The 88675-nt window shown below is 57.1% G+C and carries 77 protein-coding genes and 1 pseudogene; 15 read left to right on the top strand and 63 right to left on the bottom strand.

The window, feature by feature from the left end:
• Positions 1 to 421 precede the first annotated feature (421 nt).
• From glmL to EDC14_RS18190, 8 genes and pseudogenes are all read right to left on the bottom strand, one after another.
• On the bottom strand, positions 422 to 1876 hold the full coding sequence (gene glmL, locus EDC14_RS18225) for a methylaspartate mutase accessory protein GlmL (RefSeq protein ID WP_132015746.1): 1455 nt from the start codon (positions 1874 to 1876) through the stop codon (positions 422 to 424).
• A 36-nt stretch (positions 1877 to 1912) separates the two neighbouring features.
• On the bottom strand, positions 1913 to 2842 hold the full coding sequence (locus tag EDC14_RS18220; protein ID WP_132015745.1) for an alanine-tRNA synthetase second additional domain-containing protein: 930 nt from the start codon (positions 2840 to 2842) through the stop codon (positions 1913 to 1915).
• A 116-nt stretch (positions 2843 to 2958) separates the two neighbouring features.
• Complete coding sequence (locus tag EDC14_RS18215; RefSeq protein WP_132015744.1) at positions 2959 to 3279, bottom strand: DUF4387 domain-containing protein; 321 nt, start codon at positions 3277 to 3279, stop codon at positions 2959 to 2961.
• Positions 3280 to 3437: 158 nt separating this feature from the next.
• A complete protein-coding gene (locus EDC14_RS18210; protein WP_132015743.1) occupies positions 3438 to 4793 on the bottom strand; it encodes an acyclic terpene utilization AtuA family protein in 1356 nt (451 codons plus the stop codon).
• Positions 4794 to 4836: 43 nt separating this feature from the next.
• A complete protein-coding gene (locus tag EDC14_RS18205; RefSeq protein ID WP_132015742.1) occupies positions 4837 to 6084 on the bottom strand; it encodes a methylaspartate ammonia-lyase in 1248 nt (415 codons plus the stop codon).
• 14 nt (positions 6085 to 6098) lie between these two features.
• Positions 6099 to 7550, bottom strand: coding sequence for a methylaspartate mutase subunit E (locus EDC14_RS18200; RefSeq protein ID WP_132015741.1), 1452 nt, complete (start codon positions 7548 to 7550; stop codon positions 6099 to 6101).
• Between the two features lie 49 nt (positions 7551 to 7599).
• Positions 7600 to 8007 (bottom strand): annotated as a pseudogene (gene glmS / locus EDC14_RS18195) (methylaspartate mutase subunit S); the annotation flags it as partial.
• Entirely contained in the window at positions 8007 to 9014 is a 1008-nt protein-coding gene (locus tag EDC14_RS18190; protein ID WP_132015739.1) for a GntR family transcriptional regulator, read from the bottom strand. The gene EDC14_RS18190 and the pseudogene glmS, both read right to left, overlap by 1 nt.
• Before the next feature lie 343 nt (positions 9015 to 9357).
• Between EDC14_RS18190 and EDC14_RS18185 the strand changes: the two genes are divergently transcribed.
• Positions 9358 to 9564, top strand: a complete 207-nt coding sequence (locus EDC14_RS18185; RefSeq protein WP_132015738.1) for a hypothetical protein — start codon at positions 9358 to 9360, stop codon at positions 9562 to 9564.
• A 226-nt stretch (positions 9565 to 9790) separates the two neighbouring features.
• On the opposite strand, the gene EDC14_RS18180 is transcribed toward EDC14_RS18185, so the two are convergent.
• The 3 genes from EDC14_RS18180 to EDC14_RS18170 form a co-directional block, all read right to left on the bottom strand.
• Positions 9791 to 10927, bottom strand: a complete 1137-nt coding sequence (locus tag EDC14_RS18180; RefSeq protein ID WP_132015737.1) for a glycoside hydrolase family 88 protein — start codon at positions 10925 to 10927, stop codon at positions 9791 to 9793.
• A 206-nt stretch (positions 10928 to 11133) separates the two neighbouring features.
• Complete coding sequence (locus EDC14_RS18175) at positions 11134 to 11598, bottom strand: NanQ anomerase/TabA/YiaL family protein (RefSeq protein WP_132015736.1); 465 nt, start codon at positions 11596 to 11598, stop codon at positions 11134 to 11136.
• Between the two features lie 45 nt (positions 11599 to 11643).
• Entirely contained in the window at positions 11644 to 14004 is a 2361-nt protein-coding gene (locus EDC14_RS18170) for a hydratase (RefSeq protein ID WP_132015735.1), read from the bottom strand.
• A gap of 294 nt (positions 14005 to 14298) precedes the next feature.
• Here EDC14_RS18170 and EDC14_RS18165 point away from each other — a divergent pair, with 294 nt between their 5' ends.
• Positions 14299 to 15078 carry a protease complex subunit PrcB family protein gene (locus tag EDC14_RS18165; protein WP_132015734.1) on the top strand — a complete coding sequence of 260 codons (780 nt, stop codon included), beginning with the start codon at positions 14299 to 14301 and terminating at the stop codon, positions 15076 to 15078.
• Here the strand turns inward: EDC14_RS18165 and EDC14_RS18160 are convergent.
• The 4 genes from EDC14_RS18160 to EDC14_RS18145 form a co-directional block, all read right to left on the bottom strand.
• Positions 15068 to 15751 (bottom strand): rhomboid family intramembrane serine protease, encoded by a 684-nt coding sequence (locus tag EDC14_RS18160; RefSeq protein ID WP_165908120.1) that lies wholly within the window; start codon positions 15749 to 15751, stop codon positions 15068 to 15070. The genes EDC14_RS18165 and EDC14_RS18160 overlap by 11 nt on opposite strands.
• A 1-nt stretch (position 15752) precedes the next feature.
• Positions 15753 to 16559 (bottom strand): inositol monophosphatase family protein, encoded by an 807-nt coding sequence (locus EDC14_RS18155; protein ID WP_132015732.1) that lies wholly within the window; start codon positions 16557 to 16559, stop codon positions 15753 to 15755.
• Between the two features lie 305 nt (positions 16560 to 16864).
• Positions 16865 to 17932, bottom strand: coding sequence for a leucine-rich repeat domain-containing protein (locus EDC14_RS18150; RefSeq protein ID WP_132015731.1), 1068 nt, complete (start codon positions 17930 to 17932; stop codon positions 16865 to 16867).
• On the bottom strand, positions 17925 to 18752 hold the full coding sequence (locus tag EDC14_RS18145) for a J domain-containing protein (protein WP_132015730.1): 828 nt from the start codon (positions 18750 to 18752) through the stop codon (positions 17925 to 17927). Before EDC14_RS18145 ends, EDC14_RS18150 begins: the two co-directional genes overlap by 8 nt.
• 145 nt (positions 18753 to 18897) lie before the next feature.
• Between EDC14_RS18145 and EDC14_RS18140 the strand changes: the two genes are divergently transcribed.
• Positions 18898 to 19452, top strand: coding sequence for a hypothetical protein (locus EDC14_RS18140; protein ID WP_132015729.1), 555 nt, complete (start codon positions 18898 to 18900; stop codon positions 19450 to 19452).
• Positions 19445 to 19570, top strand: a complete 126-nt coding sequence (locus tag EDC14_RS27595; protein ID WP_279388780.1) for a hypothetical protein — start codon at positions 19445 to 19447, stop codon at positions 19568 to 19570. Before EDC14_RS18140 ends, EDC14_RS27595 begins: the two co-directional genes overlap by 8 nt.
• A 446-nt stretch (positions 19571 to 20016) precedes the next feature.
• Here EDC14_RS27595 and EDC14_RS18135 read toward each other — a convergent pair whose 3' ends face one another.
• The 10 genes from EDC14_RS18135 to EDC14_RS18090 all read right to left on the bottom strand — a co-directional run bounded on the left by EDC14_RS18135 (position 20017) and on the right by EDC14_RS18090 (position 29641).
• Positions 20017 to 20712: a FadR/GntR family transcriptional regulator gene (locus EDC14_RS18135; protein WP_165908119.1), complete on the bottom strand. Its 696-nt coding sequence runs from the start codon at positions 20710 to 20712 to the stop codon at positions 20017 to 20019.
• 144 nt (positions 20713 to 20856) lie between these two features.
• A complete protein-coding gene (gene ilvD, locus EDC14_RS18130; protein ID WP_132015727.1) occupies positions 20857 to 22536 on the bottom strand; it encodes a dihydroxy-acid dehydratase in 1680 nt (559 codons plus the stop codon).
• Positions 22537 to 22734: 198 nt separating this feature from the next.
• Positions 22735 to 23853 (bottom strand): glycosyl hydrolase family 18 protein, encoded by a 1119-nt coding sequence (locus tag EDC14_RS18125; protein ID WP_132015726.1) that lies wholly within the window; start codon positions 23851 to 23853, stop codon positions 22735 to 22737.
• 107 nt (positions 23854 to 23960) lie between these two features.
• Positions 23961 to 24752 (bottom strand): glucose 1-dehydrogenase, encoded by a 792-nt coding sequence (locus tag EDC14_RS18120; RefSeq protein ID WP_132015725.1) that lies wholly within the window; start codon positions 24750 to 24752, stop codon positions 23961 to 23963.
• A 34-nt stretch (positions 24753 to 24786) separates the two neighbouring features.
• Positions 24787 to 25818 carry a galactitol-1-phosphate 5-dehydrogenase gene (locus EDC14_RS18115; protein ID WP_132015724.1) on the bottom strand — a complete coding sequence of 344 codons (1032 nt, stop codon included), beginning with the start codon at positions 25816 to 25818 and terminating at the stop codon, positions 24787 to 24789.
• A gap of 22 nt (positions 25819 to 25840) precedes the next feature.
• A complete protein-coding gene (locus tag EDC14_RS18110; RefSeq protein ID WP_165908118.1) occupies positions 25841 to 26548 on the bottom strand; it encodes a FadR/GntR family transcriptional regulator in 708 nt (235 codons plus the stop codon).
• A 279-nt stretch (positions 26549 to 26827) separates the two neighbouring features.
• Positions 26828 to 27214, bottom strand: a complete 387-nt coding sequence (locus tag EDC14_RS18105; RefSeq protein WP_243663008.1) for a VOC family protein — start codon at positions 27212 to 27214, stop codon at positions 26828 to 26830.
• Between the two features lie 287 nt (positions 27215 to 27501).
• Positions 27502 to 28848 (bottom strand): pyruvate carboxylase subunit B, encoded by a 1347-nt coding sequence (locus tag EDC14_RS18100; protein ID WP_132015721.1) that lies wholly within the window; start codon positions 28846 to 28848, stop codon positions 27502 to 27504.
• Between the two features lie 37 nt (positions 28849 to 28885).
• Positions 28886 to 29293, bottom strand: a complete 408-nt coding sequence (locus EDC14_RS18095; protein WP_132015720.1) for a biotin/lipoyl-containing protein — start codon at positions 29291 to 29293, stop codon at positions 28886 to 28888.
• Positions 29294 to 29374: 81 nt separating this feature from the next.
• Positions 29375 to 29641, bottom strand: a complete 267-nt coding sequence (locus tag EDC14_RS18090) for a hypothetical protein (RefSeq protein WP_132015719.1) — start codon at positions 29639 to 29641, stop codon at positions 29375 to 29377.
• Positions 29642 to 29858: 217 nt separating this feature from the next.
• Between EDC14_RS18090 and EDC14_RS18085 the strand changes: the two genes are divergently transcribed.
• Both EDC14_RS18085 and EDC14_RS18080 read left to right on the top strand, forming a co-directional pair.
• Positions 29859 to 30977, top strand: a complete 1119-nt coding sequence (locus tag EDC14_RS18085; protein ID WP_132015718.1) for a sodium ion-translocating decarboxylase subunit beta — start codon at positions 29859 to 29861, stop codon at positions 30975 to 30977.
• 87 nt (positions 30978 to 31064) lie between these two features.
• Positions 31065 to 31205, top strand: a complete 141-nt coding sequence (locus EDC14_RS18080; protein ID WP_132015717.1) for an OadG family protein — start codon at positions 31065 to 31067, stop codon at positions 31203 to 31205.
• Between the two features lie 323 nt (positions 31206 to 31528).
• Here EDC14_RS18080 and EDC14_RS18075 read toward each other — a convergent pair whose 3' ends face one another.
• The 8 genes from EDC14_RS18075 to EDC14_RS18040 form a co-directional block, all read right to left on the bottom strand.
• Positions 31529 to 32431: a PhzF family phenazine biosynthesis protein gene (locus EDC14_RS18075; RefSeq protein ID WP_132015716.1), complete on the bottom strand. Its 903-nt coding sequence runs from the start codon at positions 32429 to 32431 to the stop codon at positions 31529 to 31531.
• 27 nt (positions 32432 to 32458) lie between these two features.
• Positions 32459 to 32908: a GNAT family N-acetyltransferase gene (locus EDC14_RS18070; RefSeq protein WP_132015715.1), complete on the bottom strand. Its 450-nt coding sequence runs from the start codon at positions 32906 to 32908 to the stop codon at positions 32459 to 32461.
• Positions 32909 to 33037: 129 nt separating this feature from the next.
• Positions 33038 to 35212 carry a DNA topoisomerase III gene (locus tag EDC14_RS18065; RefSeq protein ID WP_132015714.1) on the bottom strand — a complete coding sequence of 725 codons (2175 nt, stop codon included), beginning with the start codon at positions 35210 to 35212 and terminating at the stop codon, positions 33038 to 33040.
• Positions 35213 to 35301: 89 nt separating this feature from the next.
• Positions 35302 to 36531 (bottom strand): LL-diaminopimelate aminotransferase, encoded by a 1230-nt coding sequence (locus EDC14_RS18060; RefSeq protein ID WP_132015713.1) that lies wholly within the window; start codon positions 36529 to 36531, stop codon positions 35302 to 35304.
• Positions 36532 to 36570: 39 nt separating this feature from the next.
• Positions 36571 to 37188, bottom strand: coding sequence for a class I SAM-dependent DNA methyltransferase (locus EDC14_RS18055; RefSeq protein ID WP_132015712.1), 618 nt, complete (start codon positions 37186 to 37188; stop codon positions 36571 to 36573).
• Positions 37189 to 37350: 162 nt separating this feature from the next.
• Complete coding sequence (locus EDC14_RS18050; RefSeq protein WP_132015711.1) at positions 37351 to 38853, bottom strand: carboxypeptidase M32; 1503 nt, start codon at positions 38851 to 38853, stop codon at positions 37351 to 37353.
• Positions 38854 to 39013: 160 nt separating this feature from the next.
• Positions 39014 to 39895 (bottom strand): hypothetical protein, encoded by an 882-nt coding sequence (locus tag EDC14_RS18045; protein WP_132015710.1) that lies wholly within the window; start codon positions 39893 to 39895, stop codon positions 39014 to 39016.
• Positions 39896 to 40055: 160 nt separating this feature from the next.
• Complete coding sequence (locus EDC14_RS18040; RefSeq protein ID WP_132015709.1) at positions 40056 to 40844, bottom strand: MBL fold metallo-hydrolase; 789 nt, start codon at positions 40842 to 40844, stop codon at positions 40056 to 40058.
• 842 nt (positions 40845 to 41686) lie between these two features.
• Here EDC14_RS18040 and EDC14_RS18030 point away from each other — a divergent pair.
• Positions 41687 to 42082 (top strand): metal-dependent transcriptional regulator, encoded by a 396-nt coding sequence (locus EDC14_RS18030; protein ID WP_132015707.1) that lies wholly within the window; start codon positions 41687 to 41689, stop codon positions 42080 to 42082.
• A 153-nt stretch (positions 42083 to 42235) separates the two neighbouring features.
• Here EDC14_RS18030 and EDC14_RS18025 read toward each other — a convergent pair whose 3' ends face one another.
• Positions 42236 to 43309 (bottom strand): polysaccharide deacetylase family protein, encoded by a 1074-nt coding sequence (locus tag EDC14_RS18025; protein WP_132015706.1) that lies wholly within the window; start codon positions 43307 to 43309, stop codon positions 42236 to 42238.
• Between the two features lie 202 nt (positions 43310 to 43511).
• Between EDC14_RS18025 and folE2 the strand changes: the two genes are divergently transcribed.
• Positions 43512 to 44306 (top strand): GTP cyclohydrolase FolE2, encoded by a 795-nt coding sequence (gene folE2 / locus EDC14_RS18020; protein WP_132015705.1) that lies wholly within the window; start codon positions 43512 to 43514, stop codon positions 44304 to 44306.
• On the opposite strand, the gene EDC14_RS18015 is transcribed toward folE2, so the two are convergent.
• From EDC14_RS18015 to msrB, 4 genes are all read right to left on the bottom strand, one after another.
• A complete protein-coding gene (locus tag EDC14_RS18015) occupies positions 44303 to 47740 on the bottom strand; it encodes a UvrD-helicase domain-containing protein (protein WP_132015704.1) in 3438 nt (1145 codons plus the stop codon). The two genes, folE2 and EDC14_RS18015, sit on opposite strands and share 4 nt — an antisense overlap.
• On the bottom strand, positions 47721 to 51134 hold the full coding sequence (locus EDC14_RS18010; protein ID WP_165908116.1) for a PD-(D/E)XK nuclease family protein: 3414 nt from the start codon (positions 51132 to 51134) through the stop codon (positions 47721 to 47723). The genes EDC14_RS18015 and EDC14_RS18010 overlap by 20 nt, the downstream gene beginning before the upstream one ends.
• A 133-nt stretch (positions 51135 to 51267) precedes the next feature.
• Positions 51268 to 51936: an HAD family hydrolase gene (locus EDC14_RS18005; RefSeq protein ID WP_132015702.1), complete on the bottom strand. Its 669-nt coding sequence runs from the start codon at positions 51934 to 51936 to the stop codon at positions 51268 to 51270.
• Between the two features lie 14 nt (positions 51937 to 51950).
• Positions 51951 to 52328, bottom strand: coding sequence for a peptide-methionine (R)-S-oxide reductase MsrB (gene msrB, locus EDC14_RS18000; RefSeq protein ID WP_207930759.1), 378 nt, complete (start codon positions 52326 to 52328; stop codon positions 51951 to 51953).
• Between the two features lie 261 nt (positions 52329 to 52589).
• Here msrB and EDC14_RS17995 point away from each other — a divergent pair, with 261 nt between their 5' ends.
• Together EDC14_RS17995 and EDC14_RS17990 are read left to right on the top strand one after the other, a co-directional pair.
• Positions 52590 to 53753, top strand: coding sequence for an aminotransferase class I/II-fold pyridoxal phosphate-dependent enzyme (locus EDC14_RS17995; RefSeq protein ID WP_132015700.1), 1164 nt, complete (start codon positions 52590 to 52592; stop codon positions 53751 to 53753).
• Between the two features lie 239 nt (positions 53754 to 53992).
• Complete coding sequence (locus tag EDC14_RS17990; RefSeq protein ID WP_165908115.1) at positions 53993 to 55264, top strand: MFS transporter; 1272 nt, start codon at positions 53993 to 53995, stop codon at positions 55262 to 55264.
• Between the two features lie 148 nt (positions 55265 to 55412).
• Here the strand turns inward: EDC14_RS17990 and EDC14_RS17985 are convergent, their stop codons facing one another.
• Together EDC14_RS17985 and EDC14_RS17980 are read right to left on the bottom strand one after the other, a co-directional pair.
• Complete coding sequence (locus EDC14_RS17985; protein WP_132015698.1) at positions 55413 to 57389, bottom strand: bifunctional metallophosphatase/5'-nucleotidase; 1977 nt, start codon at positions 57387 to 57389, stop codon at positions 55413 to 55415.
• Between the two features lie 207 nt (positions 57390 to 57596).
• Positions 57597 to 58118, bottom strand: a complete 522-nt coding sequence (locus EDC14_RS17980) for a nitroreductase family protein (RefSeq protein ID WP_132015697.1) — start codon at positions 58116 to 58118, stop codon at positions 57597 to 57599.
• A 491-nt stretch (positions 58119 to 58609) separates the two neighbouring features.
• Here EDC14_RS17980 and EDC14_RS17975 point away from each other — a divergent pair, with 491 nt between their 5' ends.
• The gene (locus tag EDC14_RS17975) at positions 58610 to 59269 is read left to right on the top strand and encodes a cysteine hydrolase family protein (protein WP_243663007.1); all 660 of its coding nucleotides are present in this window, start codon (positions 58610 to 58612) and stop codon (positions 59267 to 59269) included.
• Positions 59270 to 59299: 30 nt separating this feature from the next.
• Positions 59300 to 59671, top strand: coding sequence for a GIY-YIG nuclease family protein (locus tag EDC14_RS17970; RefSeq protein WP_132015695.1), 372 nt, complete (start codon positions 59300 to 59302; stop codon positions 59669 to 59671).
• A gap of 48 nt (positions 59672 to 59719) precedes the next feature.
• On the opposite strand, the gene EDC14_RS17965 is transcribed toward EDC14_RS17970, so the two are convergent.
• The 8 genes from EDC14_RS17965 to EDC14_RS17930 form a co-directional block, all read right to left on the bottom strand.
• Positions 59720 to 59986 carry a cupin domain-containing protein gene (locus EDC14_RS17965; protein WP_132015694.1) on the bottom strand — a complete coding sequence of 89 codons (267 nt, stop codon included), beginning with the start codon at positions 59984 to 59986 and terminating at the stop codon, positions 59720 to 59722.
• A 44-nt stretch (positions 59987 to 60030) separates the two neighbouring features.
• Positions 60031 to 60726 (bottom strand): Bax inhibitor-1/YccA family protein, encoded by a 696-nt coding sequence (locus EDC14_RS17960; RefSeq protein ID WP_132015693.1) that lies wholly within the window; start codon positions 60724 to 60726, stop codon positions 60031 to 60033.
• Positions 60727 to 60886: 160 nt separating this feature from the next.
• Positions 60887 to 61423 carry a 2-oxoacid:acceptor oxidoreductase family protein gene (locus EDC14_RS17955; protein WP_132015692.1) on the bottom strand — a complete coding sequence of 179 codons (537 nt, stop codon included), beginning with the start codon at positions 61421 to 61423 and terminating at the stop codon, positions 60887 to 60889.
• Positions 61420 to 62169: a thiamine pyrophosphate-dependent enzyme gene (locus EDC14_RS17950; RefSeq protein ID WP_132015749.1), complete on the bottom strand. Its 750-nt coding sequence runs from the start codon at positions 62167 to 62169 to the stop codon at positions 61420 to 61422. The genes EDC14_RS17955 and EDC14_RS17950 overlap by 4 nt, the downstream gene beginning before the upstream one ends.
• Positions 62170 to 62175: 6 nt before the next feature.
• Positions 62176 to 63243 carry a 3-methyl-2-oxobutanoate dehydrogenase subunit VorB gene (locus EDC14_RS17945; protein ID WP_243663005.1) on the bottom strand — a complete coding sequence of 356 codons (1068 nt, stop codon included), beginning with the start codon at positions 63241 to 63243 and terminating at the stop codon, positions 62176 to 62178.
• 14 nt (positions 63244 to 63257) lie between these two features.
• Complete coding sequence (locus tag EDC14_RS17940; protein WP_132015691.1) at positions 63258 to 63461, bottom strand: 4Fe-4S binding protein; 204 nt, start codon at positions 63459 to 63461, stop codon at positions 63258 to 63260.
• A 197-nt stretch (positions 63462 to 63658) separates the two neighbouring features.
• Complete coding sequence (locus tag EDC14_RS17935) at positions 63659 to 64333, bottom strand: CpaE/TadZ family protein (protein WP_132015690.1); 675 nt, start codon at positions 64331 to 64333, stop codon at positions 63659 to 63661.
• Positions 64284 to 65633, bottom strand: coding sequence for a bifunctional folylpolyglutamate synthase/dihydrofolate synthase (locus EDC14_RS17930; protein WP_132015689.1), 1350 nt, complete (start codon positions 65631 to 65633; stop codon positions 64284 to 64286). Before EDC14_RS17930 ends, EDC14_RS17935 begins: the two co-directional genes overlap by 50 nt.
• Before the next feature lie 310 nt (positions 65634 to 65943).
• Between EDC14_RS17930 and trmL the strand changes: the two genes are divergently transcribed.
• Positions 65944 to 66402 carry a tRNA (uridine(34)/cytosine(34)/5-carboxymethylaminomethyluridine(34)-2'-O)-methyltransferase TrmL gene (gene trmL, locus EDC14_RS17925; RefSeq protein WP_132015688.1) on the top strand — a complete coding sequence of 153 codons (459 nt, stop codon included), beginning with the start codon at positions 65944 to 65946 and terminating at the stop codon, positions 66400 to 66402.
• Positions 66403 to 66533: 131 nt separating this feature from the next.
• Here the strand turns inward: trmL and EDC14_RS17920 are convergent, their stop codons facing one another.
• The 14 genes from EDC14_RS17920 to EDC14_RS17855 form a co-directional block, all read right to left on the bottom strand.
• Positions 66534 to 67046: a hypothetical protein gene (locus EDC14_RS17920; protein ID WP_132015687.1), complete on the bottom strand. Its 513-nt coding sequence runs from the start codon at positions 67044 to 67046 to the stop codon at positions 66534 to 66536.
• A gap of 232 nt (positions 67047 to 67278) precedes the next feature.
• The gene (locus tag EDC14_RS17915; RefSeq protein ID WP_132015686.1) at positions 67279 to 67500 is read right to left on the bottom strand and encodes a NifU family protein; all 222 of its coding nucleotides are present in this window, start codon (positions 67498 to 67500) and stop codon (positions 67279 to 67281) included.
• 255 nt (positions 67501 to 67755) lie between these two features.
• Positions 67756 to 68514, bottom strand: a complete 759-nt coding sequence (locus EDC14_RS17910; protein WP_132015685.1) for an OmpA/MotB family protein — start codon at positions 68512 to 68514, stop codon at positions 67756 to 67758.
• Positions 68511 to 69329: a motility protein A gene (locus EDC14_RS17905; RefSeq protein ID WP_132015684.1), complete on the bottom strand. Its 819-nt coding sequence runs from the start codon at positions 69327 to 69329 to the stop codon at positions 68511 to 68513. Before EDC14_RS17905 ends, EDC14_RS17910 begins: the two co-directional genes overlap by 4 nt.
• 124 nt (positions 69330 to 69453) lie before the next feature.
• On the bottom strand, positions 69454 to 70041 hold the full coding sequence (locus EDC14_RS17900; protein ID WP_132015683.1) for a DUF502 domain-containing protein: 588 nt from the start codon (positions 70039 to 70041) through the stop codon (positions 69454 to 69456).
• Positions 70042 to 70217: 176 nt separating this feature from the next.
• Positions 70218 to 72041, bottom strand: coding sequence for an oligoendopeptidase F (gene pepF / locus EDC14_RS17895; protein ID WP_341540172.1), 1824 nt, complete (start codon positions 72039 to 72041; stop codon positions 70218 to 70220).
• A gap of 648 nt (positions 72042 to 72689) precedes the next feature.
• Complete coding sequence (locus EDC14_RS17890; protein ID WP_279388781.1) at positions 72690 to 75425, bottom strand: PAS domain S-box protein; 2736 nt, start codon at positions 75423 to 75425, stop codon at positions 72690 to 72692.
• A gap of 336 nt (positions 75426 to 75761) precedes the next feature.
• A complete protein-coding gene (locus EDC14_RS17885; RefSeq protein WP_132015681.1) occupies positions 75762 to 77399 on the bottom strand; it encodes a thiamine pyrophosphate-binding protein in 1638 nt (545 codons plus the stop codon).
• A 90-nt stretch (positions 77400 to 77489) separates the two neighbouring features.
• Positions 77490 to 78224 (bottom strand): PAS domain-containing protein, encoded by a 735-nt coding sequence (locus EDC14_RS17880; RefSeq protein WP_165908113.1) that lies wholly within the window; start codon positions 78222 to 78224, stop codon positions 77490 to 77492.
• Between the two features lie 556 nt (positions 78225 to 78780).
• The gene (locus EDC14_RS17875) at positions 78781 to 79539 is read right to left on the bottom strand and encodes a hypothetical protein (protein ID WP_132015679.1); all 759 of its coding nucleotides are present in this window, start codon (positions 79537 to 79539) and stop codon (positions 78781 to 78783) included.
• Between the two features lie 40 nt (positions 79540 to 79579).
• Complete coding sequence (locus tag EDC14_RS17870) at positions 79580 to 80317, bottom strand: calcium-binding protein (RefSeq protein WP_132015678.1); 738 nt, start codon at positions 80315 to 80317, stop codon at positions 79580 to 79582.
• Between the two features lie 345 nt (positions 80318 to 80662).
• On the bottom strand, positions 80663 to 81997 hold the full coding sequence (locus tag EDC14_RS17865) for an FAD-dependent oxidoreductase (protein WP_132015677.1): 1335 nt from the start codon (positions 81995 to 81997) through the stop codon (positions 80663 to 80665).
• A 50-nt stretch (positions 81998 to 82047) separates the two neighbouring features.
• Positions 82048 to 83316, bottom strand: a complete 1269-nt coding sequence (locus EDC14_RS17860) for a hypothetical protein (RefSeq protein ID WP_132015676.1) — start codon at positions 83314 to 83316, stop codon at positions 82048 to 82050.
• Between the two features lie 233 nt (positions 83317 to 83549).
• Positions 83550 to 84383 carry an AraC family transcriptional regulator gene (locus EDC14_RS17855; RefSeq protein ID WP_132015675.1) on the bottom strand — a complete coding sequence of 278 codons (834 nt, stop codon included), beginning with the start codon at positions 84381 to 84383 and terminating at the stop codon, positions 83550 to 83552.
• Between the two features lie 279 nt (positions 84384 to 84662).
• Between EDC14_RS17855 and EDC14_RS17850 the strand changes: the two genes are divergently transcribed.
• Entirely contained in the window at positions 84663 to 86705 is a 2043-nt protein-coding gene (locus EDC14_RS17850) for a glycoside hydrolase family 3 C-terminal domain-containing protein (protein ID WP_132015674.1), read from the top strand.
• 26 nt (positions 86706 to 86731) lie between these two features.
• On the top strand, positions 86732 to 87202 hold the full coding sequence (locus EDC14_RS17845; protein ID WP_132015673.1) for a DUF3795 domain-containing protein: 471 nt from the start codon (positions 86732 to 86734) through the stop codon (positions 87200 to 87202).
• 818 nt (positions 87203 to 88020) lie between these two features.
• On the opposite strand, the gene EDC14_RS17840 is transcribed toward EDC14_RS17845, so the two are convergent.
• Entirely contained in the window at positions 88021 to 88425 is a 405-nt protein-coding gene (locus EDC14_RS17840; RefSeq protein WP_132015672.1) for a hypothetical protein, read from the bottom strand.
• Positions 88426 to 88675: the final 250 nt, after the last annotated feature.

Below are 88675 nucleotides of genomic sequence, written 5' to 3'. Positions count from 1 at the left end.
GACTCCTGGCAATGTACCAGTAATCGTAATTCGGTCGAAACATGATAAAATTCCGCTAATTTGTTTGGTATACCTTTCAAGTAATGAGGACATTTTCTTATACCTCCAAAAAGGAAGTCTCATTTTGGTGAATATTTCGTGATTGGCTTGTTTTTTACCTTTTTGGTTCCGGCTTCGCCGGGATAGGATGAAATAAATTTCTTTAATAAGATTTGCATTCCTAAGGCCGAATGCAAATGGAATAAAAACGGAATTTATTTCATCCTATTACAGCGGTAATAAGTTGAATTAAATTCCTTATTTTTTCCATCATGGCCGGCTTTAGGGACATGATGCATCATAGAAATTTAATTCAACTTATATTTTTCGACCCGTCGAGCGGCGGCTCCTGCACCATCGGGGAAATTTTACATGAAGATCATCATCCTTTTCCCGCCCGGAGCGGCTTCTCCCCGGCACCCGTCCTCCGTTCCGCCTCGGAACGGGCCGGACCCGCCTCCGCCAGCGCCCCCTTGAGCAACTGAAACGCTTCCCGCGGATGCTCCCCGGCCAACAGGCCCAGGGTCGGCAGCAGATAGTTCCGGTCGAGGTACAACCGGGGCTCCTGCGGCTTCAGAACCGCCGCGGCGGCCGGATCATACAGCGCGCCACGCAGGATCCGCTGCGGTTCGGCCGAGTGGACCAGCACCCCGCCGGTGCCGATCACCGTCCGCAGCCGGCTCAGATCCTTGCCGGTCTGGACCAGCGCCATCCCTTGCGGCGCAAAAACCTGTTCCAAACGGCCGGCGTGACGCTCCACCGCCCCCTGCACCGCCAGGAAACCGAGCGCCGCATCCAGGGTCGACTCCGCCGGATTTCCGGGCAGGTAGTTCGGGTCCGCCCCGCGCTCAGCGATGCCCTCCTCCACCTCGGCCGGGGTCAAGCCCGACAGCCGCGCCAACCGTTCCGGCCCGAACGCCTCCAATACCGCCGGGGCGCTGTAGCGCATCCCCAGATCGCCCTCGACGGTCCGTTTGACCCGCGGTTCCGGCAAACCGCGCAGCGTCACGTCGGCCCGGGTCGGCAAGCCTTCGGCCACCGAATGGACATCGGTGGTGGCGCCGCCGACGTCAACCAGCAGCAGATCGCCCAGGCCCGGGGCTTCCGGCCCGGCGCCGTCCGCCAGGCAGACCGCGGCCTGCAGGGCCGCGGCCGGAGTCGGCATGACGATGCCGTCAATCATCGTCGCCACTTGATCGAGGCCCTTGGCCCGGATGATCCGCTCCAGAAAAATCTCCCGGATCCGCTGTTGGGCCGGACCGGTATTGAGGACGCCGAGGCGAGGCAGGACATTGGGAGTCTCATAGACGAGCTTGCCGGCGGCGGCGAGCAGGCCGGCCGCCTCCGGCGCCGCCGCCCGGTTGCCGGCGACGATCACCGGAGCGGCCAGCCCGCTCTCTGCCAACAGCCGCGCGTTATGCAACAGGATCTCCCGGTTGCCGCCGTCGGTCCCGCCCGCCAGCAAGACCAGATCGGGCTGCAATTCCAGCAGTTCCTCCCGGTCCGCCGGGGTCAGCTCAAAGCCGAAGGTGCGGATGACCCGGCCGCCGGCCCCCAGAGCCGCTTGCCTGGCGGCCTCCCCGGTCAATTCGGGAACCAGGCCGCTGGCCACGATCCGCAGTCCGCCTGCGGCGCTGCTGGCCGCGAGGCGTTTGGCGTAATCGAGGGGGCCCACCCGCTCCTCCAATTGCCGCAGCGCCTGACGATACCCCGCCACCAGGCCGTCCGCGACCGTGGTCCGGGCGCTGCCGGTTCCCAAAACCGCCGGGCCGTCCAGGTCGACCGCTGTCAATTTCGTATAGGTGCTGCCGAAATCGATCAACAAATAAGGCCGCATCGGCTTCCCTCTTCTCCGTCTCTCCAATCTGCAACGCTAAGCTTGGAAAAAGTCATTCAGATCGTTCAAGTTGACCTGCTCATCCTCGCCGACCAAACCCACCAATAGATAATGGCCGGTGGCCGGATCCACCTTAAACTCCTTCAAAAGCTGAAAATGTTCCACTTCCGAGGATTTCCGGAGGTGGATGCGCGGCCCGGTGCAGCCGATCGTCTCTCCGCCGATGGCGATGTGCGCCTCGTCCAACGGATGAATGGGGATGCCCTGCTCGATATAGCTGCAGACCCGCGCTTCCACCCAGGCCGGGTCGAAGTCGGGTTGGGTGGCGAAATCCAGCACAAAGCCGTGCTTCACATCGGCGTGCTCCACCGGCCCCTGGTAATTCAGCTCTTTGTAGAGCACCAGGCCGGTAAGATCCTCGGCGGTATGGGCCATCTTCCGGTAGCGCAGCGAGCGGAAGACGATGGCCGCGATATCCTCGGGCAGCGGGCCGAAGAGATTGGGCCGGGTCACAATCACTTCCTCGCCGATGCCGATCAGGAGGCCGGCGTTGATCTTTAAAAACGGGTAGAGCAGCTCGAAATGTTCGATGACCACCCGCCGGTCTTCGGCCAGCGCCGCATGGACCGCATCAGCCAACCGTTGCACCGGCGTGAACGCCATCTCGAAGCGGAGATCCAAATGATAGGTATGAGACGTAAACCGGCCGTTCTCGGCGTGTTCCAGGATCGGCAGCGGCCGCACGTTGATGCCGGTGTCGTCATTGGTCAATTCGAGTCCGGGAAAGAAGCCTTTGATCAGCAACGATTTCCCGGCTCCCGCGTCGCCAATGACGCCGATCAAACGGTCCATCGGATTGAGATGGCGCTGGGCCAGCTGATGCCCGAGATGAATCAGGCGGTGCTGGCCCCGCGGCGCGAAATAGACGGCATACATCAATAAATCCTGTAGGTTGACGGTATTCATCGTGACCTCCCTGGATTCCGGGTGGGCGCGCCGCTGGAAGCCGGCCCGGTCCCGCCCGGCGACGTTTGGAATTTTTACAGCGCAATCCTGCGTGCCCCGCTTCCTCACAACCTCACTTAGGGCAATTCGAATTCCAGATCCAGCAACGGAGCATGCTGCTGGGCTCCGTAGACGTCGGTGTCGCCCGGCGAACCGGAAGGGATCGGCCGCCGCAGGTTGATCTTGATGGCCTTGGCCGGTTCAAACTCGATGATCGCCAGCACATCCGCAACCGGAACCCGGTATAGCCCGGCGATCCGTTCCGGAGTGATCAGCCGTGCCGCGCAAACCCGGCGGAAGATCTCCCAATCCCGGAAGATAATATCCAGCGTCAACTCATACGGCCCCGAATTCTTACTCCGGATCACCTCGGCAATCTTCAGCAACGGCGTGGGCATACCGGAAACACTCCTTTCAACGCGTCATTAGAAGCGTTGTGATAAACCCTGTCCGAAGGCCAGGGTGAACACAAAAGCTCAGAAAAGCAAGTGATAAAGTCGTTTTTTAGGCCATTGAAAGGATGATTTCCGAATTTAAGGACTTTATCACATGGCTTTTAGACCGCGACGACTTCCACGGGAAAGTATTGGCAAGGGTCGTCAACCTCCATCAAATGGTAAATGCTGAAGGCATAGACCTCCCCCGCCTTAAAATCCGAAGGGGAATAGGGAAAAGCCAGATTCCCGGCGGTGGCGATCCGGCCGGGGTAGCCGAAATGAAGCATGGTCGAGCGGGCGAAGCCGCAGATGGTATTGGCCCAGTCCTGGGTGTCGGCCACCGCCTCGATGACCATTCCCAACTCGTGGCCGTCCGGCGCCGGATGCGGCTCCAAACCGCCCATTACCCCGTTTTTGCCGTACACCTTGAAATCCAGCCGGTAGGTAAAAGGTTCGCTCTTAAAATTGTCGGCCACCCGTTCGCGCACCCCGGCAATGATCGCGTCGATCTCCCGGATCATCACCGGGTCGCGGACTCCGGCTATGGCCACGGTGCGGTATCCGATCCGCCGCACTCCCTCCAGCTTGAGCTTGTAGGGATCGGAGCGGACGAAACGGCTCCCGGACACCCGCACCCGGGATTCCCCCACCTGTTCAAACCGGGTTTCCCGCAAATCCAGGGTCCCGCCCGGGCCGGGCAAAAGGTAGGGATTGGACTTTTCATACAAGGTATGGGCGGCCACCGAGAGCGTGGTGCAACGCCGGGCCGGATTGAGCGGTTCCACCTCAAAGGCCTGCGGGTAGAGATAGCCGAGGAGACAATCGCTGCCGCTGCCCGGCGTCGCGGCAATGGCGGCACACTCCAGAATTTTGCCGAGATGAACGGCGGGACCGGGATCGAACCCTTGCTGCACCGCTTTGGCGGCGAAGACCGCCGGGTCGTAACACCGCCCCGCCAGCACGACGTCGGCTCCGGTCGCCAGGCCGGCCAGCACCGGCTCCAAGCCCATCTGGGCCACGATGCGCACCGAATCCCGGATATCGTCCTCCGTCAGTTCCGGCGCCGGGGGCAGCGGACTGACCTTCCCGGCCCGCCAGTGCCCTTCCACGGTTTCCTTGGCAATCTCGGCGCCGATCACGGCCACCCGGAAGCGCCACCCCCGTTCGGCGGCGATCTCCCGCAGCAACCCCAGGTCCCGCTGCAAATGAACGGTGCCGCCGCTCCCGCCGGCGCTGCCGATGATCACCGGAATACGCCGCTCCAGCGCCGCCTCCAGTATCAACGTCAGATCCCGCCTGACGGCCCGCGGGTCGGTGAAGCAGACTCCCGATCCCAAATAATACGGTCCCGGATCGGTCGACCCCGCGTCCACGGCGATCACATCGGGGCGGCGGCGCAGCCCCTCTTCAAAGGAGGATTGCGGGAACCCGTACCCCAAAATGGCGGTCGGCGATAGAATTCGCATCTCTTCCATTACGAAGCCACCTCGTTTTCATTTCTGGACCCCAAGGAGCGCTTTACCGCAAGGCTTCCCGCAGCGCCAGCACCCGTCGCATTTCGTTATAGACGATCATATACCCCTCATCCACGCCCATGCCCGGTTTGGCCAGAATCTGGTCCGGTCCGGTGGCCAAAGCCAGATGCACGCAGATCTGGGCGGAGCGGTCGGTTTCATTGCAAGTTCCGCCGAGATAGGCGCCGATCGCCTGCGACTTGCAATAAAGCACCGCCTCGATGCAATTATTGATCCCGCCCAGATCGGGGGTTTTGATCTGGATCATATGCCCGGCCCGGGCATCCGCGAACAACTGGATATCTTCCAACGTGTTGCACCATTCGTCGGCCACGATCGCCACCGGAATCCCCCGGGAATCCAATGCCTGCCGCAGGCCAGCCAGGGCTTCCGCTTGGGCTTGACGGCCGCCCATGTCCACCGGACCCTCGATCCGCAACGACAGCGGCGCGGCCGCCGCCGCCAGCCGGGCCAGATAGTCGAGGATCCGGCCCTGGTCGTTTTCGAAAGCCAGGCCGATGGTGCCGTAAACATCCAGATGGAGCACAGGCCGGTAATCCGGCCGCGGTTTCAAGCGCTCGATCCGTTCGCGCAACCATCCGACATACTCCAGCAGGAGTTCGCCCCGTCGTCCCAACTTGGCGGGGACGTTATTGATCAAGCCGTGCGGGAGCACATCGGCTCCTTTGAGGATCATTTTGTCGGCGTTGGCGTACCGATCATCCCCGCTCTGGCTGAAGATGGGGATGGGTTCGGATACCGGCTCGGTGCCATACTCGGCGGCGACCAGATCGACCATCAGCCGGTTGGCGGCCTGCGCGGCGGCGTCCAGCACCGCCTGGGTAACTCCGTAGCGAATGGCCGTATGGAGAGGCTTCCCGCTGGCGGGATCCACCAGACGATCCAGCTCCTCGGCGAGTCCCCGGAAACCGTTCAGTTCCCGCCCTACCAGGCGCGGCCCCACCACTTGTTCAACGATGGGGATGAACTCATTCGCCAGGAATACCGGATCGCGGCCGCCGGCGCCCGAGTATTGGACCGCGGCGCAATCGCCATGGGCGATCCGGCCGTCCTCCATCACCAAAAGAACGGAGATCGCCTCTCCGGCCTGCCGCACGCTGGTAAAACCGGGCAGCAACGGCTCGCCGCGATAAGCGGCGCCATCGGGCTCCGCGCCGCGCTTGATCGCCAATTGATCGTCAAAGAAGAAACCGGTCCGTCCGGGCGCGCATATCATTTTCGCAATCCGCATTATGCTCTCCTCCCTTACCGGGGTCGCCCGACCAGCATTCCCTTGCTGATGGCGTAGATATCGTCAATCACCATTTGAAAGCTGACCGGCCGTTCCTCGGCCCGGGCCCGTTCGCCAATCTTGCGTTGATGAAAAGCCATGATCTCTTTGCTCAGCGGGAGATTTCCCGGATCCAGCAACCGCACGGCGCCGTTCTGATCGCGTACCGGCATCACCTTCCCCCGGTTGCAGCGGCTGGGGGCAAAAGGCACATCCAGGACCCCGGCCGCAAAGGCGCGCACCGCGCCCACGGCCCAATCGCCGTCGCCGAGTTCGAGCACCCGCTCCAGGATGCAGCGGGTCTCCTCCTCCACCATTTCCGTTTCCTCCTGCAGCTCCGGCGAATCCGGCAGGCTTTGATCGCGCAGCATGTTCAATACCTGCCGGGTGGTTTTCAGCCCTTCGGCATTGGCTTCCTTGGTCGGGACGCCGAAAGCCTCATGCGGGCTCTTGACAATCACCTTGGTGGCCCCGGAGAAGGCCGCCGCCACCGCGCCCAGCCCAATCACTGCGAAGGCTTTGGCCTCATCGGGCGGGAAACCGCCCATCCACTGGTGAAAGACCGTATAAGTCCGTACCTGATCGTAGTGAAAACGCCCCAGATATTCGGCAACCAACCGCCGTAAGACCCGTAAAGCGGCCACGTCCTGGACCAGGTTTCCGCATTGGCCGTACCCGACCGTGATATTGCGCACGCCTTGCTCGGCGGCGAGCAGAGCTTCGATAATCGCCACCGCATGGGAGATGCACGGCGGCACCAACGTCCCGGTGAGCGGCCCGAAGGGTTCCCGATCGATGGCGATGCCGCGTTCTTCATACCAGCCCACCAGACGGTCTACATATTGCCAATGGGCGATCGTCAGTTCCAGGGGCATCTCCTTGGCATAGGGGATATTATAGGAGATTCCGCCGCCCTCAAACGCGGTAAACCCGGCGGCCAACGAGATTTCGGCGAGGAGCCGGGCATCGGGAGTGCCGTGCCGGACCTGAATCGGCCGGCCGACCTGCTCGACCACTTGCCGGGTGGCCAGTACGCCGTGATTGACCACGGGAAAACCATTCAGCATGGAACGGCCGGCATTGCGGCTGGCCTCGATTCCGGTCTGCGCCTCGTGATAACGGTTTTGCCGGGTATAACTGTCTACCGTGACCGGCAGCAGATCGGCTTCCCCTTCCGTCTCCAAGTATTTCAGCAGCGCGATCTGTTCCTCGACCAAGGCCACGCCGGCCCGGGGCTGGATCAGGATCTCCCCCTCCGCCTGGGCTCTGGCCAGCCGTTCCGAAAAACGTTTGGTCTTGGAAATCCTTTTCTGGTAGGCAACGGCCTCCTCCGGGTCTACTTCGGCTCCGGTCGGCCATTGGCCGAGAGCTTCCCGCCGGATCGCCTCAAAATCACCTTCGCTCAACCGCCGATTCGTCAACTCCATGACGCCAGCCCTCCTGTCCTTGAGGTCTCACTCCCGGGAGCCACTCGTTGACCCCGAGATCCTTCGCCAAATCGGCAATGGCCGTTTCCGGCATGGTGCCCGGTGGATAAACCCGGTTAAATCCCATTTTTTTAAAAATCTGTTCCACCTCGGCAAAATCCGCTTTTCCGACGACCAGGTTTCCTCCGACATACAACGGGATCTTCCCGATTCCCGCCTCCATGCATTTGGCGCGCAAACCCCGGCAATCCAATTCGGCGTGGCCATACAGTGACGAGACCAGGATCGCGTCCGCCGCCGTCTCGATGGCCGCCTGGATGAATTCCTCCTGGGATACCATGACGCCGAGGTTGACCACGTTAAAACCGGCCTCCGTAAACGCCTTCTCCAATATTTTATTCCCCACGGCATGGACGTCCATGCCGATCACTCCCATCACCAGTGTCGGAATTTTCATCATGAACCTCTCTTTTCTCTGCCGCTGACAGCGCGGTCGATTGCCCGGCGCACCAGATTCACCGAACCGATGTCCAATTCATGGATATAGGGAATGACCTCTTTCTCTCCGGCCAGCGCTTTCACTTCTTTATAACGTTCCACATAAGCCAATAAAATATCGTGCCCGTCGATGAAACTTTGCAGGGCGGCCCGTTCCGTGGCGATCGTGTAATCGAGCTGCAGATCATAGACTCCCAACCTGGCCAAGGCCCGGCGGACGATCTCCGGGAATTCCGGGCTCAAGCAAATCAGCCCGATCCCGCCCGTATGCGCCAGACGAATCAATTTAATTAAATTTTCCAGCTGAGGCTGGGCCGCAACCGAGACAATCTCCGTCTCCGCGCCCAATTTCACGACAGTCCGTTGGACCGCTTCCCAATGCGTCGTTGTGGTCACGATCAGATCGGCCTCTCTTACCAAGGCGGCGATCTCCGGACCGGCGACCAGGAACTTTTCCAGCAGCAACGGAATGATCTCCACCCGCACCAGTTCCCGGAATTGCCGGATGAAATTATGTAACTGTTCCTGATTGCAATCGACAAATAAGACCCGCGCCTTCCGCAGGGATTCTTCTTTTTCCCGCGCCCGCACCATGACCAGGGCCAGGAATTGGTCGAGTGAGAATCCCAGATCCAGGCTTTCTTCGATGGCCAGATCGATCAAACGCAGCACTTTTTCTTTCCGGCTCCGTTCCAAGGGACCGGTCGTTCCGCCCGCATTCGTGGGTTGGTCCACGGTTACAAAGGTCCCCCTGCCTTGGCCAACCGACAAAACTCCCTCCTCCTGAAGTTCTTGGTAAGCCATGCTCACGGTGTTGCGACTGACCTTCAGTTCATCAGCCAATTCCCGTTCGGTGGGCAGCCGTTCGCCGGGAATGAGCGCCCCCTCGGCAATCATCGTTTTGATCTGATCCTTGATCTGAATATACATGGGAATTCCGGCAGCTTTATCAATCGCAATCCTCATCTTCTGCTCCTTCAATGCCAAAAGGATTAATTGACTGATCCAAAATCATTATATTCCAAATTGGACCAATTTGTCAAAGAGTAATTCCATCCGATAGCTTGCGCCAAATTGGCTGATGTTAATAGGGTTATTTCGACGTTCCCGGCGAATCAAAAGCATAAAATGCCCCTGCCGCAATAAAAAGAGGCCGTCCCCCATGGATTTTCGGGGCAGCCTGTTTCGAGGTCCGGCCGGCTCCCCTGATGTTTGGGCAGCTTCCCCAAGGATTGGTCCTCTTTCCCCAAGCCTTGGTCCCGCTTCCTCAAACCTCGGGGAAAGAAGGATGGTCCTTCGGGAAGCAAGGATGATCGTTAAGGAAGGAAGGATGATCGTTGAAGATGCAGGTATGCGTCTTGAGGATGCTTCCCCGAGTTCTCAGGAAGCTAGGATGATCCTTCGGGAAGAAAGGATCAAAGGATCCTCTGAAAGGATCATAGCATCCCTTACAAGGATGAAAACCATCCCTTACACGGATGGAATCATACCTTACAAGGATCGAAGGATCCTTTGAAAGGATTGCGGCATCCCTTACACGGATCAAAGCATCCCTTACAAGGATGAAGAATATCCTAGTTGGACGAAAGACCATACCTTACACGAGAGGGAATCTACTGATATATTAGGGGGCCGGGATGGGGGACGAAGGGTCGGGGAAAGCGGAAAAAGAAGAAAGCAGGCCGATGATATCCTCATTCTTTTGAAGCGACACCGCAAACCAATCGATTCCGTTCTTTGGATTACCAATATAATCCCCAGTCGGTCGTTACCCGCAGCAATGCTTCCAGATAGAAATAATCGCCCCAGGCAGTATGTTCACGAGCCGTCTCTCCCTCGGCGAGGGAGTAATTCAATAATCCGTCGGCGTTTTTTGCCGACGCCGCATATTGTTCGATCAAGACGTGTAAAACAGCCAGCGCGGAACCTTCATAAGATCGTTTGGCCTCATCAATGACCGGCATATGCTTGGATAACTCCAAAAGCCCGCAAACCGCCAGCGCCGTTGCAGAGATAGCGCATGACCCGTCTCCAGCTTCGGGAGCGATGAAGTCCGGCCAAATCCCCTGCTCCGGAAGCAGGCTTAACCAAGAATCCGCCAGCTTCGCGGCGAGGGCGAGGAAATTCCAATCCCGCGTATATATATAACTCAACGTAAAACCATAGATGGCGCACGCCGGATCCCACGGCCGAACTGTTTTGCTGGAAATCGCGGCGCCGATTTCCGCGACCGGCAGGCCAGTCCGAATATCCATCCAGCATGAATGGGCCACCGTAAGATCCTCTCGTACCAGATGCAATGCGGTTTGCCGGGCATGTCGGTAGGCAATCTTATGATAACGGCGTTCTCCCGAGACTTCGCTGGCCCAATAAAGCAGCGGCAAGCTCATCAGATACTCGATATTCAATTGGATCCGGTCCTGCGCCGTACCCGGACCGTTCCCAGCCGCGATACAGCCAACCTTTTGCTGAAAACGGGCGCATAAATCATCCGCCGCAGCCAGTCCCCATTGGCGCGCGCGGGTGTCTCCGGATAAACGGTAAGCGGCCACGCAGGAAAGCGTCGTCACAGCGCCCAGGTTCACAATTTCTTCCTTTTTTCGCAACCGCTCACCCAAAGCTTCCAGCAGTGGGACAGCCGCCTTCGAATATTTCGGGTTATTCGTCGCTTCATAACTCAGCCAGAGCAGGCCCGGCCAAACGGCGTCCGGCTCCGGTGCTTCACCGGAATAGTGCTGCGCCAAAGCCGGGGCTTGCAGCGCCGCCAGACGGCAATCGATTCGATTCAGGGCGTTGCGAATCGCCCGGTTTAAACAGCGTCTTGAGCACGAAAGGACGGGATGAACTTCTCCAACAGCCTCACTCATCACTGACTTCATGGGTCATTCCTCCTCACTCGCTCAAGGTTTCAGATTACTCTGCATCGGATCCGAACCCAGTTGATCTATCGGCAATTTCGGGGGATTTTTTTAGCAGTTTTTATGATTGCCGGAATTTTCTTCCTCCAAGACGGCCGCGGGCAGGCAAAATGAAAGACGGTTGAGATTTCCACCCAACCGTCTCGTCCAACGATAAAATCGGTTTATCAATCCACGGCTACTTTCAGGACAATCTTGCGGACTTTGGTTCCGGCACCGTAATTACAGCCGGGACGGTGAATGTCGTAGGGGAATAGTACCGCGTACATCCCGGCGGAGAGGATCAGTTCCATCTCTCCGGCGACACTCTTATAAAAAATGTTATCCTTTTCAGCCAAGCGATCTTCCAGCACTTCATTGGCGGGATTCTCCAGACCGTAGCCGATGATTTCGGTCCCCGACACGATATATTGGATGTCGATGAATTTCCGGTGAGCTTCCGCCTTTTTTTCAGTTTTGGGCGAGGTCTGGTACTCCTGAACCAGGGCAAAAAGGTTGCCGCCGTCAATCTCGTGCCTGCCGAGCTCCAGCTTGGCCAGGTCATTGTTCTTTAAGAACTCCAAGCCTTTCAGAAGCGGTGCCGCGAGGCGCTTCCGATCTTCCTCCAAATGTTCGATGCTTCCAAAAATCATTTCTGTCCCTCCTCAAAATGTTTCTGCCCTGATGAGCGAATTAAGTTATTTTGACTCTTGCCCGTAGTAGTTTATCAAGCATCCGGCCAGGATAATCGCACGATCATCGGCGCTGAGATTCGGCAGCCAAAGGCGGAACGGTTTTCTGCCGTCGGCATTGATCAAAAAGGCTTGAATCTCTGCCGCGCCGGATTGAACCGCTTCCCGAATCATCGGGATGTAGATGAAGTCTCCTACCGCGAATTCCGGAAGGTAATCCTCGGGAATTACAAACGGCAGCATTCCCCAGTTAATCAGGTTGCTGCGATAGCGTTTGGTCGCATATTCCACGGCGATATTGGCCCAGCCTCCGAGCACCTTCTGGCAGGAAGCGGCTTGCTCCCGGGCGGAGCCATCGCCCGGTTTCCGGGCGAAGATAACGGTCCCCAAACCGGTCTCCACTAAGGTTTGGTGAACCTTTTCCGGCGTCGGTTCTTCATCCCCGAATAAAGTGAGGAAAATTCGTCCCAGTTCGGTCGATTGCGGCTCGTGGGCGGTTCCCTCGGCCAAAAGGCGTTGCCGTTCCTGCTCCAGCCCTTGAAAATCCTTGGCCCTGCCGACATACTGGGGAACTTTCCGGCCCAGAGTAAACTCGGCCAATTTCAGCGGATTGGAACGATACGAGGAGGTCTCTCCCGAGGGAATCAACTCGTCGGTGGTGGTCACCGGGTCGTGGATTACCGCGGCCATTTTCAGAAGCAGGTTCTCCGGCAAGGAAATCATCTTCGGCCAATCGGCGATATTGGGCCCGAATTTCAGTTCCGTTTCCGGATGGGGCTTGCCATAGCCGTCATAGACCCGGTTCTCATAGACCTTTTTATCGAAGGTGTAAGCCACCGCGGAGACGGGCGCGGATACTTCCGAGGCGGCCGTCAACCTCCCGCCGTTCAGTGCGGTGGCGGCGATGGAACGCGCATCCATCAGGGCCACGGACGCGATCTGGCCATTAGCCGGCTTGGAACCCTCGCGGTTCGGGAAGTTACGGGTGGAATGCCGGATACTGAGTCCGCCGTTGGCCGGGACATCCCCGGCGCCGAAACACGGCCCGCAGAAAGCGGTGCGCAAGGTCACTCCGGCTTGCAATAACCGTTCCGCCAGTCCGCTGCGGATCACCGCCAAATTCACCGGCTGGCTGGCCGGGTAAACGCTCAGGGCAAACTGGCCATTGCCGGTGCTGCCGTTTTCCAAAATGGCCGCGGCCGCCGCAATATTCTCAAACGTTCCGCCGGCGCAGCCGGCAATCACGCCCTGATCGACGCGCAGCCGGCCGCCGGCGATCTTCTGGCTCAACTTGAATTCCAGCTTCGGATTTTCCAACTGCCGCCGGCCTTCCTCCTCCACCTGGCCCAGGATGGCAGCGGCATTCTCGTTCAATTCCCGGATCGGATAGGCGTTGCTGGGATGGAAAGGCAGCGCAATCATCGGCTCAATCCGGCTGAGATCGACCCGGATGGCGCCATCATAACGACTGATCTCCGCGGGCTCCAGCGCGCGATAGGCATCGGGCCGGCCGTGCAGGCCCAAATACGCGGCGACCCGGTCGTCGGTGCTCCAGATGGAACTGAGACAGGTCGTTTCGGTGGTCATCACATCGATCCCGTTCCGGTAATCCACCGTCAGATTGGCGATCCCCGGCCCGACGAATTCCATGATCTTATTCTTCACAAAGCCATTGGCGAATACCGCTTTGATGATGGCCAGGGCCACATCCTGCGGCCCGACCCCCGGACCCGGTTGGCCCTCAAGATAGACCGCGATGACTTCCGGATAGGGGATGTCATAGGTCCGCCGCAGTAATTGTTTGACAATCTCCGGCCCCCCTTCGCCGACCCCCATCGTGCCCAACGCGCCATAACGGGTATGGCTGTCCGAACCCAGGATCATCCGGCCGCCGCCCGCCATCATCTCCCGCATATATTGATGAATGACCGCCTGATGGGCCGGGACGAAGATCCCGCCGTAGCGTTCGGCCGCGGATAAACCGAAAACATGGTCATCCTCGTTGATGGTTCCGCCGACCGCGCAAAGCGTGTTATGACAGTTCGTCAGGACATACGGCACGGGAAACTCTCGCAAGCCGCTGGCTCTGGCGGTCTGAACGATTCCGACATAGGTGATATCGTGAGAAGCCAGGGCGTCAAAGCGCAATTTCAGATTCTGCTCGTCCTGCGATTGATTGTGTTGCAATAAAATTTGGCTTGCAATCGTGCCGGACTTGGACCGGGCAAGCGCGTCCGGACCGGCGGAAAGCAGCGGCAGCCCCTGCTGCTCCAGTTGCCGGTTGATATCGTCATACGTTACAGATTCAGCGTCCATCAGCAGTTTACCCCGGATCAGATAAACCGCCTTGCCAACCAGTTCGATCATGATGACGTTCCCCCACTTTTATTAATCTTTCTTCATTAAAACATGTCATTCTGACAGTGTCAAGCGAACCGACCATTCATCACTGTTTATTAAAGATTCCGGTTCGTAACGAATGACTCGCCCGCCCATGCAATGGCAAATGTTGCACGGAACTTACCCGGCCCGATATTCGTCCTATATGCAACGACATGAAAAGCGTTGAGATAAACCCTGTCCGAAGGACAGGGTGAACAATAAAAACTCAGAAAAGCAAGGGATAAAGTCGTTTTTTCGTCCATTGATAGGAGGTCGCCCGTGAGAAAGAAGCTTTCCGCTATCGACATGCTTATGCTGTTGGCGCTAACCGCCGCCGGAATCGGCGCCGGATTCGTCTTTGCCAAAGGAATGACGAAACCCGCGGTCCAGGTGGTACACGAACTGCCCGCCTGGATCGAACCGGCCAATCCGGTCCCGGAAGTCAGGAATTGGTCCGAGGGCGGCCGGCAATTTTATTACTTCAATTGGGGATTGCAACCCAACAGCGGATACCGTTTGGAGCTGGCCGGGCTGAAAGCCGGAAAAATCATGCTCCGCGCCGTCACGCCCGGACCCGGCGAAATAACCGCCCAGGTGATAAGCTACCCTTATCTTCTCATCGCTTTGCCCGAGGGGCGCTATCGCTATGAGGCCTTTGACGCCTCCGGCAAACCGCTGCCGGAGCTTTTCAAGCCGGAACGCCCGCCTTTGCGGTTGCGGTTATTTCTACCCGGCGGCAGCGGAGTGGAGCGCACCGTTTTGCGGGATCCCGTGCTGAACACCGCCGGCAAATCTTCGCCCAGAATCGCTTTGGAGGCATTATTCAGCCAGCCGGAAATGCTGGAATATGCCGAAGCCGACATCGGCGTGCGCTCCGCCACTTTTTCTCAAGCCGCGCGGGAATGGCTGATCGACCTGGGACCCGGATGGAATTATCTGGAGAACGGCGCCAAAGCGGTCTTATCCCGCTCCATTAGCCAAACGGTAACGGCAAACGACGCCGGACCGTGGAACCGGGTCCGGATCCGCAGTGCCGCTGCGCCGGGTTTTAATGAATGATCCGGAACCGTTTGCGCCGGTTCCGGCGGCGCCGTTCCTCCAGCCAGCTTTGGGAATCCCGCTTCGGGCCGGACCGGTAACCGCGGCCGCCGCTCCCCACAAACCAATAAGCGATGAGGATTCCGCTGAGCGAGGCCAACCCCAGCAGCCAATAAGTTTGCAAATAACTATAGCCGATCATCAAAGCGTTGAGCCATGCCAGCCAGCGGGCACGGATCGGAATGATCCCCCAGAACAGCAACTCCCGCCCCGGATTCAACTCCGCCCAGGCCCAGGTGATCCCCACCGATAATAACCAGAACCCATAGATGGGCTGAAAGATTCCCAGCCAGATTTCGACCAGCACCATCGCCAACCCGGTCACGCCCGCCAGCAACCCCAGGAACAATGCGTAACGGGGGCTGCCCCAGGTCCTTTCCAGGCTGCTGCCGATGAACCATAGCCAAAGGATGGCGAAGAGCAGCGAAATCAGATCCGGATTGACCAGCGGATAGGTTAACACCGCCCAGAGATTCATGGGAATGCTCCGGGGGGTCAAAACCAGCCAGTCCCGCAGGACCGGCAGAATGAAGCCCAATACGAAGCAGAGCGCTCCCAGGGACAACAGCGTCTTGGTGACGGGGGTGAATTCTTGAAACAGGAAACGCCGGATGCGCCAGTACAGGTTGTTCAATTCAGTTCCTCCTTGCCGGTGCCGGTTTCGTCCCGTCCACCACCGCGATTTCATCCAGAATTAATTGACAAATCCTCGGATTGCCGGCTGCCAGCGAAATCGGCTCATAGCCGGATAAATAAACGATGGTTCCGCCGGCTTCCTCCAGAATCAAACCGGCGGCCGCCATATCCCAGGGTTTGATCTTCAACTCCCAAAAGCCATCCAGATGCCCCGCGGCCACGCTGCACAGGTCAAAGGCGGCGCTGCCGCTGCGCCGGATGCCGCCGATCCGCGGCACCAAACGGTTGAAAAAATCCAGATTGTTCTGGGCGCTGGTGGCCTTGTCATACGGAAACCCCGTCGCCAGCAACGCCCGGGACAACTCGGCGGTCTCCGAGACCTTTAAGCGCCGGCCGTCCTGATAGGAACCCCGGCCCCTGAGCGCCTGGAAGAGGTGCCCCAATACCGGAAAATAGACCACCCCGAGGATCGAACGGCCCGCCGCTTGCAACGCAATCGACACGCCAAAAATGGGATAAGCGTGGACATAATTGGTGGTGCCGTCGATTGGGTCGATGACCCAACGGTACGCGGATTCCCTTCCGTCCTCCCCGGTTTCCTCGGATAAGACGGAATGATCGGGATATTCTTTGCGAATCTGCCCGACCAGATAGGCCTCGCAAAGCTTATCCACCTCCGTGACCAGGTCATAATCGCTGGATTTTCGCTCTATCCGCAAATGCCCGGCCCCCAGGTGTTCCAGCTGCAACCGGCCGGCTTCCCACGCCCACTGCGTCGCTTGCTCCAAAACCCGGTCCAAATCCATGAATTTCCTACTCCTTGCCGTCTTTTGATGAATCCGGCGGTCAACGGATGAATCCGAAGTTTTGGAAAACGCGTTACAGCATCGCGATCTTCCCAAACTCCTTTCGAGGTATTGAACCACCGGAGTAGTAGCCTTATTATACCATCCCCCGGCCCAGGCCAAAATACCAAAACCGTTTTTATTTGCAAAGGGCAATCGCGCTTTCTCCGCTGAGCCGGAGCGATGCTGCCGTTTCAAGAGGCTATTTGCCGCTGGGCCGGAGCCCGCCGGATGGGGCAACCGGCAGCGCCGGTCCGATTGCCTTTTCAATCCTCATTCATCCACAGGGGCCTGAGGCGGCATCCCCTGGCATTCAGAAGATTCAATGTCTTTAGCGTCGCCAGATCCTCGGTATACCGGAGCGGATTCTCCGCCAGCGCCACGGTTCGCAGCTTGGCGAGGGACTGTAAAACGGCGATGCTGCAAATCTCGTTTTTGGCCAGGTTTAATTCTTGGAGTTCGCCCAACGGCGCCAGCGGCCCGAGATCGCGGATCCGGTTCCCGGAAAGATCGAGCTCGCGCAGTCCGGTCAGGCAACCGAGCGCGGCGGCGTCCCGGATCCGGTTGCCGCTGAGGCTGAGCACTTTGAGGTGGTCCAAATGCCGCAGCGGCCCGAGATCGCCTAGCCGGTTCCGAGCCAGCCAGAGCTTTTCCAGCCGTTTGAGATTGGCGAGCGGCGTCAGGTCGGCAATCTCGTTATTCGACAGCGACAGGATCCGTAATCGGGACAGTGCGGCCAGCGGGGAAAGGTCGGTGATGCGGTTCCCCATCAGATGCAGCTCTTCCAGTTCAACCAGGCCGCTCAGAAAATCGAGCCGCTCAATCCGGTTATACGACAGGACCAGATCCTGCAGGCTTTCCAACCCGGACAAATCCGGCACGCTCCCGAGCTGGTTCCATCCCAGCAGCAAATGCTGCAAGCGCTTTAGTTGCGTCAAAGGAGCGATTTCGGAGAGGCTGTTCCCGGAGAGGTTGAGATAGCACAGTTCCGCCAAAGCGGCCAACGGCTGCGGATCGGTGAGGAGATTCCCCTGCAATGACAGCTCGCGGATGCCGCGCAGGCTGCCAATGCCAGCAAGATCGCCGATGCCACGCTTGGCGGCTTTCAATGCCGGCAGATGTTGAACATCGCGGAACAGCAGCTTGCCGCCGGGTTTGGCAACGGCCGCGCGGACCGCAGCTTCCAACGCGGGGTCGGTGAAATGGACGGCGGACCGGCTCTCGACCCGTTCCGCCAGTTTCGCGCCGCGGCTATAAAAGTCGGACCGGAGCCGCAACGGCTGGGCGGCGCTGCCGACCAGCCCCGTGCATTCGGGGTTCTTCGTTTTATCCATATCCGCACCCCGGAGAAGGGCCGGAGCCTTGCTCTCCGTTTCCCGCCGCTACTTTTGACTTTCGGATCAAGGCCCGGCCGATCTCGCGCCGCAGAAAACCGGCCATCTCCTGGATGAGATCCAGGCCGCGGCTGCCCGCTTCTTCGACTTGCCTTTTCAGCTGATTGAGGGGCGAGCCCCGCAACTCCGCCATTTCTATGGCAATGGCCTCCAAACGCTCGGTGAGCCGGGCAATCTTTTGTTCCACCCGGGCGAGCGCGGCCGCGACTCCGTCCGGCGCCGGGCCGTCCACCGCTTCCGCTGCGCCGCCGGCTTCCTCCAAAAGCTGGCGCAGGCGTCCCTCGTCTTCCTCGGCGTAAGCGGCGTTGGCAGCGGACATTAGTTTTTCGAAGCGGATCCGTTCCCGCTCTCCGCCGGCTAAGTCGGGATGGAAGCGCTTGGCCAGTTCCCGGTAGAGCTTCTTCAGCTCCTCACCGGGCCTAAACTTCCCGCAGTTCTTTTGCTGGTGGGATTCATCGGCCGCCCGCCCGGACTGGTCGGCTTTGGCCCGGGCGGCGCGCGCCCGCCCGGCAGCCCGGCGGTCTCCCGGATTGCGGGCCGCCCGCAATTCGGCGATCTCCGCCTCGATCCGGTCCAGTTCGGCGTAGAGCGGGCCGACTGCTTTCTCATAGCGAAGCTGAAACTCCAAGAGCGCGGTTCGGAACGTCAACAGTTCCAATTCGCACTCGGCCAGCCGCGCTTCAAGCGCGGCGAGTTCCAGCTGTTTCCGGCGCAGCTTCCCGGCAATGGGATCGAGCGCGGGGATCAATGGAGCGGCCATTCTCTCACCTTTGTTCATGCGCAGTATAAAAATTGAACTTCCATAATATTTCCAAAATCAATTTCGCGATTGGATTGGAAGTCCCTGCAGAAATTTTGAAAGTTTTACGGCTCCCATCGTCTGTTGCTTGGCGGGGATGGTCGGAATGAATCAACTATCTGTCGTGGCGCATACTATCTTTGAAAGATTTGGAGGGGATAAAGCCATGCGGTTCCAAGAAGAAGATCATTTCATGTTTTGGGCGATCGCTGGCTGCCTCGGCCAGATCGTCCGGGATATCTTCGGATACCTGGTAGTAATGGCCGGCCTGGTCAAAAGCCATATCTGGAATTTGGCGGCGGATTTATTTTTTAACGGGTCCGTCATCAACACGTTCGGCGGATTACTCATTGGCGCCTTGGTCAATTACGTCGCCGCCGGATCCACCGGCGTCATCACCGGTCTCCTGCTGGAATGGCGGGGCACCAAACATTATTTATTCAAAGGGATCGGCGTCACCTTGTTGGCCTGGCTGTTCATCTTCGGACTCGTGGTCCACTCCCTGCCGGAGGTCTTCAAAGTGCATCCCCAAGAACCGCTGGATGTTTTCTTTTCCTTTTTGGGGCACATGATTTTGGGCGCGATAACTTCCTGGCTCATTACCCGCTTCACCGGCCCGGCCGCTCAAGGAGAGCGCTCATTGGAGAGGCATGATGGATAAAAGCCTGATTTACCCGTTCATCTTCTTGTTCAGCGCCGGTTTGGCCCTGGGTCTCAACTATGCGGTCGGCATTGTCTTGGAGGCGGCCGGACTTGCCGCGCCATCCACGGGAAGATAAAACATGCGCCACTCCTCCCCGGATACGGGTGCCTGCCGCCCCGGGCACCGCCTGGACCGCCCGAACCGGGGCAGCGCCGGCGTACATTCTAGCATTATACGCCCGGGCCGGGGCGATGGATCCCCGGATCCAGACATCAGTTACCCGACTCGGGGCAACCGCCGCCCCGGGCGGGGCGGCCGCCATCCGGCCACGGGCAACCTTTGCCCGGGTTGAGGGGAGGAATGAAACATGGAGCGCCCTCGTTGGCCGCTCCCGTTCAGTACAGTCCGCCGCTTCCGGCGAGGCGAGTCGCCCGGACTCGGAAGCCCTGCCGGTTCTTTCCCGAGGAATCCGATGAAAAATCGCGTCCAGGGGAAGCGACTCCGATGAAAAAAGGACTGCCGCAACATTGCGAACGCTGCTTGCGGCAGTCCCTCTCATGATGAAACCGGCTTCCCGCCGGTTTACGAAGTCTCTTGTCCATCTTTCGGGGCTGGATTGAGCGTGCTGCGGATATAATCCGCCTTAGTGTTGGCGACCAGCTCGCGCATGCGGTCGGCCGCCTGCTGGGGATCGCCAAGCACCATCGCCTCGTAGACCCGCTCATGGGTGATGAGCAACGGTTCCGGCTCGGGCAGGGCGGCCATCCGTTTCTGCAGGTTATACAGGAGATTTCGAAAGACCGTCGTAAAGACCACGATCATCTCGTTATGGGTCGCTTTCATGATCGCTTGGTGAAAATGATAATCCGCCTCGGCGTAACGGGCGGTGTCCCCCTGCAGGCGGCGCATCTCCTTCAGATACTCGCCGATCTGCTGGATTTCGTTGGGAGCGGCCCGCTTGGTGGCCAGAAACACGCACTGCGGTTCGAAGATCTCCCGGAATTCCAGCAAATTAAGGATGTTGGCCTGTTCCATCGGGAAGACCATCATCAGCGGTTCCAGGATATTCTCCACCGAAGGCGCGGTCACCGTGGCGCATTTTCCCTGCTTCACCTCGACCAGTCCCATCACCCGCAAGGCAGTGATGGCATCCCGCACCGTTGTCCGGCTGACATTCAGCTGGGCGGCCAGTTCCCGTTCGGAAGGTAGGGCCTCGCCCGGCTTCAGTTCACCGTCGAGGAAGCGCGCTTTGAACGACTCGACCACGCGCTTGGTCAAATGAGTTGCTTTTCCTTCCGCCACTGAACCACGACCTTTTCGCAGAATGATCAACAAATTATACCATTATCCGAACCAGCGGTAAAGTGCCGGACGCCGGATGGACCGGCGTCCGGATTCGAGCCAAAGTTACGGCGGTGCCGCTTACTTCAGACGGAGATTAATGCCAGCGCCTTTGCTGGCCGGATTGGCCAACCGGGCGTAAACGGTGAGGAAGCCGTCGGTGACCCGGGGTTCCGGGGCCTGCCAGGCGGCGATCCTGGCGGCCAGCTCCTCGTCGCTGATCTTGAGGTTCAGTTGGCGATTGGGAATATCGATCTCAATGATGTCGCCGTCCTGAACCACGGAGAGCGGACCGCCTTCGGCAGCCTCCGGGGAAACCTGACAGATGAACGGCCCTTTGGCGAAACCGGAGATCTTGCCGTCCGTGATCAGGGCGCACTTGGTCTCCAGTCCTGTGGCGTTCATATAGCCGATGACCTTAAAGACCTCGGTCAGGCCGGGGCCGCCCTTCGGCCCTTCGTAGCGGACGACGACCACGTCGCCGGACTGGACTTTGTTCTGCTGCAATCCTTCCAGCGCCTCTTCCTGGCCGTTAAAGACCCGGGCCGGGCCGCTATGCCGCATCATCTCCGGCGGAATCACCGTCGGCCGGACCACCGCCGACTGGGCCAGACTGCCGCGCAGGATGGCCAGGCCGCCTTTGTTCACCGGATTTTGCAGGTCTTTGATGACCGGCGAATCGTCGAAGGAGACTTGCGCCAGGTTCTCCGCCACCGTTCCGCCGGTGACAGTCAGGACATCCGTCTTCAAGGTGGATTCGATCTTCTTCATGACCGCCCGGACTCCGCCGGCCTCATCGAAGTCGCCCATGGTATACGGGCCGCTGGGGCGGACCGCCGCGATGCACGGCGTCTCCTGGCCGAGCCGCTCCACCAGCTCCAGGTTGATCTCCTTCTCAAAGCCTTTCTCATAGGCGATGGCCAGCAGATGCAGCACCGCGTTGGTTGAACCGCCGATGGCGTGCAGCACCCGGATGGCGTTGAAGATATTCTCCGGCGTAATAATCTTGGAGGAAGTAATGCCCTGCTCCAACAGGCGGACGATCTGCCGGCCCGATTCCTTGGCGATCCGCAGCCGTTTGGCGGAAACCGCCAGCGCGGTGGCGGCGCCCGGCAGCGCCAGGCCCAGGGCCTCGGCCATGCACTGCATGGTGTTGGCCGTTCCCAACAGCGCACAGGAACCCGGCCCGGGGCAAGCGGCTTCTTCCAGCGCCGCCACTTCATCCTCGGAGACCCGCGGCTTGCCGACCCCATAGGCCCAGCACTCCGCATCCAGTGTGGTGGTGACGATATCCTCGCCTTTATAACGCCCGGCCGCCATCGGGCCGCCCGGCACGACGATCACCGGAATATCCAGGCGGGCCGCTGCCAGGAGATGTCCGGGAACGTTTTTGTCACAGGACGAGATCATCACCAGGGCGTCAAACATATGGATCCAGGCCGAGGCCTCCACCTCCGCCGCAATGATGTCCCGGGTCGGGGTGTCGTAGCGAATGCCGTGCTTGCCGACGGCCATCGGGCACTGGGCAAAGCTGCTGAATTCGTAGGGCGTGCCACCGGCCTGCCAGATTCCGGCCTTGACCGCGTCGGCCACCGCCCGGAGATGGAAATGGCCGGGACTGGTCTCGCCCCAGGAGTTGGCCACGCCGATCCGGGGCCGTTTCAGATCCTCCGTGGTATAACCCATCGATTTCAAAAGCGCTCTGGCCCGCGCGTTCTCCGGTGCCTGCAAAAACTGGTGATTCTCTTTAAACTGGTTCATGGTGCGCCTCCATCGTTTATTCGATCTCTTTCTTTCCTAGCTTTTAAAATCTGTTTCATTAACTTATCATACCAGTATAGCCCTATTGTACTCTTCCCCCCATGAACTGTCAATCCAGATCATGCCGGACCCATTCAGTGAAACTTTGGTTGACCATCCGAAGGAGTCCCGAAATTCAGCGTCATTTCGCCAGGGGGATCAAGCCCCGGCTTTAAATTGACGGATCTGAGTCCATGACGCCGGATCCTCGCCGCCCAACCGCCAGAAGGTGATCCCCCGCACCAGGTGGCGATAACGCCGGATGACCTCCAGCCGTTTGAGCAAAGCGATCTGATCCTGGTAATAAACCGTCACATCCCCCTCGCCGTCGGCGAAACTGAAATGGGGCTCCACGTTTTGAAAATAACCCCTGCAAGCCGGGTCGATGTGTCCGGAATCGGAACGGCTGGCTCCGTCGATCGCATGGTCAGCCATGAGTTGCAAGGCGTCGCGATACATCACTTCGGACGCGGAACCGTCGGAGCGCCATTTCAACCCATAGAACGGCAGGCCGACGACGAGTTTCTGGCGCAGGGCGGGAATATCAGCCGCATATTCCAAGACCGCTTCCAGCCAGTCCACCGGAGCGAGGGGTCCGGCGTGAAATCCGGCCCAATGGTAATCATAGACCATGACTTTCAGCAGATCGGCATGCCCGGCCAAAGCCGCCCAATCCTGGGCCCCTGCTCCATCCCAGGAGGCTTCGGCAGTCTTGGCGTAAACGGCGACGCTCAACAATTTCTGGCGGCGATGAAGCGCGGTGCCCAATTCGTGGATGAAAGCGGTGAACGACTGGCGAGCGCTGGCGGGTAACCCCTCATAGTCAATATCGATGCCGTCGTATCCCTTCTCGGCTACCAGAGCCACGATCTCCGCCACATGTTTGGCGCGATAACCAGGGTCATGAATGATTTTACTGATGATTGCGGGATCGAAATTGCGGACGCCCCAATTTTGAATCGTCGGCAGCACGCTGACGCCGTGATTACGGGCCAAAGTCAGGATACTCTCCTGGTATCCCGGGTTGGTGACAAACGGGGCGGAACGGGCGGTAAAATAGAGCGGATTCAAGTTGTACCAGACCGGATTGATCTCGTCCAACGCGGAAAAATTGTTCGAAAAACTCTGCGCGCTCCGGGCGTCGTAAGGGACCAGCCATGCGGCGACATGGAAGCCGTTTGCGCCGGGCCAAAGCGCCGTGGCGTTGGTCGGACCGCCACCCCGGCACCCGGATACCCCCAAAAGCAGGAAAAGACAGACCGCTAATCTTTTTACCATCTCTACCTCGTGCTTTTCTGAAAAAGATTAGCTTTAACTGTCTTATCTTCCTGCCGGGAACGCCTCCCGGCGCTTGACATATTCCATTCCAAGATGCCGCCCGGCCGCTATCTCTTGCGGCTGGTCGCCCGGGTGGCGCCGGTGGAGATTCCGCCGTCCACCAGCAAGGTCTGGCCGGTAACATATTGACTGGCGTCGGAGGCCAGAAAGACCACCGCACCGTCCAAATCGCTGGGCTGCCCGGGCCGCTTGAGCGGAATCCGGTCGCAGATATACTCCAGCCATTGCGGGTCTTCATATAACACGGCATTTTGAGCGGTCTTAAACCAGCCCGGCGCCAGGCAATTGACGGTGATCCCGTGGACTCCCCAATCATCGGCCAGGCTCATCGTCATTTGTTTGATCCCGCCGCGGCTGGCGCAATACGGAGTGATTCCGGCATAACCAAAGACGCTGGTCACTGAGCCGATATTGATAATCCGTCCGTAATGGCGGGGAATCATCTTCCTAGCCACTGCTTGCGCCACAAAAAAGGGACCCCGCAGATTCGTTTCGAGAATCAAATTCCAATCGTCCCAGCTGACCTCCAAGGCCGGCTTGCGAAGGTTGCAGCCGGCGTTATTCACCAGAATGTCAATGCGACCGAATTCCCGGTGGACCGCTTCCGCCATCGCCTGAATGCTGTCATAATCCCGGACATCCAGTTTCAAAGGGAGAACCCGGCGGCCCAGCGCCGCGATCTCCTCCCGGAACGGCCGCAGGGAGTCCCGGTTGCGGCTGGTGATGACCAGATCGGCGCCGGCTTTTGCCAAAGCCCAGCCCAAATATTGTCCCAGGCCCCGGCTGGCCCCGGTGATGATTGCCACTTTCCCTGTGAGATCAAATAATTGTTCCGCCATCCGTCTCAAACCTCCCGTTCATTCGCTCGCCTCTTCAAGGCTGTAAAATCACTTTCATCAAGCCCGGCTCCCCATCGTACAACCGCTTAAACCAAACCGCCCCCTCGGACAGCGGCGCCACTTGGCTGATGAGCGCATCGACATCCAGCGCCCCGCGGGCGATCAGTTCGAGGCAGGCCGGATACTCACCGCCCGAGGCGCAACTGCCATTCACGCTAATCTCGCGCGTTACCACCTGTTGCAACGCGAAGTCAATCTGGGGCGCCAGGTTTCCGACCAAGGTCAAGGTTCCGCCTTTCCGTAGCGACGCGATGGCAGTCTTCACAGCGGCGCTGATCCCGACCGCCTCGAAGGCGATATCGGCTCCTCGCCCCGCGGTAAGGTTTTGAATCGCGGCCGCCAGGTCCGGCCGGTCGGCCTGGAAAGTATGGCTGGCGCCCAGCCTGCGGGCCAACTCGAGCTTGCGGGGATCGAGATCCACCGCCACCACGTTACCGCAGCCCGCCACTTTTAACAATTGAATCAGTAATAAGCCGATCATCCCCGACCCCACGACCACCGCCGTATTGTTAACGCCCACGGGCGAACGGTGCAAGGCATGAAGGGCGATGGAGACGGGCTCAACCATGGCCGCCTGTTCGAAAGTGATCGCTTCCGGCAGCTGATACGCAATGTGCTGCGGGATCGCCACATATTCGGCGAACGCGCCGTTCTGACGGTATTCGGCGCAAGAGACGCCGAGCACCCGCCGGTTATCGCAAAGGTTGATCCGGCCCTGGCGGCAAAAATAGCACCTGCCGCAATAGATCGTGGAATCAAAGGTGATCCGGTCCCCCACTTGAAACCCGGTCACGACCGCGCCGGCCGCCGCTACGATCCCCGAGGCCTCATGGCCCATGACGAGCGGCGGAATGCGACGGCCCGTACTGCCGTCAAAGCCATGGACATCGCTGCCGCAAATCGCGCAAGCTTTCACCCTCACCAGGAGATCCTCCGGACCGTAATCCGGCGAAGGTACCTCCTCATAGACCAGTTCGCCATAGGCTTTGAGAACGAGTGCCTTCATGTCATCTATCCCTCCCAACAATTCATTGTGGTTGCGCCTGACCCGTCTGATAGTTCATAAACCGGGTACGGGTGTCATGAATGTGTTGTTTCATGACCGATAAAGCCTCCGGCGCGTCCCGCCGGTAGATGCATTGATAAATGCTCTCGTGATAACGCAGGGTCTTTTGATGATCGGGAATTGCCGCGGTTTTCTGCTGTAAATCCCAGAGCAAGGCGGTGATGGTCTCGTAAATGCGGATCAGTAGCGGATTGTTGGTGGCTTGCGCCACCAGGTTGTGAAAATGATAATCGGCCGCTGCGAACTCCCCGGGAATCTCCGCGGCCCGCTCCATCTGGCGGAGCGATTCGTGCAATTTTTGCAGCTGCTCGGCGGTGGCCCGGGTCGCCGCGATAGCGGCGCATTGGGGTTCGACCACCTCCCGGACTTCGATCAGATTCAAGACATTGGACTGGGTCAACATAATCGAAGCGATCAACGGTTTCATGATGGCGTCCAGGTCCGGCGTGAGCACTCTGGCGCCCTTGCCGTGGATGATCTCGATGACGCCCATCATCTCCAGCGCTTTCAGAGTCTCACGGACCGCCGGCCTCCCCACGCCGAATTGAGCGGCCAACTCCCGTTCCGAGGGCAAAAGCTCGCCCGGCTGCACCGCTCCGGACTTTAACAACTGCTCAATTTTGGTGAAAACTTGCCTGGAAACACTCTGCTTTTCTTGTTCCGAGTCCAAAAGGTATTCCTCCCAAAACTGTTCAGTCCAACTCACAAACTGGTCTTACCAGATGAGTATTATTTCGCCCCTTCCTTGGAATTCTCCTGCTTCGCAACAAAGAAAATATGGCAAAAACCTTGCTGAGATTTTACACCTTGAAAGCCGGACCGGAGAATTCATTTCAATAAGAGCTATTCCTTCCGGGGACGCAAGGACAGGCAAGCCAACCGCCCTCGCCCGGAAAGATCTTTCCGGGCAATAAAAAAAGAGCATCCGTTTACGATGCTCTTGTCCTTTTTATCGTAGGGGCTGGGGCCGTTCGATCAGTTGCAGCCAATTACAGTCGGGGTCGCGGAAATAAATCAAACGGACTCCGCCGGGATGGTCTTTCATCTCTCCGATAAATTCGACGCCCTTGTCCTTCAGTTCCGTTATCGCCCGCTCCAAGTCGTCCACGGTAACTGCGGTGTGAATCGCCCGTTTTTCTTTGCCGGAAAGTACAATGGCATCGTCGGTGTACGGCATGATCTCCAGTAGGGAGCCGCTCTCCCCCGCCACGAAGATCGTCGGCGGAGATTTCTGATTATGCTGAATCACCTTAAAGTTGAGAATCTTCCGATACCAGGCGGCTAATTTCTCGGGATCCCTGGACATCAAACCGAAATGCTCAACACCTAGAATCATCTCAGCCACTTCCATTCCTCAATTATCGGGATTCGTTTCTTTCCCACACGATTATAGCTCAAAGACCCGTAGTAATCCATTACAGGAAGATGAACATTAACCGACTGTTAAATGTCGTTTTGTGATAAAGCCGGTCATATCAAGCCTTTGGTTCCCGGGGATCATCGATTCTTAATACAGCCTCCGCCGAATTCCAGTGACGGACGACCATCCCTGGCCCGCCACGGTTCACGCCAACAAAAAAGGGCCTCCTCGCGACAAGCCCTTCTTCCACAACAATCGATCTCTCAATCCCCGCGCTGTGCCGCGGCCCGCTTTTTGAAAAACTCCTGGGCCACTTCGGGAAAGAGCACATACGAAAGGACGTCCTCCTCCTGCTGGTAGTAGGGGAGGATCGCTTTGCGGGCGTCATCCAGGAGCGGCGGCAGATCGTCCGCTGGACGGTGTTCGATGGCCATTTCCTCGCCGATGATCAGCCGCCGGATCTCCGGATCGATCGGCGCCGGAGGCCGGCCATACAATCCCTTGACGTAATCGCGGATCTCCTTGGGAACGACGCTGTAACGCTTGCCGGTCAGCACATTCAGGACCGCCTGGGTGCCCACCATTTGACTGGTCGGCGTCACCAGCGGCGGATAACCCAGCTCGGCCCGGACCCGCGGCACTTCGGCCAAGACTTCCTCGTAGCGGTGGGCCGCGTTCTGGCCCGCCAGCTGATTTCGGAGGTTGGAGATCATCCCGCCCGGGATCTGGTACGAGAGCACCGCCGTATCCACTTCCAAGGGCGCGGCAATGGCCTGATAATTCTGGCGCAGCTCTTTAAAATACTGGTTAATCGGGGCGATGCGGTTCAGGTCCAGCCCGGTATCATAGGGCGTGTCCTGGAGGGCGGCCACCATCGTTTCGGTGGGCGGCTGCGAGGTTCCCAGCGCCAGTGCGGAGAGGGCGGTGTCGATGCCGTCCACGCCGGCCTCGATAGCCTTAAGATACGTCATGGAAGCCAACCCGCTGGTATAATGGGCATGAAGCTGAACCGGCACCGGCACGGCCGCCTTTAATGCGCTCACCAGCGCCGCGGCGGTAAAGGGCTTGAGCAGTCCGGCCATGTCCTTGATGCAGATCGAATCCGCGCCCAGGGCCACCAACTCCTCGGCCAACTTGACAAAGATTTCGGGAGCGTGGACCGGGCTGACGGTATAGACCACCGTCCCCTGGACATGGGCCCCGGCCTCCTTCGAGGCGCGGATCGCCGTCTCCATGTTGCGAATATCATTCAAAGCGTCAAAGACCCGGATGATCCCGATGCCGTTATCCACCGCCCGGCGGCAGAATTCCCGGACCACTTCATCCGGGTAATGCCGGTACCCCAGAATATTCTGACCCCGCAGCAACATCTGGAGGGGCGTCTTCCGGATGACCGCCCGGAGGCGGCGCAGCCGGACCCAAGGGTCCTCCTTGAGAAAACGGAGCGCGCTGTCGAAGGTGGCGCCGCCCCAGGCCTCCAGCGAATAGTATCCCACCTCGTCGAGGGCCTCGGCCACCGCCATCATCTCTTCGGTCTTCATCCGGGTCGCCCACAGCGATTGGTGGGCATCCCGAAAGATGGTCTCGGTAATTCGAACCGGTCCCGCCATACTCGTCACCTCTCCCTTCCGTCCTGTCCGCAGCGGCTTACGAGCGGAGGATGATCATCGCGTCTCCCACGTTGACGCTGGAACCCTCATTGACCCGGATGGCTTTGACAGTTCCGGCTTGAGGAGCCACGATCTCATTCTCCATCTTCAAAGCTTCCAGCGTCAGCAACACCTGGCCGTAGCGGACCGCCTGCCCGGGCTGGACCTTGATCGAAAGGATCGTGCCCGCCAAAGGGGCGGTCACCGTCTGATCGCCCGCCTCGATTGCAGTTTCCGCCGGCTCCGCCGGTCCAATGGCAGGCTGCGCCGGACCGGGAGGGGGCGCCACTTCGGAGACTGCCGAAGCCTCGCTGGCGACGCGCTCCACATGGGCTTGGGCCGCGCCAGTCTCTTCGACCGTCACCTCAAATATCTTGCCATTGACAGTAACTCGAAAACTCTGCATCCAATGACCTCCATTCGCATCGCGAACCCGCGATTGATGAATCGCGCCGGCTTGTCCGATATCTCCGACGATATTAGAGTATTAAGGAATCACCCGAATCTTCATCGTGGCCCGTTTCTCCTCGGGCAACAGTTTGGCCATGACCGCCATGACCGCCGCCAGCTCCTCTTCGGAGCAGCCGGGATCCGGAGCGTTGCCCGCCGGGGCCGCGGCCGGAGTTTCCTTCCCAGGCTGCAACGCGCCGACCGCTTCGATGAGCCGGTTCACCCCGGCCAGCAGCATCACCAAACAAACGGCGGACACCCCGCAGCAAACCAAAACCGTCCACTGAAAAATTTCCTGTCTCATTCGGATTCCTCGCTTTATTCCCTATGATTGGCTGGAATCGTATACGATATCCCGGGGCGGTACACTTTAACTATACTCAGATCCCGCGACCGGCGCAAGCTGTTTATGGAGCCGTGACCCCGTTTATTGGAAATTTATCGGCGACTTCTGATGACAGCCTGCGATTCTTATGATAAATTAAATTTAGGTTTCCGTAAATTTCGCGGCGGAGGTTACCATGTCTGATCTTTTCATCGGCCTCACCCATCTTAGTATGGGGAATCTGATCATGTTTCTACTCGCCGGTCTCCTCATTTATCTGGCGATTGCCAAGGACTACGAGCCGATGCTGCTGTTGCCCATCGGTTTCGGGGCTATTCTGGCCAATATTCCGTTCTCTTCGGCGGTGGGGCCCGACGGATTTTTGACCCTTCTGTACAAGACCTGCATTGAATCGGAGCTCTTCCCGGTGCTGATTTTCATCGCGGTGGGCGCGATGATCGATTTCGGCCCGCTGCTGCAGAACCCGTTCATGCTCTTCTTCGGCGCCGCGGCCCAGTTCGGCATCTTCGCCACGATGCTCATCGCGATCGTCTGCGGCTTCAGCCTGAAAGAGGCCGCCGCCATCGGCATCATCGGCGCCGCCGACGGCCCGACCTCCATCTACGTGGCCACCAAGTTCGCCAAGAATCTGCTGGCGCCGATCTCGGTGGCGGCCTATTCCTACATGTCGCTGGTTCCCATCATCCAGCCGCCGGTGATCAAATTTCTGACCAGCCGCCAGGAGAGGCTGATCCGGATGGAATCGCCCCGGCAGGGACAAGTTCCGCAGATCGTCAAGATCCTTTTCCCGATCCTGGTCACGCTGATCGCCGGCATCTTCGCGCCGATCAGCGTCGCCCTGGTGGGCTCGTTGATGTTCGGCAACCTGATCCGGGAATGCGGCGTGCTGGACCGGCTCTCCAAGACCGCCCAGCATGAGCTGGCCAACCTGGTGACCATCCTCCTGGGGATCACCATCGGTTCGTCCATGGAGGCGCTGCATTTCCTGAACTACAAGACCTTGCTGATCATGGCCATGGGCGCGGTGGCCTTCGTTTTTGACACTGCCGGTGGAGTCTGGTTCGCCCAGGGCCTCAATCTTTTCTTGAAGCAAAAAGTCAATCCGATGATCGGCGCCGCCGGGATCTCGGCCTTTCCCATGTCCGCCCGGGTGATTCAGCGCCTGGCCCAGCAGGAAGACCCGACCAACTTCGTCTTGATGCAGGCGGTCAGCGCCAATGTCGCCGGACAGCTCGGCTCGGTGGTGGCCGGCGGCTTGCTGCTGGCGATCATCCCGGCGCTTTTGTTACGATAGGACGAAATCAATCCGTTAATCACTTCATCATGGCCGGCTTTCGGGACATGATGCGTAGCTGCTGATCAGATATAGGAAGGTGAGACGATGCAGGAAAATTTGGTGAGAGGCCTCCTGGCCACCCTCTACGGCATGGCCGGCGTTTTTCTGGTGCTCATCCTCTTTTATGGCGTGGCCCGGCTGTTGCTCTGGGCCGCGCTGAAGCGCCCGCCAAAAGAGGAACCCTAGGATTCACCGTCCGGCCGGAACCAAAAGGCATTCCGTACGGCTCATCCGGGAAATTGGTTGAACTAATACCGGCGGAAAATCCGCCGCGAGGAGCCCGGGATCCGGAGGCTTCTTCCCCGTCACTCCTTCCCGGTCCGGCGGAACGGGGTCCGAAGCCTCCGGAAAGGCCGACATCGACTTCGAAAGATGCTCCGGGCGCTCCGGAAGGGCCTCCGCGGGGCTGAGGCGCTCGTCCGCAAGCCTCGGACGATCCGCCGGGTGCTCCGGACGGCCTTCCCGGGACTTCGGCGGTTCGTCCCGGAGCTTCGGAACAACTCGCCGGGCTACTCCGGCTGATCCAGGTAAAATTCCCCCCGGATCATCAAGCGGCCGTTGCCGCCGATGGACACCCGAATGCCGTCCTGGCTCCTTTGGGCATGAATCTCGATGACGCAAGGCATATTGACGATATTCCCCTGCTCCGCCCGGAGCCGGATCGCGGTTTCGCCGCGGTAATAGTGCCTGAGCAGATAAGCGCCCAAGGCGCCGTTGCCCACGCCACAGCCGGGATCCTCCAGGCCTTCGCGCGGACAAATGTTGCGGGTATGCAGGTCCTTTTGGGGGTCGAGCGTTTCCGGGGTGAACAGCTGCGCCTCGCGGATGCCCAGTCCGGCGCAGAAACTCTTTAGCGGGAGGATCCGCCGTTCCGCCCGGAACAATGCCTCGAGCGTCCGCAGCGGGACGATGAGATGGCCCAGCCCGGTATGGACCGGCTGGACCGGCAGGTCGGGCAGGAGATCTTCCAACCGCAATCCGAAGAGTTCAGCGACGGCGGCCCGGTCATCCAGGGGCGGCAAAAATTCCGGCCGCGGCTGTTCCATGACCACCACCGGACCCCGCTCGTTTCGGGCGACGGTCACCCGTTGAATCCCCGCCCCAGTCCGGATCCGGTAATCCCGGTCTGCGGCCATCGGGAGCCGCCCCTGCTCGATCAGCGCCAGAACTGCGGCCACGGTGGGATGACCCGCCACCGGGAGTTCCTGAACCGGGGTGAAATAGCGGAAGCGCAGATCGGCGCCGGTTTCGGCCGCCGGAAGGACAAAAACCGTCTCCACCAGATTCAGCTGTCTGGCAATGGCCTGCATTTGCGCGTCAGTCAAACCGGAAGCATCGGGCAGCACCGCCGCGGGATTCCCGCCGAAGGCCTGTTCCGCGAAACTATTGACGACCAAAAATTCTTTCCGCAATGGATTCTCCTTCGATTGAAGCTGACATCATCTTCCCGGCCCGGGATCCGGATCCCCCGCTCCCCGGCTCCCCAGATCGGCCTTCATCGGTACAAAGCGGATGCCGTCCCGTTCCTGTTCCGCCCCGAGTTTCTGGAAGCCCAGCTTTTCGTAGACGGTAACCGCATACGGGGATGAATTGACCGTCAGCTGCCGGGCAGCCCCGGGGCGCGTCTCCAGCTCCCGGATTGCCCGCCCGACCAGTCCGCGGGCGATCCCCCGCCGCTGCCACGCTTCGGCCACGAATAAGAGCGAAATGTGTTTCTCCTCGCGCAGGGCGATGACGCCGACGAGCTCCGGGCCAGCCTTGGCTGTCCAGACCCGGTCGGCGCCGCCATCGTACCGCTCCCGGATTTTGGCGGACGCCACATACTCTTGGAAGGTCCGCCGTCCCTGTGCGACATAATCCGGAGCCACGAACTTGTCGAAGACCTTCATGACCAGCTCGTAGATAAGCTGTTCTTCTCCGGGCTTGAACGGCTCATAGGCTAACTCGATCAGCGGGACGCACCTTCTTTCTTTCGGTCATCATCGGATTCTTACCAATGGCGTGAGAATAAAAAGCCATCATTTCTTCAGCTTCGACAATGCTTCAGCCAGCGCCGTATTGAGCGGACCCTGGTCCTGCTGCCGGTTCAGGAACTGATTCACCTCGCGCTTATTGGCCTTGCCCTTCTCTTCTTCCCGGCGCTTGGTGAAAGCGGACAGCTTCTCGCGATAGCCGCAGCTGCAGCTGAAGATCTTGTTTTCCCCTTCGCCGCGCAGTTCCAGCTGCTTATGGCACTGCGGGCAACGGGCGTTGGAGGTGAGCGAGACGTTCTGCCGGTAGCCGCATTCCCGGTCCTGACAGACCAGCATCTCGCCGCGCTTCCCTTTGACTTGCAGCAGGTATTTGCCGCATTCCGGGCATTTGACGCGGGTCAGGTTATCATGCCGGTACGATTGGCCGCTGCCGGCCACGGTCGTCACCAGACGGGCGGCATAGTCGCGGATCCCGGCCATGAATTGGCGCCGCTCGGCCCGGCCTTTGCTGATCTGGGTCAACTGCTGCTCCCACTGGGCGGTCAGTTCGGCCGATCTCAGCTCCGGCGGGACCAGGCCAATCAGTTGGATGCCCTTGGAGGTCGGAACGATGGACTTGCCTTGCCGCTCCATATAGAAGGAGTTGAACAGTTTTTCGATGATCTCGGCCCGGGTGGCCGGCGTGCCCAGCCCGCTGCTGTTGTCCAGGGCCTCCCGGAGCTCGCGGTCCTCGATCCCCTTGCCCGGATGCTCCATGGCCGAGAGCAAGGTCGCCTCGGTATAGCGGGCCGGCGGCTTGGTGGTGCCGGCGACCGTTTTGACGGTGAGCAGCTTTAGCCGCTCCCCCTGGCGCAGTTCGGGCAGGGACTGCTCCGGCGCTTCGTCGTCCCCGGCCTCATCCGGCGCGGCCCCGCCGTCTTCCATCGCCCGCCAGCCTTTGGCCCTGACGCTCTTGCCTTGGGCGGCGAAGAACTCTCCGGCGGCCTCGACCCTGAGAGTGGTCTGCTCATATTCGAAAGGCGGCGAAAGCACCGCCAGAAACCGTTTGACGATCAGATCATAGATCTTCGTCTCCTCCGGGCTGAGTTTGCTCAAGAAAACCGGCTCTTCGGTGGGGATGATGGCATGGTGGTCGCTGACCTTGGCATTGTCGACCAGGCGCTTGGTGACCGTCAGCTTCTGGCCCAGAATCCGCCGGGCTTGCTCGGCATAGGGCCCGGTGGCAATGGCCTTCAGCCGTTCGGGCAGGGTCGGCACGATATCCTCGCTCAAGTACCGGGAATCGGTCCGGGGATAGGTCACCAGCTTGTGCCGCTCATAAAGCTGCTGCATCACGGCGGAGGTCGTTTTGGCGGAGAAGCCGTACCGCCGGTTGGCGTCCCGCTGCAGCTCGGTCAGGTCATAGGCCAAGGGCGGCGGTTCTTTCTTGGCTTCTTTTTTCAGCTCTACAATGGTCCCGGTCTGGCCGGAGGTTTTGGCGGCGAGCGCCTCGGCCCGCCCTTTATCGAAGAGCCGGGTCTGGCCATTGGCGTCCCGCCATTGCAGGTTGAAGCCTCCCGCCGCGGCTTGCACGGTCCAATACGCTTTGGGCACGAACCGCTTGATCTCGTTCTCCCGCTCCACCACCAGGGCCAGGGTCGGGGTCTGAACCCGGCCGGCCGAGAGTTGGGCATTGTATTTGCAGGTGAGCGCCCGGGTGACATTCAGTCCCACCAGCCAGTCGGCCTCGGCCCGGCATTCGGCGGCGGCGTATAGTCGCTCATACTCCCGGCCCGGCTTGAGATTTTGAAAGCCTTCCTTGATGGCCCGTTCGGTCTGGGAGGAGATCCACAGCCGTTTAATGGGCTTGCGCCAACCCGCTTTCTGAATGATCCAGCGGGCCACCAGCTCGCCCTCGCGGCCGGCATCGGTGGCGATGACCAATTCGTCGAGATCCGGCTGCTTCATCAAATCCTTGACCGCCTTGAACTGGCGGGCGGTCTCGCGGATCACCACCAGCTCCATCTTCTCCGGGAGCATCGGCAGGTCCTCGAGGTTCCAGGTCTTATAGCGGTCGTCGTAGGCCTCCGGGTCGGCCAGGGTGACCAGGTGGCCGAGGGCCCAGGAGACGATATAGCGGGGGCCGATCAGGCAGCCGTTCCCCTGCTGGTTGCAGTGCAAGATCTTCGCGATTTCGCGGCCGACCGAAGGTTTCTCGGCCAGGACCAGGGTTTTGGACATGGGTTACGCTCCATTCTTGATGTATCATTTTTGGCAATTGACTTTTTCCTGAAATCAAACTGCTGTTTCTGTCTTTCAAGTTATCAAGCCTAAAATACCAGTTCCAGCCTTCCCAGCCTCTCTCGGACCGCGGCGATGACCCTTTTTTCCGCCTCATCGCCATCGGCTTCAAAGGTCACCGAGAAGCGGAGGTACGCTCCGGCGTCGTCCCAGGGTACCGTGGAGATCAGCGCCTCCTTGATCAGGTACTCCGCGGCGGCCTCGGCGTTCTCAAAGACCAGTCCCGAGCGGGTTCCCTTGGGGGCCGGAACGTAACAATAGAACGAACCCCTGGGCTTGTGGGCCGCGAAGCCCAGCTCGCGCAGTGCCGCCACCAGCAGATTGTGCCGGCGCGAATACCGCTCGCAATTGGCCGCGGTCAACTCAGGATGCTGCAGCGCATAGATGCCGGCCTTTTGAATGGCGCGGAACTGGCCGGAGTCGGTATTGTCCTTGACAGTCCCGTAGGCCTGAATGATCCGGGGATGGCCGGCCACAAAGGCCAGCCGCCAGCCGGTCATGTTGAAAGCCTTGGAAAGCGAATGCACTTCCACTCCGACATCCATGGCGCCGTCCACCGCCAAGAAACTCAAAGGCTGATACCCGTCGAAGGTCAGCGCGGCATAGGCGGCATCGGAGATCACAAAGATATTGTTTTGGCGGGCGAACCGCACCACGCTCTGATAAAACTCACGAGTCGCCACCTGGCCGGTGGGATTGTTGGGATAATTGATGTAGAGGAGTTTCGCCTTTTTCAACACCGGGGCGGGGATCGCCGAAAAGTCGGGATAAAACTGGTTCTCGGGAAGCAACGGCAGATGATACGTATCGCCGCCGAGGTACCGGGTATAGGTGGCGGTCACCGGATATCCGGGAAAGGTGGTCAGCGCGATCTCGCCCGGATTCACCAGGCACAGCGGCAGCATGGCCAGGATCGGCTTGGAGCCGATGCCATGGATGATATTCGCGCGGGTCAAATTCTTGACGCCATAAACCCGGTCCATATAGCCGGCGGCCGCGTCTTGAAACTCGCCGATCCCGTTATCCGAATACCAGCGGTTCTCCGGCTTTCCGGCTTCCTCGGCCAACACCGCGACGAGGCGCGGGTCGGCCGGCCGGTCGGGTTCGCCGACGCCCATGTCGATTAAAGGGAGGAAGGGTTTGCTGGCTCGCGCCTCTTGCTTGGCCTGCTTGATCCGGACGAACTTATAAACCGTGGTGGACTTGCCAAAATTCCTGCCCCCCAAACGCTCGGCAATCTTGTCGTCGATAAAATCCATGGCGGACCTCCGTGAGTTTTTTGCCGCACTGGCGGCTCCTTATCTCTTCTGGCCGACCAACAGGAATAACGGATATTGTTTCTCCCGTCCGTCGCGATCTTGTTTCACGATAGTGTGACAGATTTTGCTCCGAAGCTTGGTGAAACCGATTTCCCGCAAGGTCGCCGACAGCTCCCGAACGTCAAAGCCATGATGGCCCGTAAAGCCGGGACCGTGGAACGTGCCGTCTTCCTTGTCCAGATCCGCGATGCACAATGTGCCTTCCGGATGCAACATTTCGTAAAAGGACTGCAAAACGTCGTTCAGCGGCTTGATATGGTGCAAGGCCATCAACGTGTAAACCACATCAAACTTGAGCTCCGGCAGCTCCGCGGCGGTTAGATCGATTGGGAGGGGGTGCATGTTGGCGATCCGGAGCGTTTGAATCTTCTGCTCGGCCACGGACAACATCCCCGCCGAACTGTCCCCCAGCCAAATTTCGCGCATAAACGGTTGCAGGTAGAAACTTAACAGCCCCGTGCCGCAACCGTATTCAAAGCCCGTCATCCTTTCGAGGTCCGGGATCTCCCGCGCCATTTCCATGGCCACTACGCTGGCCCGCTTGCGGCGCTTGGGATCTTCATCCCAACGCAAAGCCAGTTCATCGAAATTCTCCACCGATTTGATCCTCCGCTAAAAAACTTCGGATATGATGAGGGAAACTTTTAAATTACAGTCTTCTGTCCTTCACAGCGGCAAATTTCATTTTGGGCATGATCGAGCGAGCCGACCATGCCCAAAACGGAATCCAACTCAAAATCGTTGCGGTATCGGCCGGATTCAGGGATACAACTCCCGATACTTGTTCTTTAAATACCGCACGTACGGTTCGATGGTAATCGGCTTTCCGGTGGCCCGTTGCACGATGGTCGTGCCCGACAATTGGCGGCCGTATTGGTAAATGTTCGTTTTGAGCCAACCGTGCAAGGTTTCGAAACGGCCGGCGGCGATCTCCGTCGGAATCTGCGGGTGATGCGCCAGGGCAGCTTCGTAGAATTGGGCGCTCATGATGTTGCCCAGCGTATAGCTTTGGAAATAGCCGCCGATGGTCCCGCTGTACCAGTGCATATCCTGGAGAACCCCCAAGCCGTCGTCGGGCGGGGTCACACCCAGATCGGTCCGGTACCGCTCATTCCAGGCCTCGCGCAGGTCGGCGACGGCGAGCTTTCCTTCCAGCATCGCCAATTCCAGATCAAAGCGGATCATCACGTGCAGGTTATAGGTCACTTCGTCGGCGTCGGTCCGGATCAGCGACCGCTCCACCTTATTCAAGGCATGGTAGAAGACTTCAAAGTCCACCTGGCCCAGCTGTTGCGGGAAGACCTCCTGCAGCTTGGGGTAGAAGTACTGCCAGAAATGGCGGCTCCGCCCCACCAGGTTCTCCCAGAGCCGCGACTGGCTCTCGTGGACGCCCATGGCGGTGCCGCTGGCTAGCGGAGTCGCTTCCCACCTCGGATCGATCCCCTGCTCATACAAGGCGTGGCCGGTCTCGTGGATGGTGCTGAAGAGCGCCTCGCTGAGCCGGTTTTCCTTGATCCGGGTGGTGATCCGGACGTCATCGATGGAAAACGACGTGGTAAAAGGGTGCGGGCTCTTGTCCTGCCGGCCCCGGTTGAAATCGTATCCCAGCCGCTCGGCGACGTTCAGGCCGAACCGCCATTGGTCCGCCTCCGGGAAATGCTGCTTCAGGCAGGAATCATCCGGCGCGGGCCGGGCGGTGATCGCCCCGACCAACCGGGTCAATTCCTCGCGCAACTGGGCGAAGAGCGGCCGGATGACGGCGACGGTCAGTCCCTCGTCCAGTTCGTCGATGAGCGGATCGGCGATATGTTGGTATCCGGGATAAAAATTCGCCAATTGCCTGCTGTAATCCAGCGTCTTTTCGAGCAACGGCCGGACGATCTGGAAATCCTTCTGGGCCCGGGCTTTGGCCCATGCCTCATAGGTCCGGGAGGTATGTTCCGAAAATTCGGCGGTAAACTTGGGCGGAATCTTCGCGGCACGCTCAAAATCCCGGGCGGCCACCCGGATCAAGGCGACATCGGGCGAGTCCGGAGAGAGACCCTCCAGCAACGGTTGGAGTTCATCCAACAACCGGCCCAATTCCGGAGCGGTCGCCTTCTCGTGCGCCAGCCGTTCCATGGTCGCCAGCTGCCGGGCCCGGGCCGCTGCCGCGCCCGGCGGCATCAAGGCCATCTGGTCCCAGGATAACACGGCGGCGGCCGCTTTTAAGTCGCTGATCTCCGCCAAACTGTTCTTCAGCTCGGTCAATGTATGATTCAACGAGCATCCTTCCTTTCTTTATTCGAGGCGCCTCGGGCGGTTCATTGGCAGCGGGCGCTCTGCTCCAACTGGCGCCGGAAAGCGATTCATCTCAAGGCGATTGATTTTACAGAATATTCTACCACAAGTTGTCTCATTCCAACAGCCGGAACCGGCCGATTTAGGACCCCCGGCCCGTTTTTTTCAAATAGGCCAGAATCGCTTGTTTGATCTCCGGTTCGGAAAGGCACCGGGGCAGATAGCGGGTCACTTCGTTCCGGATTTGCAGATAAGCGTCGAATGTCAACTGGTCAAAGGCCTTCTCGGCCTGGCGATCGGCGTCGGAAAAAACCGCCCGATTGAGCGGCGCGGGAGTGACAGCCCGCTGCGCCGGCGCGGATTCACGCTCCGGGTTCCGGCCGGAAGAGAGGTCCGCGCAAGCGGCCCCCAGGAAAAAACAGCCCAGGAATATCCATGAAACATACCATAGGACACTGCCGACCCAGTAGGTGATCATGAAGGCCCAGGCGATCCCCGCGGCCAACATGGCATAGGCGTAGAACCACAGATGCCGCTCCCCGGGCAAAACCGCGAGTTTCCGCAGTTTCAGCCCATACAGGATAGAAATGGCGCCGGACGCCAGCGCCACAGCCAGGACCAGCGGCAGCAATTGCTTGGCCCGGAACGCTACGTCGGCCCGGAGCAGCGTAAAATTGGCGATTCCCAGCCCCGGAACGGCGACGAGCTCCAGCAGGTTGTAGCCGATAAAAAACTTGATGTAAGGAGAAACCGACCGGCTCCGGCCCTGCCGGTCCAGGAGCTTCAGCAAGGTTCCCAATAAATACACCGTAATCAGATTGGGGATGCTTCCAAGCAGCGCTCTGGCGAACGAAAACTGGTAATAAAGGCTCGGGTCCTGATGGAGCAAGAGCCAGATTCGGGCCAGCCCGAAATAGATCCCGGAGAGGATCGCCACCCAGCCGGCTGTTTTCAGCGGGATTTCCGGTAAAGGCCGGCCTTTCCATTGCCGGAACCGATTCAGGAGTCCATCCATAAGCGCCATTCGTTCCACCTCATTTATCGAAAAGATTCAATATCAATGGAAGAAAAACCGGGCTGGGTACAATGGAAAACCGAAAATCCCCTTATATCGAAGCAATGTTCCTATGGAAGCAACAGGGTGGAAACCTCCTTGCAGGCTTGAGTCTCTTACAGCTCCAAGACTAAGTTTCCCGCTCGGCCAGGGCTTCATCCAAAGCCGCGGCGATCCGATCGAGCGCCGGTTCCCGCTCCTGTCTGGAGATGACGGGACCGTGGCCGGGCACGATCCATTCGGGCTGGAGCGCCGCAATTCTGGCCAAGGACTGTTTCCAGCGCCGCCAGTCCGCCGCGCTCCCGCATTCCAGATTGGGCGACAGGCCGCTCACCACCGCGTCGCCGGCATAGAGCACGCCCTCCTCCGGAATGTACACCGCCAGATTAGCCGGCGTATGACCGGGCGTAAAGAGCAACCGGGCTGTCAACCCGCCCAGCTCCAACACGGTCTCCTCCGGAACGGGCCGGTTGGGATTGGCGGCCGTGGTCTTTTGAAACAGGACCGCCGCCTCGTTCCGCTCCCGACGCCGCCGATCGGGAATGCTCTGATTGCACTCGGCGATGGTCGCCGCCAATTCGGCTGCGGTACGGTGGATCCGGCAATGGCCGTAAATATCGATGCCCCGTTCCCGGAAGAAACCATTGCCGCCCAGATGATCGAAGTGCGGCTCGGTGTTGACTGCGATCAAGCGATTGCCCGCGCCCGCCGCTACGGCATAACCGTGGATGGTCTGGGCCGCCAGAGTATTCGGCCCGGTATCGATGACCAGGGTCGTTCCCGCCCCCACCACAAATCCGGCGTTGACCGCCCAGGGTAACGCGAAGGCGAGGCCGGTGACGGCATAACAGCGCGACGTGATCCGCAAATTGACGCCCCCTTTTTCGTGACGGGGATGGCCGTCCGGGAAACGGGCCATCCTGATCTTCCGCTTCTATTCTTCGACTTATTCCGTTTTCTTCCTGCCGGATTTCATAACTGATCCTTTCGTGGGGGCGAGGCGACTGGTCCTTATCATTGCCCCGCCTGATTTAGCGCAACTCCCGCGGAACCATGGGCATCTCTCACGGAACCATGGGCATCTCTCACGGAACCATGGGCATCTCTCACGGAACCATGGGCATCTCTCACGGAACCATGGGCATCTCTCGCGGAACCATGGGCATCTCTCGCGGAACCATGGGCATCTCTCGCGGAACCATGGGCATCTCTCGCGGAACCATGGGCATCTCCCGCGGAACCATGGGCATCTCTCGCGGAACCATGGGCATCTCTCGCGGAACCATGGGCATCTCTCGCGGAACCATGGGCAAGCCGTGCCCATGATTGGGCCGGCGTTGCCCATCTCCGGGCATTTCCTGCGGCACGCGGAGGGAGCGCCCCTCCAAGCCGGGCTGTCGGGGCCCCGGAAGGAGAACCGTTGGCGGAAGAGGCCGCCCCGCGCACGCGAACCGTACAGTGAAACGCGCGACCTCCGGTTCCCTGCGGCGGAGGTCCATTCGAGCCAGGGGTCAGGATTTTATAGATTTTTTAAAATTTTTTGGATATTTTTTAAAGACGCTTTAGAACCGTTTTATTTCCAGCTTTTATAATCGGCTTATTCCAACCGGATTGCGGACAGCGGGATGGGGGTAGGATAAGCCCGCGGCCGTCCCGGTTAAGCTATTGATGGATGCTCTTCGACCCTCCACCGGCCAAAATCGGCAGAGCTTTTCCCAAACGGGGCGCGAGTAGCATTCCAGACAAACGAGGTGTTGAGAAGTGGATAGGGCTTCAATCTCGCCCGCCCTGGAGGATTACCTGAAGGTCATTCTGGAATTGCAGGAAGCGGAGGAAGCGATTCGTGTCACCGACCTGGCCCAAAAACTGGGCGTGGCCAAGTCCAGCGTCAATCAGGCCGTGGCCCGGCTGGTGGAGCTGGCTCTGTTGACGCACGAGCGTTACGGACCGTTGGAGCTGACCGGCCGCGGCCTAGCCAAGGCCAGGGAGATCCGGGAGCGCCACGACAGCCTGCGCCAGTTCTTCAGCGACGTGCTGGAGGTCGAGCCGCGCATCGCCGAACGGGACGCCTGCAGCATCGAGCATTACATCAGCCCCGCCACCATGGAAAAGCTGGTCGATTATCTGAACGGACTGGCGAAGTCCGATGAGTCGTGAGGCCCTCGGCGGCTGTCTGTCGAGGCCGGTTCCGTCATGAATCCATGCCGCACCCTCCCCTTTCATCCCTATGGGGCTTTCCCGGAAAAACAATCTGGGGGCAGCTCTTTTCTCCCAAATAACAAAACGGGAACCGCTCCGGTCCCCGCCCTTTTATAATCCAAGTTCTCTCCTGCCACCCGTTCCCGACTCAATCGATCGCCGCAGCTTCATGCCGGGCGGCAGTTTGCCCACCTTGGCCGCCTCGGCCCGGGGCACCGTCACTGTAGCGGGATCGCCGTCGCTGATGAAGCGCAACGCGGGATTCTTCCGGAATCGCTCCACATAGGCTCCGGGTCCCCAGGCGGTGTCGCCGGCCTGGATCCGTTCCAGCCGGTAGGGATTGAAGCCCGCCGCATACGGCGAGGGCGCCGGACCGGATCCCACCAGCACGATGGAGGTGTAATGGTAGCGAATGCCCTGATATTCGCCGTCATGCTCCAAAACCTGGTTCCGGGCGTGCACGCCGAAGGGCAGGGAGAGGCTCTGCACCGGATAGCCGGGAACATAGGATTGAATGGCCTGATTGGCCAGAGCCATTTGCTTTTGTACTCCCAGGTCATCCGTTTTGCTGAGATTCTGGTGCCAATAGGTATGGCTGCCGATCTCGTAGCCGTGCTCGGCCAGGTACTGCAGTTTCCTGCCAATATGCTCTTCCTGGCCGAATAGCCGCAGCTTGGGCGGGATCGCCGGCAACACATAGAAAGTGGCGGTCAACGGAAAATCGGGATGCTCCTTTTTGAACTGTTCCATGATGCCGACGGCCGACTGGGGATCGATCACCAGCCGCTCCCCTTCTTGCAAGTAGCGGAACTGGCCCTGGCTGGAGTCGTCAAAGGTCAGTACGAACGGGGTTTTACCGGCGGGCACCTTCAGCCGGCCGCTCACCACATCCGCCAGGGGCGCCGGATAATAGCCGCTATCGTACAGTAACTGCAGGTCCTTTCGGAAGTTGGCAGGGGTCCGCCGCCATTCCGCCTCCGGCGCGCCGATCAGATGATACTCCAGGATCAGCAGCCGGCCCAGTTCATTGGGCCGCACTCCGGCCGGGCCGGCGGCCGCCGGAACCGGCGCCGGCTTGGAGCCGGTTTTCGCGGAGGGACCGGCCCCGGCGAACCCATGCGGCAGGCTGAAAGCCAGGATGGCCAAGCAAACCATCCCCGATACCGCCCATCGCTTTGAATGCACTTTGTTTTTGCCTCCTTTTTTGGGGTCGGTCAAAAGCCGACCTGATCAGATTCCATGCCGAGCGGCGGCTTCCTGCGATTAATTTATGGAAAGTCCGGGACAAACATGCCGGTCCGGTAGGAGTTTTCCGGAGCGTGCCGAAACAAATAGAAAAATGGAACCGATCCATTGAAATAGAAATTTGGAAAGGCGGCAACGCAACATGATCGATGTGCAGAGCAGGCGGGACGAGCGGGGAATCGAGATTCAAAAGGTGGGTCTGAAAGATGTCAACCTGCCGTTTCAGATCCGGATGCGGGACGGCGGGTTTCAACATGTCCACGGCAACGTCGTCGTCTCGGTGACGCTGCCGCACCATTTCAAGGGCACGCATCTCAGCCGGTTCATGGAGCTATTGATGTCCTGGTCCGAAAAACCCATCTCCTGGAAGGAGATCCGCCAGATCCTGGCCGAACTCTGTAGCCATCTGGAAGTGAGCGCCGCCGAAATCAGTCTGAAGTTTCGCTATTTCCTGCCGGTGCCGGCGCCGGTGAGCGGCATCGTCGGCTACCTCGACTATCTGGGCGAATTTCGCGGCGTCTTCCGGCAACCCTCGGGCCACTTCCATTTCCAACTGGGCGCGGAGATACCGGTCCTCTCCCTCTGCCCCTGCAGCAAAGAGATCTCGGCTTACGGCGCCCACAATCAGCGGGCGGCCATCCGGACCCTGGTACACTGCTCCTATCCGGGGAAAATCCTGTGGCTGGAGGAGCTCATCGAACTGTTGCGGATTCAGGGCAGTTGCCCCATCTATCCGGTGCTCAAGCGGGAGGATGAAAAATACGTCACCGAAGCCGCCTACCAGAACCCCAAGTTCGTCGAGGACATCCTGCGCGACTCCGTCCTGGCGCTCCGCTCCGAGCCGCGGATCCGCTCTTTCCAGGTCGAGGTGGAAAGCTACGAGTCCATCCACAATCACAGCGCCTTCGCATCCCATGTGGAGGAAGCCGCCGATTAAGCTTTACCGGCGTGACAGAACCAGCCGTAGCGGCAGTTCTCACAGTCGGCTCCGGCCGGATAGTCTCCGGGATAGGGATGGGCGGCGATGAACGCGCCGATCTCCCGCACCTCGGCAATGGTCCGGGCCAAAGCGGCCTGGTCCAGCGGCACTTCCACCGCCCGGTCGGGGTAAGGGAAATACAGGACCGCCCGGTCCGGCAACCTCCCCCACAGTTCGGCCACTGCCAGAGCATACAGCTGAAGCTGCCAAAAGTATTTTGCGGCGGTCTCCTCCACCTGACGGGGCGCGATCCGGTGCGTCTTATAATCCACCAACACCAGCCCGCCGCCGGGCTCGCGGTAAAGCCGGTCAAACCTGCCTTCCACCCGCACTGCGCCTTCCAACTTCAAAATGAATGGCACCTCATCCCAGATCTCGCCCCGTCCCCGGTACTCGCTGGCCTGAAGGTTCCGCCAGATCCGCTCCAGATCGGCTTTCAACCGGTCGGGATCGGGAACCTGCAACTCCGCAAAGTAAGCCTTCCAAAGTTCCTCCGGCCAGTCGGGCGTTCCCGCCCGGACCGCCTGATGGACAAAATTGCCGATCTGCGCGCCCAAATGGGCTCCGGCTCCGGGAAGCGCGGCGGCGCTCGGCTCGTCATCGGCCGCCGGCCCACGCTCCAGACGCATGATATGCCGCAGGTAAAAACCGCGCGGACAACTCTTAAAGGCCAGAATGCCCGAGACCTTCAGCGGCACTACGCAGCCGGCGTTTGCGGCAACTCCGGCCGCGGCGACCTCGGGCGCCGCCCGGCCCGCCGGGGAAGGCGCGGCCGCCAGGTCGGGAGCCACCGTCTCCAACAGCTTCACCGGACGCTCCGGCGGCTGGACCTCCGGCACCGCGCGGACCACCGCCACCGGTATCCCCTGATACTCCAGCTCTGCGCCGGCCTCGGCCAAGGGCAGCAGCAATTCGAACCATTTCATCCAGTTTCCCGCGGTCTCCAGCGTCTTGCCGCGCGACCGGCTTACCCCCGAACCGGCCAGGATCAATTGGCGTTTGGCCCGGGTCAGCGCCACGTATAATACCCGCTTGAGTTCGGCGATTTCGTCGCGCCGCTCGCGCTCCTTGATGGCCTCCCAGACCGAGGTGGCCGCGGCCTCGCTCTCCGGGACCGGGATCTTAAAACCGACACCTAAGTCCTTGTGGAAGACCAGCTTGGAACGGTTGCCCAACCGGAACGAACGATCCAGATCGGGCAGGATCACGACGGGAAACTCCAAGCCTTTGGAACGATGAATGGTCATCAGCCGGACCACGTCGCTCCCCTCGGCTTGCGTCTGGGCCTCGCCTTCCCCGATCTCCATGCCTTCGAGTTCCTGCAGGTAACTGAGGAAACGATTCAGATCGTGGTAACCGGCGGCGGTAAACTCCTCGGCCTTGTAGAGCAGCTTCTCCAGATTGGCCAAGCGCTGCCCGGCGTCGACCGAGCCCAGCATCAGTTCGCGATAGTGCAGCCGGTCCAGCGCCAGCCGGAGCATGGCGGGGATGGGCAACAACTCCCGGTGTTCCTGGAGATAACCGAGCAACTCCCGGAATTCCCGCAACCTCGCTGCAGCCGGTTCGGGCAGCAACTTCTCAAAATCCTCCCGGCCGTAAAAGGCCTCCGCCAGGCCCTCATCCCGGCATAAGCGGTACAATTCGGTCTCGCTCAGTCCGACGTAGGGGGAACTTACCAGGCCGAGCAGCGCCACGGTATCATACCGCTGTTGCACCAGCCGGAGGAGATTCAGCTGGTCGACGATCTCCTGGCGCCGGTATAAATCGCCGCCGCTGGCCGTGTAATAAGGGATTCCCAGTTCCACCAAGGCTTGCTGAAAAAGCCCCATCGCGGTTCCGGCCCGGAAGAGCAGGACGATGTCGCCATAGCCGACCGGCGTCCCGGTTCCGGCGCTCTCCGCCACCAAGCGGACGATCCTGCGCGCCACCAGCCGGGCCTGTTCCCGCAAGTCCGCGGTCTCCCCGGCCAGGATGAATTCGACCCGCGATCCGGCGTCATTCCCTCCGGCTTCCAGGGGTTCGTAGGGAAAGCTTTCTCCGGCGAAGAGCTCCTGGGAGAAAGCATTGATGAACCGGATGACGGTCTGGTTGGAGCGGTAATTCCGGGTCAAGGCAATGGTCCGGCCGCCGCGGGATTCGATCTCCCGGCCCAGCTCGGTCATGAGATCGGCCTCGGCGCCCCGGAAGCGGTAGATCGACTGCTTGATATCGCCGACCGCCATCAGCCGGCCGCCTTGATAATCCTCGCCTAGCAATGAACGGACGATCTCCAGTTGCAGGCTGTTGGTGTCCTGAAACTCGTCCACCAGCAGGTAGCGGATCCCGGCGGTCACCCGCTCCGCCAGCTGCGGGTGGTTCTGTAACAGATCTCTGGCCAAAAGCTGCTGGTCCGCGAAGTCCAGCAGACCCGACTCCTGCTTCAACTCCCGGTACCGCCGGTCCAATCCTTCCAACAACGTTTCCAAAGTTTCCAGGCGCTCCAGCGCCGCCCCATCCACCAAGCGCTGCTTCACTGCGTCGATCTGGTCGCGGACCGCGACCACCCGCGGTTTGATGGCGGCGGGAAGCGTCTTGGGCAATCCTTTCGCCAACTCCCCCAGGGCCGGAAGCAGTTCGTCCAGTTCTTTCCCGTCCCGCAGCAGCTCCCGGTAGCCCGGCCAACCCTCCCGGAATAAGCCGAGAACGCCCTGGGCATTTTCGGTCAGTTTCTGGGTGGAGCTATACTCCAGCAGTTCCTCGATGTCCGCAATCAAACCGTCCGCCCCGGCAATCCGCGCTGCCAAAGCATCCCGGAGGGCCTCCGCAGTCTGGCGGATCACTTCTCCAAAGGCGCGGCCGCTCTCCCGGATGGCCTGGTAGAGTCCGGCCAGGCTTTCGGCCAGGGATTCCCAGCCATAATCCAGGATCAAGCGGACCAGCGCCTGGGAGTCCGCGGTGGGGTTCTGGACGATCTCCGTGAATAATTCGGCAATGGCCTGGTTCAGATAAATTTGTTCCTCGCCTTCGCCCAGGATGCCGGAGACCGGCGGAATCCCGGCTTCCAAGGGATTCTCCTGGATCAGCCCCAGGCAAAGACTGTGGAAGGTGACGATCCGCGCGCCGTCGATCCGCTGCAACTGGTTTCGCCAAAATTCCAGTTCCGCTTGGTTCTCGGCCTGATTCTGACGCTCCCGGAGGCCCTGGCGGATCCGGTCGCGCATCTCGGCTGCGGCTTTCTTGGTAAAGGTGATCGCCACGATCTCTCCGATCTCAGCCCGGCGTTCTTCGAGCAGGCGCAGGTATTTTTCTGCCAAAACCGTCGTCTTGCCGGTCCCGGCGCCGGCCGAGACCAGCAAGTCCGCGCCAAATTCATGGATGGCGGCGGCTTGTTGTTCATTGGGCGGATGCGGCATCAGTCAACTCTCCTTCCCACTCTTGGCGCCGGCAGCAGATCCGGTACTCGCAATAGGACGGGCAATCGGCTGCAGTCAGTTGGAACCGGCCGCTGCGGATCGCGTCGATCGTCGCGGCCAGCTCGTTTTTGACCTGAGCGAGCCATTCTTCCCAATCGGGGTCGGCCAGCAATCCTTGGCCCCGCCAGCTGAGTCCCAAGCGCCGCTCCCGCCAGATTCCCCCCCGGATCCGCGACGGGTTGCGGAGGCCCAAATAACTGCCGCCCACCGCGGTATCGGAGCCGAAAACCAATTGCTCCAGGGCCAGCAGATAGACGGGGATTTGGATCCTGCGCTGATCCAGCAGATCGCCGGCGGACGGGCCGGAACCGAGCTTATAATCGTAGACGATAAAATGGCCGGCGCTGTCGGCATCGACCCGGTCGATCCGGCCGGCGATCCGCGCGTCGCCGGCCTCCCATTCCAGACGGAAAGGCCGCGCCGCCGCTGCGGCGCCGTGTCCGCCCCCTGGGCCAGGCGGGCCCGAGGGCAAGCGGTCAAGGAGGGCATCACACGCGGCCCCTGCCTGGCCGAAAGCGAATTCCAACAACCGGGGCCGGAAGCGGTGTCCGGTCCGCTCGGCCCACTGCAGTTCGGCACCGAGCCATTGGCGCAGGGTCCGCTGGGCTTGGGCCCGCTGAATCAATAACACCGTCCCTGCGATCCGGTTGGCGGCTTTCTCCTGCCACACGCCGAACTGCGCCGCAAACGATTCTTCCAGGACCTGCAGATAGGATTCGAAACGCTCCTCATTTAACCGCTCGTCCCGGTAACGAAGCCAGAATTGGCGGAGCACCTCATGATAAAGATTGCCCAGATCCAGGTTCTCAGGGATAAGCCTCGGCTGAAGCAGCGGTTTAATCCGCAAGAGATGCTTCAGAAAAAAACGGTAAGGGCAATTCCTGTAATCCTCCAGGGCGGTGATGCCAAAACAGTAATCGGCGCCGAAATGGGCAGCCAGATCATTCATAAAGCTGCTGACCCCGTCAGGCGGCCCGTCCGCTCCCCGGTTCCAGCGGCGCTGCATGGCCTGGGTGAGACGCCGGTAGGAGGCGGAGTCGAGCAACATCCGGCAGAACGCCAGCTCCTCTTCGGGCAGGCTCCGGACATCGGAGTGTAAACATTGGGCCAGTCGTAAGCTTTCTTCACTTCGGGAACGGCATTGGCCGAAACTGGACTGAATCTCCGGAGCCAAACCCAGCCGCACGGCCCGCTGCTCCAGATCGGGCAGCCATTCCAGGACGGTTTCGAGAAAGAGTGAGCGGTTCAGCGGCTGCCCCTCATCGTCCTGGTCCCGAAAGACCAGATACAGCCGTTCCTTGGCCGCAGACAGCGACCAATAGAAGGCCATCCGTTCCTGAATCTGATATTGATCCCCGGTCTCCAGATCGACGCCCAGCGTCTTCAGCTCGCGCCGTTCAGCCGGAGTCAGTTTCCAATCGTTGATATAGATCCGGGGGAAGCTTCCCTGCTCCAATCCGGTAATGAAGACCACCTTGGCCCGCAGGCCGCGCGCTTCGCGAGGCGGGATCACCCGTACCTGCGGCCGGAAACTGCGGGGCTCGGGTACTTCCGCCGCCAACAGGTACTCCTCGAAGAAACGCCGGTACTCCCGGACGGTCAGGATCTGAGTCGCGGCGCCGGGGAGAAAGCCGAGAATCTCATCGATGGTGCCCGTGACGGTTTGCATCGCCTGGTAATTGAGGAGCTGTTGCCGGAGGAGTTCCGGATCATCCTCGAAGGATTGCCCTCCCCAGGCCTCGGCGCTATGAAACCATTGCCTGGTCAATTCCAGGTAAGCCCGGAGCGATGCCTCCCGGGGATACTCGGCCAGGCGCCGCAACCCGGCAGCCAGTCTCTCCAGGTCGAGTTCTTCCTGGCGCGCGGTTTCGACCAACTCCTCGTCATTCAACAGCTTGAGCCACTGTTCCCGGCCGGAGATCGCCCCATAGCTCTCGCCGAGCCAAGCCACCAGGCGATCACCGGCGGCGGCCGGCTTGCCCGCGTGCCATTGCCGGATCAGGATGGCCAGATCCGGCCATTGCCAATCCTCGGCCAACGCCGTCAAGGACTGCAGAAATTGACTGACGCCGGGAAGCTCGCGCGCGGTCAATGCCGCGCCGGCCAACGCCAGATGATACTCGCGAAAAACGGGGCCGGCGGCCTTCAGGAACTGCTGCGGCTGGGGCGCAATGATCAAAAAATCGTCGGTGGCGTATAAACCGGCTTCCAGGCCGTGACAGATCTCCCTGGCGATCGCCCGGGCCTGGCGGGACCATCCGGCCGTCTGCAGCAGCCGCACCGAATCATCGCTCGGCGGATGCGGCAGCGGCCGCGGCTCCCCGCGCCAGAAGCTGTACTGCAGCTCGGCCAGGACCGGGCTGCGCGTGATGCCATCCATGGCCGCTTGCCCTGGGGCCGTCCTGGCCCCGGGACTGCGCGTGATGCCATCCTTGGCCGCTTCCCCTGGGGCCGTCCTGGCCCCGGGACTGCGCGTGATGCCATCCTTGGCCGCTTCCCCTGGGGCCGTCCTGGCCCCGGGGCTGTGCGTGATGCCATCCATGGCCGCTTGCCCTGGGGCCATCCTGGCCCCGGGGCCGTGCGGGGGCAGGGATGGGGACGGTTTCAACTTCATGGCGAAGTGACGTGCCGCTACCTGTTGAAACTCCGGCACTCCGGTGGGATCGATCATCGCTTCGCAATCGAACCAGAGATCCAAGGCTTTCAGCATATCGGTTTGTAACGGCGTCAGATCGGTGAAACCATACAGCAACAGCGGCATCCGGGAGGAGGGTCCGGCCGCTTCGGAACGGAGTTGCTCCAGCGCCTCCAGGATCAGATCGTCTTCCACCAGCCCCCGCTGCCGCAACAACTCCTGATATGTAAGATATAACAGCGCCAGTTGCTCAAGTTTGGCGCCGCGGCCGGCGGACCACTCCATGAAAAGCTCCGGGGTCAGCCCGGACCGTTTCCATTCGGCGATCCCGGCCAGGATCGCCGCCCGATAACCGGCCGCGAACGGTACCCGGTTCAACTCGTCCAGCTGGCCTGCAGAATCCAAAACCTGAAACACCCCGGCAATCAGCAGTTCTTTCTCCAGCTCGGTCGGGCGGCGGGCGTTGAACCCAAAACGCTGGCTAATCTCTTCGACAAACCCTTCCATCAATAAAAAACGCACCCCGCCGAAGCCGGTAACGCCGGGCTGATTGATGATCTCATCCTGAACCGCATTCAACAAACTGAGCGTCGGGAAGATAACCACCAGGTCAAAGTCTTGACGGGCGACCGCTTGCCGTGCTCTCTCAATAATCGCCTCGTGGCTGGCGAGTTCCCCAATGAGCGTTGTGACTTTCATAAAAAAACCCCCTGCTTCTCTGCTAAAGGAATTCGGGGGCCGGCCGGCAAATCCTGCCGTCATGAACGTCCGACGATTGAATTGGATCAGAAATGTGCTTCAGCAAACTATCCACCAAAGAGAAAGACATCCGCTACTCATTGACGGCCGTTGCTTCGAGGCCGCCATGGGTTTCCAGCCAATAGCCTAGCTCCGTAGAAGTTTTGAATAAAGCTGCCGGAGCGGCGGCGGTCATCTCTTGGACCTGGGCCGTGTCCGCCCAGGCCGCGGCCAACGGGATCACCCCGGCTTCGCGGGCCGCCCGGATATCGTAGGCCGTATCTCCCAAATAGGCGACTTCCGACGGTTCCAGCCCCCATGAGCGGACCATCTCCCGGATCTGGTCGGCCTTCACCACCCCGCTTTCGGAACCGGTGGCAACCTCTTCAAAGAAATCCCGCAAGCCCGAGACAGCCAGCGATATCGCCATGCTTTGGGGACCTTTCCCGGAGACGATGCCCAATTTCACCCCTTGTTTGAGCAAAGAGTCCAAGATCTCTTTCAGGCCCGGAAATGGTTCCGCGCAAACTTGATGCGCCTTTTCGTATTCCTGTAAATAGATGTCCAGACATTCCTGCCAGGCGTGAGGAACCAGCTTTTTGATGATTCCTTCCTCCGAGGGGCCAAACCAGGCTTGGATCTCGGCGTCCGAATACTCCCGGCCCAAAAAAGTCACGAATGCCCGCCGGAACCCATGACAACAGATGGGCAAAGTATTGAGTAATGTGCCGTCCAGATCGGATATGAAGCCTTTCAGTCGCATGAAACCTCCCACAATTAACTTTTTTTGAAATCCAGGGCCGCCGAGTTGATGCAAAACCGCTCACCGGTGGGCGCCGGACCGTCGTCAAACCAGTGTCCCAAATGGCCGCCGCAGCGGGCGCACTTGACCTCGGTGCGAACCATGCCCAGACTGCGATCTCGAGCCATGGTCAAGGCGCCGGGAACCGCCCCGTAAAAACTGGGCCAGCCGGTTCCCGACTCGTATTGGGTCGCCGAATCGAACAACACATTGCCGCAACCGGCGCAATGGTATGTGCCCCGTTCTTTGTTATAATAGTATTTTCCGCTAAACGGCGGTTCGGTGCCTTTTTCGTAGAGCACATGATAGGCCTCGGGCGACACGGTTTTGCGCAGATCGTTTGACGGTCCCATTCGAAGACCACTCCTTCTCATTTCTATCTTAATATAATTTTCCCCGGAGCCGAAAGTTTTCATTGAAAAAATTTACAAAAGTTTGACAGAACCAGCTTAATGAATTCCCGATCTCAAAAAAATGATGCAAAATGGTTCATTTTGCGGTAAGATTTTTAGGAAGCCCGCCTTTTTGATCCATTTTGGATGGAACGGGCCGGTGTTTTGTAATCGTCAGGAATATCTGAACGTGCGATTCGACGCGAATTCGAGGAGACTGCCATGCAATTTGCGAAACGGACCGAGGCCTTGAACTCGGCGATCTTTGCCCAACTGGATCAGCGCAAAAAAGCGCTGCTGCAAGCCGGCCGCGATGCCATCGATTTCAGCATCGGGACCCCCGATCTGGCGCCGGCCCCCCATATCATGCGCGCCCTGCACGAGGAGGCGCTCCGTCCCGAAAATTACCGTTACGCCATCGCTGATCTGCCGGAACTGGTGGAATCGGTGCAGCAATGGTATCAAAGGCGTTTCGCGGTGGAACTCCAGCCCGATGAGATTCTTTCCATGAACGGCTCCCAGGACGGTTTAGCCCATATCGCCTTGACCCTGGCCGATCCCGGTGATGTCGTTCTGGTCCCCGACCCGGGTTATCCCATTTTCAGTGTCGGCCCGCAACTGGCCGGCGCGGAGCTATATAAAATGCCGCTGTTGGCCGAGAATGATTACTTGATCGATTTCGCGGCCATTCCTCCCGCAGTGGCCCGGCGGGCGCGGCTGATGATCGTCTCGTACCCGAACAATCCGGTGACCGCAGTGGCCCCGCCCGCCTTTTACGAGCGGTTGATCGCTTTCGCCCGGGAGTACGGGATCGCGGTCCTGCATGATAACGCCTATTGCGAGCTGGTCTTCGACGGCGCCAAGGGCGGCAGCTTTCTCAACTATCCCGGAGCCAAAGAGATCGGCCTGGAATTCAACTCCCTATCCAAATCCTATAATATCCCCGGCCCCCGGCTTTCTTTCGCCGTCGGCAACCGCGAACTCATCGCGCAGTTACGCAAGTTAAAATCCCATCTCGACTACGGGATCTTTCTGCCGTTGCAAAAAGCGGCCATCGCGGCGCTGAATGGTCCCCAGGATTGCGTGGCCGCCACTGTCCGCGCCTATCAGGAACGCCGCGATTTGCTCATTGAGGGTCTGGGCGCGATCGGCTGGCCCATTCCCCGCACTCCGGCCACGATGTTCATGTGGGCGCCGATTCCCGCCCGGTTTCGCTCGTCTTTGGAATTTACTTTCGAACTGATGGAACGGACCGGCGTGATCGTGGTCCCCGGCAGCAGCTTCGGCGACGGCGGCGAGGGATACGTCCGGCTGGCCATGGTCCAGCCCACTGAACGGATTCAAAAAGCCATTGCCCAGATTGACGCCTGCGGCATCTTACGATAAAATCCATCATCGAACTCAGACTCGTGAAAGAGCCTCGAATGAAAGACGAGACCCCGCGCTGCGACAGCCGGGGCCTTTTTCTTCGGCGAATGTTTTGCCATCCATCAACCTATATCAGCGCTAAAAATTCCATGATTGGGCTTTAAAAAAGTCGTGAAACCCGGTAGAATGGTATTTGCGGCTTTTGCGAATCCGCTGTATCATGCCGCCGCAAATGATGGCCGCCGAGGATGGATACCATGTCAAACAATCCGACCCCCCTCAATATTCTGGACTCCTACCGGCTTCTGAAAGGCAATACCCGGATCTCGGTGCTTTTTGAACCGCTCTGGGGGATTCCCTATGTCATGTACAATTTTTATTTGAGCCTGTACATGAAGTCCCAAGGAGTCACCGACGTTCAGATCGGCTTTATCATCGCCATCGGGGCGGTCGCCAGCGCGTTCTTCTCGATGTTTGGCGGAGTGATCACCGATGCCTTGGGCCGGCGGCGGACGACGCTGATTTTCGACTCCATCGCCTGGCCCGTCTCGCTCCTGATCTACCTGTTCTCCAATAACTTCTGGCTCTTCGCCCTGGCCACCGCGGTCAATAGCGCGGTCAAGATCGTCGCAGTCTCCTGGAATCTGATGGTGGTGGAGGACGCCGACGCCCAGCAGCAAGTGGCGGCCTATAATCTCTTTAGTATTATCAATGTTTCCACCGGCTTTCTGGTGCCCCTGGCCGGGTTGCTGGTGGCCCAATACGGCATTGTCTACGGCGAGCGGATTCTGTTGGGGTTTGCCGCTCTCAGCATGACCGTCATGATTCTGGGCCGCCACCATTGCTACCGGGAGACCCGGGTCGGCCAGCAGATCCTGGCCGAGCACCGCCAGTTGGGCCTGAAAACGATCCTCAAAAAGAACTCTTATTGGCAAGTGCTTCAATTCCTGCGCTTCAAACCCTCGTTGATCCTAGTCTTCGTTCTGACAGTCCTTTTTAACGTCTATGTGCCAATCGGCACTTTCACTAGCCTGTACTACGCGCCGTACCTCACCGAGGCTTTGAAGCTGGACAGCTCGGCCATCTCCCTGCTGGGCGGGGTCGGGCCGGCGGTAATGTTCCTGGTGGCGGTGGTGATTATGCCCGGCATCGCCACGACCCAACGGGTACCGGCGATGATCGGCGGATTTCTAATCCAAGCCATGGCTCTAGCGGGTTTTATTCTGATACCGGCGGGCAATTTCTGGCTGACCATGGCGATGGTCAGCCTGTTTGCCTTCGGTTATAGCATTTCCAAACCATTCCTCGATTCCATGATGGCCATCGCCACCGCAGGCAAGGAGCGGGCCGGGATTTATTCGCTGTATAATACTTCCCTTTCCATTCTGAGCGCGTTGGTGGGCATGGGCTCCGGATATCTCTACAAGTTGCATCCTGCTTTGATCTATGTCACTTCCATCATGATTCTTCTGGCCTGCCTGGGAATTTTGATCGTTTTCAACCAAAGCTCCCAGGCTCGGAATAGTTGATTCATTTCTTAAAAGCCATGTGATAAAGTCCTCAAATTCGGAAATCATCCTTTCAATGGAACTAAAAAACGACTTTATCACTTGCTTTTCTGAGCTTTTGTGTTCACCCTGGCCTTCGGACAGGGTTTATCACAACGCTTTTAATGCGCTAGGGAATAACTTTCACCCTTCCGTCAAGCACCGCCCCGCTGGTGCGGTCGATCCTACCCTGCTCCTTGATATAAGCGACAATCTCGTTCCGGTAGACCAGGCCGGTATCGGTTTTGAGGATTGCCTTCAAATCGTAGCTCCGGATATCACCGGAGATATTAGCGCCGATCGGATTGCCGTTCCATGCCTCGTTAAAGGCGCCGTCACCGACGAAGCTATTGAAGGCTACCCTAAATTGCTGATCCAAGACCTGCTCGATCGGTTTACCATTAAGCGTGATCGCCGTTGCCGTGGTCTCCTGGGCGTTCGCCCCCAGCCGAATCGTATAACGGAGACCTTTGGAAAAATGAAGAAAGCCGCGGGAGAAATAACCGACCAGATCCAACGGGTTTGGGCCTGTCAATTCCGCGGGCCGTACAATCCGCTTGGCGTTGTTGATCACCATCGTCCGGATCTCCCGTCCACTCATCGTCCCGATTTGAACGGTATCGGCAAAAGGCATGACCGCATACCAATCATTGAAGGTGATCCGGTCAGCCACAGGAAGGCCACTGTTGATGCCCGAAGCATTGAATACCGCCAGATCCACCCCCTGGTTCTCAAGTCCCGGAAACTGTTTGCTCCGGGCGACGATGGCATCGTTCATGAAGTTACCCAAGGCGCATTCTCCGGTATAGCGGTCGATCAAGGTCCTTTGATTGCCGAGCTCCGGCAGATCAGCCACTCGTCCGATGGTCTCGCTCAATTTGGCGGCCAGCTTATTCAACAACGGCGCGATCACCGTATTCTCGAAATGCTGATCGTAATCCGAATCATGTTCGTACTTTTCGCAATTGGGATCGCTGCTTTTTACCGTATCATCGCGTTTCTTCGTGGGGTACAGGCGGGCGGAATAGTTTACCCCTTGGATCTGCCCTGCTTCGGACTTCAGATCCAATTGCAGTTCACCAAGGCATTGGCCGCGTTGGCCCGTCTGTAGGATGGGGATACCGGCCTGCTTCGTTTCCAGTTTATCCAGGTTCAAGGCGGTATGACTATGTCCCCCGACGATTACGACCGGTTTCGTTGTTAAACGGCCGGCGGTCTCCGCCAGCTCCAAGTCGGAGTGGCCGTGAAATAATGACTGGTTGGATGCTTTCGGCTCATAGCCGACGTGAGAAAGGATGATGACCAGATCGGACAACTCAGCCAGTTGAGGAAGGAGGTTTTCCAAGGTTTTAACCGGGGATGCCACCTTCAATTGCGGATCATCCTTTGTTTGGGTGTGAGTATCTTGAGCCGTGGTTAAACCGATGATTCCCACCCGGAACCCCTTGATAATACCGATCAGCGCCGGATGATAATGCCGGGAAGTGAGAAATTTGGAACCATAAACATTGGCGGAAACGATCGGAAAACGCGCATCGGCGGCAATCGCTTTGGCAAGTAAGGGTGTGCCCCGGTCGAACTCATGGTTTCCCAGGACTGCCGCATCGATCCCCGCCTCCGAATGAGCCCGGTAGGCCGGATCGATGGTAAATGTCTGAGCGTTCATCCCCAATAACTCGTCAAAAACACTCCCGGTGTGATCGTCGCCGGCGGATAAAAACAACACCGCTTCATTCGGCCCGGCGTTATCGCGGGCCTGTTTGACGATTTTCACCATCTGGGAGTAGTAATGGGTATCCCCTTTCTTTGAATTGGGAATCGTCAAGAAGCCATGCAGATCGTTGAGGTGAAATAAGCGGATATGAAGCGGCTCTTTGAATTGCGGTTGAAAAGACGGCAGGCTGGTCCCGGCTGTTGGGATAATCTGGTCCACCGGGCCGGAGACCACCTCGCCATCCAGGGTATAAACCTGCGAAAAAACTCCGTTGAGATTAGGGATGCCCTGGGATAGCGTTACATTGACGGTATCGCCGACCTGAATACGGATCAATGCCAGCAATATGAAGAGTATCAGGGCAAATCTTTGACTCCGGCTGAAACGTGACATAGGCAACCCCTCCGTCCGCTATTTTTTTCCATTGTATATCCGGCAAAATAACGAAAAATTATTGGGAGCGGAGGGTTGAATTAAGAGGTTATTAAAAAAGCTGTGATAATCCGGCTAAAGCCGGAACGATCACAGCGATTACTTCAAGTAAGTGATAAAGTTGGTTAATATCCCAATTTCCGGTCCGAATGATTTATCTCATGGCTTTTAAACTGTATCATGATGCACCTTTTGTAACTTATGCTCCGTGATCTCCCGCGGCGCTTTCTGTTCCGCCGGATAACCCACTACCAGGCAGCAGAGAACCGCCAAACGTTCCGGGATGTTTAACAATTCCCGGAGGAAGCTCTCGGAACTCCCTCCAGCGGCGCTCTCCCGGCCGCGGATCTGCACCCAGCAACTGCCGAGATCCATCGCTTCGGCTGCCAAAGTCATGAAAGCCGTCGCAACCGCGGCGTCCTCGATCCACGTATCGCTCTGCGCCGGGTCGGCGCAAACCACGATAGCCAGCGGCGCTTCTTGGATAAAATTCGAACCGTTTTTCTTGCACCGCACCATCTTCTGGAGTAATTCCGGCTGATCCACTACCAGGAACTCCCAGGGATAAATTCCTTTTCCCGACGGCGCGCGCAGCGCGGCCTCCAGCAACTGCTCGACTTTCTCCCGTTCCACCGGTTGGGCCAGGTAATGCCGGATCGAACGGCGCGACCGTATAATATCGAAAAACATGTCTGCCTCCTGACTCTATATGCAACGGCATGAATCCTTAACGGAAATGATTTGCGAAAATAACCAACGCTTCACCGTTTTTTCGTAAATCATGGGATTCCAATCATGTCATTGCATATAGCGAACCGCCTCGGCGATTCCCGATTCTTTTTTCCGTTCTTTATTCTTCCTCCGGGTCGTCCTTCCCTTCATCATTCCCAAAATCGATCCAAGTTTATGGCATTCAATTGACATTTTATAAACTTTTTAATATAATGTCTAGGTAATAATCAAACTCAAATAAGTTATGTTTGGTTAATTTGCGTTTTCCTGCAATTGAATCTGCCTGTCGCGGGCAACCGTTGCGTAAACTACCGTAAAGATTACGGCAGCTTTCCAATGATATTGGCGGATTCATGGAACTCCCGCCGGGTGTTACGGCCTATCGCCGCGCTCTTATCCTACCGATTGCCAGGAAACCAAAACAAATTCCGGAGGTGCATGAATTTGTGATGGTGGCAATGGGATTATTCCTGGTTTATCTCGGACTGGTCTTTTATAACCAATTTACGTACTTGCATGGCGTCACCCGGGGAGAAAAAATCGACGGCAAGACCATGTCCAAGGACGCCTTGCTGGTCATTGACATCCAGAGTAGCTTTCCCCAAGCCGATGAACGGCTGCGGGTCAAATCTCCCAGTGCCTATCAGTTCATTCAGCATGTCAATACTGCGATCGATTATTTTAACCGGAGGGGCGGCGACATCGTATATATCGCCCAGGTCAAGGAGGCCGGGACGTTGCGCTCGCTTTTCATGCCCCATATTCCGGTCCAGGGCAGTAAGGAAGCGGCGCTCAGTCCCAATCTGCACCAGCATCAGCCGCAGATCATTACCAAGCTGCGGGCCGACGCGTTTTCCAACCCCGAACTCCGGCGCCATCTGGACCAACGGCAGGTCGGCAAATTATTCATCACCGGAATGGCGGCCGAAGTCTGCGTGGATTTTACCATCCAGGGTGCAATTAACCGGGGCTACCAGGTTTATGTCATCCGCGAGGGGATCTTCGCCTTGTTGGGCGAGGAATCCAAGGAGAAACGGCTGCGGAAGTACGCCGCGCTCGGGGCGAAAATCATCTCCGGCGCCGAGTTGCCGAAGTACGATTCCGAGTAAGACCCAATCATCTTGAAAGGAACGATTGCCATGGACGAAAAACGCTCCAAATTAAAGCAGGAATACAAACAAACGCTCCGCCCCATGGGGATTTATCAAATCCAAAACCAGGTCAACGGCAAACGCTTCATCGCCGCCAGTCCCAATCTGCCCGGTAGTTTCAACAGCGCCCGCTTTCAGTTGAAACAACATTGTTTTCTCCGCAACCGGGAGCTGCAACAGGACTGGGACCGCTACGGTCCGGAAAACTTCACCTTTGAAGTCATCGACGAGTTGAAACCGGTCGACGATCCGCTGCACGATTACAAAGAAGACTTAAAGGCCCTGGAGGAGTTGTGGCTGGAGAAGCTGCAGCCGTACGGAGAACGGGGCTACCATAAAATGCTTTTGCAAAAGAAATAGAGTGCGGCGAGGCACTCTATTTCTTTTGTGGAATTTCTAGAAAACGATTCAACCAAACCGGTAATACTTCCGGACCTTCTCCCGCACCGTCCAAACGCAGGACAATCCCTCCGGGAACGTCACCAAATCGCCTTTGCCGAAGCTGACGCTCTGACCGTCCGCCGTCACGGTGACCTGCCCTTCCAATAGGTAGCAGGTTTCCGGCTCATCGTAATGCCAATCGAAAGTGGATGGCCCGCACTCCCAAATCGGCCAGGTATCGACATTCAAACACTCCAATTGTTCGGGGGTTGGCCGAACGACGGTGATCTCCAATGCGTATCCGCTCCTTCGAATCACGAACTGCAGGGATTATTTTTTTAGCGCCGCCGTCCGAAGAACCGCAGCAGCAAAATGAACAAATTAATAAAATCCAGATATAATGCCAGTGCCGCCAGGATGGCCACTTTCCGTTCTCCTTCTTCACCACCCAGTGCCTCACTGTGGATATTTTTAATTTTTTGGGTGTCATAGGCGGTCAATCCCACGAAAATAAGGACCCCGGCGTAGGTCGTAATCCAGTAGATCATATTGTTTTGAAAGAACAGATTCACCAGCGTCGCCACGATCAGGCCCAGCAATGCCATGCCGCAGAAATTGCCGATGCTCGTGAGATCACGCTTGGTGATATAGCCATAGAAGCTCATCGCTCCGAAGGTAGCGGCGGTGATCCAGAAGGTGGCGGCGATCGAAGACATCGTATAGACCAGAAAAATTGCCGCAAAGGTCACTCCGTTCAGCATCGCGTAAGCGAAAAAGACAAAGGTGGCCACTTGCCCGGAGAGCCGGTCGATGGCTTTGGTCAAAAAGATCACCAGCAACAACTCGGCGATGAGCAACCCTATGAAAGTCCAGGAATTGCCGAGAATGGCCGTCAGCAATTCCGGAGTGGCCTGTACAAACCAGGCCACTAGGGCGGTGATACCCAAGGCGAAAGTCATCCAGGCATAGACTTGGGCGATAAAAGTCCGTTGTTGTACTTGTTCCCGGGTTAGAATAATCGTTTCAGCACTCATCCCTTAAGCCCCCTCTACCGAAAATTGAAAAGTTTTTCTAGTCTTGGTAAGTCTTATTCGTTAAATAGTAACAATTTCCTTTTTTAAAAAAGAAACGCGATTCACCATTGCGGGATCGCGTTTCTGCCAATGCAAACTTCAGCCACAAAAATGTATCGAATTAGGCCAATTCCATTCCTTTGTCCAAGGCGGCCCGGTTGATCGCCACCAGGCTCTGCTTTTTGCCGGTCAACACCTTGGCGGTGAGCACGTCCATCACCGTATCCGCATGGACGATTCCGGTATGCTTCAGGATGGCGCCCACCATGACCATGTTGGCCACCCGGCTATTTCCCAATTCAGTGGCGATCTCGTTGGCCGGGACAGCCACCACTTGAATGTCAGTCCGTTTCGGTTGGACATCGATCAGGGACGAATTATAAAACAACGTTCCTCCGGGTTTTAGGATGCTCTCGAATTTCTCCATCGAAGGACGGTTCATCGCCACCAGCACCGACGGTTCGGAGATGACCGGCGAGCCGACCTCGCCATCGGTGACCACCACCGAACAGTTGGCCGTGCCGCCGCGCATCTCCGGGCCGTATGACGGGAACCAGCTGACATTCTTCCCTTCATACATCCCGGAGTAAGCCAGCAGTTGGCCCATGAGCATTACGCCCTGACCGCCGAAACCGGCGAAAATCGCTTCCAAAATCATTTCGCCACCTCCTCCGGAGTCCGGAAGATTCCCAACGGATATTGGGGAATCATGTTGGTCTCCAGCCATTTCAAAGCTTCGGTCGGGGCGAGCCCCCAGTTGGTCGGGCAGGTCGACAATACCTCGACCATGGAGAAGCCTTGCCCGTTCACCTGGGTCTCGAAGGATTTGCGGATCGCTTCTTTCGCCTTGGCGACGTGCTTCGGATCGTGGACGCTGACCCGCGCCAAAAATGCCGGACCTTGCAATGTATTCAACATCTCGGTGACCCGGATCGGATTGCCCATGGTCTTGACATCCCGGCCAAACGGAGAGGTAGTGGTCTTCTGCCCCGGCAACGTGGTCGGGGCCATCTGGCCGCCGGTCATGCCATAAATGGCGTTGTTGATGAAGATCACCGTGATATTCTCACCACGGTTGGCGGCATGCACGATCTCCGCCATGCCGATCGAAGCCAGGTCGCCATCGCCCTGATAGGTGAAGACGATCCGGTCCGGCAGGACCCGCTTGACGCCGGTGGCCACCGCCGGCGCCCGGCCGTGCGCCGCCTGCTGGCTGTCACAATTGAAATAGTTATAGGCCAAAACCGCGCAACCCACCGGAGCGATGGCGATGGTCTTCTCGCGCACTTGCAAATCGTCAATGGCCTCGGCCACCAGCCGGTGGATGACCCCATGGGTACAGCCGGGACAATAGTGATTGACCCGGTCCTGTAAGGCCGCGGCCCTTCCAAATACTCTTTCCATCTCCATTTACTCCACCCCCTTGCCGGTCATGTACTTCATGATAGCTTGATACGCTTCGGTGACTGTCGGAATCGCGCCATTCAACCGGCCGTAGAAATGAACCGGCGTCTGGCCGCCGCTGGCCAGTTGAACGTCCTCGATCATCTGTCCGGCGCTCATCTCGATCACCAGGAACTCTTTGCCCGCCTTGGCGAGCTCGGCGATTTTCTGTTTCGGGAACGGCCACAGCGTAATCAGCCGCAGCAAGCCGACTTTCTTCCCTTCCGCCTTGGCCTTGGCAATCGCCGACTTGGCGATCCGGGCCGAGGTGCCATAAGCCACCACCACCAGGTCGGCATCGGCGGTCCCATCATCCTCGAAGCGGATCTCGTTGGCCTCGATCTCGCGGTATTTCTGCTGCAACCGCTGGTTAATCTTTTCGAGGTCCTCGCCCACCAGTCCGAGACTGTTGACGACATTCTGCGCCCGCTCGACCATGCCGGTGGTCGCCCAAGGCTTGGGCGGCATCTTCAGATCGGCCAGTTCCTTCATGACCACCGGTTCCATCATCTGCCCCAGTAATCCGTCGGCCAAAACCATGGCCGGATTACGGTATTTATCGGCGGTGACGAAGGCTTCAAACATCAGATCGATAATCTCCTGAACCGAGGCCGGCGCAAAGACGATCAAACGATAATCGCCATGACCGCCGCCCTTCGTCGCCTGGAAATAATCGGCCTGGGACGGGGTCAGTCCGCCCAAGCCCGGTCCGCCGCGCGCCACATTCACGATCACGCACGGTAACTCCGCGCCGGCGATATAGGAGATGCCCTCCATCTTCAAGCTGACGCCCGGGCTGGAGGATGAGGTCATGGCCCGCACTCCGGCGCCGGCCGCCCCATAGACCATATTAATGGCGCTGACTTCACTCTCGGCCTGGATAAAGACCCCACCGACCTCCGGCATCCGGCGCGACATATACTCGGGAACCTCATTCTGAGGAGTGATCGGGTAACCGAAAAAACAGCGGCAACCCGCCCGGATGGCGCCTTCGGCGATGGCTTCGTTTCCTTTCATCATTACACGTTCTGCCACCTCAAGTAGCCTCCTTATTTATAAACTTCGATCACAACGTCGGGACACATCCGGGCGCAAAAGGTGCACCCGATGCATTGGGACTGATCGCTGATTTCGGCCGGCCGATATCCTTTGGAATTAAAACGATCCGCCATGCGCAAGATCTTTTTCGGGCAAACGCTGACGCATAACTCGCAACCTTTACACCGTTCCTCATTGAATGTGACTTGAGCCAAGATCCTTGCCTCCTTAATCATCAGAAATAAGCAAATAAAACGGCACGCTCCCCAGCACCGAATGAAAAAAATTATCAAGGGGACATGCATTATCTTCTATCATAAAACTTTTTCCACGGCTTTGCAATCGGAAGCACTAATTTGTCACACATTATTCGAAACGGAATTCGCGGCGCAACGGTTCCGACGCGGAACGGTTAATCCTGCAGCCACGGCGGGAGCATCCGCAAACGTACCGGAAAGACCGGATATTCCGCCAGCCCTTCCCGGTTCGCAGCGTAAAACCCCTCTTCCACCATGTGAAAGCGCAGCGGCAAGTTACGGCGGGACGCCAACTCTTCGATCAGCGGGAGACCGTTGCGCCAGATCGCCATGGTGGTCTCCCGGCCAAGGTTGATGTTGCCGACCAAGCCGGTGACGCGAAGACGGCTGGCCGCCTCCAACCCCGCGATCAACCGCTCCGCCTCGTCCACATCCCGGGTGTCGGGACGGTACGGATTGATCACGACCCAGAAATCATAATCCTCTTGACTAAAATAAGGGTAAAAACGGCCTAAGGCCCGCGCTCCGACCGGGTCTCCGCCGACATCGAAGACCGTCGTCACCCGCCGGTCTTGAAGCATCGTATAGATTTGCGGCGAAAGCGCCGGCAGATCGGCGTATTCCAGTCCCGGAGCGGTGGAGATCACTTCCAGCCCCGCTTCGGCCAGGTCCTTGGCGACATCGCGCGAGCGAAAATAAGGATTGACGATATCCAGATCCACCAGGCCCACCGGATGAACGGCCTCCGCCGCCAAACTCCGGGCATACGCGATGGCGAACTCAGTTTTGCCGCTCCCGAACGCTCCGCCGACCACTGTTAAACGTTTCATCAATTGCATCACCCATATTCAATAGAATGGACCGTAATAGTCCGGTAAGGTACAACGAACCGCTGGCGACCACGATTCCCGATCCGGAACCCCGGACTTGCTCAAGCGCCCGCCGGGGATCGGGTTCCGCCACGCTGGCGATGCCCAACCCGCGAAAGAGCTCCGCCAGTTCTTCCGGATCGGCGCTTTTGGGATCGGGCACCGTCGTGGTGACGACATTGGCCGCCACTTGAGCGAAGAGCGCCGCGAGCTCGGGAAGCGGCCGGTTATTCAGGATCCCGATCAACAGCGTCACTCGTTCACCGGGGTATAAGGCCTGTAAAGTTTCGACCAGTGCCGCAACGCCATCCGGATTATGGGCGCCGTCCAGATAGAACTTTTGCGGAGCGACCGCCTCGATCCGCTCGAACCGGCTGGGCCAGCGGACCTTGGCCAGGCTTGACCGGAGCAGTTCCGGGCTTGTCGCAATCCCGGCCGTCTCCAAGAAATCCAGCCCCGCCAGTACATTGAGACTGTTATCCACCTGGTGCCGTCCGATCAGGCCCAATTGCAGCCGGAGATCGCCCAGCCGGGGATGAGCGTATTCCACGGCCGTGCCTGCCTCGCCTGGCGTAAACCTGCGCACTTGCACCGCTGACGCCGTACGGTAAGGGCTCCGCCGCGACTCGGCGATCTCCATCAGATAACGTTCGATGGCCGGCTCCTGCCGCCCGATGACCACTGGAATTCCGGGTTTGATAATCCCGGCTTTTTCAAAAGCGATCTTCTCCAGGGTGTCCCCCAGGTATTGCTGGTGGTCCAAGGCAATATGGGTAATCACGCTGAATAACGGTTTGATGATGTTGGTAGCGTCAAACCGCCCCCCCATTCCGACTTCGATCACCGCCAGGTCCACTTTATGCCGGGCGAAAAACTGCATGGCCAACGCCGTGCCGACCTCAAACTCCGTAGGGCTCCCGAACCCATCGGCCGTAACCGCAGCCAGCACCGGTTGGAGCTCGGTTACGAGCTGCGCCAGCTCCGATTGGCCGATCAGCTCTCCATCGACCACAAAACGCTCCCGATAGGTGCTAAGATGCGGCGAGGTGAAGCGGCCAACCCTGAAGCCGGCCTCCCGTAACAATGCCTCGTACATGACCGCTGTAGACCCCTTGCCATTGGTCCCGGCAATATGGATCGCGCGAAACCGCTCCTCAGGATGGCCCATTCGCCGCAGAATCTCGCCGATCCGCTCCAGGCCCAGCTTGATCCCGAACTTGGTGCATTCTTGAATGAAATTCAACGCTGTTTGGTAATCCATGACGCCTCTCCATGAAAAGAAAACGGCTCCAGCCGTCTTCCAACCTTTCCGATCTATGCTATAATATTACCCATATTGTATCACACTTTGAACGGTTTGCCCGCGGATTCCGGCAACAGGCTTAAAAGCCATGTGATAAAGTCCTCAAATTCGGAAATCATCCTTTCAATGGATTAAAAATCGACTTTATCACTTGCTTTTCTGAGCTTTTGTGTTCACCCTGGCCTTCGGACAGGGTTTATCACAACGCTTTTAAAAAACGCGCCATTTCCAGGGTGACCGTTCAATCAACCGCCCGGAGGTTACTACGATGCATATCGTCCTTTATCAACCGGAGATCCCTCAAAACACCGGAAATATTGCCCGGCTCTGCGCGGCCGCCGGAACGGAGCTCCACCTCATCGAACCATTGGGATTCTTTTGGGATGATCAACGCCTGAAACGGGCCGGATTGGACTATTGGGAACTGGTCCCCATCCAACGCCATCTCAATTTTCAGAGTTATCTTGATCAATTTCCCAACCAACGCCTTTTTTACGCTTCCACCAAAGGGGGCCGGCATTATCAGCAAATCCGGTTTGCCAAAGACGATTCATTGGTCTTCGGACCGGAGACCCGCGGCTTGCCGCCGGAGATTCTCTCCCGCGAGCCTGACCACAACATCCGGATTCCGATGGTTCCCGATGCGCGTTCCTTAAATCTGGCCAATTCGGTGGCGATCATCCTGTTTGAAGCCCTCCGGCAGCAGGAATTTCCGGGATTGGTTTAAAAGCCATGGGATGAAGCCGCTTTCCAATCACTTCGACCTGCAAGAGGGTTTTAAAACGACTTTATCCCTTGCTGCTCTGAGCTTTTGGGTTCACCCTGACCTTCGGACAGGGTTCATTACAACGCTTTGAATCAGCGGAGATCAACGACCATTTTCAAACGGTATTCCGGTCCGTTTTTTTGGAACACGGCCAAAGCGCCGGATAGCAAGCCTTGTTTCGAGGACGCTTCGCTTAGAATGACCCAATCGTCCGCTAACCGTACCACTGTTGGCACAAAGCTGAGATTGGCCTGGTTCGCCCGGTCTACAATCTGGCGCGCGAAATGACGAACCGCCGGAACCGAGCGTTCCGCCAGCGCATCACTGGAAAAGGAGGCGCTGAGCGATACCAGTGATTTACTCCGGATCGTCCAACCGAACAGATATTGCAAGTCAAAAGGAAAGTCGTTGGCGACCGGCACTTGGAAGTTTGCGGGAAGGGTGGCGATGCTGAAGAGAACATCGGCGCCGCGCCCTTGGTCATGGCGATTATAACTACGCACCAGCACGAGACCATCGGGTGCAATGAGGCTGCGAAAACCTTGAATATCACGGTTTTTTAAAGCGGATCGAAAGCTGTCGATGATGGCCGGAGGTTCCGCCAAAATGGTACCCGTTCCGAAGACGATTACCATAACGGTTAGGATCATGATCATCCAGAAGCGTTTTGAACCCCTGCTCATATTCGGATTCACCCCGGTATGTTTGACGCTTATGCCGTTATCTTTTTCGCTTTCCGCGGCTTAAACCCTCCTGTAAAAAAAACGATCTCTTGAAAATGTTTTGATTCCGCTTTATTTGAAACAAAATCCCCAACGGTGGTTGGGGATTTTCGTCTCAGACCGATTCAACGCTCTGTACTTCGGGGACGGTTTGTTTGAGATACCGTTCAATCCCGTTTTTCAACGTCATCTGCGACATCGGACAACCGGCGCAGGCGCCTTTCAAACGGACTTTGACAACCCCATCTTGCTGTACATCCACGAGCTCCACATCTCCGCCGTCGGCTTGGAGCGAGGGACGGATCTTATCCAAAGCCTCGGTTACCTTCTCTTTCATGTTCTTCACCACTTTCGGCTTAATATACTGTTATTTAAAGAATTTTCTTTAAATAGCATAAACGATTTTGCACAGGAACTTACCTGTCAACTGATTCCAACCCCCGAAACCCGCCCAACTGGTATCGTATACCCGACCATTTGGATTGGCCTACTAGGAACTCGAATCAAATATATTCTAAAATTCGTGAAATAAACCGAAATTCCTTTTTTGGCCACCCCTATTTTCCTGTCAAAATCGAAGTGTAATGAAACGTTAACGCGCCGGCGCTTCAGCCGGTTTCGCTCCCGGTTCCTTATCGGCAGTCTCTTGCCGTAGCAATACAATCTCGACGCGGCGGTTTTTCGTCCTGCCTTCCGCCGTTTGATTGGTGGCAATCGGCCGAAATTCGCCATACCCTCCCGCGGAAAGCCGGGGGCCCGCATCGGGATACTTGGAGATCCAGTACATGATGACATTGGTGGCGCGATCGGTGGACAATTGCCAGTTGGAACGGTAACGGGCCGTGTTAATCGGAACATTGTCCGTATGCCCTTCGACCCGGATCATCCTTCCGGTGGAAAAAATAATCTCCGCCAAATGATCCAAGATTTCCTGAGCGTGTGGCGACAGGTCGGCCTTTCCCGATTCGAACAAGACCGTATCCGCCAGGTTGAGCACCAAACCCCGTTCCTGGATCGAGGCTTGGACCGATTTGGAGATTCCCGCCTGATTGGTATATTCGCGGATCAATTTCATCACATCGTTGAACTGGCTGTCCTCGGACATCACCGAAATGCTCGGGGGAGCAACTCTGGCACCTTGAAAATTGGTCAACATGTTGGTGCCGCCGCTCCCGCCATGGGCTCCGAAGGCCATCGAGAGAGACTGCGACAATGTCTTAAATTTGGCGGCATCCACTTGGGCCATGGCGAATAGGATCACGAAAAACGCCATCATCAACGTAATCAGGTCCGAGTAGGTCAATAGCCAGCGTTCGACATTCTCATGTTCTTCCTCATGCTTCTTCTTCATCCGTTGTCAACTCCGACAGCTCCGCCGGCCGCTTCGACTTGCGGGAGTTCTCGTTTGGAGGGGGAGAGAAACGCCACCAGTTTATCATTGATCACCCGCGGGTGATCGCCCGCTTGGATGGAGGATACCCCCTCGATAATAATCTGACAGATTTCAACCTCTTGTTTGTTGAGGGCCTTTAATTTGGTGGCCAAGGGAAGCCAGAGAATATTAGCGGTAAATACGCCGTAAAAGGTGGCGATAAAGGCAGTGGAGATTGCCGGCCCCAGGCTTGCGGTGTCATTCAGATTCGCTAAAACATTGACCAGCCCCATGACCGTCCCGATCATCCCCATGGTGGGCGCAAACCCTCCCGCTTGCTGGAAAAGCTGCACTCCCACTTTATGCCGTTCCTCCATGCAATTGACTTCGTTCTCCAAAATCTCGCGGGTAACGGCGGGGTCGGTGCCGTCCACGATCAACTGGATCCCTTTGCGCAAAAAAGTATTTTCCACGGTGGAAACCAACTCTTCCAACTTGAGCAGGCCTTCTTTTCGGGCGACTTCGGCAAACTGGACCATCTGGGCGATTAATCCCGGAGCCTCGGTCTTGGTCTCTTTAAAAGCGACTCCCAGATACTGGCCCACCTTGAGGAAGTCTTTCAGGCTAAAGCAGGTCATCGTCGCGCCGATTGTTCCGCCGAAGACAATCAGAGCGCCCGGGAAATTGAGCAAACGCACCATCGCCGCCGGCCCTTCATGGCCCGCTTCCACCAAAGCCGCGGCAAAAATACAGATTATCGCCACTACCAGTCCGACAATTGTACCTAAATTCAAACTTCTCACTCCATTGATCGTATGATATTTATAAAAGACAATATATCAGGTTGTATATCTTATCGGTTTTAACCGCCAAAAAGTTTAGCCCGCATGAAAAAAGCCCATCCTGGGCTGGCAGAATTCAATTCGGCTTGATGACTCCGGCGGAAAGAAGCAATTTGAATCCATCTTCGACACTGATATCAAGATAGATGAGTTGCTCTTCGGGAACAAAGATTAAAAAGCCGGTCGTGGGATTGGGCACGGTCGGGACGAATACATTCACCAAGCGCGTGCCAAGCTTCTCGCTGGCTGCGGTCAAAGCATCACCCGTCAAAAAACCGGGGCTGTATAGCCCTTTCCGGGGATACTCCACCAGGACCACTTGTCGAAAGACATTTTTGTCAGTCCGGCTAAAACCCTCGGTGATCTGCTTGGTGGTTCCGTAAATGGAATTGAGAATGGGGATTTTCTTTACGAACCGCTCGGCGAATTCGATCAAACGTTTGCCAAGATAATTCCGGGCCAACAACCCGGTTGCCAGCACCAGGAATAACAAAGCGGCCAGACCGATGCCCGTCCTGTACGATTGCTGAAAAATTTTTTTGAAGACGACCCCTAGAATTGAATCCAGCTGAAAAAAACCCCAGATTAATAACTCGATGGTTACAATCACCGGTAACAGAACGAGAAACCCGGTGATTAAAAGATTTCGTAATCGTTTCCACACTGAGCATCACCTTATCTATCGTTGCAAAATTTTTGTGTCAAAGAATCATCATTCGTTACAAAAACCAACGGAGTGTCGTCCAATATTTTTAGGAGAATCCAGCGGCAATGATTAGCGGTGCTGAATTCTCCATTCTCCAAATTATCGGCCACTTTTCCGGAAACGGCGCCGTCCGTTCAGTCCAGCGCGACTCCGGTTAAAGAACTCAGCTCGGTGATGGACTCTTTAAACACCTCCAGCGCCGCCCGGACTGGCGCGGGGGATTCCATATCCACGCCGGCTTTCCGTAGCAGATTCAGCGGGAAATCCGAGTCGCCGCTCTTCAGAAATTCCACATAACGTTCCCTGGCCGGCGGGCCTTCTTTCAGGATCAACTGGGAAAGCGCTGTGGCTGCCGAGAACCCGGTGGCGTATTTATAGACATAATACGCCGAATAAAAATGGGGAATCCGGGCCCACTCCAGTCCCACCGGCGGATCCACCACGGTTTCCGGCTGATAATATTGCTGGTTCAATTGGAGATACCGCTCGGTAAACCACTCGGCAGTCAATGCGCCGCCTGCTTCCACCTCTTGATGGATCAGCTTCTCAAACTCGGCGAACATCGTCTGCCGGAAGACCGTGGTCCGGAACTGTTCCAGCCGCTGATTGATTAAATATTGTTTTTCCTTGGGGTCGGTGCTTTGCTGGACCAGATGTTCCATTAATAAGGCTTCATTGACGGTTGAGGCGACTTCCGCCACGAAAATTTTATATCCGGAATAAATATAGGGCTGATTGCGGTTGGAGAAATAACTATGCAGCGCGTGCCCCATCTCATGGGCTATAGTAAACACATCATGAATCTTGCCCTGAAAATTCAGGAGAATGTAAGGATGGGTGTCGTAAGCACCCCAGGCATAGGCTCCGCTGGTCTTGCCCTCATTCTCGCAAACGTCGATCCAACCGTTTTCCAAGCCCATTTTCACCAACGATAAGTATTCGTCCCCCATCGGCCGAAGTCCTGCCAAAACCATCTCTTTTGCCTGATCGTAATCGACGGTCCGCTGGTATTCCGGGATCAGCGGCGTATAGAGATCATACATGTGCAGCTCCGGCAGGTTTAGCATCTTTTGGCGCAACCGCAGATAGCGCCGGAGTTCCGGAAGGTATTCGTGGACGGTCTCGATTAAACGGTCGTAGACTGAAGCCGGAATATTATCATCATCCAGTGAGGCTTGGAGCGCCGAGTCAAAACGGCGGACTTTGGCATAAAAAACGTCGCTCTTGACGGAAGCATTCAAGGTAGCGCCGAAGGTATTTCGAAATTTGGAGTAGGTGTCATAGAGCGTTGTAAACGCTTCCTGCCGGACGCGGCGGTCCTTGCTCTCCAGGAAACGGGAGTAACGCCCCTTGGTCAGCTCGACTGCTTCGCCGTTCTCATCGGTGATGTTGGGGAACTTCAAGTCGGCATTGTCCAGCATGCCGAAGATTGCGCCGGCGGCGTCGGCCACTTCGCCGCTCTCCGCCAGGAGCTTTTCCTCGGGCGCCGACAATACATGCCGTTTCTGGCGTTCGATTTCCGCAAAAAACCGTTCGTAAACCCGAAGTCCCGGTTCTTGCTCCAAGTATGCATGGAGCTGCTCCGCCGGAAATTCTACCAGCGCCGGTACCAGGAACGACAGCGCGCTGCCGGCCTCGGTGGCCAGGGTCTGTATCCGGCTGGTCATCGCCTGGTAACCGGGATCCGCGTTATTTTCATCCTTATGCATGCGGGCAAATACGAACAGCTTGTCGACCAGCCTTCCCAGATTGTCCTTGGCCTGCAAAAAAGCCAACAAATTGGCGGCTGAATCGAGAAATCTCGCCGCCTGTTCACCGGTTCCGCCAATGATATCCTTTAAACGGGCGAAATCCGCCTCCCAAGCCTCATTGGACGGATAAATCTCCGCCAGCTTCCATTGGAACTGTACGGGGATTTCCGCCCGTTTCGGCAAACGTTTCGTCATTGTACTGCTCACCGCTGTAACCCCTCCTTCTATTCACATAATATTCTCTCCGTTTTTTCCCCAATCCTCCCTGGAATTATAAACTTTCCCTAAACGATTGCCGCCCCGGGAATACCGGCTGAATTGGTGCGCGAGGTTTCATCCGGCTGCCCCGGGCTTTGAGGAAGCTTCTTCGCGTTTCGGTCTTCTTTCCCCAAGCCTTGGTCCTGCTTCCCGAAGCTTTGGTCCTTTATCCCGAAGGATTCGTCTTGCTTCCCCGAACCTTGGTCCTTTATCCCGAAACCTTGAAGAAGGTTCCCGAAGGCTCGGGGATGCTAGGATGAACCTTCGGGAAGAAAGGATCGCAGGATCCTATGAAAGGATCGTGGGATCCCTTACAAGGATGAAGATCATCCCTTACACGGATCGCAGCATACCTAACAAGGATCGCAAGATCCTTTGAAAGGATCGAGGCATCCCTTACAAGGATGGCTTTCATCCTAACAAGGATGAAGAATATCCTAGTTGGACCAAAGACCATACCTGACATGAGGGTGGATGGACTGATATATTAGAATAGCGGGGGGGATGACCAAGCATCGTGGAGAGTTCTCCTGAGGAGATAATCGGCATTATCAGGAGCTATATATGTGGCACACAATACTCCAGACAAGCAAAGGATTATTCATGCAATACCCTGTATAAGACTCGGCGCAATTCTTCCACCTTATAGGGTTTGAGCACGACGTCCCGAAAATTGAAATCCTTATAATGGGCCAACACCGGGTCTTCGGAATATCCGCTGCAAACAATGGCCCGCACATTCGGACTGATCTTGAGCAATTGTTCGATCGTTCGTTTGCCGTTCATCCCTCCCGGAACGGTCAAATCCAGAATCACCGCGTCATAAGGTTCTCCCTCGGTTTGCGCCTTGATGTACTTGGTAATCGCCTCTGCGCCGTCGCTGGCCAGATCCACTTCGTAGCCCACCCGTTGCAGAATCTGGCTCACTGGAATCGTGATATTCTTTTCATCATCCATGATCAGGATCTTGCCATGTTCCTCGGCTTCGTCCAAATCTTCATCCCGCACTGCTTCCGTGGCGGCATCCAACTCGCTGATGGCCGGCAAGTAAAAATAAAAAGTCGAACCCGACCCGGCCTTGGATTCCACACCGATATAGCCGCCGTGATTGTTGATGATACTGTAGCAGACCGCCAGGCCAAGCCCGTTTCCCTGTTTTTTGGTGGTGAAATAAGGGTCAAAGATCTTGGCCAGATTCTCTTGGGGAATCCCCGGTCCTTGATCGATCACCGATACTTTGACGTACTCTCCCGGCTTGATGGGTAAGCTATCCATCGAATCCCAGGGCGTATTCTCGCAGCGGACCGTGATGTTCCCGCCCTCCGGCATGGCCTGGGAGGCATTGATCAACAGATTGGTCAGTACCTGGGTAATCTGGCCGGGGTCCACCTCGGCTTGACGAAGCTCCTCCGGAATAACGCAATAACAGGAAACCCTGGAGCCCCGCAAAACAAACTCGACGGTATCCAGAACCAGCTCCTTCAAGGAAGTGATTTTTTTAATCGGGATGCCGCCTTTGGAAAAAGCCAGCAACTGCTTGGTTAATCCGGTTGCTTTGGAAACCAGTCCCTCCACTGTCGCCAATAGCGGCCGGATGTCCCGGCCATTCTCAAACCGCAATCCGGCCAGCTGAATATTGGAAAGAATGGCTGCCAAATAATTATTGAAATCATGCGCGATACCGCCCGCCAGAATTCCGACCGACTCAATCTTTTGCATCCGGATGGTCTCCGCCTCCAACTCCTTTTGCCGGGTGATATCGCGAATCGTCTCAATGACCCCCAGCGTATCCCCATACTCGTTCCGCAAGGGCGTGGCCTTGAGCTCCAGATAAACGTTGCTCCTTTGGTTGAGCGACGGCAATAAAACTTGCCGCGCCAAGACATCGCCGTTCTTGTCAAACTCCGCTTCAATGTTCTCAGAGGCGCCGTCCAATACAATATCGATCATTCTCAATTGCTCGGGACAGACCGTGGTATTCGCATAAGCCTCCTGGCCAAGGATCTCTGCCTTAAACGCCCCGGTCAACAGTTCATTGGCGCGGTTCCAGGCAATTACTTTGCGGTCCTTATCGACCACGAAGGTTCCGTCCGGTAAAAACTCGATAATTTGCTGCAACTGATTGGCGAGCGCCGCCTTGGTCATCGCCTCTTTCAAATTGGTAATCTCCGTAAGCACGAGTACCGCTGCGACAATCTTATCCTCCCGGTCCAAAACCGGGGCCGAACTTTCCAGGATCACTCCGAAGCTGCCGTCGGCCCGTTGCACAATGATCTCTTCGTTGGAAACAATTTCTCCATATTGCAGGGACCGGAATAATGGCCGTTCCTCTTGGGAAAAGGGCCGTCCGTCGCCGCGGAAACACTTTATCGCATGGTACAGCTCGCTCAATTCCAGCGGAAAGAAGGAAAGGCACAGGATCTCGCCATAGCGTTTATTCGCTGATATGACCTTTCCTGACGGAGCTTCAACAATGATGACTCCCGAAGGCATCTGTTCCAAAATTGCCTGCAACCGAGCCTGCTCTTGCTCCAATCTTCGGATCAACTGTTCCCGATAGGTGATGTCACGGCACATCAATACAGTGAGGGTCGGTGTACCATCCGAATTCATGACTAAAGTTTTATTATAACTGATATAACGAATGTTGCCGGTACTCGTCTGCCGAAGAACGGTTTCGCCGAGGAAAACCCGGCTGAAGGGCTTTTCCTCGAACGAACGGAAAGCGCCGTCAAAAACATGCAGTTGCGAATCGAATAAGAATTGGGTAAGATGGTTGGGGCCGTCTTTGGAATCATCGGAACCCAACATTTGCCTGGCGGCGCTGTTGGATTTCACAATGCTTCCTTTGGGGTCGGATAAAATGACCCCTTCCTGCATGCTTTCAATAACCGCTTCCAATTGGTCGCGCTCCTGCTGAAGCTTGTCGATTAAAATCGCCTTTTCCTTCTCCAGCATTATTTTTTCGGTGGTTTCCCGGTGGATTAACACCCATCCCAAGAATGTTCCATTCTTGCCGTTTACCGGAGCCAGCGTAAAATCCCAATAGGTGATGCCCCGCTCCGGCTGCTTTTCAAACTGGAACGGGACGGATTCACCCCGGAAAGGTTTTCCGGTATTCCGGACTTCCTCATACATCGCGGACATTTGTGGGGACCACCCCGGAAGGGGCTGTTCCGAATAGCCGAGCAAGGCCTCAGACGATATTCGAAGTTGTTGGGCAAATTGGTCGTTTGCATAACGGATCTTAAGATCCGGACCGATGAAAGCCATCCCGTCCGAACTATGACAAAAAATGGAGTAAAATAAAGCGTTCTCTTCGGCAACGCTCATGCCAGATTTCGAACCAGTTGGCATCATGATACCCTCACAATCGTCAAACCCTACCAGAAACCAAACGAATGCGACGATTCTTCCCTATACTCCTGGTGCCCGCAATCCGAGGGTCATGGCTGTTCTTGTTCCGGACTCAACTCGGACCCCTCTCATGCCCAATCGATCCTGCCCTTTTCTAAAAGAGCTGTGATAAACCCGGCTAAAAGCCGGAAGGGTCACAGCGATTGCCTGAAGCAAGTGATAAAGTCGTTTTAAATCTTTTTATGAGCTGATTTCCGTTTCGAGAGACTTTATCACATGGCTTCTAAAAAGTCGTTGCTGGAGTTTGTCCTGCTAATTTCGTTCTCTGCTCAATGTCGGCGGAATTTCTTCCGGATCGACCACGGCTTCCAAAACTACGGGGCCCTCATGTTCGAGGGCGGACTTGATTCCCGCTTCCAACTCCCGCTCATTTTTGCAGCAGATAGCAAAGGCGCCTAACGAACGGGCAAACATGGTGACATCCAGCGGCTTCTCAAAGACGGCGCCGACGACATGCCCCACCAGATATTTCATGGCCTTTTCCGGCATATCGAGCCGTCCGTTATTAATCACCACAAAGATGATGGACAGATTGTTGCATACGGCTGTCGAAATTTCCGTGCCATGCATAAACGTACAGCCGTCGCCGGTGATGCACAGGACTTTTTTCGCCGGATTCGCAAACTTGGCGCCAATGGAAAATCCGATGCCATGGCCCATGGTTATAAAGTTCTCATCAAAATGAAAGGTCCCGGGCTCCAGTATATCGAAATATTTCACCGCATAAAACGTATTGCTGCCTGCATCTCCAAAAGCGACTGTATCGGCCGGAAGATGCTGGCGCAAAATTTTAAACGTCTTGGCTGCCGTCAGCAAGCTGGACTCTTGATCGGTTTCCTCGGTGTTGGAAGACAGCCTCATGCTTCGCAGCTTCAGATGGAAGCTCTCCTCCGGCTCCACTTTGTCGAGGAGCCTTCGCAAATTCTCCTTAATATCGCCAATCACCGGTATGGTGGGCACCGGAAGAGCCTTCCCCACAAAGGTGGCGTCATAGTCAAAATGAATTACTTGCTTGGGGTAGATATTGGGAGTCATTGCCGAGGCCGACATGTCGGAAACGCTGTCGCCAACAATAATCATCAGATCGATCCCATCCCGGAAAATGGCGGTGGCCTGTTCGGTACCGCCCAGCCCAAACGTTCCTAAATAATGAATATCGCGGTTGGGAAACGCTCCTTTTCCTCCGGGCGAGGTAATAACCGGAATATTGAGGCGCTGCGCCAGGATCTGAACCTCCTCATAGGCGCCGGCGATATTGACTCCTTTGCCGAGAAAAAGCACTGGAGTTCTCGCCTCCATCAGCATCGGAACAATCTTTTCGATCCCCACCGAAACATTGGGGGGAAACGAGGGAAAATCAATTTCAAAATCTGCGACTGTCTCGGTGAGAACATCCGTGGGGATATTCAGGTGGACCGGACCGCCCCCTCCCAGGAGCGTCTTTTCCAAGGCATGTTTGAAATACAACGGAAAAAGTTCTCCCCGTTCAACCCTGGCGCTGAACATGGTCACCGGCTCAAACATTTTAACCAGATTTCCCTCAAGATAAGAAGCATCCAGCCCAAACGTTCTTCTCATCTCCGCCAGGGCCGGGTGCCCCGTAATGAATAAAACGGGTAGATTCATAATTTGGGCTTGCGCGGCAGCGGTCAACATATTCATGCCTCCCGGACCCGCCGCACTGACGGCCACGCCAAGGCGCCGATTCGTCAGTGCATATCCGGATGCCGCAAAACCCGCCCCGGTTTCATGACGGCAAAGGACAAACTGGACCCCCTGCTTGTCGAATTCGCCGACCAGCGGCTCCACCGCTCTTCCAGGAATGCCGAAAACATGATGAATTCCGAATTTCCGCAAATGTTCTACCAACAATGCAGCGATCGTTTTCACCGTTTTGCTCCCTCGTTTCCGAATTTAATTCACCGCGATTTTATTCCGAACCTCATTTCTCCCGCTATCCCCGTCAATCAAGCTTCTCTGCTATATGGCATCCGTGGCGTCGTGAAACTTTCCCAGGGCTCCGATTAATCCATTTCGTTCGTCATAAACGGGCATTCCGTTAAACAGACAGACTGTCTTGACGGAATTTTCCGAATCTTCGATCACAAACTCGGTATCTTCTTTCTTTTCACAGGTTGTCAGGATTTGAGCGATAAAGTTGCCGAGATACTTCAATTCTTGAACCGGCTTTCCCAAAAGATTGATCCGGCTGAGCCGCGTGAGTTTTTCCGCATAATTGTTGAATTCGGTGATTCTGCCGTCCACATCGGTCAATACAATCCCGATTCTGGTGGTGTCGCTGATGATCTGATTCAGCAATTTCAGTTTCTTATTCTGCTGCCGTAATAGCAGCTCTCGCTCGACGGAGTCAACCACCGTTCCCAATAAGGTAATGAAGAGATCATGGGACTGTTCACTGGAGGTCATAATGGTTATCGTACCGAGAATCGTTCCCAAATCGTTCCGGAACGGAATGGTAAAACAAGCGGAGCGCCGCACAAATTCGTGATAATGATCCATTCCGACTAATTTGATGGGGCATTTGTGTCGAAGGGCAAGGGATACTGCATTGGTTCCGTTGCATTCCTCGGTGAAACGGACTCCCGGACGGAAACCCAATTGCTGCATCATGCTCTTCACCGTTTCATCTCCGGTATATTCCAGGATCGTACCGTTCGCATCGGTCACAAACATCACAATCGGAGTTCCGTTCATAGTTAAAAGAACCTTATTCACAAAAAAATTTACAACCGATAAAATCTCTTGATAGTCATTTAAAATGATGTCCAGCACATTGGGATCAAAAACTTCAAGAGTCGGTATGCTATTTGGATCTAACCCCCTTTCACGGCAACGTTCCTTCGATTTTATGATATAGTTTTCCATATATTGCAGCACCCTGATCACTTCCTTTCGAAACAGATATCATTTCAAAAATTGATGCTATTCATCGAACTATGAACCCATACTTAATTTACCATTGGCTTTTATTCTATATTACCAATTTTGTATTAAAAAGGCAAATGGTTGTGTAAAAGAATCCCCAAGACCGTGGTTCATAATTACGAAAGATGCTTCTTCAATTTTTGACTCTTTTTCAGCGGGTAGGCATTTAGAAGCGTTGTGATAAACCCTGCCCCAAGGTCGGGGTGAACACAAAAGCTCAGAAAAGCAAGTGATAAAGTCGTTTTAAATCTTTTTGCAAGCTGACTTCCGTTTCGAAAGACTTTATCACATGGCTTTTAAAATGGTGTTAAAAAGGAGAAAATCCTTACTTCTGCAGCAATTCCAGAGGGACGTAATATTTGGTGTAACGGCGGCCGTTTCCGTCAGTATAGTGGCCAAAGCGGTCCCGGACCATCACTGTGGCCCGCTGATTCAACCGGTACACCCGGCCATGGAGAACCGTGTCCTCAAAGCGGAACGATACGGCGTCACCAATCCGGAGGCCGTATTTCTGGCGCGCGATTTGCTGCGCGGTGGGCAGCTTATGATAGCTTTCGGTGTGGCCGAACAGCCGGCCGGCCAGGCGTTTGAAACGGGCGGCGCTGCAATTGGAGGCATGAAAGTGGAGAAATTCGATCACATGGCAAATCTCGTGCTCAAGGACAAGTTGCAACGCTTCCAGGCTGTCGGCGGTGGCGATGCCGCATACCGGTTTGGGATTTTTGACGGCGTGGTATTGCAAGAAAAAGTTGACTCCGATCCGGATCTCGATGCGAATCTCGGACGGCTTCCGTTGCGCGATATCCTTCGGACAGAGAGTCTTGCCCGCGCTCTTGGTCAGGCGGGAGGAGAGCGAAAAACCCAACGTTCCGGCGAAACAATGCCGAAACCAACCCGCCAAAAATAATTCGTCATAGAGGCCGAACAGCAACTCCAGATCGGCGGGAGCGATCCGGTTGATGGTATGATCTTTGATATTGGCCGAAGTGCCGATGAGGCGACGGGCGATCTCCTTCCGTCGCCACGTGATCTCAGCCGCGGCGTATTCCATTGTCAACAGGTCGACCATACAGTATTCCCGCATTCCCGCCTCGTCTGGTGTTTCGGAGCCGAACCGCCGGAGACTAACGTCCGCCAAGCCAATAGATGTAATCCTCAATCAACTGATAATGATCGCCATCTTTATCGACCGGTTCCAGTTCGGAGAGGGGCAGGACATATTTTTTGCGGCCGCGCCGGACCACGGCCATGATCCCATAAAGCTCGTCGATTCCGTCCCAGCCGATGACCTTCGCTGCCGGACCCGTTGCCGAATCTCCTGTTGACGAATCCCCTTCAGAAAGGATCTCGACCGCGAAAGGCAAGACCAGCTCGGACTCGAACCGTTCCTTCCAGACACTCAGGATCTCATCGTCATCGTCGCTCTCCAAAGCCGCAAGGAAGGCGCGAACCCGTTGCTCCTGTTCGCGGCTTTCTTTCTCCCGCCGCTTCGCCGCGAGGTCAAACACATTGGACGGATCGGCCTTAGCCCATTCCACCGGAAGGTCGGGCCGGATCTGGCGGATAATATTCAAGAAGTTTTCGGGGCTGATGGAGCGGTCGGTATTCTGCAGCCGGATCAGGCCGTCATCGTGCTCCACTTCGCAGAACCAGTCCCGGCCTCCGGAGAAGCGGATCCTCCTGATCTGCCGCCATTCCAGAAAAGCATTGTCCCGGCTCAGCGTCGTCAGAATGTGCATTCCTTTCTCATATAACACGACCGTGGCATTTAATATCACAATATCCATGCCCGGGTGGCCGCCCAGATAGTCCAGGGAAAAACTTCCCAGCTTACCGCCAAAATCGGTTTTAATCAGGTGCAAAGCACAGGGCTCCTTTCAATATAGGATGAAATAAAGTTCTTAAACTAAGGTTTGCATAGTAAAGCCGAATGCAAATAAAAACAAAGCGAAATTTATTTCATCCTATTACTGCGGTAATCAGTTGAATGAAATTCCTTCATGATTCCATCATGGAAGGCTTACGGGACATGATGCTTCTTTAGAATTTAATTCGACCTTTATAGCGGAACATTCCGCGTTCATCCCGAATCCCCTTTCCTTCCCGGGAAAGATTTTTGGGACACCCGGCTTCCCGTCGTTTCACGGGTTGGCGCGGGCCGCGGGAGCATGACGGCGCTCCGGCTGCTTTCGGGACCAATTAACGGCCTACGACCGAGGGGCCTGAAGCGCCACGGAGTTTAAAAAGTTCCACGGCTTATTGTAATGCGGCTGGAAGAAGAAGTCCACGAAGGCCAATTCATCCAGGGTCATTTGGGCTTGAATGCAAACCGACAAGGTATTGATCGACTGGGTCAGCTCGGCCTTGGAAAGCAGCTGAGCGCCGAGGATCCGGCGCGAAACGCGCTCGTAAACCACTTTCAAATGGACTGCCTCATAGTCCGGCATAAATTCGGGGCGATAATTCTCAACGATCAACGACGCTTGGACATCCAGCCCCAAAGCTCCGGCGCTCTCTTCGGTCAATCCGGTGGCCGCGATATTGTAGTCGTAGATCTTGATGCCCGAGGTTCCTTGGGTGCCGAGGTAGCGCACGGCCGGGCTTATCAAGTTCCGGGCCGCCAGGGTTCCCATGCGCACCGCATTGGTAGCGAGCGGAATATACTCCGGTTGGCCGGTGGGGTTGAACCGCACCGCGCAGCAGTCGCCCGCGGCGAAAACATCCGGCTGGCTGGTCCGCATGTACTCATCGACCACGATGGCGCCGTTGGGCAGCATCGTCAACTGCTCCCGGAACAGCCTGGTATTGGGCCGGAACCCAATGCACAGAATGGCCAGATCGGTTTCGTGCCGCCCCCGCTCGGTCAGGACCGCCGTCACCTTGCCCGATTGGCCGGCAAAGCCGGTAATGGCTTCTCCCAGAGCCAGGCGGACGCCGTGCTCCCGTAGAGCCTGCTCGGCCAGGTCGGTAAAGTGTTGATCCAGATACTTCGCGAGGATCCGGCCGGCGCTGTCGATCAGGGTGACCTCCTTGCCCTGAGCGCGAAAAGCCTCGACCAATTCAACGCCGATATATCCCGCCCCCACCACCGTGATTCGCCGGGCGGTTTTGGCCTTTTCCACAATGGCCTTGGAATGCTCGTAATTCTTGGAGAGTAAAATATTCTCCAGCTTAATTCCGGGCAACTCCGGAACCACCGGCCACGAACCGGTGGTAATGATCAGCTTGTCATAGCGATCCTCAAATTCGTTTCCGGAGTCCAGATCGCGCACTTTGAGCCGTTTGGCCGCGAGATCGGCCTCCGTCACGTCATGCCGCATTTTGGTAACCACGCCCAGCTCCGCCATTTTCTGCGGCGAAGAATAAAAAAGCCCCTGCGGGTCCCGGATCACTCCCCCGACATAGAGGGCGATGCCACAGGAGAGAAATGAGATGGTGCTGTTTCTTTCATAAACCGTGATTTCAATCGCGGGATCCGCTTGCTTCAGGTTCAAAATCGCGGCGGTCCCGGCGTGGGTACAGCCGATCACAACGACTTTCATGCTCTCCACTCCTTCGATTTTTGAAACGCTCAAAAAATAAACCGGTCCGGTCAAGCCCCCAATGCCCGGGTTTTCCGTTCGCGGCCTTGCAGCAAAGGTCCGAATACGATGGCCAGGACCAATAGCGCGATGGGAACATTCGGCAGCCATGAGCTGTTCAGATACTGCTTATGCCATATCCGGCGTTGCGCCGGGTCGTATTTGGCGAGGAAAAATCCGCGTCCCTCTCCGCCGGCCAGATAAACGCATTCCTGGCCATCAACCGTGAACAGCCCCTGCCAACTGCTCGAGGCAATGGCTAGTTTCTGGATCCGGTCCGCCCCATCGGGCGTGCTCTGTAAGATCAAGCCAGTCACTCCGCGCTTCGTTCCCGGAGCGGGGCTTGGAACGACTCCCGAGATATAGAGGCGGTCCGCCGGCGACACCGCAACCCTCCCGATGCGCTGAGCGCCCGGAATCTGAAAGCGGCGTACCTCCAACCGTTCATCCGCTGGTTGATAAATACCCAACACAGCGGGAACGGCCGCTCCGTTTCCTGAGGCATTGGCGGAGGAACCCAGCAAATAGATACGGCCCCGGCTGTCAAGGGCCAGATTCCCGGCCACCCAATTCTCAGCTGCGGAACCTATCGTCAGCGGCCGCTTGAATCCGTCCCGGGCGTTCGATGGGTAGAATTGCAACTCGAACCGCTCCCTTTGCACCCGATGCCCCAGCACATACAAATGTCCGGCCTCATCCAGCGCCTGGCCGCTCAAAGAGACTTTGCCGGCCGGCGTATCCAAGCGGATCACCCCGACCGCCCGACGCCGCTGAAGCGTTCCGGCCCGATCGTGCTCGGAGAGCGAGTACCAAAGATGCCGGACCAGTTTTCGCGAGCGTTGCCGCCCGGTGTCACCAACCGGCACTGCCGGATCGCTTTGTTTGGAAAGGATGGTAAAACCCTGCTGCGGAGTCCCGCGCACCCCGGCCACGGTCCACGCTTTGGGAAGCGACAAGGCTTGGCTCACGGAGGGCTTCCCTTCCCGGTTGTACTGCTGCAGTAACAGGCCATTCTCTTGCCGCTGGACCATAGTGACGATCCCATGTTCGTCTTTTCCCAGGTAAATATCGCTGGAACGCCGGGTCCAACTCAATTTGGCGTCCGGTTTTAACATCGTCACAAACTGATAGGCGCCAAGCCCCCATTTTGCCGTGCCTTTGAGATAAATATTCTGATAACGGTCCACCGTCAAATCCACGATCTCCCGATGAACCTCCAGATTGGCATAGACAGTGATGAATGCCACCAGGATGACTAGCAGCACAACTTCTCTCTTCAACAAAAGTTTCCCCCGGACTCACTGGATTTCCCGCCTAATGATTTTCGCTGTCCGCAATGGACCTCCTGCTCAATGGAACAATAAGTTTTAGGGATGGCTCTTTTCCGATTGGTCCGGCGGTTCCATGGATGAATGATAATTTTAGAAAACGCGTTAACGCATCGCGGTTTTCTAAAAATTCCTTCCGACGGATTGAACCATCGGAGTCGTAGCGAAAGAGCCGGAGCCGGACTTTACCCGATCCGTGACGGTGGATACCCTTTGACCGTCCGGAAAGCGCGGTTGAAAGTCCGGACGCTATTGAATCCGCAGTCAAAAGCGGTGTCAATCATCGATTTCTGACCGGTCTGAATCAGTTGCTCCGCTTTTTGGACCCGAATCCGGGTGAGATACTCCTTGAAGGTGATCCCGGTGAATTTCGCGAACAGCCGTGAGAAATAATACGGACTGAGACCGGACATCCGGGCGATTCCGGCCAGGGAGATCTCCTCCATATAATGGGTCTCCAAATGTTGAATCACCTTCTGCACTCGCAGGATATCCGGCTTTTTGGCTTCGTTCCTGGGGGATGTCACGGGGCGGGTGGGAAAATGGCGCAGTATCAGAGCGCAGAGTTGAGCAATTTTACCGCTGACATAAAGGCGGTAATGCGGACTTCTCGTTTCCAACTCGGCGACGATCTCTTCGAATAAAGCCGTGATCCCGTTCCGGATCGGTTCAGCAAGCTCAGCGAGAACCGCCTGATCGATGAAAGCGGGGTCGAATTGCCGGTTCTCCGGCCAGCCTCCGGGGCTCCCGATCAATTCGGGACGGAAGATCAAGACGATAATCCGCGAGTGTAAATCCCGGCTATCGTAATAGTGGATATCCGTGCTCCGGAAGAGGGCCATTTCGCCTTGGTGCAGGACCCGCGCTTCCTTATTGATCCCAATCCGGATGTTTCCCGAACAAACCAGCATCATTTCCACTTCAAGATGCCAGTGAGCCAGAAAATTATTGTTGGCGGCATAAAACGCGCTGACCGCAAAGTCTGAGCTGTAGCTTCTTGTCTCCAGAAACGCGTTCATCGCTGTACTTCGCCCTCCCCAATCCGGTCGTATGCCCCGAAGAATATAATTCTGGCCGTAAATGCCGCCGAAACCCTTTCCGGAAGCGCCGGCCAAAGAACGGCCCCGAGCAACCAAGTCCGCCACGTCACCGGCTGCCCGTCACGTAACTCAATTATATTGCAAAGAGCAAAAACTGTCCATTCCCAGGTGAATTTTGGCCGGAATTGTCCGTGCTGCTGAGGTATAATCTGCCTAGGATTTTCCCATTCAGTATGAAACAAGTTATGAGGTGTTGACATGGAACTCAAAGAGATCATTGCCAAGCTGAGTCTGGAAGAAAAATTCGCGATCCTCACCGGCCTGGATAATTGGCGGACCGTGCCCGTGGAACGGTTGGGGATTCCGTCGGTCGTCATGTCGGATGGACCGCACGGCTTACGCAAAGTGGTGAAGGATGAGACGGGTGCCGAGACCACGCTCCAGGCCGTCTGTTTCCCGACTTCGGCGGCGATGTCGGCCACCTGGAATCCGGAATTGGTGCGCCAGGTCGGCCAAGCGCTGGGCGAGGAATGCGGCGCGATGGGAGTGGACATTCTGTTGGGACCGGGTACCAACATCAAGCGGACTCCGCTCTGCGGCCGCAATTTCGAGTATTATTCGGAGGACCCGCTGCTCGCGGGCGAGTTGGCGGCGGCATACATCGACGGTGTGCAGAGCCAAGGCGTGGGAACCTCTCTCAAGCATTTCGCCACCAACAACCAGGAGTTCGACCGCTTCCAGATCAGCAGCGAAGTCGATATCCGGACGCTGCGGGAGATCTACTTCAAGCCTTTTGAGATCGCCGTCAAAAGATCTCAACCGTGGACCGTAATGTGCGCCTATAACCGTTTGAACGGCATCTATTGCAGTGAAAACCGCTTCTTGCTCGATGAACTGCTCCGCCGGGAGTGGGGGTTCGAAGGAATCGTGGTCTCCGACTGGTGGGCCGTGCATGACCGGGCCAAGTCGCTTGGCGCCAGCCTGGAACTGGAGATGCCCTTTACCCCCGATAGCGCCGCGAACCTTCGCGAAGCCTACGAAAAGGGCGCCATCAGTGACGCTACGATCGATGAAGCGTTGGAACGCTTGTTGAAGCTCATCTTCCGCGCCGCCGGAACCCGGGAAGGACGGGCGAAGCAATACGACCTCCAGCGCCATCATGCTTTGGCGAAGGCCGGAGCGATTGAGGCAATTACCTTATTGAAGAACGAGGATGACCTACTGCCGATCCGGCGCGATCGCGCTCAAAAGGTCGTGATCATCGGCGGCTTGGCCGAAAAACCGGCCTTCGAAGGCGGCGGCAGCTCCTATGTAAACCCGCTGTTGGTCGACATCCCGTTGGAGCAGATCAAAGCACTGGCCGGAGATGCGGTAGAAATTAATTATTTCCCGGTGTTGTCCGCTGCCAACTATCAGGTCAATCAGCTGAATCTGGCGATGGCCGCCGCGCGCAAGGCCGATCTGGCGATCGTCTTTGCCGGTAACCGCAATGGCGCCGAATTCCGGGGCCGGGACGGCATCGAATCCGAGGAATACGACCGGAATTACCTGACCCTTTCACCCGAAACCGAAATGGTGATTCAGCGCATTGCCAGTCAAAACCCGAATACTGCGGTCATCGTGCAAGCGGGCGCCGCCGTGGATATGTCGGCGTGGATCCATCCGGTGAAAGCCGTGCTTTTCGCCTGGTATACCGGGCAAGCGGCCGGCAGCGCCCTGGCGGAGATCCTGTTCGGAGTGGCCAATCCCAGCGGTAAGATCGCCGAGACGTTCCCGCTGCGCATCGAGGATACTCCGGCCTACGCCACCTATCCAGGGAATGGTTCCGCCTCCTGGTACGCCGAGGGCTTAATGGTCGGCTACCGCTATTACGATACCTATCAAAAAGAGGTGCTCTTCCCCTTCGGACATGGCCTCTCCTATACCACATTCGGCTATTCGGCTCTGGAGATCGCGCCTTCCACCGCCGCCGAGCGCGATACGGTGACGGTCTCCTGTAAAGTGAAGAATAGCGGCGGGCGGAAGGGCAAGGAAACCGTGCAACTCTATGTCCGGGATGTGGCCAGCAAGGTCTTGCGCCCCGACAAAGAACTGAAGGCCTTCGCCAAAATCGAACTGGAGCCGGGCGCGGAGCAAACGGTCAACTTTGAACTGAAACGGGATGCCTTCGCTTACTATAATACGTCGCTCCACGACTGGCACGTCGAAAGCGGCGAATTCGAGATCCTGATCGGCGCATCCTCGCGGGATATCCGGTTAGCGGGGAGTGTTTCGATCGAGGCGGAGCAAGATTTTTCATAAAAAACACTGAGGAGAAAAGCGGTATCATGGAGCGCAAAGAAAGAAAAGAAAACGGCTATTGCGGTTTATATTGCGGTGCCTGTCCGGTCTTTATGAAAACGCAAAACGGCCAGATCGAACAACTGGCGGCTGAACTTGGAACACCTGTCGTAGAAGTTGCTTGTTTCGGCTGTAAAAGCAATCAAGTGGCCAAGTGGTGCCGCGATGATTGTCCCATCAAAAAGTGTTCCCAGGAAAAAGGCCATGATTACTGCATCGAATGTGACGATTATCTCTGTAAAGACCTGATGGAATTCAGAGACGACCCGCGTTACCCTTACCATACCGAGATCGAGGCTTATCTCGATCAAATCCGGAAAGAAGGCACCGAATCCTGGTTGAACTTCATGAAAATACGCTGGTCATGCAAGAATTGCCATACGCCATACGATTGGTTTCAACAGACCTGTAACCGCTGCGGCGCCGCTGTCGCGGGGTATCACAAACCCGAAAGCTGAGCGGAGCCTCACGGCTTCTTTTATCTGGTTCTCCCCGAAGCGCTCTTTGGGGGAAACCCATTGTGTCTTTCGTCGATGGGGGCAAAAATTGCCCCCTATTTTCTTTTGAACCAAAATCCGCTTACCGATTCCGCTCGATGTTCCGCTTCATCTTTTTAAAGTATGGTTCATCCAATCGCGTGGCCAATCCCCCGGATCGGCCAGGCTTCCGAGCTCCAGGTCGGTTCGGCGACGATTATCAAGTTGGCCCCGCTCTCTCCTGAGCTCATTCAGTCGTTCAGCAAGCTGGTTTTGTGGATAAGCCACCCACCCCAACAAAGTTGGGACAAACGATAGGATGACAAATGTCGAAATGCAACCCCTTGCCCCTTAAAGGGGAAAGCACCAGGCTTTGAAGTGGATTAAACATTGTTTTATCTGCGACGAAGCATGGTGGTTATCCTTTTAAAGGACGAAAGGATCGCAGTTAGGCTTCGAAGCGATTTTTCGAAGTAGGGATTGAAGGATAAGTCGTGACGTCGATAGTCCTAACCCTTTGCCCTTTGCGGCTGATGTCCGTCCTTGGACGCCGCAAGCTTAAGCCATCCTGGCTCTGGCTTCCCGAATCGGGCAGGGAAACCACCAGGCTCCGGGGTCTAAAAGCCTTTAGGCTGCGGAGAATGGTGGTTACTCTCCCCGATTCGGGCCAAAACCAGGATGGTTCAAGTCCGGCGAACCATGGATGGATTACCGCCGGGGAGAGCGAAGAGAGAGGAAGAAGGCTAGATCGAATCCCTATCATGCTTACGTACTTTCTTGCGGATTTAACTTTATAATCATCAGCAAGCTGGTTTTGTGAATAAGCCTCCCACCCCAACAAAGTTGGGACAAACGAAAGGATGAAAAATGACGAAGTGCGACCCCTTGCCCCTTAAAGGGGAAACCACAAGGCTTCGAAGCGATTTTTCAAAGTAGATAGCGAGCTTGCTCAATCGTTCAGCAAGCTCTTTTTGTGGATAAGCAAGCTGGTTTTGTGGATGAGAGAGCTCGCTCAGTCGTTCAGCAAGCTCGTTTTGTGGATGAGCAAGCTGGTTTTGTGGATGAGAGAGCTTGCTCAGTCGTTCAGCAAGCTCTTTTTGTGGATAAGCGAGCTGGTTTTGTGGATGAGCGAGCTCGCTCAGTCGTTCAGCAAGCTCTTTTTGTGGATAAGCAAGCTGGTTTTGTGGATGAGAGAGCTTGCTCAATCGTTCAGCAAGCTCTTTTTGTGGATGAGCAAGCTGATGATTATCAAGTTAGCTCCGCTCACTCATGGAAGGGATTGAAGGATAAGTCATGATGTCTATAGTCCTAACCCTTTGCCCTTCCCGAATCGGGCAGGGAAACCACCGGGCTCCGGGGTCTGACTTTTACCCGAATTGCCAGACACTCAGTTAAAGGGTAGAATAAAGAACTAAGGAGCTGAGTGTAGTGGTCAAAGAACGGAAAGTGTATAGT

This window comes from Hydrogenispora ethanolica (assembly GCF_004340685.1).
Classification (GTDB): Bacteria; Bacillota; UBA4882; order UBA8346; family UBA8346; genus Hydrogenispora; species Hydrogenispora ethanolica.
This window is presented reverse-complemented; position numbering and strand designations above follow the sequence as displayed.

Excerpts from the sequence above, each read along its gene's own strand:
- glmL (WP_132015746.1), bottom strand. The coding sequence starts at position 1,876 with ATGCGGCCTTATTTGTTGATCGATTTCGGCAGCACCTATACGAAATTG.
- EDC14_RS18220 (WP_132015745.1), bottom strand. The coding sequence starts at position 2,842 with ATGAATACCGTCAACCTACAGGATTTATTGATGTATGCCGTCTATTTC.
- EDC14_RS18215 (WP_132015744.1), bottom strand. The coding sequence starts at position 3,279 with ATGCCCACGCCGTTGCTGAAGATTGCCGAGGTGATCCGGAGTAAGAAT.
- EDC14_RS18210 (WP_132015743.1), bottom strand. The coding sequence starts at position 4,793 with ATGGAAGAGATGCGAATTCTATCGCCGACCGCCATTTTGGGGTACGGG.
- EDC14_RS18205 (WP_132015742.1), bottom strand. The coding sequence starts at position 6,084 with ATGCGGATTGCGAAAATGATATGCGCGCCCGGACGGACCGGTTTCTTC.
- EDC14_RS18200 (WP_132015741.1), bottom strand. The coding sequence starts at position 7,550 with ATGGAGTTGACGAATCGGCGGTTGAGCGAAGGTGATTTTGAGGCGATC.
- EDC14_RS18190 (WP_132015739.1), bottom strand. The coding sequence starts at position 9,014 with ATGAGGATTGCGATTGATAAAGCTGCCGGAATTCCCATGTATATTCAG.
- EDC14_RS18185 (WP_132015738.1), top strand. The coding sequence starts at position 9,358 with ATGATCGTTAAGGAAGGAAGGATGATCGTTGAAGATGCAGGTATGCGT.
- EDC14_RS18180 (WP_132015737.1), bottom strand. The coding sequence starts at position 10,927 with ATGAAGTCAGTGATGAGTGAGGCTGTTGGAGAAGTTCATCCCGTCCTT.
- EDC14_RS18175 (WP_132015736.1), bottom strand. The coding sequence starts at position 11,598 with ATGATTTTTGGAAGCATCGAACATTTGGAGGAAGATCGGAAGCGCCTC.
- EDC14_RS18170 (WP_132015735.1), bottom strand. The coding sequence starts at position 14,004 with ATGATCGAACTGGTTGGCAAGGCGGTTTATCTGATCCGGGGTAAACTG.
- EDC14_RS18155 (WP_132015732.1), bottom strand. The coding sequence starts at position 16,559 with ATGGATTTGGACCGGGTTTTGGAGCAAGCGACGCAGTGGGCGTGGGAA.
- EDC14_RS18150 (WP_132015731.1), bottom strand. The coding sequence starts at position 17,932 with ATGGATAAAACGAAGAACCCCGAATGCACGGGGCTGGTCGGCAGCGCC.
- EDC14_RS18145 (WP_132015730.1), bottom strand. The coding sequence starts at position 18,752 with ATGGCCGCTCCATTGATCCCCGCGCTCGATCCCATTGCCGGGAAGCTG.
- EDC14_RS18140 (WP_132015729.1), top strand. The coding sequence starts at position 18,898 with ATGAATCAACTATCTGTCGTGGCGCATACTATCTTTGAAAGATTTGGA.
- EDC14_RS27595 (WP_279388780.1), top strand. The coding sequence starts at position 19,445 with ATGGATAAAAGCCTGATTTACCCGTTCATCTTCTTGTTCAGCGCCGGT.
- ilvD (WP_132015727.1), bottom strand. The coding sequence starts at position 22,536 with ATGAACCAGTTTAAAGAGAATCACCAGTTTTTGCAGGCACCGGAGAAC.
- EDC14_RS18125 (WP_132015726.1), bottom strand. The coding sequence starts at position 23,853 with ATGGTAAAAAGATTAGCGGTCTGTCTTTTCCTGCTTTTGGGGGTATCC.
- EDC14_RS18120 (WP_132015725.1), bottom strand. The coding sequence starts at position 24,752 with ATGGCGGAACAATTATTTGATCTCACAGGGAAAGTGGCAATCATCACC.
- EDC14_RS18115 (WP_132015724.1), bottom strand. The coding sequence starts at position 25,818 with ATGAAGGCACTCGTTCTCAAAGCCTATGGCGAACTGGTCTATGAGGAG.
- EDC14_RS18105 (WP_243663008.1), bottom strand. The coding sequence starts at position 27,214 with ATGATTCTAGGTGTTGAGCATTTCGGTTTGATGTCCAGGGATCCCGAG.
- EDC14_RS18100 (WP_132015721.1), bottom strand. The coding sequence starts at position 28,848 with ATGGCGGGACCGGTTCGAATTACCGAGACCATCTTTCGGGATGCCCAC.
- EDC14_RS18095 (WP_132015720.1), bottom strand. The coding sequence starts at position 29,293 with ATGCAGAGTTTTCGAGTTACTGTCAATGGCAAGATATTTGAGGTGACG.
- EDC14_RS18090 (WP_132015719.1), bottom strand. The coding sequence starts at position 29,641 with ATGAGACAGGAAATTTTTCAGTGGACGGTTTTGGTTTGCTGCGGGGTG.
- EDC14_RS18085 (WP_132015718.1), top strand. The coding sequence starts at position 29,859 with ATGTCTGATCTTTTCATCGGCCTCACCCATCTTAGTATGGGGAATCTG.
- EDC14_RS18080 (WP_132015717.1), top strand. The coding sequence starts at position 31,065 with ATGCAGGAAAATTTGGTGAGAGGCCTCCTGGCCACCCTCTACGGCATG.
- EDC14_RS18070 (WP_132015715.1), bottom strand. The coding sequence starts at position 32,908 with ATGAAGGTCTTCGACAAGTTCGTGGCTCCGGATTATGTCGCACAGGGA.
- EDC14_RS18065 (WP_132015714.1), bottom strand. The coding sequence starts at position 35,212 with ATGTCCAAAACCCTGGTCCTGGCCGAGAAACCTTCGGTCGGCCGCGAA.
- EDC14_RS18060 (WP_132015713.1), bottom strand. The coding sequence starts at position 36,531 with ATGGATTTTATCGACGACAAGATTGCCGAGCGTTTGGGGGGCAGGAAT.
- EDC14_RS18045 (WP_132015710.1), bottom strand. The coding sequence starts at position 39,895 with ATGGCGCTTATGGATGGACTCCTGAATCGGTTCCGGCAATGGAAAGGC.
- EDC14_RS18040 (WP_132015709.1), bottom strand. The coding sequence starts at position 40,844 with ATGGCCCGTTTCCCGGACGGCCATCCCCGTCACGAAAAAGGGGGCGTC.
- folE2 (WP_132015705.1), top strand. The coding sequence starts at position 43,512 with ATGATCGATGTGCAGAGCAGGCGGGACGAGCGGGGAATCGAGATTCAA.
- EDC14_RS18015 (WP_132015704.1), bottom strand. The coding sequence starts at position 47,740 with ATGCCGCATCCGCCCAATGAACAACAAGCCGCCGCCATCCATGAATTT.
- EDC14_RS18010 (WP_165908116.1), bottom strand. The coding sequence starts at position 51,134 with ATGAAAGTCACAACGCTCATTGGGGAACTCGCCAGCCACGAGGCGATT.
- EDC14_RS18005 (WP_132015702.1), bottom strand. The coding sequence starts at position 51,936 with ATGCGACTGAAAGGCTTCATATCCGATCTGGACGGCACATTACTCAAT.
- msrB (WP_207930759.1), bottom strand. The coding sequence starts at position 52,328 with ATGGGACCGTCAAACGATCTGCGCAAAACCGTGTCGCCCGAGGCCTAT.
- EDC14_RS17995 (WP_132015700.1), top strand. The coding sequence starts at position 52,590 with ATGCAATTTGCGAAACGGACCGAGGCCTTGAACTCGGCGATCTTTGCC.
- EDC14_RS17990 (WP_165908115.1), top strand. The coding sequence starts at position 53,993 with ATGTCAAACAATCCGACCCCCCTCAATATTCTGGACTCCTACCGGCTT.
- EDC14_RS17985 (WP_132015698.1), bottom strand. The coding sequence starts at position 57,389 with ATGTCACGTTTCAGCCGGAGTCAAAGATTTGCCCTGATACTCTTCATA.
- EDC14_RS17980 (WP_132015697.1), bottom strand. The coding sequence starts at position 58,118 with ATGTTTTTCGATATTATACGGTCGCGCCGTTCGATCCGGCATTACCTG.
- EDC14_RS17975 (WP_243663007.1), top strand. The coding sequence starts at position 58,610 with ATGGTGGCAATGGGATTATTCCTGGTTTATCTCGGACTGGTCTTTTAT.
- EDC14_RS17970 (WP_132015695.1), top strand. The coding sequence starts at position 59,300 with ATGGACGAAAAACGCTCCAAATTAAAGCAGGAATACAAACAAACGCTC.
- EDC14_RS17960 (WP_132015693.1), bottom strand. The coding sequence starts at position 60,726 with ATGAGTGCTGAAACGATTATTCTAACCCGGGAACAAGTACAACAACGG.
- EDC14_RS17955 (WP_132015692.1), bottom strand. The coding sequence starts at position 61,423 with ATGATTTTGGAAGCGATTTTCGCCGGTTTCGGCGGTCAGGGCGTAATG.
- EDC14_RS17950 (WP_132015749.1), bottom strand. The coding sequence starts at position 62,169 with ATGGAAAGAGTATTTGGAAGGGCCGCGGCCTTACAGGACCGGGTCAAT.
- EDC14_RS17935 (WP_132015690.1), bottom strand. The coding sequence starts at position 64,333 with ATGAAACGTTTAACAGTGGTCGGCGGAGCGTTCGGGAGCGGCAAAACT.
- EDC14_RS17930 (WP_132015689.1), bottom strand. The coding sequence starts at position 65,633 with ATGGATTACCAAACAGCGTTGAATTTCATTCAAGAATGCACCAAGTTC.
- trmL (WP_132015688.1), top strand. The coding sequence starts at position 65,944 with ATGCATATCGTCCTTTATCAACCGGAGATCCCTCAAAACACCGGAAAT.
- EDC14_RS17915 (WP_132015686.1), bottom strand. The coding sequence starts at position 67,500 with ATGAAAGAGAAGGTAACCGAGGCTTTGGATAAGATCCGTCCCTCGCTC.
- EDC14_RS17910 (WP_132015685.1), bottom strand. The coding sequence starts at position 68,514 with ATGAAGAAGAAGCATGAGGAAGAACATGAGAATGTCGAACGCTGGCTA.
- EDC14_RS17890 (WP_279388781.1), bottom strand. The coding sequence starts at position 75,425 with ATGAGCGTTGCCGAAGAGAACGCTTTATTTTACTCCATTTTTTGTCAT.
- EDC14_RS17880 (WP_165908113.1), bottom strand. The coding sequence starts at position 78,224 with ATGAACGGAACTCCGATTGTGATGTTTGTGACCGATGCGAACGGTACG.
- EDC14_RS17875 (WP_132015679.1), bottom strand. The coding sequence starts at position 79,539 with ATGCGGGAATACTGTATGGTCGACCTGTTGACAATGGAATACGCCGCG.
- EDC14_RS17865 (WP_132015677.1), bottom strand. The coding sequence starts at position 81,997 with ATGAAAGTCGTTGTGATCGGCTGTACCCACGCCGGGACCGCCGCGATT.
- EDC14_RS17855 (WP_132015675.1), bottom strand. The coding sequence starts at position 84,383 with ATGAACGCGTTTCTGGAGACAAGAAGCTACAGCTCAGACTTTGCGGTC.
- EDC14_RS17850 (WP_132015674.1), top strand. The coding sequence starts at position 84,663 with ATGGAACTCAAAGAGATCATTGCCAAGCTGAGTCTGGAAGAAAAATTC.
- EDC14_RS17845 (WP_132015673.1), top strand. The coding sequence starts at position 86,732 with ATGGAGCGCAAAGAAAGAAAAGAAAACGGCTATTGCGGTTTATATTGC.